The organism is Fimbriimonadaceae bacterium (assembly GCA_019454125.1).
GTDB lineage: Bacteria > Armatimonadota > Fimbriimonadia > Fimbriimonadales > Fimbriimonadaceae > JALHNM01.
Genome location: CP075365.1, coordinates 2,518,999 through 2,634,341 on the forward strand (window position 1 = coordinate 2,518,999; position 115,343 = coordinate 2,634,341).

The 115,343-nt window shown below is 65.8% G+C and carries 96 protein-coding genes (2 of these 96 only partly in view); 23 read left to right on the top strand and 73 right to left on the bottom strand.

Going from position 1 to position 115,343, the window contains the following annotated elements; genetic code table 11:
* A protein-coding gene (locus tag KF733_12270) for a dephospho-CoA kinase (GenBank protein ID QYK55769.1) crosses the window boundary here: on the bottom strand, nucleotides 1-512 show its 5' portion. 4 nt of this gene lie to the left of the window's left edge; 512 of the gene's 516 nt are visible here — the first part of the coding sequence; it begins with the start codon at nucleotides 510-512; the stop codon falls past the left edge of the window.
* A 46-nt stretch (nucleotides 513-558) separates the two neighbouring features.
* Nucleotides 559-2,253 carry a S1 RNA-binding domain-containing protein gene (locus tag KF733_12275; protein QYK55770.1) on the bottom strand — a complete coding sequence of 565 codons (1,695 nt, stop codon included), beginning with the start codon at nucleotides 2,251-2,253 and terminating at the stop codon, nucleotides 559-561.
* A gap of 157 nt (nucleotides 2,254-2,410) precedes the next feature.
* On the opposite strand from KF733_12275, the gene KF733_12280 reads away from it, so the two are divergent.
* The 3 genes from KF733_12280 to KF733_12290 are packed head-to-tail and all read left to right on the top strand — an operon-like array spanning nucleotide 2,411 to nucleotide 4,335.
* The gene (locus KF733_12280) at nucleotides 2,411-3,376 is read left to right on the top strand and encodes a hypothetical protein (protein ID QYK55771.1); all 966 of its coding nucleotides are present in this window, start codon (nucleotides 2,411-2,413) and stop codon (nucleotides 3,374-3,376) included.
* 9 nt (nucleotides 3,377-3,385) lie between these two features.
* Nucleotides 3,386-3,754 carry a helix-hairpin-helix domain-containing protein gene (locus KF733_12285; GenBank protein QYK55772.1) on the top strand — a complete coding sequence of 123 codons (369 nt, stop codon included), beginning with the start codon at nucleotides 3,386-3,388 and terminating at the stop codon, nucleotides 3,752-3,754.
* Nucleotides 3,751-4,335: a class I SAM-dependent methyltransferase gene (locus KF733_12290; GenBank protein ID QYK55773.1), complete on the top strand. Its 585-nt coding sequence runs from the start codon at nucleotides 3,751-3,753 to the stop codon at nucleotides 4,333-4,335. Before KF733_12285 ends, KF733_12290 begins: the two co-directional genes overlap by 4 nt.
* Here the strand turns inward: KF733_12290 and KF733_12295 are convergent.
* Complete coding sequence (locus KF733_12295) at nucleotides 4,316-5,755, bottom strand: glycosyltransferase family 39 protein (protein ID QYK55774.1); 1,440 nt, start codon at nucleotides 5,753-5,755, stop codon at nucleotides 4,316-4,318. The two genes, KF733_12290 and KF733_12295, sit on opposite strands and share 20 nt — an antisense overlap.
* Before the next feature lie 52 nt (nucleotides 5,756-5,807).
* Here KF733_12295 and rimO point away from each other — a divergent pair, with 52 nt between their 5' ends.
* Nucleotides 5,808-7,118 (top strand): 30S ribosomal protein S12 methylthiotransferase RimO, encoded by a 1,311-nt coding sequence (gene rimO / locus KF733_12300; GenBank protein QYK55775.1) that lies wholly within the window; start codon nucleotides 5,808-5,810, stop codon nucleotides 7,116-7,118.
* A 4-nt stretch (nucleotides 7,119-7,122) separates the two neighbouring features.
* Here rimO and pstA read toward each other — a convergent pair whose 3' ends face one another.
* From pstA to KF733_12355, 11 genes are all read right to left on the bottom strand, one after another.
* Nucleotides 7,123-7,989, bottom strand: coding sequence for a phosphate ABC transporter permease PstA (gene pstA, locus KF733_12305; protein QYK55776.1), 867 nt, complete (start codon nucleotides 7,987-7,989; stop codon nucleotides 7,123-7,125).
* A gap of 3 nt (nucleotides 7,990-7,992) precedes the next feature.
* Nucleotides 7,993-8,922, bottom strand: a complete 930-nt coding sequence (pstC, locus tag KF733_12310) for a phosphate ABC transporter permease subunit PstC (protein ID QYK55777.1) — start codon at nucleotides 8,920-8,922, stop codon at nucleotides 7,993-7,995.
* A gap of 20 nt (nucleotides 8,923-8,942) precedes the next feature.
* Nucleotides 8,943-10,052 carry a PstS family phosphate ABC transporter substrate-binding protein gene (locus KF733_12315; protein ID QYK55778.1) on the bottom strand — a complete coding sequence of 370 codons (1,110 nt, stop codon included), beginning with the start codon at nucleotides 10,050-10,052 and terminating at the stop codon, nucleotides 8,943-8,945.
* A gap of 34 nt (nucleotides 10,053-10,086) precedes the next feature.
* A complete protein-coding gene (gene acpS, locus KF733_12320) occupies nucleotides 10,087-10,422 on the bottom strand; it encodes a holo-ACP synthase (GenBank protein QYK55779.1) in 336 nt (111 codons plus the stop codon).
* Nucleotides 10,419-12,491, bottom strand: coding sequence for a (Fe-S)-binding protein (locus tag KF733_12325; protein QYK55780.1), 2,073 nt, complete (start codon nucleotides 12,489-12,491; stop codon nucleotides 10,419-10,421). The genes acpS and KF733_12325 overlap by 4 nt, the downstream gene beginning before the upstream one ends.
* Nucleotides 12,492-12,537: 46 nt before the next feature.
* Complete coding sequence (locus KF733_12330; protein QYK55781.1) at nucleotides 12,538-13,254, bottom strand: polysaccharide deacetylase family protein; 717 nt, start codon at nucleotides 13,252-13,254, stop codon at nucleotides 12,538-12,540.
* Between the two features lie 89 nt (nucleotides 13,255-13,343).
* Nucleotides 13,344-14,039, bottom strand: a complete 696-nt coding sequence (locus KF733_12335) for a 7-carboxy-7-deazaguanine synthase QueE (GenBank protein ID QYK55782.1) — start codon at nucleotides 14,037-14,039, stop codon at nucleotides 13,344-13,346.
* Between the two features lie 24 nt (nucleotides 14,040-14,063).
* A complete protein-coding gene (gene queC, locus KF733_12340; GenBank protein ID QYK55783.1) occupies nucleotides 14,064-14,732 on the bottom strand; it encodes a 7-cyano-7-deazaguanine synthase QueC in 669 nt (222 codons plus the stop codon).
* A gap of 168 nt (nucleotides 14,733-14,900) precedes the next feature.
* Nucleotides 14,901-16,547, bottom strand: coding sequence for a ribonuclease J (locus KF733_12345; GenBank protein QYK55784.1), 1,647 nt, complete (start codon nucleotides 16,545-16,547; stop codon nucleotides 14,901-14,903).
* A 117-nt stretch (nucleotides 16,548-16,664) separates the two neighbouring features.
* The gene (locus KF733_12350; protein ID QYK55785.1) at nucleotides 16,665-18,026 is read right to left on the bottom strand and encodes a Gfo/Idh/MocA family oxidoreductase; all 1,362 of its coding nucleotides are present in this window, start codon (nucleotides 18,024-18,026) and stop codon (nucleotides 16,665-16,667) included.
* Between the two features lie 36 nt (nucleotides 18,027-18,062).
* On the bottom strand, nucleotides 18,063-19,160 hold the full coding sequence (locus tag KF733_12355) for an aminopeptidase P family protein (protein QYK55786.1): 1,098 nt from the start codon (nucleotides 19,158-19,160) through the stop codon (nucleotides 18,063-18,065).
* 94 nt (nucleotides 19,161-19,254) lie between these two features.
* Here KF733_12355 and KF733_12360 point away from each other — a divergent pair, with 94 nt between their 5' ends.
* On the top strand, nucleotides 19,255-22,650 hold the full coding sequence (locus tag KF733_12360) for a zinc-dependent metalloprotease (GenBank protein ID QYK55787.1): 3,396 nt from the start codon (nucleotides 19,255-19,257) through the stop codon (nucleotides 22,648-22,650).
* Here KF733_12360 and KF733_12365 read toward each other — a convergent pair.
* From KF733_12365 to KF733_12420, 12 genes are all read right to left on the bottom strand, one after another.
* A complete protein-coding gene (locus KF733_12365) occupies nucleotides 22,647-23,336 on the bottom strand; it encodes a prepilin-type N-terminal cleavage/methylation domain-containing protein (protein ID QYK55788.1) in 690 nt (229 codons plus the stop codon). The genes KF733_12360 and KF733_12365 overlap by 4 nt on opposite strands.
* Nucleotides 23,337-23,373: 37 nt before the next feature.
* Nucleotides 23,374-24,147 (bottom strand): P-loop NTPase, encoded by a 774-nt coding sequence (locus tag KF733_12370; GenBank protein QYK55789.1) that lies wholly within the window; start codon nucleotides 24,145-24,147, stop codon nucleotides 23,374-23,376.
* Nucleotides 24,144-25,367, bottom strand: a complete 1,224-nt coding sequence (locus tag KF733_12375; protein ID QYK55790.1) for a hypothetical protein — start codon at nucleotides 25,365-25,367, stop codon at nucleotides 24,144-24,146. The genes KF733_12370 and KF733_12375 overlap by 4 nt, the downstream gene beginning before the upstream one ends.
* Before the next feature lie 62 nt (nucleotides 25,368-25,429).
* Nucleotides 25,430-28,279: a VWA domain-containing protein gene (locus tag KF733_12380; protein ID QYK55791.1), complete on the bottom strand. Its 2,850-nt coding sequence runs from the start codon at nucleotides 28,277-28,279 to the stop codon at nucleotides 25,430-25,432.
* Entirely contained in the window at nucleotides 28,255-30,078 is a 1,824-nt protein-coding gene (locus KF733_12385; protein QYK55792.1) for a BatA and WFA domain-containing protein, read from the bottom strand. Before KF733_12385 ends, KF733_12380 begins: the two co-directional genes overlap by 25 nt.
* Nucleotides 30,075-30,944 (bottom strand): DUF58 domain-containing protein, encoded by an 870-nt coding sequence (locus KF733_12390; GenBank protein QYK55793.1) that lies wholly within the window; start codon nucleotides 30,942-30,944, stop codon nucleotides 30,075-30,077. Before KF733_12390 ends, KF733_12385 begins: the two co-directional genes overlap by 4 nt.
* Complete coding sequence (locus KF733_12395; GenBank protein ID QYK55794.1) at nucleotides 30,944-31,948, bottom strand: AAA family ATPase; 1,005 nt, start codon at nucleotides 31,946-31,948, stop codon at nucleotides 30,944-30,946. Before KF733_12395 ends, KF733_12390 begins: the two co-directional genes overlap by 1 nt.
* Entirely contained in the window at nucleotides 31,945-33,723 is a 1,779-nt protein-coding gene (locus KF733_12400; protein QYK55795.1) for a hypothetical protein, read from the bottom strand. Before KF733_12400 ends, KF733_12395 begins: the two co-directional genes overlap by 4 nt.
* A 5-nt stretch (nucleotides 33,724-33,728) precedes the next feature.
* Nucleotides 33,729-35,279 carry a hypothetical protein gene (locus KF733_12405; protein QYK55796.1) on the bottom strand — a complete coding sequence of 517 codons (1,551 nt, stop codon included), beginning with the start codon at nucleotides 35,277-35,279 and terminating at the stop codon, nucleotides 33,729-33,731.
* Nucleotides 35,276-36,205, bottom strand: a complete 930-nt coding sequence (locus KF733_12410; GenBank protein QYK55797.1) for an ABC transporter ATP-binding protein — start codon at nucleotides 36,203-36,205, stop codon at nucleotides 35,276-35,278. Before KF733_12410 ends, KF733_12405 begins: the two co-directional genes overlap by 4 nt.
* 2 nt (nucleotides 36,206-36,207) lie before the next feature.
* Nucleotides 36,208-37,032 (bottom strand): ABC transporter permease subunit, encoded by an 825-nt coding sequence (locus KF733_12415; GenBank protein ID QYK55798.1) that lies wholly within the window; start codon nucleotides 37,030-37,032, stop codon nucleotides 36,208-36,210.
* A complete protein-coding gene (locus KF733_12420; GenBank protein QYK55799.1) occupies nucleotides 37,029-38,834 on the bottom strand; it encodes a hypothetical protein in 1,806 nt (601 codons plus the stop codon). Before KF733_12420 ends, KF733_12415 begins: the two co-directional genes overlap by 4 nt.
* A 280-nt stretch (nucleotides 38,835-39,114) precedes the next feature.
* On the opposite strand from KF733_12420, the gene KF733_12425 reads away from it, so the two are divergent.
* A complete protein-coding gene (locus KF733_12425; protein QYK55800.1) occupies nucleotides 39,115-39,276 on the top strand; it encodes a hypothetical protein in 162 nt (53 codons plus the stop codon).
* Nucleotides 39,277-39,347: 71 nt separating this feature from the next.
* Here KF733_12425 and KF733_12430 read toward each other — a convergent pair whose 3' ends face one another.
* Nucleotides 39,348-40,280 (bottom strand): NTP transferase domain-containing protein, encoded by a 933-nt coding sequence (locus KF733_12430; protein ID QYK55801.1) that lies wholly within the window; start codon nucleotides 40,278-40,280, stop codon nucleotides 39,348-39,350.
* Nucleotides 40,281-40,327: 47 nt separating this feature from the next.
* On the opposite strand from KF733_12430, the gene KF733_12435 reads away from it, so the two are divergent.
* The gene (locus KF733_12435) at nucleotides 40,328-41,524 is read left to right on the top strand and encodes a hypothetical protein (GenBank protein QYK55802.1); all 1,197 of its coding nucleotides are present in this window, start codon (nucleotides 40,328-40,330) and stop codon (nucleotides 41,522-41,524) included.
* On the opposite strand, the gene KF733_12440 is transcribed toward KF733_12435, so the two are convergent.
* The 4 genes from KF733_12440 to KF733_12455 all read right to left on the bottom strand — a co-directional run bounded on the left by KF733_12440 (nucleotide 41,521) and on the right by KF733_12455 (nucleotide 46,984).
* Nucleotides 41,521-42,744: an adenylate/guanylate cyclase domain-containing protein gene (locus KF733_12440; protein QYK55803.1), complete on the bottom strand. Its 1,224-nt coding sequence runs from the start codon at nucleotides 42,742-42,744 to the stop codon at nucleotides 41,521-41,523. The genes KF733_12435 and KF733_12440 overlap by 4 nt on opposite strands.
* Nucleotides 42,745-42,816: 72 nt before the next feature.
* Entirely contained in the window at nucleotides 42,817-43,611 is a 795-nt protein-coding gene (locus tag KF733_12445; protein ID QYK55804.1) for a hypothetical protein, read from the bottom strand.
* A gap of 176 nt (nucleotides 43,612-43,787) precedes the next feature.
* A complete protein-coding gene (locus tag KF733_12450) occupies nucleotides 43,788-44,549 on the bottom strand; it encodes a PEP-CTERM sorting domain-containing protein (protein QYK55805.1) in 762 nt (253 codons plus the stop codon).
* Nucleotides 44,550-44,635: 86 nt separating this feature from the next.
* The gene (locus KF733_12455; GenBank protein QYK55806.1) at nucleotides 44,636-46,984 is read right to left on the bottom strand and encodes an endonuclease MutS2; all 2,349 of its coding nucleotides are present in this window, start codon (nucleotides 46,982-46,984) and stop codon (nucleotides 44,636-44,638) included.
* 96 nt (nucleotides 46,985-47,080) lie between these two features.
* On the opposite strand from KF733_12455, the gene KF733_12460 reads away from it, so the two are divergent.
* The gene (locus KF733_12460; protein ID QYK55807.1) at nucleotides 47,081-47,728 is read left to right on the top strand and encodes a hypothetical protein; all 648 of its coding nucleotides are present in this window, start codon (nucleotides 47,081-47,083) and stop codon (nucleotides 47,726-47,728) included.
* Between the two features lie 2 nt (nucleotides 47,729-47,730).
* Here KF733_12460 and KF733_12465 read toward each other — a convergent pair whose 3' ends face one another.
* Nucleotides 47,731-49,713: a cation-translocating P-type ATPase gene (locus KF733_12465; GenBank protein QYK55808.1), complete on the bottom strand. Its 1,983-nt coding sequence runs from the start codon at nucleotides 49,711-49,713 to the stop codon at nucleotides 47,731-47,733.
* Between the two features lie 78 nt (nucleotides 49,714-49,791).
* Between KF733_12465 and KF733_12470 the strand changes: the two genes are divergently transcribed.
* A complete protein-coding gene (locus KF733_12470; GenBank protein ID QYK55809.1) occupies nucleotides 49,792-50,451 on the top strand; it encodes a CoA transferase subunit B in 660 nt (219 codons plus the stop codon).
* Here the strand turns inward: KF733_12470 and KF733_12475 are convergent.
* Nucleotides 50,448-50,714, bottom strand: coding sequence for a hypothetical protein (locus tag KF733_12475; GenBank protein ID QYK55810.1), 267 nt, complete (start codon nucleotides 50,712-50,714; stop codon nucleotides 50,448-50,450). The two genes, KF733_12470 and KF733_12475, sit on opposite strands and share 4 nt — an antisense overlap.
* A 118-nt stretch (nucleotides 50,715-50,832) precedes the next feature.
* Here KF733_12475 and KF733_12480 point away from each other — a divergent pair, with 118 nt between their 5' ends.
* The 3 genes from KF733_12480 (at nucleotide 50,833) to KF733_12490 (ending at nucleotide 54,245) form a co-directional block, all read left to right on the top strand.
* The gene (locus tag KF733_12480) at nucleotides 50,833-51,945 is read left to right on the top strand and encodes a histidinol-phosphate transaminase (protein QYK55811.1); all 1,113 of its coding nucleotides are present in this window, start codon (nucleotides 50,833-50,835) and stop codon (nucleotides 51,943-51,945) included.
* Between the two features lie 8 nt (nucleotides 51,946-51,953).
* Entirely contained in the window at nucleotides 51,954-52,985 is a 1,032-nt protein-coding gene (gene aroF, locus KF733_12485; protein QYK55812.1) for a 3-deoxy-7-phosphoheptulonate synthase, read from the top strand.
* A 72-nt stretch (nucleotides 52,986-53,057) separates the two neighbouring features.
* A complete protein-coding gene (locus KF733_12490) occupies nucleotides 53,058-54,245 on the top strand; it encodes an amidohydrolase (protein ID QYK55813.1) in 1,188 nt (395 codons plus the stop codon).
* A gap of 56 nt (nucleotides 54,246-54,301) precedes the next feature.
* Here the strand turns inward: KF733_12490 and KF733_12495 are convergent, their stop codons facing one another.
* Nucleotides 54,302-54,925, bottom strand: coding sequence for a transposase (locus KF733_12495; protein QYK55814.1), 624 nt, complete (start codon nucleotides 54,923-54,925; stop codon nucleotides 54,302-54,304).
* Between the two features lie 59 nt (nucleotides 54,926-54,984).
* Here KF733_12495 and KF733_12500 point away from each other — a divergent pair, with 59 nt between their 5' ends.
* Both KF733_12500 and KF733_12505 read left to right on the top strand, forming a co-directional pair.
* Nucleotides 54,985-56,493: an AAA family ATPase gene (locus KF733_12500; protein ID QYK55815.1), complete on the top strand. Its 1,509-nt coding sequence runs from the start codon at nucleotides 54,985-54,987 to the stop codon at nucleotides 56,491-56,493.
* Nucleotides 56,494-56,532: 39 nt separating this feature from the next.
* A complete protein-coding gene (locus KF733_12505; GenBank protein QYK55816.1) occupies nucleotides 56,533-57,579 on the top strand; it encodes a M42 family metallopeptidase in 1,047 nt (348 codons plus the stop codon).
* 44 nt (nucleotides 57,580-57,623) lie between these two features.
* On the opposite strand, the gene KF733_12510 is transcribed toward KF733_12505, so the two are convergent.
* Genes KF733_12510 through KF733_12520 form a run of 3 tightly spaced genes read right to left on the bottom strand, consistent with a single transcriptional unit; the run spans nucleotide 57,624 to nucleotide 61,290 of the window.
* Complete coding sequence (locus KF733_12510; protein QYK55817.1) at nucleotides 57,624-58,577, bottom strand: WD40 repeat domain-containing protein; 954 nt, start codon at nucleotides 58,575-58,577, stop codon at nucleotides 57,624-57,626.
* 57 nt (nucleotides 58,578-58,634) lie between these two features.
* Nucleotides 58,635-59,546 (bottom strand): hypothetical protein, encoded by a 912-nt coding sequence (locus KF733_12515; GenBank protein ID QYK55818.1) that lies wholly within the window; start codon nucleotides 59,544-59,546, stop codon nucleotides 58,635-58,637.
* A 37-nt stretch (nucleotides 59,547-59,583) separates the two neighbouring features.
* Nucleotides 59,584-61,290 (bottom strand): DUF1957 domain-containing protein, encoded by a 1,707-nt coding sequence (locus tag KF733_12520; protein QYK55819.1) that lies wholly within the window; start codon nucleotides 61,288-61,290, stop codon nucleotides 59,584-59,586.
* A gap of 90 nt (nucleotides 61,291-61,380) precedes the next feature.
* Between KF733_12520 and KF733_12525 the strand changes: the two genes are divergently transcribed.
* Nucleotides 61,381-61,974 (top strand): TetR/AcrR family transcriptional regulator, encoded by a 594-nt coding sequence (locus KF733_12525; protein ID QYK55820.1) that lies wholly within the window; start codon nucleotides 61,381-61,383, stop codon nucleotides 61,972-61,974.
* Here the strand turns inward: KF733_12525 and KF733_12530 are convergent.
* The 7 genes from KF733_12530 to KF733_12560 all read right to left on the bottom strand — a co-directional run bounded on the left by KF733_12530 (nucleotide 61,971) and on the right by KF733_12560 (nucleotide 68,338).
* Nucleotides 61,971-63,212: a Glu/Leu/Phe/Val dehydrogenase gene (locus KF733_12530; protein QYK55821.1), complete on the bottom strand. Its 1,242-nt coding sequence runs from the start codon at nucleotides 63,210-63,212 to the stop codon at nucleotides 61,971-61,973. The two genes, KF733_12525 and KF733_12530, sit on opposite strands and share 4 nt — an antisense overlap.
* Nucleotides 63,213-63,267: 55 nt before the next feature.
* Entirely contained in the window at nucleotides 63,268-64,056 is a 789-nt protein-coding gene (locus tag KF733_12535; protein QYK55822.1) for a metallophosphoesterase, read from the bottom strand.
* An 85-nt stretch (nucleotides 64,057-64,141) separates the two neighbouring features.
* Nucleotides 64,142-64,360, bottom strand: coding sequence for a hypothetical protein (locus KF733_12540; protein ID QYK55823.1), 219 nt, complete (start codon nucleotides 64,358-64,360; stop codon nucleotides 64,142-64,144).
* A 41-nt stretch (nucleotides 64,361-64,401) separates the two neighbouring features.
* A complete protein-coding gene (locus KF733_12545; protein QYK55824.1) occupies nucleotides 64,402-65,220 on the bottom strand; it encodes a hypothetical protein in 819 nt (272 codons plus the stop codon).
* 335 nt (nucleotides 65,221-65,555) lie between these two features.
* Complete coding sequence (locus KF733_12550; GenBank protein ID QYK55825.1) at nucleotides 65,556-66,233, bottom strand: hypothetical protein; 678 nt, start codon at nucleotides 66,231-66,233, stop codon at nucleotides 65,556-65,558.
* A 204-nt stretch (nucleotides 66,234-66,437) separates the two neighbouring features.
* Nucleotides 66,438-67,157, bottom strand: a complete 720-nt coding sequence (rnc, locus tag KF733_12555) for a ribonuclease III (GenBank protein QYK55826.1) — start codon at nucleotides 67,155-67,157, stop codon at nucleotides 66,438-66,440.
* Nucleotides 67,154-68,338, bottom strand: a complete 1,185-nt coding sequence (locus KF733_12560; protein QYK55827.1) for a pyridoxal phosphate-dependent aminotransferase — start codon at nucleotides 68,336-68,338, stop codon at nucleotides 67,154-67,156. Before KF733_12560 ends, rnc begins: the two co-directional genes overlap by 4 nt.
* Before the next feature lie 60 nt (nucleotides 68,339-68,398).
* On the opposite strand from KF733_12560, the gene KF733_12565 reads away from it, so the two are divergent.
* Entirely contained in the window at nucleotides 68,399-69,400 is a 1,002-nt protein-coding gene (locus tag KF733_12565) for an iron ABC transporter permease (protein ID QYK55828.1), read from the top strand.
* Here KF733_12565 and KF733_12570 read toward each other — a convergent pair.
* From KF733_12570 to KF733_12585, 4 genes are read right to left on the bottom strand one after another with little or no spacing between them, the layout of a single operon-like run.
* On the bottom strand, nucleotides 69,390-70,466 hold the full coding sequence (locus KF733_12570; protein ID QYK55829.1) for a TIGR03790 family protein: 1,077 nt from the start codon (nucleotides 70,464-70,466) through the stop codon (nucleotides 69,390-69,392). The genes KF733_12565 and KF733_12570 overlap by 11 nt on opposite strands.
* A gap of 8 nt (nucleotides 70,467-70,474) precedes the next feature.
* Nucleotides 70,475-71,596 (bottom strand): DegT/DnrJ/EryC1/StrS family aminotransferase, encoded by a 1,122-nt coding sequence (locus KF733_12575; GenBank protein QYK55830.1) that lies wholly within the window; start codon nucleotides 71,594-71,596, stop codon nucleotides 70,475-70,477.
* 49 nt (nucleotides 71,597-71,645) lie between these two features.
* Nucleotides 71,646-72,326, bottom strand: a complete 681-nt coding sequence (locus KF733_12580; GenBank protein QYK55831.1) for a hypothetical protein — start codon at nucleotides 72,324-72,326, stop codon at nucleotides 71,646-71,648.
* A 55-nt stretch (nucleotides 72,327-72,381) separates the two neighbouring features.
* Nucleotides 72,382-73,083, bottom strand: a complete 702-nt coding sequence (locus KF733_12585; GenBank protein QYK55832.1) for a CoA transferase subunit A — start codon at nucleotides 73,081-73,083, stop codon at nucleotides 72,382-72,384.
* A gap of 59 nt (nucleotides 73,084-73,142) precedes the next feature.
* Here KF733_12585 and maf point away from each other — a divergent pair, with 59 nt between their 5' ends.
* Nucleotides 73,143-73,727: a septum formation protein Maf gene (maf, locus tag KF733_12590; GenBank protein ID QYK55833.1), complete on the top strand. Its 585-nt coding sequence runs from the start codon at nucleotides 73,143-73,145 to the stop codon at nucleotides 73,725-73,727.
* A 13-nt stretch (nucleotides 73,728-73,740) separates the two neighbouring features.
* On the opposite strand, the gene mtnA is transcribed toward maf, so the two are convergent.
* Nucleotides 73,741-74,703, bottom strand: a complete 963-nt coding sequence (gene mtnA, locus KF733_12595; GenBank protein QYK55834.1) for an S-methyl-5-thioribose-1-phosphate isomerase — start codon at nucleotides 74,701-74,703, stop codon at nucleotides 73,741-73,743.
* A 37-nt stretch (nucleotides 74,704-74,740) separates the two neighbouring features.
* Here mtnA and KF733_12600 point away from each other — a divergent pair, with 37 nt between their 5' ends.
* Complete coding sequence (locus KF733_12600) at nucleotides 74,741-75,067, top strand: hypothetical protein (protein QYK55835.1); 327 nt, start codon at nucleotides 74,741-74,743, stop codon at nucleotides 75,065-75,067.
* Nucleotides 75,068-75,176: 109 nt separating this feature from the next.
* A complete protein-coding gene (locus tag KF733_12605; GenBank protein QYK55836.1) occupies nucleotides 75,177-75,812 on the top strand; it encodes a PEP-CTERM sorting domain-containing protein in 636 nt (211 codons plus the stop codon).
* A gap of 58 nt (nucleotides 75,813-75,870) precedes the next feature.
* Here KF733_12605 and KF733_12610 read toward each other — a convergent pair whose 3' ends face one another.
* From KF733_12610 to KF733_12635, 6 genes are all read right to left on the bottom strand, one after another.
* Entirely contained in the window at nucleotides 75,871-79,281 is a 3,411-nt protein-coding gene (locus tag KF733_12610) for an efflux RND transporter permease subunit (protein ID QYK55837.1), read from the bottom strand.
* 3 nt (nucleotides 79,282-79,284) lie between these two features.
* A complete protein-coding gene (locus KF733_12615; GenBank protein QYK55838.1) occupies nucleotides 79,285-80,760 on the bottom strand; it encodes an efflux RND transporter periplasmic adaptor subunit in 1,476 nt (491 codons plus the stop codon).
* On the bottom strand, nucleotides 80,757-82,121 hold the full coding sequence (locus KF733_12620; protein ID QYK55839.1) for a TolC family protein: 1,365 nt from the start codon (nucleotides 82,119-82,121) through the stop codon (nucleotides 80,757-80,759). Before KF733_12620 ends, KF733_12615 begins: the two co-directional genes overlap by 4 nt.
* Nucleotides 82,118-82,351, bottom strand: coding sequence for an AbrB/MazE/SpoVT family DNA-binding domain-containing protein (locus tag KF733_12625; GenBank protein QYK55840.1), 234 nt, complete (start codon nucleotides 82,349-82,351; stop codon nucleotides 82,118-82,120). Before KF733_12625 ends, KF733_12620 begins: the two co-directional genes overlap by 4 nt.
* A gap of 156 nt (nucleotides 82,352-82,507) precedes the next feature.
* Nucleotides 82,508-82,879, bottom strand: a complete 372-nt coding sequence (rpsR, locus tag KF733_12630; GenBank protein QYK57172.1) for a 30S ribosomal protein S18 — start codon at nucleotides 82,877-82,879, stop codon at nucleotides 82,508-82,510.
* Between the two features lie 299 nt (nucleotides 82,880-83,178).
* A complete protein-coding gene (locus KF733_12635; GenBank protein QYK55841.1) occupies nucleotides 83,179-84,879 on the bottom strand; it encodes a hypothetical protein in 1,701 nt (566 codons plus the stop codon).
* Between the two features lie 259 nt (nucleotides 84,880-85,138).
* On the opposite strand from KF733_12635, the gene KF733_12640 reads away from it, so the two are divergent.
* From KF733_12640 to rpmA, 3 genes are all read left to right on the top strand, one after another.
* Nucleotides 85,139-87,028 carry a diguanylate cyclase gene (locus KF733_12640; GenBank protein ID QYK55842.1) on the top strand — a complete coding sequence of 630 codons (1,890 nt, stop codon included), beginning with the start codon at nucleotides 85,139-85,141 and terminating at the stop codon, nucleotides 87,026-87,028.
* A gap of 90 nt (nucleotides 87,029-87,118) precedes the next feature.
* Nucleotides 87,119-87,436, top strand: coding sequence for a 50S ribosomal protein L21 (rplU, locus tag KF733_12645; protein QYK55843.1), 318 nt, complete (start codon nucleotides 87,119-87,121; stop codon nucleotides 87,434-87,436).
* The gene (rpmA, locus tag KF733_12650) at nucleotides 87,436-87,696 is read left to right on the top strand and encodes a 50S ribosomal protein L27 (protein QYK55844.1); all 261 of its coding nucleotides are present in this window, start codon (nucleotides 87,436-87,438) and stop codon (nucleotides 87,694-87,696) included. Before rplU ends, rpmA begins: the two co-directional genes overlap by 1 nt.
* Nucleotides 87,697-87,720: 24 nt before the next feature.
* On the opposite strand, the gene KF733_12655 is transcribed toward rpmA, so the two are convergent.
* Together KF733_12655 and KF733_12660 are read right to left on the bottom strand one after the other, a co-directional pair.
* Nucleotides 87,721-88,686, bottom strand: a complete 966-nt coding sequence (locus KF733_12655; protein ID QYK55845.1) for a KpsF/GutQ family sugar-phosphate isomerase — start codon at nucleotides 88,684-88,686, stop codon at nucleotides 87,721-87,723.
* Nucleotides 88,683-89,684 (bottom strand): arginase, encoded by a 1,002-nt coding sequence (locus tag KF733_12660; protein ID QYK55846.1) that lies wholly within the window; start codon nucleotides 89,682-89,684, stop codon nucleotides 88,683-88,685. Before KF733_12660 ends, KF733_12655 begins: the two co-directional genes overlap by 4 nt.
* Before the next feature lie 58 nt (nucleotides 89,685-89,742).
* On the opposite strand from KF733_12660, the gene pdxT reads away from it, so the two are divergent.
* Nucleotides 89,743-90,300 carry a pyridoxal 5'-phosphate synthase glutaminase subunit PdxT gene (pdxT, locus tag KF733_12665; protein QYK55847.1) on the top strand — a complete coding sequence of 186 codons (558 nt, stop codon included), beginning with the start codon at nucleotides 89,743-89,745 and terminating at the stop codon, nucleotides 90,298-90,300.
* A gap of 185 nt (nucleotides 90,301-90,485) precedes the next feature.
* Here pdxT and ribD read toward each other — a convergent pair whose 3' ends face one another.
* The 16 genes from ribD to KF733_12745 form a co-directional block, all read right to left on the bottom strand.
* Complete coding sequence (ribD, locus tag KF733_12670; GenBank protein QYK55848.1) at nucleotides 90,486-91,517, bottom strand: bifunctional diaminohydroxyphosphoribosylaminopyrimidine deaminase/5-amino-6-(5-phosphoribosylamino)uracil reductase RibD; 1,032 nt, start codon at nucleotides 91,515-91,517, stop codon at nucleotides 90,486-90,488.
* Complete coding sequence (locus KF733_12675) at nucleotides 91,504-91,794, bottom strand: hypothetical protein (protein QYK55849.1); 291 nt, start codon at nucleotides 91,792-91,794, stop codon at nucleotides 91,504-91,506. Before KF733_12675 ends, ribD begins: the two co-directional genes overlap by 14 nt.
* Entirely contained in the window at nucleotides 91,785-92,429 is a 645-nt protein-coding gene (gene rpe, locus KF733_12680) for a ribulose-phosphate 3-epimerase (GenBank protein ID QYK55850.1), read from the bottom strand. The genes KF733_12675 and rpe overlap by 10 nt, the downstream gene beginning before the upstream one ends.
* Nucleotides 92,426-94,186 carry a protein kinase gene (locus tag KF733_12685; protein ID QYK55851.1) on the bottom strand — a complete coding sequence of 587 codons (1,761 nt, stop codon included), beginning with the start codon at nucleotides 94,184-94,186 and terminating at the stop codon, nucleotides 92,426-92,428. Before KF733_12685 ends, rpe begins: the two co-directional genes overlap by 4 nt.
* Complete coding sequence (locus KF733_12690; protein ID QYK55852.1) at nucleotides 94,183-94,392, bottom strand: hypothetical protein; 210 nt, start codon at nucleotides 94,390-94,392, stop codon at nucleotides 94,183-94,185. The genes KF733_12685 and KF733_12690 overlap by 4 nt, the downstream gene beginning before the upstream one ends.
* Nucleotides 94,389-95,417 carry a 3-dehydroquinate synthase gene (gene aroB, locus KF733_12695; GenBank protein QYK55853.1) on the bottom strand — a complete coding sequence of 343 codons (1,029 nt, stop codon included), beginning with the start codon at nucleotides 95,415-95,417 and terminating at the stop codon, nucleotides 94,389-94,391. The genes KF733_12690 and aroB overlap by 4 nt, the downstream gene beginning before the upstream one ends.
* Nucleotides 95,408-95,923: a shikimate kinase gene (locus KF733_12700; GenBank protein ID QYK55854.1), complete on the bottom strand. Its 516-nt coding sequence runs from the start codon at nucleotides 95,921-95,923 to the stop codon at nucleotides 95,408-95,410. Before KF733_12700 ends, aroB begins: the two co-directional genes overlap by 10 nt.
* Nucleotides 95,924-95,981: 58 nt before the next feature.
* Nucleotides 95,982-97,604, bottom strand: coding sequence for a hypothetical protein (locus tag KF733_12705; GenBank protein QYK55855.1), 1,623 nt, complete (start codon nucleotides 97,602-97,604; stop codon nucleotides 95,982-95,984).
* Between the two features lie 42 nt (nucleotides 97,605-97,646).
* Nucleotides 97,647-98,336 carry a hypothetical protein gene (locus KF733_12710; GenBank protein QYK55856.1) on the bottom strand — a complete coding sequence of 230 codons (690 nt, stop codon included), beginning with the start codon at nucleotides 98,334-98,336 and terminating at the stop codon, nucleotides 97,647-97,649.
* Between the two features lie 65 nt (nucleotides 98,337-98,401).
* Nucleotides 98,402-99,100: a hypothetical protein gene (locus tag KF733_12715; GenBank protein QYK55857.1), complete on the bottom strand. Its 699-nt coding sequence runs from the start codon at nucleotides 99,098-99,100 to the stop codon at nucleotides 98,402-98,404.
* 14 nt (nucleotides 99,101-99,114) lie between these two features.
* Complete coding sequence (locus KF733_12720; GenBank protein QYK55858.1) at nucleotides 99,115-99,870, bottom strand: hypothetical protein; 756 nt, start codon at nucleotides 99,868-99,870, stop codon at nucleotides 99,115-99,117.
* Nucleotides 99,871-99,879: 9 nt separating this feature from the next.
* Nucleotides 99,880-100,827 (bottom strand): hypothetical protein, encoded by a 948-nt coding sequence (locus tag KF733_12725; protein ID QYK55859.1) that lies wholly within the window; start codon nucleotides 100,825-100,827, stop codon nucleotides 99,880-99,882.
* Nucleotides 100,828-100,836: 9 nt separating this feature from the next.
* Nucleotides 100,837-102,063 (bottom strand): type IV pilus assembly protein PilM, encoded by a 1,227-nt coding sequence (pilM, locus tag KF733_12730; protein ID QYK55860.1) that lies wholly within the window; start codon nucleotides 102,061-102,063, stop codon nucleotides 100,837-100,839.
* 187 nt (nucleotides 102,064-102,250) lie between these two features.
* On the bottom strand, nucleotides 102,251-109,120 hold the full coding sequence (locus KF733_12735; GenBank protein ID QYK55861.1) for a PQQ-binding-like beta-propeller repeat protein: 6,870 nt from the start codon (nucleotides 109,118-109,120) through the stop codon (nucleotides 102,251-102,253).
* Between the two features lie 36 nt (nucleotides 109,121-109,156).
* Nucleotides 109,157-113,953, bottom strand: a complete 4,797-nt coding sequence (locus KF733_12740; GenBank protein ID QYK55862.1) for a hypothetical protein — start codon at nucleotides 113,951-113,953, stop codon at nucleotides 109,157-109,159.
* On the bottom strand, nucleotides 113,950-115,343 hold the 3' end of the coding sequence (locus tag KF733_12745; GenBank protein QYK55863.1) for a hypothetical protein. It continues 1,888 nt past the right edge of the window; the window shows 1,394 of its 3,282 coding nt (coding positions 1,889-3,282); its start codon lies beyond the right edge, outside the window; its stop codon occupies nucleotides 113,950-113,952. The genes KF733_12740 and KF733_12745 overlap by 4 nt, the downstream gene beginning before the upstream one ends.

Here is a 115,343-nt window from a genome sequence, read left to right on the forward strand (position 1 = left end):
AGGGCCCGCTTTTGGAGCAATCCACATGCCTTCGCTGCGTGTTCGACAGCCGAATGGACGTCGGCCAGTGGCGAGTTGGTTCGGATAATCACGTCCGCGAAGGGAACTTTTGCGGTGGTCCGCAATTGCGTCTTCATCAAAGCCCGCGCGAGGGCCGGGTCACCAAGGCGCGCGGTGAGGCGCCGCTCCTGCTCTTCCGGGCCGCACGTCACCACCCAAACGCGCGGGAAAAACTCGTGCAGCGCCGTTTCGATCAGCAGCGGGATCTCCACCACAGACGCTCGCGACGCAAAGATCTCCGCCGCGATGCGCGGGTGAAGGACGCGGTTCACGGCCCGCCGGCGCACGACGTCGGCCGCGATGAGGGCGCGCAACCGGTTCCGGTCGAGAGGAGGGGTCTCTCCGAGCGCGTGCGCGACCTCGGCCTGGACGACGCGGTCGTCAAGCACACGCGCGGCGATATCGTCGGCGGAGCCGACCGAGACGCCGAGACGCCGAAGGGAGTCGAGCACGGTCGATTTCCCTTCGGCAATGCCCCCGGTGAGGGCAACGGTCGGTTTAACTGCCCTGGTCGTCGGTCTCTTCCTCGGCGCCCGGCTTGAGGAGTCCTTTCAGACCGGCAAGCCTCTCGCCGATGGTCGCGCCGCCCGTTGGGGCGCGCATGGTCGCCTGGGGAGCCTCGGTCGACTGCTCGTCGCGGCGCATCGGCCTTCGGCCCCGGGCGCCGCCACCCGGCCCTCCGGGGCCGCCAGGCCGCCGCTCGCCTCCGCGTCCGCCGTAGCCGTAGTCGGCGCCAGGCTGGGCGTTCTCGCGCAGCGAGAGCACCATCCTGCGGTCCTCCGCGCGCAGGTCGATGATCATCGGTTCGATCTCCTCGCCTTCGGTGAGGACCTCGTCCGCCTTCTTGATGCGCTTGCTGGAGCACTCGCTGAGCGGCAAGAACGCCTCCGCGCCCTCGGGCAGACGGACGAACGCACCGCTCTGCACGATCCGGCTGACGTTGACCTTAATCTTCTGGCCCTGCTTGTAGTTGTCCTTGATCAGGTTCCACGGATCGGGCAGGACTTGGCGCAGGCCCAGGCTGACGCGGCCCGCGTTCGGGTCGAGCCGCAACACCATGACCTGGAGCTCGTCGCCCTCCTTCAGGACTTCGCGCGGATGGTCGATGCGGTACCAGCTCATCTCGCTTATGTGGAGAAGGCCGTCGATGCCGCCCAAGTCGATGAACGCGCCGTAGTCGGTCAGGCGTCGGACGACGCCGGTGAGGACCTCGCCCGGCCGCGCGTTCTCAAAGATGTTGACCTTGACTTCCTCGCGCCGCTCGTCCTCGGCCGCCTTGTTGCTCAAGACCACCTTGCGCCGCTCGCGGTCGATCTCGATGATCTTTACCACAAGGGTCTGGCCCACGTACTTTTCGATATTGCGGAGCCGACCGTTGCCGACATGGGTCGCCGGCACGAAGCCGCGGACGCCGATGTCCACCACGAGGCCGCCCTTCACGCGGTCCACGACCTGCGCTTCGAACGCACGACCTTCTTCGAAGGCGTCGACGATGCCGTACCAGGTGGCGTCGAAATCGGCCTTCTTCTTGGAGACCACATGGCTGCCTTCCGCGCTGCCCGTCTTCAACACGACGACCTGGAACCGGTCGCCCGGCTTCACGATGCCGATCGCCGAGTCCACGTTCTCGTCCGTCAGCTCGCTGAGCGGGACGACGCCCTCGGCCTTGGTGCCTAGGTTCACGAACACCCGGTCTTTCTCGACCTGGATGACTTCCGCCTCGATGCGGTCGCCTCGCGAGACGCCCTTGTTCGACTCGCGCTTGTTCGCTTCGTCCGGCTGCATTTCAGCCAGCGCCTGCTCAAAGAGGTCGGCGTCGCTGGGCTGCTCACCGAAGGCCTCCGGCGCCTTTGGGGCCTCCGCTTCGACGGCCGGTCCCGGCTCGGTTGCGGCGATTGGCTCGGTCGAGGCGGCCGGTTCGGCCGGGGACGGCTCTTCTGCCAAAGCCTCGGTGGCTTCAGCCGTGGGTTCGGAGGCGGACTCGGCCACAGGCTCTGCGGTGGGTTCCGGCGCGGCCGCGGAGTCGGCTTCCGGCGTAGCGGCAGCTTCCTCGGTTCCGTTCATCGATGTCGCAACCTGGGCGTCGGAGCCGGGCACTTCGGCCTGGGGCTCGGGACTCGGCGCGACGCCACTGGTTGCCTCGGCTTCCGCCTCGGTCGCCGTGGGAGTGGTCGTCATCTGATCGTCGCTCATGCTAAGGGCACTCTCTGGAGGCTCATCGTAAGATACCTAGAACGAAGAGCATCACTTCTCGCTATTTTAACGTACTATCCTTTTGTCTTGACAGAAGGGGACGTTTTTCTAGGTATGGCCCAAGCCCTTCCCCACGCTCAAGCATGATCTGAGGCGGATGAGTTCCGAGTCCGGACTAGGCCCTGTCCGCGCCGCGATCGATGTCGGGTCCAATTCCACCCTCCTCACCGTCGCCGCCTGGGACGGCCGGGGCTGGCGGGAGACCGGGGGCTTCTCGGTCGTCACCGGCCTCGGCCGGGGCACCAAGTCCACGGGTCGCCTCGACCCAGAGGGCGCGCGCCAGACTCTCGCCGCCCTGCGGCGAGCCTGGAAAGAGGCTGCGGCCCTCGGTGCGCAAGAGACCGTCGCCGCTGCGACCATGGCCGCCCGCATCGCCCGCGACACCCCAGAGTTCCTCGCCGCCGCCGAGGCTCAAGCCACCCCCGTCGTCGTGATCCCCGGCGACACCGAGGCGGAGCTCGGCTTCCGCGCCGTCGTCGAAGACCCCCTGTTCGCGAACGAGACCCGGGTCAGCATCGTCGACCCCGGCGGACAATCCACCGAGATCGTGGCCGCCGAAAAGGTCCGCGACGACTGGCGCGTACTCTTTCGACGGAGCTTTCCGATCGGCGCCCTCGCCCTGCGCGAAGGGGCCCTGAAGCCGGACGTCACTGGCTACTCCGAGAACCTCGCCGCCGTCCGCGAACTTGACGCCGCCATAGGCATGGAGTTCCTCCCCGGCCAATCGGGACGCACCGTCACGCTCGGAGCCACCGGCACCAACCTGGTCTCGATCCGGGAGAAGCTCGCCGAGTGGGATCCGGAACGCGTCCATGGCGCCGTGCTCGATTACGAGGAGGTCAGCCGGGCGGTAAGCTGGCTCGGAAGCCTGGGCGACGCGGGCCGTCGCGCCGTGGTCGGGCTGGAGGCCCGCCGCGAGCACACCATTCACGCCGGGGCGTTGATCTTGGAGCGCTGCCTTTACGCCCTCCACGCCCTTGAGTGCACGGTGAGCGTGCGCGGCTGGCGGCACGCCCTGCTTTCTAGCGCCGAGTTCTGGAAGATTCCGGTCACACTCGGATAGACTTCGGCAGTGGCCTGGCTCGGCATGACCTCGGGACAGCGGTGCTCCGCGTTCGGACTCGCCATTGCCGGCATCGCGATCGTCGGGGCCATCGGCCAAGGCGCACTCAACCGCTCCGCCGCCCCTCCCCCAAGGTCGGCCGCCAAAGCTTCGCTCTTCGGGGGGGAGCCCTCGGCTTCGCGCCGCGAGAAAGTCTCGCTCAATAAAGCCGACCAAGCCGGGCTCGAGTCTCTGCCCGGCATTGGGCCGGTCTTCGCAGGGCGCATCCTGGAGCTGAGGCGACAAAGGGGCAGCTTTCGCTCCATCGACGAGCTTCTGGACGTGAAAGGCATCCGGCCGGACCTGGTGGAGCGCCTGCGCCCCTTGGTGACGCTGTGAACTGGGAGGCCGGAGACGAGCAGGCGCTCGCCTACTTCAACGCCACAAAGGGCCGCGGGCCGAACCCCTTCCTCACGATCGCCGAGCCCCATCTGGGCCCGATCGGCCACGCGCTTGACCTGGGCGCGGGCGTCGGTAACACTGCGCGGTGGCTGGCGGATCGCGGGTGGACCGTCCACGCGGTGGAGCCAAACCAGGACGCGCACCGCTTCTTCGCGGAGACTGCCGGGGAGGCCGAGGGCGTCGCCCTGGAAGCGGCCCACTTTCACAATGCGAGCCTAGGCAGCTACGACGCGGTCCTTGCCCTGTTCACCCTCTTCTTCGAAGAGCCGGGCCGCTTCCCCGCGACCTGGCGGCGGCTCACCGCCAGCCTTCGCCCGGGCGGCGTCTTCGCGGGACAGTTCCTGGGGCCAAACGACGATTGGAGCGAGCGGTGCCTGACTCACAGCCGCGCGGAGGTAGAGGCCCTCTTCCCCGGCTGGGAGTTCCTCCACTTCGAAGAGGTCGACCGCGACGGCGACACCGCCCTTGGCGAGGCCAAACATTGGCACGTCTTCCACGTCATCGCACGGAAGCCGTGACACGCCAAAGGCGGTAGCCGCCCCGTCCTCCTTCCTCGCGGACCAGTTCGCTTGTCCAACCCGCCGGCAGGTTCGCGGCGTCGCGCTCCCAGCGCCCGTCCCGGGTCAAGACGAGGAACCCGCCTTTCTCGTAAGGCAGCGCCTCCGGCGTCTCGGCTTCGACCACCGGCCGACGGTAGTAAAAATTGATCGAGGGGTGGCTGGTGTCCTGGAGTTCCAGCGAACCGGTCCCCATCGGCCCCTCGCGGCCGATCCGGTAGACCACAAGCGGCCCCGGCTCCCGCCGCGCCCGAATCGCCAGCCGCTGGACGTCCGCCATCCGGTTCGTCCAGTCCCAGGTGAACACGCCCCAGGCCATCACGGAGACGAACGCGCACCATCCGAGCCCGAACCGAAGCCAAGCCTCCTGCCGCCGCGGCTCGAACTGGGCGAAGGCCAGCCCGACCAGCACCGCCACGCCCGGCATTGCAGGCAGGATGTAGTGCGGCAGCTTCGTCCCGCTCAGCGTGAAGAAGACCAGGGGCACCAGTACCGTGCCCAGCGCCCATTCCCAAAGTCCCGAGTGGGCGCGTTCCCCCCGGCGGAAGAGCTGCCCCGCGACCCGCGGCCAATAGGGCAGAGCCGCCAAGACCACGATCAGGGGATAGTAGACCGGGTGCGACCACCAAGGGACGGCGTGCGCCTTGTCCCCGCCGGTGAACCGGCCCACGTTCTGCTCGATCAAGAACTTCTGGACGAAGGTCTGGCCGTTGGCCATGTAACAGGGCACATACCAAGTGGCGAGCACGCCCAGGCACAGTCCCACGCCAAGCGCCCAATAGCCCCTGAACTCCGGCCGCCTCTCCGGCAGCCTGGCGTAGAGCATGGCGACGAGACCCAAGAACAGGACGGCCGCCACCGGACCCTTCGCCAGGACTCCGAGGCCCACGAAGACCGCCGAGGCGAGCCGGAGCCGGCGGTCGCCATGGAGCGAGTCGAAGAACGTCGTGCCAGCGAGGGTCAGGCAGAGCACCAGAGGAGCGTCGGTCATCATCAACCGACCGATCGCGACGACGAGCAAACTGCCGCAATAGACGAGCGGGACAAAGAGCGAGAGGAACGGGCCGTCCGCACCGCCGTGCCGCCGCACGAACCGCGAAAGGACGAGCGCCGTCGCCAAAGTGCAGAGCGCGCTCGGCAGCCTCGGCCCCACCCATTCGCCGAACACCTGGATCGAGGGGATCGCCAGCCAGTACGCCAGGATCGGCTTTTCGAACCAAGGCGAGCCGTTCAACGTCGGCGTGATCCAGTCGCCTCGACGAATCATGTCCGCGACGACGGCGGCATAGAACCCCTCGTCCAGATCGAAAAGCCCGTACGTCCAAGTGGCAAGGAACGGCAGCACGCAGGCGATCGCCACCAGCCAGCCCCGCACTTTCATCCGTCCCGCATTCTTGCACGCCCGCGACTTCGCCCCGTCATACTAGTCCGCAATGCCGAAGAACGTCCGTATCGTCACGCTCGGCTGCGCCAAGAACGACGTCGACAGCGAAGAGATCGCCGGCGTCCTCCGGGAGAGCGGCTATAGCGTCGACGGGTCGGCTGAGGCGGACGTCACCGTCATCAACACCTGCGGCTTCCTAGAAGCGGCCAAGCAGGAGTCGATCCAGGCGATTCGCGAGGCGGTGGCAAAGAAGGGCCGTGGCAGGGTCGTCGTCGCAGGCTGCCTGGCCCAGCGCATGGGCGCGGAGCTGGCAAAGGCCGCCCCCGGCGCGGACGCCTATGTCGGAGTCGGCCAGATGGCGCGCTTCGGCGAGATCGTGACCGGGCTCAACGGAACCACCTCGATCGAAATCAAGCCGCCCCACCACCGCTGGGCCGATGTGCCGACAAGGGCCCGCACCGGCAGGCCCTGGAGCGCCTATCTCAAGGTCAGCGAGGGGTGCGACCATCGCTGCACCTTCTGTACCATCCCGAGCTTCCGAGGCGCACACCAAAGCAAGCCGATGGAGCGGCTCGTGGCCGAGGCCCGGCACCTCGCCTCGACCGGCGCAAAAGAGCTCAACCTGATTGCCCAAGACGTCACCCAGTACGGCTATGACCTCTACCGCGAGTTCACCCTGCCACGCCTTCTCCGCGAGCTGGACGGGGTGGAAGGGGTCGAATGGATCCGCATCCTTTACTTCTATCCAAACCGGTTGACCGACGAGGTCATCGAAGCGATGGCGACCCTGCCCAAGGTCGTGCCCTATGTCGACATCCCGTTGCAGCACGTCCACCCAGAAACGCTTCGCCGAATGAAGCGGCCCTGGGACGGCGAGCGCTATCTCCGCGTGTTTGAGAAGCTGCGCGCGGCCCTGCCCGAGGTCGCGATCCGCACGACGTTCATCGTCGGCTTCCCGGGCGAGACCGAGGCCGAGTTCCAAGCACTGCTCGACTTCACCCGCGATGCGCGGCTAGACAGGGTCGGGGCGTTCATGTTCAGCCGCGAACAGGGCACCCCCGCCTATGAGATGAGCGGCCAAGTGCCGTTCCGCGCCAAGCGCGAGCGCTACGACCGCCTCATGCGGCTGCAGCAAGTCGTCTCGCTCGAGAAGAACAAGGAGTGGGTCGGGCGGCCGATCCGGGTGCTCGTTGACGAGGCGGATGAGGCTGGCGTGAGCGGACGGTCCTTCCGCGACGCGCCGGACATTGACGGGCGCGTCATCGCCACGGGAGCGGCCGAACCGGGCACCTTCGTCGAGGTCCAGGTGACCCGGGCCAGCGTCCACGACCTCTACGGTGCCGCACCCGAGAGCGCTTAGGCGGCTAGTTTCTACGCTGGCTGCGGGCTCGGAGGATCACCGCCAGGCTGTTCATGACGACGAGCACGCCCATCAGGACCGTGATGGCGGCGGCGGCGGCCTCATGGAAGCCCTTTTGCGGTCGGCTCGCCCAATCGAAGATCTGGATCGGGATCACCGTGAACTTGCTTCCGAGCGAATCGGGCGGGCTCGCAATGAAGGCGACCGCCCCGATCGTGATCAAAGGTGCGGTTTCGCCTATAGCTCTCGAGACGCTTAGGATGATGCCCGTGATAATGCCGGGCATCGCATTGGGCAAGGTCGCCCGAAAGACCGTTTGCCAGCGGGTCGCTCCCAGCGCCAGCGAACCTTCGCGATAAGCGCTCGGGACCGCCCGGATCGCTTCTTGTGCAACGACGATGATCGTCGGCAGGATGAGCAGGCTCATGGTCAGCGCCCCAGCGATGACCGAGCGGTCCAGGGCGAAAAACCTGACGAAGACGCCGAGCCCCAAGAGTCCGTAAACGATCGACGGGACTCCAGCAAGATTGGAGATGTTGAGCTGGATCAGGCGAGTGGCCCAGTGGTCGGGCGGGGCGAACTCTTCAAGGTAGACAGAGGCAGCCAGCCCCAACGGGACCGCGATGAGGGCCGTCAGCCCGATCACCCAGATCGTGCCGGCAAGGGCGACCTTGAGGCCGGCCTTGTCCGGAAAACGAGAGCCGATGTTCGAGAAGAAATCGGGACTGATCCGGCCCAAGCCGTCCCGCAAGATCGCGACCAGCAGGAATACCAGGAACAGAACGGCGATGATCGCGGCGGCGAAGCAAGCCGCTTTGAACAACTTGTCGCTCAGACGGCGACGCCGAAGGAGGCTCTGGTCAGTAACCATGCTTCAGTAGGCGAACCGGTATCGCCGGACGATACGTCGGGCCAGGACGTTGAGCAAGAACGTGATGACGAAGAGCGTCGCACCGACGGCGTAGAGCGTGAGGTACTCGACGCTGCCCGCGGGAGTGTCGCCCTTCGAGATCTGGACGATGTAGGCGGTCATCGTCGCGATGCTCTCGCCCAAGTTCAGCGTCATCTTGGGGGTCTGCCCGGCCGCCAAGGTGACGGCCATCGTTTCGCCGACGGCACGCGAGACCGCCAGGATGAACGAGGCGGCGATCCCCCCAAGCGCGGCCCGCAGCGTGATGTTCCGGGTCACCTCGAACTTGGTGGCCCCGAGGGCCAATCCTCCCTCCCTCAATGACCGGGGGACCGCATTGATCGCGTCGTCACAGAGGGTCGTCACGAGCGGCAGGGTCATGACGCCGACCACGATGCAACCTGACGCAGCGTTGAAGACCTCGACGCTCGGAAAAATCGAGCGGAGGAACGGGGTGATCTGAAAGAGCGCGAAGAAGCCAAAGACGACGGTGGGGACTCCGGCAAGGAGCTCAAGAAGCGGCTTTAAGACCCGGCGAAGCTTTGGCGAGGCGTATTCGGACAGGAAGATCCCGCTTGCCAGGCCGAGGGGCAGGGCGATCACCATCGCGCCCACGGTGATGAGCATCGTTCCGTTGATGAGCGGAAGGACGCCGAACTGAGGGTTCGCAAAGGTGGGGGTCCAAACCGTGCCGGTGAGGAACTCTCCGACCGACACCCCTGACTTGGCGAAGAAAGCGAAAGCCTCGACACCGAGGACGCCGACGATGGCTATGGTCGTGGCGACCGAGACCATAGCCGCCAAAAGGCAGACGAAAGTCAGGGCGTCTTCTCGAAGAGACTGTCGGCTTACCGCCTTCGTCAGCTTGTTCGCCGGCAGCCGCTGCCGTACCAATGAGCCAAACGATTCGCGTGTCAGTGACCAGACCCCGCTTTTGCGCCGTTGGCACCGCCCGACTCTTTGCTCAAGATTTCCTTGATCCCAAGTCCGACCTCAGAACCGGCAAAGACCGTTCCGACTTTGCGCTCGTCCCAATGCTTCTTGACCGATTCGATGATGTCAGCCGGCATCGGGATGAATCCGACTTGCCGCACCAGGTCACCGCCTTCAGCGAAGAAGAAGTCGACGAAGGCATCGACCTGAGGCTTCTCGTCGGCGGCCTTCTTAGCGACATAGATGAAGAGCGGCCTGCTCAGGGGCTGGTAGCTACCGTCCACAACCGTCTGAGGCGAAGGCTCGACCGGGCCTTTGCCCGCGTCGATCTTGACCGGCTTCAGAGCATCCTTGTTCTCTTCGAAATAGCCGTAGCCGAAGTAGCCAAGTGCTCCCTTGTCGCCTTTGACGCCTTGGACCAAGATGTTGTCGTCTTCGCTCGCCTGGTAGTCGGTGCGCGAAGCCCCCTCTTGGCCATTGATGGCAAGGGTGAAGTAGTCGAAGGTGCCCGAGTCCGTACCAGCACCGTAGAGCTTAAGCGGCAGGTCTGGGAACCCTGCACGCACGTCCTTCCAGTTTTTGACCTTGCTGTTCGGAGCCCAAATCCTCTTCAACTCGTCGACGGTCAGGCTTTCCGCCCACGTGTTCCCAGGGTTGACGACGAGCGTAAGACCGTCAAGGGCGACGGGCAACTCGATAAACTCGATGCCCTTCGCCTGCAGGGCCTTCACTTCCTCCTCCTTGATCGGACGGGAGGCCATGGCGATATCGATCTCGCCCGCAATGAACTTCTTGAAGCCGCCACCTGTACCGGAAGTGCCGACCGCCGCCTCCGTGTCCGGGTGTCCCTTGTCGAACTCCTCGGCGACGGCCGCGAAGATCGGCGTCACCGTGCTGCTCCCATCGATGTTGATCGCGCCGGAGACCTTTGCTGCCGACGTGCCGCCACCCGCACTTCCAGAGGTCGAGCCCGTGGCACCACCGGTAGGGGCCGTTTCACCGCACCCGGCCGCAAGAATCCCGGCCAAGGCGACTGTTACCGCATAAAGACCAACGTGCTTCATGTTCCGTTCGAGCTCTCCGCTCTTCATTGATGCCGCAAAATGTTAACGGAATGTTAAGTCACTAGGCCGATTCCAGGATGGCCACGGCCACGGCATGGCCCTTCTCGTGCGAAATGCTCACGTGCAGGCGTTGCCGGGGCGAGAGAATTCCTTCGCGCAGACTCGCAATCGGCGCGCCGCTCTGCGCCGCCAAAATCCGGACGTCGTGCCAGGAAGCGACCCCCGGCACGCACTTCTTTACCGCCTCCTTCGCCGCCCAGCGTCCGGCCACTTGCGCGGCGCTCTTGCAGTACTCGCGCTCGTCCGGGGTCAGCACGCGGTCGAGAAAGCCGCTCCGCCGCATAGCGCGACCGATCCGAGCGGTCTCGACCAGGTCGATGCCGATGGCGACGATCATTCGCGGCCAGGCTCGTTGGCGCCCTGCAAGAGTTCGGCCATGTCGACGAGGCTCACATCGTCGCCCGCGACTTGCTTGATACTGGCGTCGAGCATGATCCGGCAGAAGGGGCAGGCGACCGCGATTTGCTTCGCGCCGGTCTCCAAGAGCTGGCGGACCCTCCGCTCGCTCGGACGCTTGCCCGGCTCTTCCTCGAACCACATGCGGCCGCCGCCTGCCCCGCAGCAAAGCGTCTTATGGGCGTGCTGCACGGGCTCGGCGAGCACTTTGTTCTCGTCCGGCTCCTTCAACAGGTCGTGCGCGAGGCCCGGCGCATCCGTGTTGAAGCTCGTCCGCTCGCCGACCAGGGCCCGCGGCGCGTCGCTCTCCTGGTTCACGCGCGCCAAGTAGCAGGGATCGTGGAAGGCGACCTCGCCCGCCTTGGGCCGCGCCGGGTTGAGCCGTCCCTCGTCGATCAGGTCGCGCAAGAGTTGGGTGTGGTGGAACACCTCCAGCCGCCCGCCCAACTGGTGGTATTCGTTCTTCAGCGTGTTGAAGCAGTGCGGACAGGCCGTCACGACCCGCTTTACCCCGTACTTTTCGAAGACGTGGACGTTCTTGCCCGCCTGTTCCTGGAAAAGGAACTCGTCACCCGTGCGCCGGGCTGGGTCGCCCGTGCAAGCTTCCTCGCGGCCCAGGCAGGCGAACTTCACGCCCGCTTTCTTCAGGAGCTTGGCGACGGCCTGCGTCGTCTTCACCGCCCCAGGGTCGGTCGCCCCCGCACACCCCACCCAAAAGAGATAGTCGAACGAGCCCCCGTCGCGGCACAGGGGCACGTCGAGCCCCTTCATCCAATCCTCGCGGTTGGCCGCTGGAGCTCCCCAGGCGTTGCCCGTCGAACCGACCTGGCGCAACATCACCGAGGGCGTGCCGCTCAGCTTGCCCTCGGCGACCAGGTTCCGCCGCGCGTCCACGATCATATCCACGTGCTTGATCAGAACCGGGCACGCCTCGACGCAGGCGTTGCAGGTCGTGCACTGCCACAGGGCCTCTTCCGTCACCTTGAGAGCGACGGGGTCGCCCGTCACCGCCGCGTCACGGATGTCCTGAACCACCTGCTTCGGGTTCAAGACCTTGCCCACGTTGTAAGCGGGGCACACCTCGGTGCAGCGGCCGCACGACATGCATGCGTCCAGCGAGAGCAGGTGCCACCGGGAATAGTCCTTCGCCACCGCGACACCGATCTGCCCGGTCTCCTCGACTTCTTCCATGGTCACGGGCACGAGCTCGCCCATCGGCTTGGAAGGCGCGCCCGCCGCGGTCAGGGTCGCCGTCACCACGTGGCGGATCCGCATCTGCGGCAAGAAGGCGAAGAAGGCCCAGACCCAAGCCGCGTGGAACCACCAAATCCCGATATAGGCGCCGTTCGAAAGGTTCGGCACCGCCTGCGCCAAGAGGTGGCCGACAGGCGACGCCCAGTCCCATTCCTGAGGGGAATTGCTGATGCGCGCCGCTTCCAGCACATAACCCGTCACCCCGAGCATGAAGAGGATGCCGAGCGTCGCATAGTCGCGCCAGTCGCTCGTCAATGGGTTCGGCGTGGTCTCCGGCTTTCCCGTCTCCGGATCGGGCTGGGGTTGCCCAAAAGTTCGGTCGTACCGCCAGCGGCGGAAGAATGCCCACACCACGCCCGCCACGAAGAAGAGCCCGAGCACGTCGAACGTGGTCTCATAGACCAGGTAGTAGACCCCCCGGTGGAAGTTCGGCAGCCCGATCACGGGGCTGTAGGTCGCGATGCCGAGGAGGGTCGTCGCCAGCAACAGCGAAAGGAACCCATAGAAGATCATCAGGTGCATCGGCGCCCCGCCCTTCGGGCGGCTCGACTGCACCTTGCGCTGGCCCAAAATGTAGGCCGAGACTTGCGCAAGTCCGTCGCTGCGCCACCAGACCGGTTTGCCTTGCTGCCACACCCGGGCTCGCTGCAGGAACTGGGCGGCCATCACGGCGAGGCTGAGGGCCGTCAGCGCGTAGAACGCGGCCTTGAAGCCCCAAGGCTCCATGTGCATGAATTCGTGGCGGGTCGGCTCCAACTTCCTTTGGAGTATGACCGGCTCGGCTGACCCAAGGTCGAAGCGGCTACATCAACCGGGCGACCGTCATGTCCGCCGGGGCCAGCCTCTGGGAGACCTCGATCACCGGCGCCACCACCACGTTCTGCTGCACGGCGAGCCATTCGCAGAACGCCTCGTGCGCGTCCGCGTCGACGCTCCGGTCCCCAGTCCCCACCCCGTCATAGGAGAGCACGGCCCAGTGGCCCAAGTCGATCGCGGCGCGGACGACGTCTGTCATCCCGCTGAAGGAGGCGCCGATCATGGGCACGCACTTGATCGCCGTGAGGTCGACGTCCGGCAACGGGTTGAAGCCCAAGATCCCGGTCCGGCAAACGGGGTGGTTGCGCGCGACCGCCTGGCTGTAATCCACGTTCTCAGCGCACCGAGGCGGGCCCCAGGGAAAGGCGAACGAGAACGATCTCTGAGCGGGGAAGACCTCGCGGAGCATCTGGTCCGCCTCTAAGACCTCGCTTTGGACCATGTCCACCGTCCAGGCGGGGAGCGACCCGTCCGGAAGCGCGGCAGAGACCAGCGTGCCGTTCCCGAGTTCGTGCCCCGCCTCGACGACCTGCCGCCAGACGGAAGCGTGGTCGAGCGCCAAGGAGGGCTCGGCATAGAAGGTGGCTTTCAACCCCGTCCTTTCCAGCACCGGTAAGACCTTATGAATGTGGCACGCCTGGGTGCCGTCATAGGTGAGTGATACGATGCCAGGACTGACACGGGCGACGCTGCCTTCAGCCATGGCTATGTGATACGCCATATCCTTCGGAAAAGCAAGGGCAATCGCTGAACGAGCCGGCTAAATTCTTCGCCCAGCGTAATTGCCGGGCCTCAAGTCCCACGAGAGTCGCCAAAGAGATCGATGTGGTACCGGGGCGCCAACCGCCACCCGCGGCCCATGACAAGGGGGACGAGCAACCGCTCCCGCCGGTGGAGCGTCTCCGCGTCCCGCCCTTCTGCCATCAAAAAGACCCGGTCCGCGCGCACCCCCGGTAGCCGGGCAAGCACAGCCTCGATCTCGGCTACGTCGCCCGGCGAGCCCTCGGGGTCCACCACGAACTTGAGTTGGTAGGAGTAGCTCCCCACGAGCTTCTGCAGCGTCCCCTCGAGCGCTTTGGCCCGCGTCTCTTCGTGGCGTTCCCGCCACCCCCCTTCCGGGGTCGAATTCGCGAGCTTGGGGCTGATCGACATCAGGTCGCAGGGCAGCTCGCGATAAACGGTCCCCGCCGTCTCGACCGTCAAGGTCTTCCCCGCCTGTGCCAGCAGATTCGCCAGAGTTTCCAGAGGAGGGAACAGCATGGGCTCGCCCCCAGTCAGAACGACATGGGTCGGGGCGCGGACGATTATCTCGTCGGCAAGCTCTCTCACGTCGCGTACCGGCCCTTCTGGTTCCCAGCTCGCATAGGGCGTGTCACACCAGCGGCAACGGAGGTTGCACCCGGAGACCCGGACAAAGGTCGAAGGCGTGCCGAGCCACATCCCCTCGCCCTGGATGCTTTCAAAGACCTCGGCGATCCGCAGGTTCACAATGACCAACCTACCCCAGCACGGTCAAGCGTCCGTCAACGCCCGATCCCGGATCCGGCAGGCGTCGCACGAGCCGCACGGGGCCCCACCCGGACCTGGATCGTAGCACGAGACCGTCAACTCGACCGGAACCCCCAAGCGGCGCGCCTCGCGAACGATCTCGACCTTTGAAAGGTGCAGCAGCGGTGCCGCGACCTCCAGAGGCCGGCCCTCCACCCCGGACTTCGTCGCGAGGCGGGCAAGAGCCTGGAAGGCGGCGACGAACTCTGGGCGGCAGTCCGGGTAGCCGCTGTAGTCCACCGCGTTGACGCCAAGGAAGACCGCCTCGGCCCCCACGACCTCCGCCAAACCGAGAGCCAGGGCGAGGAACACCGTGTTCCGGGCCGGCACGTAAGTCACTGGGATCTCTTCGGTCAGGCCCGTCTTGGGGACGCCGATGTCCGCGGTCAGAGCCGAACCGCCGATGGCCCGCAGGTCGACCGTCACGACCCGGTGGTCGGAGATCTCCAGCGCCCGCGCCACCGCCTGCGCCGCGTCCAGTTCGGCGCGGTGCCGCTGGCCGTAGTCGATCGTGAGGGCGGCAACCCGGTACCCACGCTCCAAAGCCATGCCCGCGCAGGTCGCCGAATCGAGACCGCCGCTCAGGAGCACCACCGCAGCCTTACCAGACCCTTCCAAACCTGTGCGACTCACCTGGACGGAACGCCGGTCGGCCCGCGTCTATCACGCGACGCCCCAAGGACGGACGTCGAACAAACCAAAATCGCGCCTGTGGTTGGAGCGAGTGTCAGTTCCTTAAATCTCATTCCTCTCTGCAGTCTGCCCCCGCCTCGCCTTCGTGCAGGCGGGGCTTTCTTTCTTTTAGAGCTCCACCACGACCGGCAAGACCACCGGCCGTTGTTGGCACCGCCGGCTGATGGTCTGGCCGACCACTTCGACGACCAGCTTTTCGATGGCGGCACGGTCGCGCGCCCGGTCCGGGCGCATCTCGCCGAGAGCGTCGCACAAGGTGTCGAGCGCGTCCTCCACCACGTCGGTCGGGCCGGAATAACCGCGAGCCTGCGCCTCCGGCCGTGCCACGATGGCCCCGCGCTCAAGGTCGGCGCCGAGCGAGACGACGATGACGCCGTCGTGGCCGAGGGCCGACCTCTCGCCCAAGAGCTTGTCCGTGACAGGGACGTTGCCGTGCTGGTCGATCAGAACGTCGCCCGCGCGGACCCGCTCCCCGACCCAAGCCTTCGTGTCGTCCATGTTCAGCGTGTCGCCGTTCTGCATGCGGAAGACGCGGTGCTCGGGGTAGCCGAGTTGGAACGCCAAGTTCGAATAGTGCGCCTGGTGGCGCGGTTCGCCGTGGACCGGGGCGATGTAGTACGGCTTGACGAGGTTCACCATCATCTTGATCTCGTCCTCATAGCCGTGGCCGCTCGCGTGGATCGGCGATTCGCTCTCCATGATCACCTCGGCGCCCAGCATGTGCAGCCGGTTCACCATGCGCCAGATCGGCCCCTCGTTCCCCGGGATCGGGCGGGCGGAGTAGAGGACCGTGTCGCCCGGCACGATCTTCATCCGGCTGTACTCCCCACGGCTCATCTGGTTGAGCGCGGCCATCAGTTCCGCCTGGCTGCCCGTGACCAAGAACGCAAGCTGGTTCGGTCGGTACTTCGCGATGTCGTCCATGCGGACGTAGGTGTCGGACGGGATCGTGAGGTATTGCAGGCTCCGGCAAATCTCGATCGTGTTCTCCATCCGCCGGCCCGTGACCGCGACCTTGCGCCCCGTGGCGTGCGCGACGTCGAACACCTGCTGCATGCGGTGGATGTTGCTGCTGAACATCGTGACGAGCACGCGGCCCTCGGCCTGCTGGAAGAGCTTGCGGAATCCCGGCGTCACCGCCGATTCGCTCGGGCTCCAGCCTGGTCGGTCCACGTTCGTGGAGTCGCTGAGCATGAGCACGACCCCCTCTTGCCCCAACTCGCTCAGCCGGCCGATGTCCGTGGTCTTCCGGTCGATCGGGGTGAAGTCGAACTTGAAGTCTGCCGTGAAGAAGACGATGCCGTGCCCCGTCCGCACCGCCAGCGCGCACGTCTCGGGGATGGAGTGGGTCACCCGCACGAACTCCACGCTCAATTGGTCGAGCGTCACCGTTTCGCCAGGCTTGACGATGCGCAGGTCGATGTCCTTCAGCCCGGCCCGCTCCTCGATCTTGCTCCGCACCATCGCCGCGGTGAAGGCGGTGGCATAGACCGGCACTTTGAGCTTGGGCAGGAGGAAGCTGAGTGCGCCGACGTGGTCCTCGTGGGCGTGGGTGAGAAAGATGCCCTTGATCGCGTCGCGGTTCTCGATCAGGTAGTGGAAGTCGGGGATGACGATGTCGACGCCGTAGTGCTCTTCGTGCGGGAAACTGATCCCGACGTCGACGACGATCGCCTCGTCGCCCTGCCGCAGCACGGTGCAGTTCTTGCCGATCTCACCGCAACCGCCGAGGGGGATGACTTGGACGAGGGACATTGCTGGGGAGGCTACCGCCGAACGCCGTCGCCGTGCCCTCTTGGCCCTTTTAGTCCTATCCGCCCATAGAGCGGAGTCTCGCCCAAGCTCCCCTCTCCTCCTGCGAAGGAGAGGGGGCTAGGGGGTGAGGTCGACCGGCCGCGCCTGCTCCCAGCCCCCGCGCGAGAAGTCGGGGACGTCCACCGACTGTCCTCGGTTCGCAACGGACCACTCGCTCAGGCACCCGACCACGGACCATGCCGCCGCGTCGTAAACGCTCTGGTCCATCGGCTTGCCCTCGCGCAGGTTGTGCACGATGCGCCACAGCATCACGAAGTCCATCCCCCCGTGCCCGCCCTGGTTCGCGGGGTCCTTGGCTACTTTCGTCCAGAGGGGGTGGTCGAACTCGTCGTACCACGCCTTCAGCCCCTCGCCCTGCTCCCAGCGGTCGGTGTCCTTCGACCGGCCCTCGACGACCACGCGGTTCGGGAAGCCGCCCCAAACGCCTTTCGTGCCTTGCACCAAGTTGTGCCGGGTGTAAGGACGCGGGAGTTGTTCGTCCCATTGCACCATGATCGTCCGCCCCTTCACGGTCCGTACGATCGTCGTGTTGATGTCCCCGCACTGGAACTTCAGGTCGCGCCGCGGATGGCCCTCCGGAAACTCCTTCTCGGCGTAAATCGCCCGGGCCCGGGCGTTCGACGAGACCGACGAGAGGTAGTCGAAGCGGTCGCCCCGGTTGACGTCCAGGCAATGCGCCACCGGGCCGAGGCCGTGGGTGGGATAGAGGTTGCCGTTGCGCCTGGTGTATTCAAGCGTCCGCCAGGAGCCTGTGCCCCGCTCGATCTCCTTCATCTGCCAACGCAGGTCGTGGATGTACGCCGCCTCGGCATGCAGGAGCTCGCCTAAGACTCCCTTCTGGCAGAGGTTCAGCAGCAGCAGCTCGTCGCGGCCGTAGTTGACGTTCTCCATCATCATGCAGTGGCGCTTGGTCTCCTCGGCTGTGTCCACGAGCTCCCAGCAGCCTTCCACCGTAGTCGCCGCAGGCACTTCGAGGAACGCGTGCTTGCCCGCTTTCATCGCCCCCACCGCCATCGGCACGTGCTCGGCCCAGGGCGTGGCGATGACGACGATGTCCACGTCGTCCCGCTGGACCATCTCGCGCCAATGCTGCGGGCCGTCGGTGTAGAGCGTCGGCGCTTTGCGGCCCTTGTCGGTGCAGGCCTTGGCCGAGCGCTCCGCCCAGTCCTTGTAAAGATCGCAGACCGCCGTCACCTCGACGCCTTCGAGGAGCAACATCTGCTCGACGTGGCCCGAACCCCGCGCCCCGACCCCGATAAAGCCGACCCGCACCGTCTCCATCGGCTTGTCGGCGAATTGGCTCATGTCACCGCCCGCACGCTTCGGAACTCGGGCGAAAGGCTGGCTTTGCGTCACATAAGGCATCGTGAGGCCGAGGCCTGTCGCGGCCGCGCCGGCGAGGAACTCTCTTCGATCCACAAGCCGAGTTTAGCCCTGCCCGACCCCAGTCGCGCGCTACACGACCGGTAGCGTCGGGCTTGGCATTTCGTTCAGGCTCTCGAACCCGCCATCGGTCACCGCCACCAAGTTCTCGATCCGGATCCCGAATCGCCCGGGAAGATAGACACCGGGCTCGATGCTAAACACGTTCCCCACGCCCAAGGGCTGCGTCTCGCCCTCGCAAATGTATGGAGGCTCATGTCCGCGCCGGCCGACCCCATGGCCCAGGCGGTGCACGAAGTTCGGGCCGTAGCCCGCGTCTTCGATCACCTTGCGCGCCGCCCGATCGACCTCCTCGGCCGGGACGCCGGGACGCACAGCCTCCATCCCGGCCAGGAACGCGGCATGGACGACCTCATACACCCTTGCGACCTCGGGATCGGGATCGCCAAAGGCAAGGCATCGGGTGATGTCGCTGTGGTAGCCGTTCACAAGACAACCGAAGTCGAGGAGGGCGACCTCGTTGTCACCGAGCACCCGGTCCCCCGTCTCGTGGTGGGGCTCCGCCGAGTTTGGCCCGAACGCAGCGATGCAAAAGGTCGGCGTGCCGCCGAGCCTCTCCATCTCCTCCAGGAGGGCCCTGGCCGCCTGGCGCTCGGTCACACCTGGCTTGATCGCGGTCCCGAGGAGCTTCGGCAGGGCCGCGTCGGCGATCTGGCCCGCCCGTCGCAGGCTCGCAAGTTCTTCCGCCGTCTTGGCCTTGGTCAGCTCGGCGAGGATCGACGATCCCGGTCGGAACAGCGCGCCGGGCAACAGCTCTTGGAGCTTGAGAAGCGAGCTGGCCCGCATCTCGTCGTCCACGGCGATCACCGCCGAGCGCAGGTTCCATTCCTCCGCCAGGCGCAGCACGGCTTGGTCCGGCCCTTCAGAATCGTGCCATGGCCGCACATCTGTGAGTCCGGCTTTGCGAGCGTGGGTCTCGGTCAAGCTCGGGCAGACCAGACAACCGTTGCCGTCCGCTTTCGTCGCGTGGAAGAGCAGCCGCTCGTGCCCGTCCTCAGCGAACCCGGTGAGGTATTCGAGCGTCACTTGGGAGCTCGCGAGGAAGACGTCCACCCCGTTGCGCGCGAGCGCCTTCGCCAGTTGGTCCACCTTTCCAATTGATGCGGCCACGTCCTGGCATTATGGCCCCGAAGCCACCCGCCTTCTGTGAACCATAATTGTCCCTGTGCAAGTAGGTTTCACGCCTCCTTGTTGGAACGACACCGTGACTTCTAAAAGAACTTCCCTTGGTCAAGGTCGACTCTACGGCCTGTTCTTCGCCCTTTCCCTTGTCGCGGCCGCGCCGGCCGTCCAGGAGAAGGTCAAGCTTCAAGTGCTCGGCACCGAGGGCCAGATCGCTCGGTACAAGTCCACCGCGAACGTCCAACTGGATGCGGGCGGGCAACAGCTGAAGCTTGAAATTAACGAGACCTACAAGGTCACCGTCATGAAATCCGCGGACGGCACCGTGACTTTCGAGCGGCTCACAGAGTCGAGCTCGCAGTCCATCAACGGCCAGACGATGCCCGCGAGCGAGGAGAAGGAGGCCCCGAGCACGACCGTCGTGCGCGCAGACGGCACCCTGGCCTCCTATAAGGACTCGCGGTCGGAAGACGACGAAGGCTTCTCCGTCCGGCTCTGGATCGCCCAGCAACCCGTCTTCTCCGAGAAGCCGGTCGGCGTCGGCGACAAGTGGAAGTACGACTACAAGGCAGACGCGACGCTGCGGTCCAAGGCGGCCAGCGCGAACTTCGAGCTCGTCGCCTTTGAGGAAGTCGCCGGCGTGAAATGCGCGAAGATCAACATGCGCTACACCGAGAGTTCGGGCACGCCTGCCCTGGGCTCAAAATCGGTCCTCTGGGTCGAGGTCGCAACGGGCGACGTCGTCAAGAACACGTTCGAGCTTTCGAACGTCCCCTTCCCCGGCCCGACCGGCACGATCTATGCCCAGGCGACGGGGACCGGCGAGCGCACCGCGGGCAGCCCGATGCCGGGTGGCCCGGGCGGCGAGGCCGGGGCCGAGCCGGAAGCCAAGAAGATCGAGGACGTGGTCAAGGGCTACGACAAGCTCGAAGGCTTCGTCACCGCCTACACCAAGGACGAAGAAGGACGCAAGTCCATCTACCTCGAGGTGAAGAACGACCAGGTCGGGAAGCTGATGATGCTCCAGGCCACGGCCGGGTCGGGCAACTCGGAGCAGGTCGTGACGGGCAACCCGATCAACGACCTCGTCTTTAAGCTCGAGCCGACTTCCAAGGACCGGGTCGCGATGGTCGTCCCGAACCTGAACTTCCGCTCCGATGCGAGCCTGCCCATCGATCGCGCGGTGAAGCGGAGCTTCGCCGAATCGTTCGTCGAGCAGTTCCGCGTGGAAGCCCGGTCGAAGGAGCGGGACTCCTTCCTGATCGACGTAAGTGACCTCTTCAGGGGCGACATCGCGCGCCTCAACGCCTTGTTCCAAGGCGGTGGCGGGCTCATTCCGGGCCTCGGCGGCGGGTCGAGCTATTCGATGGACCGCGAAAAGTCGTACGTCAGCTCCTTCAAGCTTTTCCCAGAGAACCTCGTCGCGGAGACGGTCTACAACTTCCAGGGGAGCGGCGGCGGTGGCGGCGGCCTCGCCGATCTGTTCGGCGGCGGCACCAACGCGGACCCGCGCAGCATCGTCGTCAAGGTCGTCTACAACCTCTTCCCGCTCCCGACCGACAACGGCTATAAGCCGCGCAAGTACGACGCCCGCGTCGGCTATTTCACGGTCGCCTACCAGGACTTCACCAAGGACGCGGACCGCGACCAGACCACGCAGTGGATCATCCGCTGGAACCTGCAGAAGAAAGACCCGAGTCAAGCGCTCTCCGAGCCCGTCAAGCCGATCGTCTTCTGGCTGGACAACGCCATCCCCACTGACTACCGCGATGCGGTCCGCGACGCGCTGCTCGTCTGGAACCCGGCCTTTGAAAAAATCGGTTTCAAGGACGCCATCCAAGTGAAGCAGATGCCGGACGACGCCGACTTCGACCCGGCCGATATGCGCTACAACGTGGTGCGCTGGGTGGCTTCGCCCAACGCCGCCTATGCCGTCGCACTGTTCCGCCCGAACCCGGTCACCGGTGAGATCCTGAACGCCTCGATCCTGGTCGACGCGAACATCGTTCGCGCCACCACCGGCGAGTTCCAGGTCGCCATCGACCCGGCCAGCGCCGTGACCGTCGAATCGGAGCCTAAGCCGGAATCTCTGGCCGCGCTCCCCTTCAACTGCCGCGCCGCCACCGACGGCCTCCACCAGGCCCACGTCGGCAACCTCGCGGTCCAGCTCTTGGCCGCAGAACACCCGTGGATGAGCGAAAAGGAGTACCTGAAGCAGTTCATCACCCACGTCGTCGCCCACGAATTCGGGCACATCCTCGGCCTTCGCCACAACTTCGTCGCCAGCACCGAGTTGGACGCCCACCAGCTGGGTAACCCGGACCTGGTGAGTAAGGACAGCACCTCGGCGAGCGTCATGGACTACGTGCCGTTCAACCCGTTCGCGCTCTCCGCGCCGGGCACCGCCTTCTATGGCCCCGGCATCGGCAAGTACGACGCCTGGGCCGTCGCCTATGGCTATAGCGACTTCGGCGGCTCTCGAATCGGCGAGCAGCGCCGCCTGGCCGAAATCGCGACCCAGACTAACTCGCCCGGCCTCGCCTACCAGAGCGACGAGGTCGCAGACGGCTTCGACCCGTATATCACGCGGTTCGACCTCAGCGCCCAGCCGATCGAGTACTGGACCAAGATGGGGGACCTTTCCAAGAGCCTCCTCTCCAACCTGAGTTCGAGGCTTCCGCGGAACGGCGAAAGCTACTACAAGTTCACGCGGGACTTCAACTCCCTGCTCTCGTTCCAGACGCGGAGCGCGAGCCAGCTCGTCCGCTACGTCGGCGCCCTGCGCCGCAACGCCAACTTCCGCGGGGATGCGGGCGAGAAGCCGACCCTTGCCCCGATCCCTCTCGAAGAGCAACGGCAGGCGCTCCAGGCGCTCGCCCAGACCGCCTTGGCGGAGAACTCGTTCGAGCTTCGCAAGTCGGACCTCGTCTACTTCACCATGAACCCGGACGCCGGCCTCATGGAAGGCATGATCGCGGGCTCGAACTCGTTCCCGATCCTCGACCAGCTTTCCGCGGCCCAGAAGGGGATCCTCAACAACCTGATGAGCCCGGCCCGCCTCTCGCGCGTCGCGAACAACCAGTTCAAAGCGCCGGAAGGCCAGCTCTCCCTCGCCGAGATATTCCAAACCGTCGATTCGGCCGTCTGGTCCGAAGTCGCCGGCCGACGCCAGGTCACCCAGATCCGACGCGACTTGCAGCGCAACCACGTCGACCTTCTCATGACCTTCATGTTGAGGCCGCAAAGCGGGCTGCCGAACGACGCGCGCACCCTCGCGTGGGACAACCTGCGCACGCTCGCAGGAAAGCTGGAAGCCGCTGCACCGAAGACCGCGGACACGATGACCCGGCTCCATTGGGAAGAGACGGCGATGCGCATTCGCCGCGCCCTGGACGCCCGCGAGACGATCGGCGGACAGGGCCAAGCCCCGATGAGCCTGCTCGAGATGCTGCTGGGCGGAGGAAGGACGAAGGACTAATTCGGAGTCCGGACGTCCTTTAGGAAGCGGGCGTGGCCGTCTAAGAACAGGCGGTTGCGCCCGCCACTATGTACGGCCAAACCTTTGAGCGCGTCGGGCACGCGGTTGATCGTGCGGGGGAAGTACGGATCGACCATAAGCTCGACGTCCGCTTGCCCCTCTGGGACGCCGATGATCGGGTCGGCCTGCTCCCGCAAGTCGGCCACGGCTTGGTCCGGCGTCTTTCCCCAGAAGTTGTCGCGCGGCACAGGGTCGTCGATCCGGTCATAGCGCCAGAGCCAATAGGTCGAGGACCCGCCCGGGAACTCTTGGCGCACCTGGACCACGTTTTTGAACTTGGCCAAGGAAGCCGGGCAGGAGAAGACGTCGACCGAGTTGCCCGCATAGGGGCGGAGGACCGCTCCCGCCCACCCGGCACGGGGGTCCGAGAGCGGCCACGAGTTCCAAGGCAGGTAGCCCCCAGGCAGGCTAGACTTCAGGTCGCGCCGGTCCGGCATCCTTCCGTCGCTTTCATCGACGTACATGGTGTGGGCCAGCCCGACTTGGCGCATGTTGCTCAGGCAGGTGGCGCGGTGGGCCGCCCCTTTCGCCGAGGTGAAGACCGGGAACAGGATGGCGGCAAGGATCGCGAGGATCGCGATCACGACCAGAAGCTCGATCAACGTAAAGGCCCGCCGCAGCACCACCTTCCTATACGTTATGGGGGGCCGTGAAAATCGAGGGCTACGCCGCCTCGCGGAGAGAGCCGCCGGAACCGCTCGGAGCAAGCTCGAGCTCTGCACCCGCATTCCGAGGCTGCAAAAGGCCCTTCGCAATCTTTCTGAGCTGGCGTGACGGGCCTGCAAAGGGATGCGCAAGAAGGTAGGGCTTGCGACGGCGGGCGGCGCGACGGAAGCGCTCGTCCTCCAAGACGTGGCCCGCAAAGCCTGGCTTGACGCTCGACTGCCTCACCGCTTCGGCCGCCAAGGCTTGGGCCGCGGTCTGCGCCTGGGCCGGCCCCGAGACGCGGTTCACCAGGATGCGGCAGTCTTCCGCGTGGCGAGCGGCTTCCAGGAAGCAAAGCCCGTCCAGCAAGGCGCCTGGCTCCGGCTCCGTCACCAGGAGCACGACGTCGCAACGTTCGGCGAGCTCGACGGCGCCGTTCGCCAACCCCGTCGCGGCGTCGAAGACAGCCACGTCGAACTCACGACCTTCCATCAAGACACGGTCGCAAACAGGGAGGACGATCTCCGCAGAGCGCCTGGGCGAGCCGCCCAAAAGCTCGACCTTATCTGCGAGCCGAACGCACGCCTGGGCCAATGTGGCCTCGCCCAAGGCGAAGTCTCCCACCAGCCCCGCCGAGGAGACTCCGGCCAAGACGTCGAGGTTCGGCAGGGCCATGTCCGCATCGACCAGGAGCGCCTTCTCCCCGAGGTCGCCAAAGGCGAGCGCCAGGTTCAATGCGACGGTCGACTTGCCGACCCCGCCCTTACCGCTCACCACCGCGATGGACTTCATGCCGCCCCCTTGATCCAAGCCACGAGCTTCGTGACCAGCGACGGGCGGCTGTCTTCCGCGACGGGTTCCGCTGCCACCGACCGTGCCCCGCCATAGGCGCGGCGCAAGGCTTCGACGATATCCTGGAGGTCGACGGTCTGGGTCTCGACCCTCTTTCCGCTCGCCTTGGCGATCGCATCGAGACCTTCCTGGTCGACCGGTTCGCAAACCGCCACCAAGAGCCGGTCGCCATGGACCGAAAGGGGCACGGCAAGCGCGCTGGCCGCGACCGCCCCCGGCACCAAGCGAAGTGCCGCGTCTCGCGGATGCAGCCCGTGCGCGATCGTCGGAGAGACGAAGGCAGGCACCGAAGCCACCGTCTCGGTCGGCTTAGGCTCGAAACTGATTGCGGGCTCCTCTTCGACAAAGGTGGGCTCCTCCGCGGCGACAAGCTCCAGCGCCGGCTCCGGGTCCTTCGCCTCGTGGTGCTTGTCCGTCACCGGGGTGGGGCTAGCCGCGTCACCCGCTTGGGTGTCTGCGAGCAGCGCCTTTATCTCGTCTTCCGATAGGATCGTGCGGTCACTTTCTGGTGCCATGGCCTTCGGGACCTCCTGGGTGGGTGCGGGTTCAGGCTCGGATGAGCTTTGAGAAACGGCGTCGGTGGCGGCGAAGAGCGCCGCGATCTCTTCGTCAGTAACCGTGGCGATCACCAGTTCCGCACTGTCTTCTTCCACATCCTCGGCCCCGGCCCCAGCCATTCTAGGCTCCCTTGCGGCGGACGCCCCTTGCCTCTCGCCGTTGAACCGGTCGATGGCGTCGGCGAGGTCCTGCGGAATCTCCTCGCGAGAGAGGGCCTGCAAAGGAACCTGCTCCTCGGGCACCGCCTCGAAATTGAAGTCGATCTCTTCTGGGTTGTCCATCGCCACCTGGAGCTCGAGCATGAGGCTCTCCCGGTCGATGGCGATCTCCGCGCCGATCTGATCCCGAATGCGGGCCAGGACGGATTCACTCTGCTCCTCCACCTCTGGGGCGATCGCGACCGGCGTGGGCGCCTCCGGTTCCAGGACGGCCGCCGGTGCCGGGGCAGCTTGGACGGCTTGGCGAAGATCGGTGACGTCCGCCTGCAACGACTGCACCAGGGCCGTCAGCTGGGCTACGGCCTCAAGGGTCTGGGACTCTCCGCCGCGACGCTTGGTCTTTGGCTTTGGCTCAAGCGGCTCTTCGGAGGCATTTGTCGGCATGGCTGGCATTCCGCGGTACCAGTCCGAATTGTCGGAATGGCGCTTCCTGCTCCACAGTCGAATTACGGGTTGCGTCCGGCCCGCTTCTGTCGCTTCGCGTCCAACAGGCGTCCGGCAGTCGAGCCGGGCGGCGAATCTTGAGGGGCATGGGGAGTTCCGGCCCGAGGTTCGACCCTTGGAGCCGGGGCAGGAGGCTTCTGGCCCGCGGTCGGGCCAGCCTCTGCGGGCGTCACCCTCGACTTCGCCTGGCGAAGCCGGGCCATGGTCTCCGGCGCGGTCTGCGGTGCCCTGTTCGGGTGTAGCCGAGCCAGCGCCCCCGCCAGGATCGCCTTCAGCGGCAAGGCCACGCGACGCACGCCCACGTCGAACGGTAGCAGCAGCAGGCTGGCAAGGAGGAACCAGGGCCAAAGGTCGGTGAGCGTCTCCCCTGGGTTCGGCACAGGCCGCAGGGCATCCACGGGCCGCGCCAGGGCCTCGCCCCCCGTCAGGGCGCTCGCCGCCGTCAGCAGCGCCGAGTTCGCCGCTGCCTGGCGATACTCCGGCGGATAGGGGATCGAGAACCCGCTGGTCGCGATCCTCTTCGCTCCCCCGCCGGCCGACTCCGCCACGCTCACGATGTAGCTGCCAAGTTCGTCCGCCTTGAAGTTGCCGGAGAAAACCCCCGGCGCCTCCTGGTTCAGCGAGACGGACTGCGACTCCCCCGTGGGGGAGCTGACCGTCACTTCGGCCTGGGAGGCGGGCAGCGGATTGCCCAGTCGGTCGGTCGCCTTGAGGCTGATCCGGCCCTTGCCACCGTCCTGCGCCACCGCGAACTGATAGTCGTTTTGGGTCGAGCGGCGGGCGATCGAGCGCGCGGCCTGGCCCCAGAACCGCCCAAAACCCGGCCATTGCACCCACCGCGCGGCCCACCGAGACTGGGCGTCGCTGGTGAAGGCCAAGGTCCGCGCCAGGCCGTATTGCCAGGTGACGAAGACCGGGTCTTTCTTCGGGGAGAGGAGGCTGGCCCTGGCCAGAGGCTTGACGTCCGCGAGGCAATAGGCGAAAAGGGCGGGAAGCTCGGAAGGGGCGAAGCCCCGCAGGGCCTCCTCGCCGGAGCGCATCTCAGGCACGAACGTGATCTCTTCGATCGCCGACCGGCTCATGACCGCGACGTCCTGGGTGAAGATCGCGGGCAGCTTCGACGCCTTGTTCGTGAGATAGAAGCGGCCCCCGCCCGCCGCCGCCAACTGCTTCAGGAAAGGCACGTCCTTGCCGTCGCCGATCGAGACGACGCTCGTGGTCACTTTCTGCAAGAACATGTCCCGGACGATCGCCAGCGAATTGCCGTAAGTGTCGACGTCCGCGCCGTCGGCCAGCAAGATGAAGTGCCGCACCTTGGTGTCTTCCTTGAGCAACTGCTTTTGGGCGAACTGCATCGAAGGCTCGGCGTAGATCCCGCCTCCCCCCGGACGTAGCTTCCTGATCTGGCTGATGACGCCGGGTTTGTCCTTCAGGGGTTGGATCGGGGCGACCAACTCGATGCCGTCCGCCGAGCCCGCGACCCCGACCCGGTCCATCGCGGATAGCAGCTTGACCGTCTCCTCGGCCGCCTTGGCAGCGAGCTGGATCTTCTGTACGCCGTCCTCCGGCATGGCCATTGAGCCAGAAGCGTCTGCGATCACTAACACCGTGGTCGAGGGGAAGGACTTCCGTTGGCGCACATTGAGGTCCACCGGCAAGGCGTCGGCGACCGGCGTCCCATACCAGCCCCCCGGCAAGAACGAGCCTTCGCCCCCGACCATGGCCAGCCCGATGCCCGTGTCGCGCGCAGCCGCCCGCAGGATCTGCATCTGCCGAGCTCCCATGAACTTCGCGTCGAGGTCGTTCAGAAAGACGGCGTCGTACGGCTGAAGGTCTTCGGCCCGCACGGGAACGCCGTCACCCCCGCGAAGGTCCACGTCCAGGCCTTGGCGCGAGAGCGCCTGGGCCAGGTCTTGGTGGTTCGTGCTGCCTTGCAGCACCAACACCCTGGGCTTGCCCCGGACCGTCGTGAAGGACGCGCCGATGTTGTTGCGCCGGTCGGAATCGAACTCGGGCTCCAGCGTGGCCCGGTACCGATAGAAGCCCGGGTCCTCCAGCCGCTGGTCCAAGACAATGGAGGTCTTGCCTTTGTCCAGCAGGACGGGCTGTCTCGAGACCACGGCGCCGTCCCGGTCGATCACGAGCGTCGCCCGTTGCTGGACCGTAGACTCCACCACCACCCGTGCCTCGAAGGGCTCGGCCGCGCGGCGTTCGCTCGGGGTTGAAAGCTCGACCACGCTCGCCTCGCGCTGTTCGGCCTTGATCCCGAGGGCAAAGAAGTCGAGGGGAACCCCCTCGCTCGCAGCCACCTCCGCCGCCTGCATGAGGTCGCCCCGGGTCTCGTTCCCGTCCGTGAGCATCACGATACGACGCGCCTTGCCCTCTGGGAAGCTGGCCGAGGCCAGACGGATCGCCGCCGCAATGTCGCTCGCCGAACCGTCGACCTTCGACTGGACCCCGGGAAAGTCGCGCCTGCCGCCGGGGGCGGAATCGAGCAGGGGCGTGGCCCCGAAAGCGACCACCCCGGCCATGTCGTCGGGGCCGAGCTTCTGCATCGCCTCCCGCACGAAAGCGTCCGCCCGGTCGCGCTCCGCGTCCTGGACGCTGTCGCTCCGGTCGACCACGAAGACGGTGGCCATACCCTGGTTCGGACGCCGACTCTGCGGGCCTGCCAGGGCCAAGACGAGCAGCGCCGCCAGCACCGCGCGCACCGCGAAGGCGAACCGCTTCCGGCCCTTGGCCATGCCGTGCACCGACCCCCAACTCGCCCAGAGCCCTGCGAGGACCGGGAGGAGTAAGAGCGCGTACCAGGGATCGGTGAACCGCATCACGACTTCCTCGCGAAGAGCCACCACTCGCACGCGAGGACGAGCAAGGTCAGGAGGACGATGGGCTTCCAGACATCGCCGAGCCTCTGGGTCGACTGGGCGGCCGTCACGGTCGAGCCCGCGAGGGCCAGCCGGTCGCGCGGCCTGGTGTCGCTCTCTTCCTCGTCGCGCAGAACGGCGTAGACCGTCCGCTTCTTGTTGCCGGCGGTGAGCTCATAGACCCCGGCCTTACCAAGCCCGCGAAAGTCGAAGCGGTCGTCCTTTGCGGCGAGCTCCACCTGTTCGCCTCCCGGCCCGCGCAACCGCGCCTGGGGTTGGCCGTTGGCCGGCAGTGCGAAGGCTTGCCCGACCCGGACGGCGACGTCGCCCGTGGTCCCCTTGCCGCCAAGATAGTCCAGCACGTTGCCCACGAAGATCGGAAAGCCGACGTTCAACGGGAAGTCCGAGTCGAGCGGGCTGAAGCCGAGCAACACTTGGCGCGGCCGCCCGTTCGCCACGACCAGGAGCGGGCCGGACTTCGTCTCGGCAAGCACGCTGCCCATCGCCTTCGGCTCAAGCCGCGTCGCCGTCTCGATGTAGACGCCCGTAAAGTCCACCCCTCTCAGCAGGGGATGGTCCTTGGCCGAGACGAACTCCAAGTTCGTCGCCGTGCCGCCCGCCTTCGCCGGTGAGGGGGCCCCCGGGACGCCGAGGGTCAAGACCCCCCGCGCCTTGACCGGCTCTTCGGCCGCTCCGTCAAAGATGACGATGTCATAGCCCGTGCCCGACCCGTCCGGCCGGGCCGATTCCGGAAGCCGCTCCGCGAAGTCGAGCGTCACGCGGGGGTCGAGCGAGAGCGCCTTCTGCAGGAAGACGTCCGCCTTCCCCACCATCAACACGCGCAGGTTCGCGCCTGGGTCGAGCAGTTCGACCGCGAAATCGTCCGCTTTGAGGACGCCGCCGTTCTCGATCTCGGCTGTCAACACCTTTGCCCCCGAGGGCACGTCCACCGTCGTGCCGGAGGTCTGGCCCGGTTCGACGCGGACTTTGCGCGAATCGATGGCCTGGCCGTCCGCCTTGATCGTCAGCACAGTCTCCGCGGCGGCGAGGCCAAAGTTGCGGACGCCGCAATAAGCTTGCCGACCGCTTGCGGTCGTCGCGCTGCCCAAAGAGGAGACGGCCAGGTTCTCGCCCGATTGCCCGAACTTCTGGTAGAGCACGCCCGCTTGGCCCGGCGAGAAGTCGTTTACCTGCGGGAACGAGCCGTCGCTCAACACCACGATCTTGGCCCCTTGGGTGCTGGAGACGAGGCCCGCCGCCAGGCGAAGGGCCTCTCCGAGGTCGGCTGGCCCGTCGGTCACCTCCAGTTCCTTGAGGCGCTGCTTCTGGCGGGCCGCCTCGGCCCCGAGCGGGAAGACGACGCGAGGGACGGGGCCCGCCTCGATCAGGGCGAGACGGTCGCCCGCGACCGCTTCCTCGATCATCTTGCCCGCGACCGCACGCGCCGCCTCGAAGCGCGAAGGGCCGACATCGGTCGATCCCATGCTCGCGCTCGCGTCGAGCACGATGACCGTCACCTTTCCCGCCAGGCCCCGCTCCACCACCTGCGGACGCGCAAAGGCAATCGCGACCAAGGCGAGCGCGAGGAGCTGCAGGACGAGGAGCCAGCTGAAGCGAAGCCGCTGGAAGAGCGAGTTGGCGCGGACTTCCTCAGTCTGCTGCGGCCAGAGAAAGACGGCGGGCACGCGGACGTTCCGACGCCGCATGCGCAAGAGGTAGAGCGCGACCACGACGGTCGCGAGCGGCAGGAACCAAGCCAGCGCGACCGGGTTCTGGAAGTTCATTCGAACCACCCCTCTCGCCGAAAGACGTCGCGCACGGTCTGGACGAGCGGCCGCTCCGCCGGGACCAGGGCATACCGCCCGCCTAGGCGGCGGCACTCCTCCAGTAGCCGACCGTTGTGCTCGGCCAGCCGCGCCCGGTACTCGCGCATGGCGAGCGAGTTGACGGTAACGTCCTTGCCGACTTCCGATTCGGAGTCGATCAGGCGCAGGTCGCCTTCTAAGTCCGGGTCGAGTTCGATCGCGCTGAGCACCTGGAGGAGCCAGACCTCGTGGCCGCGCCCGCCGAGCATGCGCAGGGCATCAAACACCTCAGGGTCCATCCCGTCCGTCACGAGCGCGACCAGGCCCGTGCGCGCCCGGCTCTTCACAAAGCTGCGCAACCCTTCGGCCAGGGAGGCGTGCCCCTCTGGCACGACGCCGTTCGCCCAGTTGGCCAACCTCAAGAAGGCGGCGCGGCCGCGGAGCGCGCCCCGTGGAGTGTCCCGTTCTCCCAGCCGGCGGGGCATCACCGCGTCCCCCCCGTTCAAGGCGACGAGGCCGAGCGCGCAGGCCAACCCCCGCGCCGCGTCGAACTTCTCGGGCTCCCCGAAGGCCATGCTTTCGCTCGCATCGAGCAAGATGTGGACGGCCAGGTCCTCCTCGTCGCGGTAGGTCTTCGTCACGGCGTGGCCGAATCGGGCGAGGACGTTCCAATCCAGGTGGCGCAAGTCGTCGCCCGCCGCGTACTGGCGATAGTCGCTGAACTCGACGCTGATACCGCGCGCCTGGGTGAGCCGCTCGCCGCGGACCCGCCCTGGGAACCGCTTGCGCGGAGAAAGCCGCGCTCCTTCCAGCAACCGCAGCTCGGCGGGGGCGAGGACCGTCATCACACGCCGATCGGGTCGCGGTCGTTCGAACGAACGTGGGCGACCACGTCCGTCACGAACCGGTCGGCCGTAAACCCGTCCGCCTCCGCTTCAAAGTTCAAGAGCACGCGGTGGCGCAGGGCCGGGAGCGCCGCTTTCGCGAGGTCTTCCTTGGCCACGTGGAACCGCCCGTCGAGCAGCGCGTAGACCTTGGCGGCGGTCACCATGGACTGCGCCCCGCGCGGCGAAGCGCCATACCGCGCGTACTTCTCACCGATGGGGGTCGAGCCTTCCCCTTCCGGGTGGGTGCCGACAACGATGCTGAGGCCGAACTCCAGCACGTGCTGCGCGACCACGACTTCACGGACCACGTCGCGCATCTTCATCACGTCCGCTCCCGTCGCCACCTGCCCCGCCTTCGCTTCCTCCGAACCGGTCGTCCGCGCCACCACTTCGGCCAGTTCCGCCCGGGTGGGGTAAGGCACGAGCAGCTTATAAAAGAAACGGTCGAGTTGGGCTTCCGGCAAGGGATACGTGCCCTCCTGCTCGATCGGGTTCTGGGTCGCCATCACCAAGAACGGCTGGCCGAGCTCGTGGCGGGCGCCGCCCACCGTCACGCCGCGCTCCTGCATTGCTTCCAGCAGGGCGCTCTGCGTCTTCGGCGTCGCGCGGTTGATCTCGTCCGCCAGGACGAGGTTGGCAAAGATGGGGCCGTGGCGGAACTGGAACGCGCGCTCCCCCGTTTCGGCGGCGACCAGCACGTTCGTGCCCGTCACGTCCGCGGGCATCATGTCCGGCGTGAACTGGATGCGGCTGAACGAGAGGTCCAGCACGCTCGACAGGGTCCGCACGAGGAGGGTCTTGCCCAAGCCCGGCATCCCTTCCAAGAGCGCGTGGCCGTTGGCAGCCAGGCAGACGAGCACGCCTTCGACGACATCGTCTTGGCCGATAACGACGCGCCCGATCTCCTCGCGCACGCGGGTGAAGGTCTCGCGGAACCAAGCCGCTTGGTCTTGGGCGCTCACTTCTTGCCCCCGGTCTCGTTGAGCGAGTCGAAGTACTCGCGGACGCGCTTTTCCTGTTCGCGCGGGATTTTGTCCGTGTTCATCGCTTTCTCCGCCGCCTTGCGATAGCTGGGCAGCACCTGTCGGTACGGCACGGAGCTTCGGGAGCCGACCTTTGTCGGGGCCTTCACTTCCAGCGTCCATTCCTGGCCCTTCTCGCCCCATTGGCCCTTGACCGCTGTGCTCGAGCCCTTGCCTTTCGTCTCCATCTCCTTGTCCGATTTGTTGACCCGCCCTGTGTTTTGGAAGACGTCTTGGCTGCCCGTGCCGCCGTCGCCGTTCTCGCCGTTCCCGTCGCCGCTGTTCTGGCCGCTGTTGTTGCCCGGCCCCAGTCCCATCGCGGCCATCATCGCCATCGCCGCCTCCATGCTGATGTCGCCCTTCTTCAGCGCCTCCAGCGTCTTGCGCATTTGCTCGAGCACTTCTTGCTTCAGCTGGGGATCCTGAAGCTGGCCGGCCAGTGCCTCCAGGGCCTTCTGCATCTTCTCGATCTCTTCTTTCGAAGGCGGCTGTCCCTGCTGCATCTGTTGCGCCTTCTCCGCCATTTTCTCCATCATTTCCCGCAGTTGCTTGGCCTCCGGGCTGTTGGCGAGCTCTTCCAGCGCCTTGCGCGCCTTGTCGCTCAACTTGAGCGCGTCCATGAGCTTGCTCGCCGTCTCCAGTTGCTTCTTCAGCGCCTCGAGCTCCTTCATGTGCTTGGCGCGCTCTTCCGGGGTCATGGCGTCGATGCGGTCGATCTCCTTCTGGATGCGCTGCTGCCGCTCCGCCAACGTCTTTTGGAGAGCCTCGACTTGCTGTGGGGTGAGGTTGGCGAGAGTCTCCGCCTCACGGTCCAGACCCATCCGCGCCAAGTCCTTGGCATTGAACTTCGAGGGCGGGCTCTGGAACCCTTGCTCCTTCATCGTCCGCGCCAGCAACTCCTTCTCGCTGTCCCCCAGCTTCAGCTTCTCCAGGTCTTGGGCGTCGAGCCCAGCCTTGTCCAACTGCGCCTTCTCCCACTTCGAGAGTACGCTCTCGCCCTTTGCGAGGGTCTCTTGCGCTTTCTGCGCCTCGTCTTTCACCGCCTTCTCGGCTTGGGCTGCGAGGTCGTTCGCCTTCCGAAGCGCCTCCTCACGGTTTAACTTCCCGTGCTCGAGCTCCATCGCGAAGCGGTCGAGTTCCTTCGCGGCGTTGCGCGCGTCCGGGTTTTGGTCGAGCACGTCTTGCTTTTGCAGCAACGGCTTGGCGATGCGACGGACCTTTTCCCCCATCGCGGCCAGTTCCTTGCGCTCCTCCTCCGTCTTGGGCCCGCGCGCGAGCGGGCTGTTCCCCAAAAGGAAGAGCGCCGTGGAAGCCACTGCGAGCGCAAGGGCCAGGCCGTGCCAGCGCGTGCCGCGGATGGGATAGAGCTTGGCGGGGCTCGCCCCTTCCAGGCAGCCCTCGGCTTCGCCGCGTTGCGCCTCGCCAAACTCGCCGGACGGCACGGCCGCGGCCGTGCCGAGCCGGTCCTGCAACCCGGCCCGCCGGTCAAGGCTCCGGGCCAGGGCGGCACGGTCGAGCTTCCAAGACGCGCCGACGACGGCCCCGAGCACGGCGCCTGCGCCGGCTAACGCCCCAAGGGAGGCCAGGTCGGCATAGGCGATGCGGAGCCAATCCAGCCCCGCCCAGACCCCTGCCGCCAGGGCACCGGCGCACAACCCGACCCCAAGCCCGATCCAGGCCCGGACCAATCTCACGCGGAATTCGAACGGCCTCATCTTCATCATAAAACCTGTCGCCTCGCGCCCGCGTTCCGGCGGACGGAATCGGCCCAAGCAAACAGGGCGGCAGCCAGGCCGAACATCACCAGGGCCTTGATGCCGACTTCTTGGATCGGGCCGGTCAGCGCAAGCGGGTAATAGCGGAGGGTCCAACCCGGCACTCCCCCTTGCAAAGCCGTTGCACTCTCCAAGGCACCCATGACCGGCCACGGCATCACGAGGACGAGGAAGAGGAACAGCGTGGTGAGGCGACGGGCCGCGTCCGGCCCGGCCGGGCGGCTCTCTCTAGACCCCATAAACAGCGCCGCCGAGGCGGCCCAACCCAAGGAGTAAAGCAAGAGCCACATCGCGCACACCCCCGCCAAGGCGACAAGGTCTTCCGTCCTCAGCGACGAGCCCAAAGCGATGCCCGTGCCGACCGCGCCGCCGATCAGACAGACCAGCAACACCAGGAGGTACGGCAGCGCTCCCGCCGGGCTCCCGCGGAAGGCCAGCTTAGGCTGGAACGAACCGTTCGGAAAAACCTTTGGGCCGCCGCCCGCCGACCACGTGAAGAGGTGCGGCGCGACAATCAGGAAGAGGAAGCTCACCCACTGGATGTTCCCGGCGAACGACAACGAGGCCGGCCCGACCCCAACCACAGAACCCGACCCGGCGAAACCCAAAAGCACGCCGATCAAAAGCGTATAGACCGCGCCATGGATCCGGAGGCTGCGGGCCTCGGCCGAACCCGCACCGGTCACGATGGTGCCGCCCCCCAGCATCATCAGCTTGGTCACCGCCAGCACACAGGCAAGGACCAGCAATACGTTCGGGACCGGCACCCCGAAGACCGGCGTCGCGCCGGGCCCTGCCGGAACTGCGAGGAAAGGGCTGAGGGCCAGGTGAAAGGGCATCGAGCCGCCCATCATCCCGGCGAACCCGCCGAAGGCGGCCAGAACCATGGTAGAGAAAACGCTCCACGCCACGACCGTCAAATAGCTCCAGATCACGGTGGGCACCGTCTTGATGGCAAGGAAGGCGATCGGGACGGAAATCGAACAATAGAGAAGGCCCCGAGCGGCCAGCACACCATAGACGGCGAGGACGTCCATCAACTCCGCGCCGCCCATCACGATGCAGATGGAAACGATCGGGAACGAAAGGGCCAGCAACATCAAGACATAGCGGAAACCGCTCCAAAGCTTGCCCACCAAAAAGTACTTGATCGAGGCCGGCGACGAGAAAACGAGGTCGATCGACTGCCGTTGGAACTCCCCCGTGATCGAAGTCGCCACGACCACCGGCGCCACCAAGGCGAGCATCGCCTCCAGCATCGCCACAAGCGCGAAATAGAAGCCGAGCAGCTCGTTCTGGAGCTGGCTGACGCTCGCCGCGCCTCGGAACCCGAGACTGGAATAGAAGGAGAGCGCCATGAGCACCAGCAACCCAAGGTAGCCGCCCATGAGGATCGGGGCGCGATTGCCGCGCATCCAGGTCCTGTACTCGCGGATCGAGCAGGCGTTGCCGAAATAGATGCGGCGCTGCTCGCCGAGCCAAGCCGCGGGGTTCACTGGACGGCCCCCGTGGTGACCGTGAGGAAGACGTCTTCAAGGTCCGCGGAGACTTCGCGGAAGTCGGTCACCCTGTAGCCCGCGTTCACCAGCGACTGGAGCAGGTCGGCTTGGTCCGTCCCATCGCCTGCGAACTCGATCTTCACCGTGGTCGAACCCATGAGGTGGGTGCCTGTCACGTGGTTGCGGCCGTGGAGGAAGAGGCTCGCCTCGGACGCTTTGTCGAGGAATCGGACTTCCAGGATTTTGTGGGCCTGGACGCTGCGCACCACGTTTTCGACCGCCCCCCAAGTCACGAGCTTCCCTTTTTCGATGATGCCGACCGAGTTACAAAAATCGGCGAGCTCCGGCAGGATGTGGGACGAGACGATGACCATCTTGCCCATCTTTCCAAGCTCCGCGATGAGCTCCTTCAGCTCGGCGCGTGCGCGGGGGTCAAGGCCGCTGGCCGGTTCGTCCAGCAGAAGGAGCGAAGGGTCGTGCACAAGGCACCTGGCTAGGCTCAAGCGCTGTTGCATGCCGCGTGACAGGGTCGAGGCGAAGGCGTCCTTCTTGTGGCCCAGGTCAGTGAGTTCGAGAACGTTGTCGATGACGCTCGGCCGGTCGGCGGCAGGGACGCGGTAGAGGTTCGCAAAGAAGTCCAGGTACTCCCAAACCTTGACGTCGTCATAGAGCCCAAAAAAGTCCGGCATATAGCCGATCATCTTGCGCACGGCCATGGGGTCACGGCGGATGTCGATGCCGTTCAGGCGGGCCGTCCCCGAATCCGGCTCCAGCAGGGTCGCGATCATGCGGATCGTGGTGGTCTTCCCCGCTCCGTTCGAGCCGATGAAGCCAAAGATGTCGCCAGGCTGCAACGAGAAGGACACGTCCGAGACGGCCTGCAAGTTGCCATACCGTTTGTTCAAGTTGTGGATTTCCAGCATCTTTAGCCCTTGGCCCCTTCGTGTTCCCGCTTGAGCCTCTTCGTCGCGAGGAAGAAGCAGACACCGCCGATAAAAAAGTGGACGGAGGGCATCAGAGCGAGTGAAGACCCGCGAATCTTGTAAATGTCGGACTGGCCCGGCCAAAGCACCGCGAGCTGGGTGGGGACCGGGTGCCACGCCAAGAACCTGATCGATTCGGGACCGCCCACCATGCCCGTCAGGGTCATCGGGACGATCGCGTAAGCAATGAAGAGCGCCGCCAGCGTCCCCAAGAGCGCGTTCGCGGTGGTCTTGGTGTGGGCCGAAACGAGCATCGTCAGGCCCGCCGTCATGAAAGCGGTCGCGACCAAGATCAAGAGGGTCCCGAGGAACACGAGGATCGAGGGCGTCCCCTCGAAGACCGTATAGCCGCTCTGCGACTTTGCCACCGCAAGGACGAGCGCCGGAACGGGTAACAGCAGCACGAGGAGGACTACCGGGGGCACCGCGCGGCACGCCTTTGCCGCCACCAGTTGCGCGGCTGAGACGGGCGCGGCAAGCAAGGTCTCCAAGCTCCGCTTTTCCCGTTCGCCCGCGAGCACGCCGTGGAGCGTCACGCTGACGCCGACCGCGGCCGCCACAGGGACGACGACCAAGATGATCGCCGGGTCAAAACTGGGCAGATAGGTGATGGCCGAGGCCAAGAGCGCACCGTAAGCGACCCCCACAAAAACGATCGCCAGAATGTACGGCGCGGACCACTTACCTGGGCGAAGGAACTGAAGCACGGGCCGTTTCGCTTCCACCATCGCGGGATTATCGAGGAACAGCTCTCGGGCAAAGCTCACGGCCGCGCCTCCTCGCCTGGTCTCGGGCTAAAGACGTAGTAGAGCAGCACCTGGCCCCGATCGTCGTCGCCGCCGATCACGCTCCCAAGCGGCAAGCCCATGACTTGCGCCCGAACGACGGAGGCCCCCGGCTCCAGCGGGACGTCCGGCGTCGGCTGCGAAGCCGCAGCCGCCTTCAACGGCTTTGTCTCACCCGGCGCAAGCGCGTCCAACGTGAAGGTCCCTTGGGCGGTGGAGACCACGATCTCGCCAAGCCGATAGCGGCTGTCGTTGGTCAGCTCTCCGCCCGCTACGAGCGCGGTCGCCTTCAGCCTCCAGTCGATAGGGACACGCTGAGTGAGCCGCATCTCCCGGAACGCCATATTGCTGGTCCGCACGGCAGGGGCGATCAGCTCAGGTCCGATGTCGAAGACGTTCTGGTCCCAACCGACCTTTGCGCTCGTCCCTGCAAAGGTCGTCCCCTGGGACGCAGGCATGAGCGTCTCCACGCCCTTCAATCCCAAGTCGTAGACCCCCGCCTTCGGGAAGAAAATCTGCTGCTTGCCCGCGAATGTGGCTTCGCCATACCCTTCCTGGACCACGATGACCCCTGTGGTCGAACGCGCCGCCGAGCCGGAGGACAGCGTTCCTGCGAAGGAAAAGAGCGCGGCGCCAAAACCCAGGCTCAGGAGAGGGCACGTGACCCACGCCCACTCCCGGCGGCGCAGCATCGCCAGGATGAAAAAGTTAAGGGGCACGACCGCTACGAGATAGCCCACCAAGATCATCGCGACCTGAGAGACCGGCGGGAGCTGGGCTTCGAAAGGGTCGCCACCGGGATCCCGGAAAGGCCCCCGCAAGCGCCGACGCCTTGAGTCGACTTGCTCCAGGTCGCTGCGCGCCTCCCCATTCTTGTTCAGGGGCAGGGCGAGGAACAGCTCGCGACGGCCCGGCCACGTAGCGAGCGCACCTTCGAACGGGTTGAACGCCCAATAGACCGCTCGGCCCACGCCGAACTGCTTCCGGACGATAAGAGGCACCTGGCCCAGCTTGACCTGCACGGTCGCCCACGGCGCGACCTTTCCGACCGCAAGCGTCACCGGAACCTTGAGGGGAGTACCCCCAATCGTGGCGAGTTCCGGCAAGGGCCCCGCCTCGCCCGCCCGTGCGCCAAGGACGGGGAGCACGTCCTGCCAGCGCGGGTCGTTGAGGATCGGGGTCGCGGCTCCTCCCACGAAGACGAGACAGCCGCCGCTCACCGTCCAACGCTTGATCGCCGCCACCGAAGCGTCCGGAAGCCTCTCCGCACCCTCGCCCAAAACTAGGGCGGAGATGCCTTCATAGCGGCTCGCCCGGGTCGGGGCGAGCTCAGGGGAGACCGTGACGGGGCTCACCTGCGCCGCCTTCTTGTCAGTCGAGATGAGAAACCGCAGGACATCGGGCGAGTCGCTGACCGCCCCGATGACGCTCGCGCTGGCCACACCGAACGAGCGTTCGATCGTGACGGTCTCGGTGCCGACGTTGGTGACGACCTCCGCCAAGGCGTCGCCATACGCGGTGGGGTCGGGAAGGTCCGCCACGAAGGTCTTGACGGAACCGCTCGGCAGTTCTAACGGGAACGTGGAGCCTGCCTCTCCGACGTGCACGCGAAGTGTCCCGACTGCGTTGGGCCCGCCGTTCGAAACCTGAACGACGTACGGCACTGGGCCAAACCCCTTGCCCGACCCCTGCCAGAGCGGGGTCGCCATGACCTTGATCTGGCCGAGCGCCCATCCGGAAATGGCGGAGCACGCCAGCACCATGCAGAACCGGAAGGCGCCCATAGTTCCTCGAGCTTTACATAAGCCGACGCCCGCGCCCATGGCAACTGTTCGGCAACGGGACCTCCCGGGTTGCACTTTCCTGAATTTTGTCCCACGATGAACTTAGCCTGCTCGCCACAGAGGCCGGAGTTCCCTAATTTATGGCGCTGGGCCTTGTTGTTCTCTGGTAACCGCTTTATAATTGCGAGTCACGAGCCGTGCCAGGTCAGCTTGGTGCTGGCTCTGAGGCGGCGTCCCCTCAACGGGACAAGGTCTCAAGCCTTTCGGGAGGTTAAGAACGATGAAGAAACTGATGGCGATCCTTATGGCGCTCAGCATCCTGGGTGCCTTCGTTGCGGGCTGCGCCCCCGCGGAAGAGGGCAGCGGCACGACTGGTGAGACTGGCACCACGGCTGGCGCCGGTACGGCTGGTACTGAAGGCGGCACCACCACCGGTCAGTAATCTGTAAGTCGGAGTTTCGTCCGACCGACGTCCCGGGCGGCCCCAAGTCCGCCTCACGACCTGCGGCGTCCTCATTCGAGGGCGCCGTATTTGATTTGGCCGACGAGGTCAGAGTCCGCTTTCACCTCGCCGCCGAGCAGGCAGTGGCGCACCACCCCGTTCACCGTGACGTCGGCCCCGGGCAAGACCACCGAGTCCTCGATGCGCGTGGCGCCCCGGACTTTGGCCCCTGCGCCGAGCACCACGTTCTCACCGAGCTCGCCCTCGACCTCCGCCGTCTCGTCCTTCAGGACACCGCCCGCGACCAGGAAGCGCGTCGTCTCTAAAAAGGAGTCGAGCGTCCCCGTGTCGAACCATTCGCCCTCGTAGATCCCGGCGAGGACGGTCTCCCCCCGGTCGATCAACATCTGGATCGCGTCCGTGATCTCGTACTCGCCCCGCCCGCTCGGCTGGAGGTCGGGTAGGACAGACCACAGCTGGGGGCCGAAGACGTACATCCCCGCCATGGCAAGGTTCGACTCTGGCTCGGCCGGCTTTTCGACCAGCCGCACGATCCGCTCTCCTTCCACCGTCGCAACACCGAAACGGCGCGGGTCCTCGACAGGCTTCACCAAGTTCAGGTTCGCGCACTTCGCGTCGCGGAACCGTTGCACTTGATCCTTGAACCCTTTGCCATAGATCGCGTCCCCCAGGTACAAGATGAAATCATCGCCCGCGACGAAGTCCTTGGCGAAGCCCACGGCGTGGGCCAAGCCCTTTGGCTCCACCTGGCGCACGTAGCTGAGGTTGAGGTTGAACGCCGATCCATCGCCCAGGGCCCCGCGCATGGCCGCTTCGCTCTCGCCGACGACGATGCAGACGTCTTTGACCCCGCACTCCTTCAACCGGTCGAACGCATAGCCGAGGGTCATCCGGTTCGCGATGGGCAAGAGGGGTTTCGGAACGGCCTTGGTGACGGGATAGAGCCGAGTGCCCTTGCCGGCCGCGAGGATGACGCCTTTCATCTGTGGCCCAAATGTTGGCACAGGCAGAGCGATGTAAACTGAAGCCCGTGCGCCGTGCTCTTGGATGGCTTTTGGCCCTGACTCTCGCGGGGTGTCGGCCAGAACCAGCCCCCGCCCCTTTGCCGAAATTCACGCCCGCCACTCCGCCCCACGAGGTACGGGAGAACTCGGGGCGCGCCTTCGACGAGTACGTCCTGGCCGGAGAGGAAACGCTCAAGATCGCACCGGACGTGGCAAGGCGCGTCTCCTTCACGTCCGGAATGCGCAAGAAGGTCGCCAAAGACCTTGCGGCCCCCATGGCGCGGCTCGCCCGGGCCGGCCAACTCCCCTTCGAACCCGTCGCCCGGCCTCGCACGACCACGGAACCGTTCGAATGGGAGATCGGCCTACGCCTTCTGGGACGCGCCCTTGCGTGGGACGCGAAGGACGCGGTGGAGCACGAAGACTGGGACCGGGCCGCGAACCGCGTGGGCACCGCCTACCGCCTCGCCCTCGACCTTTCCCAGGTCGATACGCCGCTCGCCACGCTCGGCGCCGCTATCGCCCATGAAGCCTCCGCGACCCTGACTCCCCACATCGGGCGCCTGCCCCTCGAGGTCTCGAAGAAACTCCAGTCCACCTTGGCCACCGCCCTCGCCCGGCAACAAGGCACGGCCCACTTGGAAGGCGACCTGCTCTCGATGCTGGCGGGGGTGGACACCGTTCGCGAGGCCTACGAGACCCACAAGACCGACGGCCTTCTCACCACTCTTGGCCGCGACGCCCGGCCCGGCGTGCTCTACCTCCAACGGCTCGCGCCAAAGGACGCGGCCACCTACTTCCTCGGCTTCTCGAACGAGATGCAGGATGCGGCGAAGCACTGGGCCGCCCAGGCGGAGCTTCCCGCCATCGACCGCAAGCCCTTCCAACCGACCGGCGAGCGCCCCTGGCGACGCTTGGCGAGGCACTGGCAAGAGGTGCCCGGGATCGGGCTCAAGACCCGTGACCTGTTGCTTGCGCGGGCGCGCCTCTTCGCGGTCGCCCTCGCCTGCCACCTGCAGGTGGAGCAGACCGGCAGCGCCCCCGAAAAGCTGGACCTGCCCCCCGCGCTGGTCACCGATCCCTATTCAAAGCAGCCCTTTGTCTACCTCGCAAGCGGGCCGGACTTCCGACTGTACAGCGTCGGCGAAGACGGAAGGGACGATGGGGGAGACACCGATTCGCTCGGCGTCAGGCCGGACGTCGTGCTCGATCCTGGGCTCTAGACTGGCCTCGCGGTCAGGGTCTTGGCCGCCACCCGGGCCCTCGGCCGCCAGACCGCCGCGCGCGTCTCATGGGCCTCCACGCGCTCGCTGCTGATGCCGTCGAGGCCCCCGGGCAGGTACTGCGCCGTGTGCTCGCTGACGACCAGCGTGCCGGGCTCCCCCGCTTTTTGCAGGTGCGCGCAAACGTCGATCACGTGGGCGAAGTTGACGCTGACGAGGTCTTGGCCCGGGGCCAGGACGCTCCCCGTGTGGACGCCTGCCCTCAACTCGATCTCACGGTTGAGCTTGTTCCGGAAGGCGTTGAACTCGAACAACCCGGACAAGACCGCCTTTCCGGCCGCCGCCCCGTGAACGGGGCTTTCAAAGACGCAGGTCACGCCGTCGCCCGCGGTGGAGTGGAGCCGCCCGCCGTGCTTCTCCGCGACCGTCTGAACGTACCGGTGGTACTCGTTGAACGTGAACTCTACATCTAGGTCGTCGTTGTCCGCCTTGATCCGGGTCGAACCGACGATGTCCACACTGAGGAAGGTCACGAACCGTTCGTCGCTGCGAAGTTTCTGTTGGATGTCCTGCAGTTGCTGCAGCAGGCTGTGGCGCTCGTTCACGGCGTCGGCCGTGCTGCTCTTACGGACCCGGCTGTACCAGGCGTTCGCCGCAAGGCCGAGCGCCGCAGAGGCACCCACCGCAACGAGCAGAAGCGCCGGGGCCGGGCCCTGCGAAGGCACGTTCGGGAGAAGACCGAGCAAGAACGTGAAGAGCGTGAGGGCCACGAACGCGACGCCGCCGAAAACGCCGCCGCTGATCGCGGCGACCTGGCTCTTCTTCGCCACCGCCGAGTTGGCCAGGGCCGCGATCACGAGCACGAGCCCCAAGGTCCCCATAAGGCCGCTGGCGTCCTGGATGCCCATGCGGACCGCTTCCATGAGACCCGCGCCCAGCCCGAGCACCCCCGCGATCGCGTGGCGTCGGGTCGCCGGGTCGAACGCCCGGAAGCTCGACTTGAGCCGGTCGAGGATGGACGCCTTCTTGGGCACGGTCGCCGAACGGACGGCAAGCCGGACGTAGTCTTCGGGCGCACCGGTGGCCTCGGCGACGGCCTGGATCGCCGCGTCGTCTAACTCCCCCAGCTCCTTGTGGAGACGGGCCGCCAGCTCTTGGATCTCGCCGATCCCGGACAGCTCGAACGTCTCGAAGCTTTTAAACTCGTTCGTCAGGCTCACCCTCCGCGCATTCTACAGCCGAGAGGCCATCCGGTTGCACCCAAATTTTTGCGCGGGGCACTTGGTGCCCCGTCAATCGGCCAGACACCCAGAAGGCGGAGGCGGTGGTCCGCCCGCCTGCGGCGGGACGAAGAGCGGAGCCGCGAGGCTGTTGTTCTGGCCCGCCTTCACCGTTCTGACCGGCACCGCACAACCCGGGTCGTCCATCGTGTAAACCTCGTTGATGTAGCGGATGGACTTGAAAAAGTTGGTGGGGATGCTGGCCCCTTTGATCGAGACCTTTCGCACCGTCGTTGGAATCTTCGCCCGGAAGACCCCGTTGTCGCCCGTCCTCGCGCCAGCCACGACTTCGCCGTTGGCGTTATAGAACTGGACCTGGACATAAACCATGCCCGCCGTCGAGCCGTCCGCCCGCACCGTGCCGCTGAAAGTCGTGTTGCCGGTGTCCGCGACCAGCGCGTCCTGCGAGAGCGTGACGACCTGCCCGGCAACCGTGGCACGCGCGCCGATCCGGAAGACCCCGGGCGGCTTGGCTAAGATCGTCAGACGCCCGGTCGAGGTGATCGTGGCCTGGCCCGGACCCGTCGAAATCGTGTAGTTGGTCGCATTCAGGACCGTCCGTTTCCCGGCCGGATCGTAGTTCACGAACTGCACGTTCGCGATATCGCCGACCTGGAGGTTCATCGGGTCGAGGTTCCCAGACCGGTTCACACCGATGAATTCCAAGTACTGCCCGGCGGGAGGCGCCTGGGTTCCGCCCGAACCGCCCCCGTTCCCGCCTCCACCCGAACCTCCCCCGCCCCCGCAGGCGACGACAAGCGCGAGCGCGATGAACGCGCAAATGGCTGAGAAGGTCGTGAGTCTCATGCTGATCCTGTTCTATTAAAGACGAGCCGGAGCGCGTCTCGCGGAGTCTCGCAGTTCTACCGCTATCCACCGGACGCGTGAGGCCCCTAAAGAGTTCGCCCTCCACAAGGTCGCGAATAATGAAGGCCCCCCGCGCCAGGGGCGCGAGGGGCTTCGCTGCTGGAGGGCGGCCTTGCTCAGGCCTTCTTGCGGCGGGCCATGAAGGCCGCGATGCCGGTGCCGAGAGCAAGCATGGTGGCCGGCTCCGGAACGGGTGAAGAGGTGACCGAGATGTCGTCAATCCCGATCCACTCGTCGTTGCCGACGGCGTTGGTCGTCATGATGCGGAACTGGAGGTTCGCAACGTTGTCAAAGGCGCCGAGGGTCACGCTGACCGGGGTGACGAGACCGCCCTTGTTCGGGCCCTCGGTCGCATCCGCGACGTAGCCGCCGGCGATGTTCGTCCAGGTGCCCGAGCCGCCGATGCGGTAGTGCACGGCGAGCTGCTGGATCGCATTGTCGCCGCCGTCCTCAAGGTCGATGACGTTGAAGCTGAGGGTGACGTTCTCGCGGCCCGTGGCGTTCATGAAAAGCTGCAGGTAGGGGGCGTCCGCGGTACCCGAACCCGTCAGGGCGATGGTCGGATTGGCGAGCTCAAACTCAGTCACGCCGCCCGTGCTGAAAGTGTTGGGGGCCGTCTGGTTCACGTTGACGTCGACGACCGGAGCCGTGTCTTCCTGGAGCAGCGTCTGGGGGTCGGTGCCGGTGAGGGTCGTGAGGTCGTCGCCTCGGTAACCCATGATGCTGGCCACGCCGGACCAGTTGTCGTTAGTGTTGAGAGCAGAGGTGTTGGTCCAGTTCTGGAAGAAGTTGCCGGTGCTGAGGTCGTGGACGGTGGTATCGGCGAAAGCGGAAACCGCGCTGAGTGCGAGCGCAGCGAGGGTGATGTGTCGGGTCATGTGAGTTCCTCTCGGATTTGGGCCAAAGCCTGAGCCTCTATTGCGTCGAGACCTCAATATGTGACTTGTCTAGGCCCTTCGGGCACTCACTTGAAGAGGGCGATCGTGACCCCTTCGCCCCCTTCGCCCGGCTCCGCCGTGCGGAAGCTGCGCACATCCTTGTGCTTTCTTAGCACGTCCCGCGTGACGTTCCGTAGCACGCCCTCCCCCTTGCCGTGCACGATCCGCACCGAAGGGACGCCGCCGAGCACGGCATCGTCCAAGAACCGCTCAAGTTCCTCGATCGCGTCCTCTGCCCGCATCTGCCGCAAGTGGATCTCTGTGCCCGCCGTCATCGCCTTCTGCAAACCGAGGCTCCGAGTGGGTGTGGACCGTTTCGTCGGGGGAGGTTCGACCGGGGTCAGGTCGGCCACCTTGGCCGTCATGCGAAGCGGCCCCACTTGGACGGACACTTGGTTGCCGCTCGGCTCTTCCAGCACGATGCCGGTCTGGGAGAAGCCCCGGATGCGCACCGTCGACCCGCGCGTGATCTGGACCTTCTTTCGGTCGGAAGCAGGGCGGGGCTTCGGCTTTGACTCTTCGACGAATTGGCGGCCTACGTCCTGCAATTGCTTCATGCGGTCGCGAGCGCGGTCCATGCCCTTCTGGCTGGGGTCCTTCTTCAACTCCTCGAAGATGTCGCTCGCCTCCAACCGGATCTCGCGCAGGAGGGCCTCCAGCTCTTCCACCGCCCGCTCCCGGACCTTGGTGCGCGCCTCCTCGGCGGCCGCGACCTTCGCCTCCGCCTCACGCTCGACTTCGCGCAGACGGGCGGAGAGCCGGTCGGCCTCCCCTTGCGCCCGGGACGCCTGCTTCTGGGTCTGTTCGAGCTTCTCGATCATCCGCGCGACGTCCTGCTGATCTTTGCTGACCCCACCGACAGCCTCTTCGATCACCGACCGCGGAACGCCGTACCGCTCCGCGATCTTCATCGCATGGCTGGAGCCCGGCACCCCCACCAAGAGCCGGTAGGTCGGCCGCAGCGACTTCAGGTCGAACTCCATCGAGGCGTTCAAGAACCCGGGTGCGTTGCTCGCGAGGATCTTCAGTTCGCCGTAGTGGGTGCTGGCCATCACCTTGGCGCCCGCTTTCTGGAAGGCGAGGAGCAGCGCCCGGGCAAGGTTCGCGCCCTCGCCCGGGTCGGTCCCCGCCCCGACCTCGTCCAGCAGCACGAGCGCGTCGCGCTTCAGGCCTGCGAGCGCCTCCGAAATGTTCTTGATGTGCCCGCTGAAGGTGCTGAGCGATTGTTGCAACGACTGCTCGTCGCCGATATCGGCCCAAATCTGGGAGAAGCAGCCGACCGTGACGCTGTCGGCCAGAGGCATCATGCCCGCCTGGGCCATCGCCACCGCGAGCCCGACGGTCTTGATCGCGACCGTCTTCCCTCCCGTGTTCGGCCCTGTGATCAGGAGCACGTCGACCGAGGGGCCGCCGGGGTTCGTGCCGAGGTCCATCGAGAGGGGCACGGCCAACTCGCGAGGGATCAAGGGGTGGCGCGCGTTCTTCACTCTCACGAAGGCGCCCTGCGCCCGCGTCGGGAGGCACCCGCCGGCCTCGCGCCCAAAACGCACCTTGGCGAGCACGAGGTCAAGTTCTGCCGCCGCTTCGAGTCCGTCGCGGATTTCCGCGCCGACCGCGCCGACCTTCTCGCTGAGCTCGGCCAGGATCCGGGCGATCTCTGCGCGCTCTGCCGCCTCGGCCTCGCGCAGGGCGTTGCCCAGCGCCACCACGTCCTCCGGCTCCACATAGATCGTGTGGCCGCTTGCGCTGGTGTCGTGGACGATGCCCCGGATCTTGCCCCGGTTCTCCGCCTTGAGCGGGATGACGTAGCGGCCGTCGCGCACGGTGTAGAGCGGATCGCTCAGCAACGTCCGCGTGGGCCCGCTCACGTAACTCTGGACGCGCTCCAAGATGCGCTGGGCCGCCCCCGCCTTCCGCGCGCGCAGCTCGCCCAGGGAGATGGAAGCTTCGTCGCGCACCGTGCCATCGCCGTCCAGGCTGTTCAGCAGCCTCTGCTCCAGCCGCTCGTGCGAGGGGAGTCGCATCGCCAGCAGGCTCAGCCGCGGCATGCTTTCCGCCTTGCGCTCGATGTGCCGCCCCGCGGACCGCATCGCCCTCAAGGACTCGCCCACCCTGTAAAGGACCTCCCCGTCCAAGACGGCGCCCTTCTCCGCGACCCGGACTTGCCCGGCGACGTCGCGGACACCGCGCAGGTCCACGGGGTCGGTGGCCAGCAGAGCGTCGGCCTCCTCCGTCCGCTCCAGCTCGAACGCGACGGCGTCCGGATCGAAGTGAGGCTCGATCTCTAGCGCGGCGTCCCGCCCAGGCACGGTGTCGCACGCCTCGGCAAGAAGCTGCCGGACGACGTCGAACTCGATCACGCGGAGGGCGTGCACTTTTTGATTGTGACGTCAGCGGACCCAGAGGCACGGGCGCTTCAAGGGGCCCGGCGAGAGCAGGCGGCATCCCGCGTCGCACGTCAGAATGGAGACATGAGCCTCCTGCTTGCGTTCCTCGTCGTCACCTCCGCCGAAAAGACGGTGACTTTGGATCCGACCGACGACATCTGGGTCTACCAGTTCGCGCAAGACCAGACGTCCGACCCCTACCTGCGGCTTTGGGGCGCGGGGGACACGGCCGTGAGCGAGATCACGCCCGGCCATCTCGGCTTCTCCTATTCGGGGCTCAAGTTCAGCCTCCCCGCCGATGCGGACGGCACGCTGAAGTCGGCCAAACTCGTCCTGACCCATTCCGGCGACCCCGGCTTCGAAGAAGAGGCGGCCAAGGCGAACCCGATCGAGGCGCGCGCCATGTCCGCGAGCTTTGAAGAGGAGAACTGGGACTACTCGATGGCCGCCAAGGTCCATCCGGTCGTTGAGGACTCGAGCGTTTTCGGGAGCGGCTGGGCCTACGCCCAGTCTGCAGAGACCCCGTTCAAGATCGAGATCGACCTCCTGAAGGGCCCCAACGACTTCCGCAAGCTCTTGGACAAGGCCCGAGAGGACAGCGGCCGGGCCGTGGTCCTTGCGCTGACGACGAAGCTCACGCCCGAGCAAGCCGGCGAGTCCTCGATCTATAAGGTCTTTTCCCGATCGGCCGAAGAAGACCGACGCCCGAAGCTGGTCCTGACCTTCGAATAAGCCTAACGCGGGCCGCGGAGCAAGCGAAGGCCGTTCAGGATCACGAGGACGGTGGACCCCTCGTGGCCCACGACCGCCAGCGGCAGCACCCAATTGCTGTGGTTCGGAAAGATGCTGTCGAAGAGCAGCGAGCCCAGCGTGAGGCACGCGATGACGCCGCCTGCGAAGATCAGGTTCGCCCGGATCGTCGCATTGGTGGCGCGGCCCAGGCGCAAGAGCTCGGGCAGACGGTTCAGGTTGTCCTGCATCAGCACGACGTCGGCCGCGCTCAGCGCGACGTCGCTACCAAGCCCGCCCATCGCGACGCCGACATGGGCCCGGGCCAGGCTCGGCGCGTCGTTGATCCCGTCGCCCACGAAGAGGGTCGAACCTGGGGATGCCACCGCCTCCGCCACGATCTTCTCCTTGTCCTCAGGAAGGAGTCCGCTATGGACCTCGTCGATACCGACCTCCTGGGCCACCGCCATCGCGGTCTCACGGTTGTCGCCCGTCACCATGGCAATGCGGCTCACGCCGAACTCTCGAAGGCTCTCGACGACCGCCTTGGCCTCGGGCCGGGGGCCGTCCCGCAGCCCGAGCGCAGCCCACGTGTCCTTGTGCTGCATCACGGCCACGGTCATGCCCTTGCGCTGGATCTCGGCCACATGGCCGAGGAACTCGGCTGGCAGGCCGTCGTCCTCGAAGAAGCGCAGCTGCCCGACCCGGACGACGTTGCCCTCCACGACCGCGGTCACACCCATGCCGGAGACGGCCCGGCTGTCCGTCGCCTCGGGGACGTCGAGGCCTTGCTGTCGCGCGCCCGCCACGATCGCCTCCGCGAGCGGGTGCGTGCTGTACTGTTCGGCAGAGGCGGCGACCCTCAGGATGTCCGCCGCTTCGTCCGAAAGCGGGTCGTGGCCGTTCCAACAGGCCCGCCCCTCCGCGCAATGGTGGTCGCGGCCGGCGGCCACGGGAGTCTTCCCACAAACGCAAATCTCGGAGAGCACGGGGCGTCCGACCGTGAGCGTGCCGGTCTTGTCGAAAAGCACGGTCTTGACGGTGCCGCTCGACTCGATGAACTCGCCGCCACGAATGAGCAGGCCCTTTCGGGCCGCCCAGGCAAGGGCGGAGAGGGTAGTCGCCGGGGTCGAGATCACAAGGGCGCACGGGCTCAGCGCCACCAGCAAGGTGAGCGAAGCGTAAAGCGCCTCGCCGCTCGGCTGGCCGATCAGGAACCTCACTACGACCGAGAGCGACGCCGCGCCGATCACGAAGAACGTGTAGCTCTGGCCGAACCACTGGCTCACCCGCTCCCCGCTAGCCTTGTTCTGTTGCGTCTCTTGGACGAGGGTCACGATGCGGTCGAGCGTCGTGTCCCCCGAGGGGCGCGTCACCCGCACGACCACCATGCCGTCTTGGTTCTGGGTGCCCGCGAAGACGTGGTCGCCCAGCGTCTTGGGGACCGGCACCGATTCGCCCGTCATCGCGGATTGGTCGACGCTGGTCTCGCCTTGCACCACCTCGCCGTCCAAGGGGAAAAGGTCGTAGGGCAGGACGCGGACGCGCTGGTCCACCTTCACCGCGGCCGTCTCCACCGTGGTGTCGCCAGAGCTCTCCACCAGGAGCGCCTGGTTGGGCCGGAGCTTGATCAAGCCTTCGATCGCAGAGCGCGTCCGGGAGAGGGCGAATTCTTCCAGGGTCGAGGACAGGCTGAAGAGGAAGAGCAGCACGGCCGCTTCGACAGGGTGGCCCAGGGCGACCGAACCGGCCGCCGCCAGCAACATGAGGACGTTGACGTCGATCCGCCGCTCCCGCACCGCGTTCCACGCAGCGAGCACAGCGAAGTAAGAGCCGGCGAGGACGGCGACATAGGCAGCGACCGGGGTGACCTCGAAGAAGCTGACGACCAGGGCCAGGCCGCAGACGACCGTCAGCGCTACCTGGATGTTTCGGGCCCAACTCGACTCCGGGGCTCTTTGACCTGTGTCACAGCAACCCGCTGCCATATCCTATTCTAGCCCTGATGCAGAGGGGCTCCACCACACTGCGCGGGCGATCCAGCCCCCACCCGTGTAAACTTGGCCATGGCCCTTTCCCGTGACCAGTTGGCAATGCGCGCCGCGAAAGAACTTCGTGACGGTTTCTACGTGAACCTCGGGATCGGCATTCCGACCCTTGTGGCGAACTTCATTCCTGCGGGCGTGGAAGTCGTCCTGCAGAGCGAGAACGGCATGTTGGGCATGGGGCCCTTTCCCTTCGAGGGCGAAGCCGACCCGGACCTCATCAACGCAGGCAAGCAAACGATCACCGAGATCCCGGGGACCTCTTACTTTTCCAGCGCCGACTCTTTCGGCATGATCCGCGGCGGGCACATCGACCTCTCCGTGCTCGGCGCCATGGAAGTCAGCGAGAAAGGCGACCTGGCGAACTGGATGATCCCCGGCAAGATGGTGAAGGGCATGGGCGGGGCGATGGACCTGGTCGCCGGCGTCAAGCGGGTCGTGGTCGTGATGGAGCACACGAACAAGGCGGGCGAGCCCAAGATCCTCAAAGAGTGCACGCTGCCCCTGACGGGCAAGGCGTGCCTGGACCTGGTGATCACCGACCTCGCCGTTTTCGAGGTCGAACGGGGCCGGGGAATGCGCCTGATCGAGCTCGCACCAGGCGTGGAACTGGACGAAGTGAAGGCCAAGACGGAAGCGGCCTTTGAAGTCGCCCCGAACCTGCAGACCGTCGCGGTCTAGGCCGCTTTGCGCCGGGGCCGGGCTGCGCCGCCGTCCAGCACTTCGAGAGTCGGCCGTTCTGCCGTCTCATAGCTCAGGAGCCTTCGGTCCATCCCGAGCTCCGGGATGAGGCCCCTCTCCGTGGTGCCCTCATCGATCCACTCCATCAGCAGCTTCGCGTGGCGACGCAAGAACTCCGTGTTCGGCTGGATGCCGGAGACCAGGGTGTCGAAGATGTGGTGCTGGATCAGGTCGGCCTCGTTGAGGATGTTTCGAATCGACATAGCGCGCTCCCAATCGATTGTCGGTCGAATAGCCGCGGCAACCCAGCCCCAAGCATAAACAAGGTCTTCGGCCAGATTCCCCAGCGAACCCTGCCCCCGACTGCCAGAATCCAGGTTGGTGGGTTATCCGCTCCGCACCCATATCAGCCGCCTCCACCCCTATTCGCCGGGCAAACCCATCGAGGAAGTCCAGCGCGAGCTGGGGCTGACCGACGTCGTGAAGCTGGCCAGCAACGAAAACCCCTACGGCCCTTCGCCGAAGGTCGGGGAAGCGCTGCGGGCCGCCGTCGGCTCGCTCCACCTTTATCCGGACGCCGGGGCACGGCGTGTCCGGGAGGCGCTTGCCAGCCATCTGGACGTCGCCTTCGACCAAATCGCCCTGGGTAACGGCAGCGACAACCTTATCGGCCTCTTGGGGGCGGTCTTCCTGGGCGGCCCCGGAGAAAGCGTCGTCATGGGGACGCCGTCCTTCGTCCGCTACGACGCCTGCGCCGGCGCCGCGGACTCCCGGCTCGTCCAAGTCCCGCTTGACTCAAACCAGCGGCACGACCTGCCCGCGATGCGCAAAGCCATTGACGAGACCACCCGCCTGGTCTTCATCGCGAACCCGAACAACCCCACCGGCACCGCGGTCCTCGATTCCGACCTCCGAGCGTTCCTGTCCGACGTCCCTGCCACCGCCTTGGTCGTGCTCGACGAGGCGTATTTCGAGTACGCCCGGGCAGAGGCTTCCTATTCGAACGGCGTCCGGCTGTTGCAGGAAGGGTTCAGAGTGGCCGTGCTCCGAACGTTTAGCAAGGCTTATGGCCTAGCAGGGTTGCGCCTGGGCTACATGGTCGCCGACCACCAAGTCGTGGACGCCATCGACCGGGCCCGTGAACCCTTCAACGTGAACAGCCTGGCCCAGGTCGCGGCCCTCGCCGCCCTGCAGGACCAAGCTCACGTCGAACGCTGCGTCGCCCTCAACCGGGTGGGCCTAGAAAGAATGGTCCAAGAGGTGCGGGCCATGGGCTTGGCATGCGTGCCGAGCCTTGCCAATTTTCTCGTCGTGGAGCTCGATCGCGAAGCTGGCCCCGTCTTCCAGGGCCTGCTGGAGCGAGGCGTGATCGTGCGAAGCGGAAACGTCCTGGGGATGCCGCGAACAATCCGCGTCAGCGTCGGGACAGAATCAGAGGTGGAGAAGTTCTTGACCGCGTTCACTGAAGTGATGAAGCTAGGGGTCCCCGTTTGATCGTCGTTATGCGCCCTGGTGCAAACCAGGTCCAAGTCGCCCACGTGTCCGAGAGCCTCGAGCTGCACGGCTACGTGGTAAAGCCCATCGTCGGCGCCGAGAAGTCGATCGTCTGCGCGGTCGGGGGCGACGAGCATAAGCAGTACGATTTCCTGGAGCAGTTGAAGTCGTTCGACGGCGTCGAGGACGTCCTGCTTATCACCAAGCCTTACAAAGCGGTCGCCCGGGAGACGGTCGGTGGGCGTTCGACCGTCGACGTCGGCGGCGTCCTGGTGGGCGGCAACGAGGTCGTCATGATGGCCGGGCCCTGCACGGTCGAGAGCGAGGAGCAGACGATGACGACCGCCGCGGCGGTCGCCGCCGCCGGAGCAAAGATTCTTCGCGGCGGCGCGTACAAGCCTTCCACATCCCCGTATTCTTTTCAGGGCATGGGCGTGCCGGGATTGGAGATCCTACGCGAGGCAGGGCGTCGATTCGGACTCAAGGTCGTGACTGAGGTCATGGATGTCCGCAAGATCGAGATGATCTGCGCCTATGCCGACGTGCTCCAGGTGGGCGCGCGGAACATGCAGAACTACGACCTCCTGCGCGAGGTCGGCCAGTGCCGGGTACCGGTGCTGCTGAAGCGGGGCATGACCGCGACCTATAACGAACTGCTGCTGGCCGCGGAGTACATCGCCACCGGAGGGAACGATAAGATCATGCTCTGCGAACGGGGCATCCGAACCTTCGAGTCGTACACCCGCAACACGCTCGACATCGGAGCGGTGCCTGCCTTGCAGAACCTCTCGCACCTGCCTGTGGTCATTGACCCCTCGCAGGGCACGGGTCGCCGCGACCTTGTCGAGCCACTCTCTCGCGCTGCCATCGCCGCCGGAGCAGACGCGTTGATCATCGAGGTTCACCCGAACCCGGACGAGGCGCTCAAGGACGGTCCGCAAAGCCTCACCATCGACGGCTTTGTCACCATGATGCCCGGCCTCGCGCGGGTGGCTGAGGCGGTCGGCCGGTCGATGGCGGTCGGTGCTCCGGTCGGTTAGGCCCGCCCTGCGGTAAGCCCAACGGGCCCTATAAGTCCTATGCGCCCCGAGGAGCGGGCGCATGCTACGGCCATGCCTGCCCTGCGCGACCGTGTCAGCGCTGACCACGCCTTCCTCTCCGACCTCCGCCACGAGTTCCACGCCCACCCGGAGGTGATGTACGAAGAAGTCTGGACGTCCGCACGCGTGAAACGGGAGCTCGAGGCGCTGGGTGTCGAGCACGTGGCCGGGCTCGCCGGGGGCACCGGCATCCTTGCGTGGCTGCCTGCCACCGGTGAGCGCAAAGCGACCGTCGCACTGCGCGCCGATATGGACGCGCTGCCCATCCACGAGGAGACCGGCCTCCCCTATGCCAGCCAGGTTCCCGGAAAGATGCACGCCTGCGGGCACGACGGGCACACCACAATCTTGATCGGAGCGGTGCGCGCGCTCGCCCAGGAGGCCGAGCGGCCGAACGAGGTGCTCTTCCTCTTCCAGCCCGCCGAGGAGGGAGGGGCCGGGGCCAAGCGCATGGTCGAGGACGGAGTGCTTGCCGGGCGGGTGCTGGGCTCAAAGCCGGACGTCATCTATGGCCTCCACGGAAACCCCCTTATCGAGCAAGGCACGATGACGGTCCGCAACGGGCCGATGATGGCCGCGACGGACGAGTTCATCGTCCACCTCGAGGGCCGGGGTTGCCACGCGGCAATGCCGCACCTGGGCACCGACCCAGTGGTCGCGCTGGCGCAGGTCGTCACTGCGCTGCAGACGGTGGCCAGCAGGAACGTCTCGCCTCTTGAGAGCATTGTCTTCAGCGTGACGACGCTGACGGGCGGTGCGGCGCACAACGTCATCCCCGAAGCGGCCATTTTCAGCGGCACCATGCGCACCCTCCGTCCAGAAGAGCGCGAGCTCGGCAGGCGAAGGTTCTATGAGATCGTCGAGGGCGTGGCGGCCGCAATGGGCTGCTCGGCGACGATCAGTTGGCGGGTCGGCTACCCCGTCACCGCCAACGACCCCTGGGCGACCGACCGGTTCCGACGCATCGCCCGCGCCACATTCGGCGAGACCCGGATCCAGGAGGAAAGGCACCCGACGATGGGCGGCGAAGACTTCAGCTTTTACGGAGCCGAGTGCCCCGCCTGTTTCTTCTTCGTCGGCACGCGTCGCCCCGAAGATGAGAGTCCCGCCCTGCTCCACACGCCCCGTTTCGACTTCAACGACTCGGTGATCCCGGATTGCGTCGAAACGATGTGCCGCCTGGCTTTGGAGGCCGTCTAGTCCCGGCCCTTGGAGTGCGGAGGCACAACTCCGCTATGGATTAGCCGGCTTGACGGCTAATCTCTCGGCCTCAACGGCTCAAAATCATCGAGCACGCGGACTTGGTCAGTCTTGAACGACTGAACAGTCTTGACGTAAGGCCGTCGCTCTCCAAGGTGGGAGAATGCGAGCGCTGAGCACCAGCGGTAGTCCTCGGCACGGCTTACAAGTCCATGCCGCACCGGGTTCTCTAGGACGTAACTCAACCTGGCATATCGACTCTTTTCGTCGTCAAGGAACGTGTCCCAATACTGGTACCAGACTTTGCGACCTGGGCAGTTGTCGGTCGCGTTCACTTGCCGCGCCGTCTGTGTATGGAGGTGTGACAAAAACTTCGCCAAGGTTTCCGGACGCTCTGTCTCAGCAACAAAGTGATAGTGGTTCGAGAAGACCGCGTAAGCTTCAAGTTTCCAAGCGTACCGATCGGCGAGCGTCAAGAGGCTATCAACGACAAACGTCAGAAGGACCGCGGTCGGGAAAAAGTGTTGCTTCTTGTAGGTGCCCGCTGTGACAATATAGGATCCCGGCTTGTCCAGGTAGTGAGTGGGTGCGTGCGGGTACCTCCTTAACCCTTGGCAACGTCTTTTGCTTCGTCCGTCATAGGCGAAACCGTACCCGACATTGGGCGTCAAGCCGCCCAATCCATAGCGGAGTCTAGCCTCCGCACTCCACGGACAGCGGAAGGTAGAGTCTTAAAGGCATGGAAGCCCAGCGCGAGCTCGAGGTGTTGATCCGGGCGAAGTACCCGATCGTTTATGTTGCCTCCTGGGAGGAACGGCGCGTCGAAGAGGCGTTGGCGGAGGTCGCCAAAAAGTTGGAGCGCACGCTCCACACCTGGAGCGTCACCCAAGGAATGAAGCCGGCCGTCGCCCGGCCCGGAGACTCCGCCAAGCCGAGCGGCCTAGGCCCCGAGTTGGCCGCGCTGGCCGTCGTCCATGAGGCGCCGGAGTTCACGATGTTCCTGTTGCGCGACTTCCACCCCTACATCAAGGACAACCGCGTGGTGCGCCTTCTCCGCGACCTGGCCGGCAAGCTGCGCGGCGCGGCCAAGACCCTCTTCATCGTCTCGCCGATGCTGAGCCTGCCGCCCGAACTTGAGAAGGAGGTGACCGTGGTCGAATTCCCCCTGCCCGAGGCGGCCGACATCGAAGCGCAGATCGACCGCATCGTGGAGGCCGTGAAGGGGAACCAGAGCTTGGACACCACGCTGACCCCGGAGAAGCGCGAGGCTATCGTGCGCTCCGCCCAGGGCCTCACGACCGATGAGATCGAGTCCGCCCTGGCCCGTAGCTTGGTCGAGACCAAGAGCCTCAGCATCGACCAGATCATCGAGGAGAAGAAGCAGATCGTCCGCAAGACCGGCATGCTTCAGTTCTATCCGGCCGACGCCAAGCTGGAGGACGTCGGTGGCCACGACCTGCTGAAAGAGTGGCTCATCCAGCGCAAGAAGAGCTTTACCGACGCGGCCCGCGAGTTCGGCATCCCCTATCCAAAGGGGATCTTGCTGCTCGGCGTGCAAGGCTGCGGCAAGTCGCTCGTGGCAAAGGCGGTGAGCGCCGCGTATGGCCTGCCGATGTTGAAGATGGACGTCGGCCGTATCTTCGGCTCGCTGGTCGGGCAGAGCGAGGACAACATGCGCCGAGCGATCCGCATCGCCGAGTCGCTCGCGCCCTGCATCCTCTGGATCGACGAGTTGGAGAAAGGCTTCGCCGGCATGAGCGGCAGCGGGGTCAGCGACAGCGGCACCACCGCCCGCGTCTTTGCCAGCTTCCTCACATGGATGCAGGACAAGACTAAGCCCGTCTTCCTCGTCGCGACCGGCAACGACGTCTCGCTGCTCCCTCCAGAACTCTTGCGCAAGGGGCGTTTCGACGAGATCTTCTTTATCGACCTGCCGGATGAGAAGGAGCGGCAGGACATCTTCAAGATCCACCTGAAGAAGCGGGGCCGCGACCCCAAGAAGTTCAAAGTGCCGGAGCTCGCCAAGCAGACCGACGGCTACAGCGGGGCAGAGATCGAACAGGTCGTGGTCGGCGCGCTGAACCACGCGTTCTACGACGGTCGCGAACTCACGGTCAAAGACCTGACCGACGAGGCGAAGGCGCAAGTGCCCCTCAGCCGCATGATGGCGGAGGATATCGCCGCCCTTCGCAACTGGGCGAAGCTGAGGGCCAGGCCCAGCGCGAAGCGCGCCCTGGATCCGGCTTAAAAAGAATCCCGGGCGGGACGAGGACTATACTAGGCGCACATGCCGCGCTTCGACGTGTCCATCGACTACTTGGTCTCGTTCTTGCAGGACCTGATCAACACGCCCAGCCCGACCGGAGACACGGAATGGGCGGCGGGCTTCGTCCAAAACGAGATCGAGTCGATGGGCGTGCCCTGCATGCGGACGACCAAGGGCGCCGTCGTCGCGACCTTTGAGGGCCTGCGCAATGACAAGCCCCGCGCCCTCACCGCCCACATCGACACGCTCGGGGCCATGGTCGCCGAGATCAAGTCGAACGGTCGGCTGCGAATGACGCCCCTGAACGGCGTGATGTGGCCTTCGGTCGAGAGCGAGGGCGTCGTGGTCCGGACCCGCAGGGGTGCGCAAGTCCGCGGCTCCATCGTGCTGAAGAACGGCGCGGCCCACGTCAACCGCGACGCGCGCACCGCCCCGCGCGACGCCGACAACCTTGAGGTGCGCCTGGACGAGCGCACGACCAGCAGAGAAGAGACGCGGCTCCTGGGCATCGACGTGGGCGACTACGTCGCCTTCGACCCTCGGTTCGAGGCCGGAGAAGCCGGGTTCGTCCGCGCGCGTTTCTTGGACGACAAAGCCGCCGTCGCCTGCGTGATGGCGGCGGTCAAAGCCCTGACCGAGGCAGGCGTGAGCCCTGCCCAGCGCACCCACCTGCTCTTCAGCAACTTCGAGGAGGTCGGGCACGGGGGCATGGACGGCCTTCCCGAGGACCTGCACGAGTTTCTCGTGGTCGATATGGCGTGCGTCGGCGAGGGCCAGAACGGGGACGAGTTCCACTGCTCGATCTGCACCAAGGACAGCAGCGGCCCCTATAGCCATGATTTCTCAGACCAACTCCGCAGCATCGCAGACCGGGCGGGGATCGAGCTCCGGCCGGACGTCTATCCCCACTACGGTTCAGACGGATCAGCCTATTGGGCTTCCGGCGGAAAGGCGAAGGTGGCCCTCATCGGGCCGGGCGTGGACACCAGCCACGGATACGAGCGCACACATCGCGAGGCGCTGCGTGACACCGCGTTGCTGATCGCCGAGTACTTGATCGAAGAATAAGCCCGCGGCTGGCGGAATCCCCGCCAGCCGCACAAGCCCAGAACTTACTTCTGCGGCGGGTTGACCGCGAAGATCTTCAGCGTGCCGAGGCCCGCGGTGGTCGCGAAGAAGCGGCCGTCGCCCGTGAATGCGACCGGAGAGCCTTCGTTTCCGGTGTCCGGAATCTTCGCGATCGTCTTCATGGTCTTCGTGTCCCAGATCACAACTTGGCGGTCGCTGCCCGAGCTCGCCGCGACCTTAGAGTTCGGGGCAATGGCGACGCGGACGGCCCAGTCTTCGTGGAACTTGCCGCTCCCGATCTGCTTCCGCGCGGTCGGGTCGAACATGCGCACTTTTCCGTCACGCCCCGCGACCAAGGCGAGGCGGCCGTTGCCGTTCACCGCGATCGAGTTGATGCCGGCCGCGCCAGGCGTCTTCATCTTGGCGGCCACTGCATACGTCTGCGCGTTGTAAAGGCGGAACTCGTCCGTCAAGGTGCCCACGACAAAGCCGCCGGACGGGATGAAGCCGATGCCGTAGAAATTCTCGCCCACTCCCTGGATGCTGCCGACCGGGTTACCGCCGGCCGTGTTCCAAATCTTGATGGACTCGTCCTCGCCGACCGAGGCGATCCGGGTGCCGGTCGGGTTGAAGGCGACGAAGGAGATGCCGCGCTTGTGGCCCAGGTCGCGCGGGAATTCACGGATCTTCTTCCCCGTCTTCATGTCCCAGATGTAGAGGCGGGCGGATTCGTCCGCGGTCGCCAGGCGCGTGCCGGTCGCGTCGAACGCGATGGCCGTCACCGCAAAGGGGTGGCCCTCCAGTGCGAAGACGGTCTGCATCTTCGTTGTGTCGAAGACGCGGACCTTGGAATCTTCCGTGGCGAACGCGATGCGTGGGCCCGTCGGGGCGGCGGCTAGGGCGGAAACGAGGAACTGGTCGAACGTCTTAACGCTCTTGACCGTGATGGCCGGGGCGGCCGGGTTCAAAACGAGGGCGGCTATTGCTGTGGTGAGCATCCTTTCTCAAACTACCTCCGACTGTCAGACGAACCAGTGAGGCCAGGAGTAGGCTCCTTAGGGCTTCTTTGCAGTCGCGGGAATGATAAAACTCTTGTCCGGGTGCGAACCACCGAACTGCCATTGGCCGGACCAACTGATCGTGTCCTTGTGGCCGCCGCGTACCCTGATGTACCGTGCGCTCACCGGGAGATTCCGCTTTTCGTCGATCACCAGCTCGAACCGGTCGCCCTGCTTCGACTCGGCGAAGACCCGTTTATAATCGCGGGACTGTCCTTGGAACTCGACCTTGCGCTCCTCGCTCTGCGCCTTGAAGCCTCCGACGCCGCTCTCCAGGGCCTGCAGCACGGGCCCAAGGCTCGGACGCCCGTCCGCCAACGTCGCCAGCACTGAACGGGGCAGCGCCATCATCCAGGCTTCGAGCTTTGCCGCGTCGTACGGGGGCTCGGCGATCGGCCGGGCCGCGCTCCACTCCTCGCCGCGCAGCTCCACCTTCGTCTTGCCGTCCGAGATCACGCGGTCGAGGTCGCCCTTCGTCTCCGGAAGCGAGTATTCGATGTTGAACGTGGTGCCGTTGCGGATCCGGGTGACGGGGCGCCCTGTATAGATGTTGCCGCCGACCTCGTAGGCGACCCGTGTTTCCAGGCGCGCCTCCTTGACGCCGGCCATCGCCTGGTCCACCTTGTCGCCCAACGCGACCAGGCCCGACTTCGAGGCTTTCCAGCCGTTCGTCTTCGGTGGCACCACCTCGAACGTCCTGGGCGGGATCTTTATTTCGGAGACGCCCGGTAATGCGGGTTCGCCGCCCGGCTTCGTTTCCGGCCCACTCGTCGGGTTTGCTCCGCCCGGCGCCGGGTTTTGACCGGCGGGGGCGGTCGATCCCGGGTCGGGCGACTTGATCCCGCTCGTATCGGTCTTGGGCGCACAACCGCAAAGGCAGAGGGCGATTAACGCCGGCCACCACTTCACACCAGCATTGACGTTCCTCAGGAGGTGAATCATTCCCTTAAACAAAGGCCGCGGGACTCAAGGGCACGTCCAGGCTCGCCCAGTAGCCGAGGTCAATCTCTTGGAACGGGGCGTCCTTCTCCTGGCACTCGCGCAAGAACTCGAGCTCCTTTTGCGAGAGTTCCCCGCCTTGCCCGACCCGCTCGGCCATCTCTGCGAGGCGGTTGAACCGCTCGATGTGGTCCCCGAAACGGGCTTCGGCATAGTCGCGCGCGGCCCAGGTCGAAATGAGGAACTGCCAGTCGCTGGCTTCCGCCAGCAACATTTCCCGGGCGCACTGCTCGACGATCTCGCGCGAGAGGCCGTCCTTAACCGACTGCACCAGCTCGCGGAACCGCCTCTCGACGGGGTACAGCTCCTTCCACGTCCAGAAGTTGTCCTCGTTCAGCCACACGGTGTGGTAGCCACCTTCTCCCCAAGAGCCTTCGGGCAAGTGGATCAAGTGGGTCGCGGGGTCGCGGTCGACGACGTCTCCCCCGCTGCACATCTCGATGAGCCCGCTCCGGTGCATCTCCAGCGCCGATTCGTAAAGAAACTCCGGGCCTTCCCACCACCAGTGGCCGAAAAGCTCCGTGTCGTACATGGCCACGAGGCACCCATCGCGGTTCGCCTGGCCCCGGTAGTTCGAAAGCACGCTCGCGACCATCTGCACGAAGTCCTTGGCGTGGGCGTGGATGCTGTCATAGGCCACCCAGGGGTCGTACGCCTGCTTCTTGCCCAGGTCGTCCTTTTGCTCGCTGATGCGCCAATAGCGCAGGCGACCGGGGTAGAGCTGCTTGTGGAACTCCAGGTAGTACGGGTCGCCCGGGTACCCGACGTCTCCGGACCAAACCTTGACCGTTGTCTCCGGGTCCCGGGCAAAGATCGTGGGCCCGCTGGGGATCGCATAGTGCTCGTATTCGCTGCGGAACTCGGTCGGCGGCGTGAAGAGGTGCTTCGTCCGTGCGAACATCTCCGCGAGCTGCGGAAACTTCTGCCAATAGGTACCGAGCGGCTGGCCCCCACGGATCAGGTGCGAGTCCACAAAGAAATACTCGATCCCGTTCTCCCGCACAAAGTCGCCGACGTCCTTTCGCGGCCAAGGCTCCTGGTCTCCGGTGGGCGGCTTCCACTCATATCCCGGCCGATACGCGCACTCCGGCAGCCAGATCCCGCGCGGCTTGCGGCCGAACCGCTTTTCGTGGCTACTGACCGCAAGCTTCACCTGGGCCTGGACACTCTCGTCCGTGCCCAGCAACGGAAAGTATCCGTGCGTCGCGCCGCAGGTGATCAGCTCGATCATCCCTTCGTCCTGCATGGCGCGGAACCCGCCGCAGATCGAACGGTTCCACTGGTGCTTGAAACTGACGAGGGCGCGGGTGTAGTACCGTTGCCACATCGCCGCGATTCCGACCATTTTAAGCTGGCCCTCCGCCTCGAACTTCTCCTGGTCGCCGATCGCGAAGTCGATCTTCTCCTGGCAGTAGTCCTCGAACCCCGCTTTGAAGCTCGGATCGTCGAGCTGCTCGGCCAGGATCGGCGTCATGTTGATCGTCCAGCGCGGCTTGACCCCCTCGTGGCGCAACCGGTCGAGCGCGTCCAAGATGGGCAGGTAGCACTCTGCCGCGCTCTCGAAGATCCAGTCCGTCCCGTGCGGCGACTTGCCGTGCGAGAGGACGTACGGCATGTGCGAGTGGAGCACGAGCATGAAGCGGCCGACGGACATCAACCCATTGTGGCACCGAGCTTGGCCCCGATTCCGCGGCCAACACGCCGAGGACAATGTATATGGCACGAACATCGTATAATGCCAAGTGTGGGCGTCGTCAACACTGCCTCGAAGAAGAGGCCGGGGCAATACCACCACGGGAGATTGGCGGATGCGCTCTTGGATGCGGCCGCCGCCGTGGTCGCCGCGCGCGGCCCCGACGCTGTCTCGCTCCGCGAGCTTGCGCGCGAAATCGGAGTCTCGCCCAACGCACCCTACCGCCACTTCGCCGACCTTGACAGCCTCCTCTCCGAGGTCGCCGGGCGCGGATTCGACGACCTGGCCCAGCAGTGCCTTGAAGGCGGTGCCCTCGAAGACGGGCTCTTGGGTATGGGCACTGCCTACATCAGTTTTTCGGCCCGGAACCCAAACCTCTATCGCCTGATGTACTCGGGTCGGCTAGACGTCACACGGCACGACCGCTTGGCGCGCAGCGCCGGGACGGCGTGGTCCGTCCTCTGCGCGGGCATCGTCCGAACGGGGTTGCGCGGCGAGGCGGCCGAGACCGCCGCAGTCGCAATGTGGTCGCTGCTCCACGGCTATGCCTTGCTCCAGCTTCATGGCCTCGTCGGCGAGCGGCGCCCGCCGGACGGGGCCGAGGTCAAGCGCCTGCTCGGCGCCCTGAGTTTCGGGGCGGGTTAGACCCAGCCGCGAATGCGGCACGCTTCCGCCACCCGTTGAACCGCGACCAGGTACGCCGCGAGCCGGGTGTGCACGCGAAGCGACTCGCGTTGCTGGTGGACGTCGCGGAAGGCGTTGGTCATGATCTCGTCCAGCTTCGCTTCGACCCGGTGCCGGTCCCACTTGTCGAGCCCCGCGTTCTGCACCTGCTCCATCCAGCTCACGGTGACGCCGCCCGCATTGCAGAGGAAGTCCGGGAGGACGTAGACACCCCGTTCAAAGAGCACTTTGTCCGCGTCCGGCGTCGTCGGACCATTGGCCAGCTCCGCGACCACCTTCGCCTTGATCCTGCCCGCGTTCTCACCCGTGACCACATTCTCCAAGGCGGAAGGCAACAGTACGGTGACGTCCAGTTCCAACAACTCTTCGTTGGTCACGGTCCTTGCACCCTTGAAGTTGACGACCGAACCGGTCTCGCTCTTGTGCCGCATCAGTTCGGCATGGTCCAGCCCGTCCGGGTTATAGACGCCGCCCTTCGAGTCGCTCGCCGCGACCACCGTCGTCTTGAACAGGCTTTCCAGCAACTTGTGCGCGAAGTGGCCCGCGTTGCCATAGCCCTGGATCGCCGCGGTCGAGGAGGCTAGGTTCGTGCCCGTGGCAGAAGCCCATTCCCGCAGCACGAACATCCCGCCCCGCGCAGTGGCGTCGTCGCGCCCGTTGATCCCACCGACCTCCAACGGCTTGCCCGTGATCACGCCCGCCTGGTGCTTGCCCTGGGTGGCTTCATATTCGTCCATCATCCAGGCCATGATCTGGCCGTCGGTGTAGACGTCGGGGGCCGGCACGTCGCGCTCGGGGCCTAGCACGTTGCTCAACTGGCGGATGAACCCACGCGCCAGCCGCTCTTTCTCGCCCATCGACATCGCCTTGGGGTTGCAGATGACGCCGCCCTTGCCGCCACCGAGCGGGATCCCCACGACCGCCGTCTTCCACGTCATCCAAGCCGCAAGCGCCCGGACCGTGTCGATCGTTTCCTCTGGGTGCCAGCGGAGACCGCCCTTCGCGGGCCCCCGGGCATCGTTATATTGGACACGGAAACCGCGGAAGACATTCACCGATCCATCGTCCATCCGGACCGGAATGCGCACGTGGTATTCGCGCATGGGCCATCGGAGGAACTCGTGGGTCGCGGGATCAAGGTTGAGGACGGCGGCAGCTTCGTCGAGCTGCGCCTGCGCCGTTTCAAACGGGTTGTTCATGCCGGGCCCAAGTATATGTCCAAGGCGAACGATACGGCCAAGCACAGACCAGGGTCTAGAGTGAACGCAAGGTGAGGAGGGCCACCTCAGGGGGACAGAACGCCCTACGGCTAACCCCGACCACACCGACACCGCGCGAGACGTAGACCGGAACCGGCGCATCCGGATAGAAGCCCCGCTTGTACGTGCGCCCGCCATAGGGCGTGTGGAGCGGGATGCCGAAAGGCAGGCAGACCTGGCCGCCGTGGGTGTGCCCGGCTAGCATCACCGAGCACCGCTTGTCGATTCGGCTCACGAAGTCGGGCTCGTGGAACAGGCAAACGACGTTCTTGTCGTCTTGCGGGCGGAGGACGTCGTGCCGGTCGCGCTTCGCGATCCCATCGTCGACGCCCAGGACGCGAACCCCGTCGACCTCCACCGTCTCGTTCCGGAGCAGGCCGGACCGCGGCCCGCGCAGCGCCCTTTCAAAGCTGCGCACCACCCGTGGGGTGGACCGCAACCAATAGTCGTGGTTGCCAAGGACTCCATAGGTCGGCACGCCGCTGGCGGCGGCCTCGCGCAGGGCTTTGAAGGCCAACTCCTGGGCGTGAGGGTCTTCGGTGCTGAGGAAGTCGCCGCCGAGCAGGAGGACGTCCGGTTTCTGGGCCACGGCTAGGGCTATCGCGCGACCGGCAAGGCTCGCCTTCCACACGCTGTCCATGTGGAGGTCCGTGACCAGGGCGACTCGGAACCCGTCCGCGTCCCACCGCGGGAGGCGCAGTTCATGGTGCTCCAGCCGCAGGTCGCTGCGGTTGCCCAGTTGGGCGAAGGAGACCCCGCCCGCGAGGGCAAAGCCAGCTCCCATCGAGAGCCGTATGAATTTGCGACGCGAAAGCTTGCGGCCCATGGAGTCGGGTGCGGCCGCCGACCTGGGTCGCGCGATCCGACCCTTAGTGACGTCCCGTTCTGCCGGCAGGTTTCGAAAGCAACCCCGCCAGACCGGTCTGTAGGCCGTATAGCACGGCGAACGTCGCGGCGCACGCGAAGAACTCCAGCGTGAAGCTGTGGAGCTTGTAGAACAGCTCCGTCACAGTCAAGGCGACGAGCAGGCTGGGGGCCACGCGGAGGACGTCCTTTGCCCCGCTTTGGGCCACGGCTACCGGTCTCATTGCGGCCAATGGTACTTCATGGCCCATGGCCGTCTGGTTGCTCACTCGCCCTTGCGTCGAGAAGCGGCGGCGATCAGGCCGATGCTCGCCAACGCGAGGCTCGGCTCGGGCACCGGCTTCGTGTCGCCGCTGCCCGAATGCGAAAGCACCGCGATCAGCCCATAGAGCACCGGCAGCGATCCGAAGAGGCCGGCCCTCCCAAGCGCACCGCTGACTTCCGGCCCGTTCCAGCCGGGAGGCTCTACGCCGGGCGGAACCGTCTCCAATCCAGAGGTGGCGAGGAAGCTCGCCTCGGACGGGAGCGCCGGGCCGGTCTCGACCTTGGCGAACTCGATCCTCGGCTGCACGGCTGCCGAGACGGTCGTCGTGGTCGGCTCGGAGAGGCTGACCCGGTCTTGGCCCGCCGCGTCCTCGTCCCCAGCCGCCGCCATCGCGGAAGTCTCCTCAACCGGCACCGCTTCGGACTCGTCAACTGCGATGCGGGGGTCGCCTGCGGCGCCCACGGCCGCCGGGCGTTGGGCCACCTTCGGCTGCGGCTGCACGGCCCGCACGATGAACGCGTCCCGCCTCAGCGAGTAAACGGCGGTGCCGTCGCGTTGCACGAGGACCGGCTCCCCCTGTGGGAGCAGCATCTCGGTCGGCTCGCCGCTTGGCTGAGAAACCAAGAACAAGCCCCCCAAAGCAAGACGCCCTTCCGAGAGACCGCCGAGTTCTCTCCCGCGGCCCAAGCGCGTTTCGAACTGACGGGCGAAGCCGGCTTCCGTCCGAAGCCGCTCGCGGAGCTCGGCGACGGAAACCGCCCATGAGGAGACCGCGGCACAAGCCGCAACACCAGCCAGGATCGATCGGGCCTTTAACATTCTGAACCTCTCCATAGCACGGCCCCAAAACGCCGGCCGGAAAGCAACTGACGCCCAAAGATTAGCATTGCCCCCATAAGAAGCGGTGCGAATTTTTACCGGTATCTACCGATTAAGCAAGCGAGATAGACCTTCGCTTACTCGATTACTCTCGCAATCTCGCCCGCCATTTTAACTCTGTGCATTATTGAACTATGAACTGTAATTCTCAAGGCAAGACATCCCAATGCATTATAGGATAACAGGCGTGATATGAGATTCTATTAACCGTAAAGAAGTCGAGGCCCGGGTCCGCCTTGCGGAACCGGGCCAGCCCCAAGAGGCGGGTTTCGAACCTAGTTCGAGGCCTTTTGTGCCGAGCGGCGGCGAGAGACCATGGTCACGAGGCCCACGGTCGCGGCGATCATGAGGCCGGGCTCCGGGATCGGAGGAGTGTCGCCACCGCGGAAACCGAGGGCGAACCCGCCGAGGACCGGGACAAGCCAACCGAGGCCGCTGTTGCTCGTGCCGACTGGCACGAGCGGCGGCGCGACCGAAACCAGGGCCATAGGCCCCGATTCAGGCAGGGGCGGAAGGGTCAGTCCAGTCTCCGCAGCCATCAAACTGGAGTCCGGCATCGCGATCGAGACTGCTTGGCCAGGCGCGGCGACACCCACCAGACCGGGCTTCACCGGGTTGGCCTGGGACACGAGGTCGGTCCCGCGGACCATTGGGTTACCGCACCGCGTGCGGAGGATCGGACGCCCATCGGCGTCTTCCCAGACCGGCATGCCCTTCTTGAAGTACATGACCCGCGATCGAACTTCGCCCGAGTCCGGCGAGTTGTAGACCAGGTACGGGCCGGTCTCCTTGAGGGTGCCGGGCCGCAGGCTCGTGAGCAGCTTCATGACCTCGTCCTGGGTCATCCCAAAGTGCCGCATGAAGCGGCCCATGACAAGCGGCTCCTCCTTGCACTGCTTCACCAGGCTCGGCACGTTGTTCGCGGGCCGGACCAGGAAGCTGTTGGGCTCCATCTGTGCCTGGGCGAGCGCACAGATGGCTACCGCTGTCGCAACGACAGCGAATCGAGTTCTACAATTCATGTCTAGTTACCTCTCTTTGAGCCGAGCGCCTGCATCCCTGCGCAACGGTCAAGATCCAACGTCGATGAATAATACGACATCCAGAAAGATGCCAATGTTCACGGGAGGGGGGAAACCAGTACGTTTGGCGGGTGGCTAGAGCAGTCCACCCTTGTCCGCTAAATCACTAGCGACAAGTTCTCTGGCTTTTCGGGCGCGTTCGATAACTTCCAAGGCGTCCTTTGCGGCGGCTTGCTCCGCCTCCTTCTTGCTGCGGCCGGAACCTTCGCCCATAACCTCGTTGTCGAAAAGCACGTGCACCCGGAAACGGCGCTCGTGGGCAGAGCCGCCTTCCCCTGCCACGCGATAGAGCGGAGTCCGCCTCCAGAGAGCCTGGGCGACTTCCTGGAGCCTGGACTTGTAGTCGTGGGGGCTGACGTCCCCGGCGCTCACCTGCAGCAGGAAGCCGTCCAGCTGCTCCAGCACGAACCACCGGGCCTTCTCCAATCCCGACTCCAAGTAGATCGCTCCGACCACGGCCTCGAAAACGTCGCAGAGGACGGACGGGCGCAGTCGCCCTCCGGCGGCTTCTTCACTGGTGCTCAGTTCGATATCTTTGTCAAGTCCCAGCCGCAACGCGGTATCCGCCAAAGGTCCCTCTTGGACGACGCTGGAGCGTGCCTTGCTCATCATCCCCTGATCCCAATCCGGGTGGTTCTCATAGAGGAACTCCGCGACGATCAGGCCGAGCACCGAGTCTCCGAAAAACTCAAGGCGCTCATAGCTGTCGCGGACTCCGTCGGGCGCGGCTGATCGGTGCCGGAGCGCGAGCCTGTAAAGCTTCTCGTCCTTCAGTGGGATCTTCTTTGGGATCATGTGGCCCTTTCAAGGCAGTCGGCGAGCCGCTCCAAGCCCCGACTGATGTCCTCGCGGCTGGCTGCGTAACTCAAGCGGATGTGGCCCGGCCCCTCGAAAACGGAGCCCGGGATCGTGGCCACGAGGGCCTCTTCGAGCAAGTGCTTTGCCAATTCGGCGTCGTCGGCGAACCTCCCGCCGAGATAAGGCGAAACGTCGGGGAAGCAATAGAAGGCGCCCTTCGGCGGCACGGTCTTCACTCCCGACAGGCTGGCAAGCCCTTCTAGCATCAGTTCCCGCCGAGCGGCGAACTCGGCCCGCATTGATTGTACGGTGTCGTCCGGCAGTTTTAACGCGACAAGCGCGCCACATTGCGCGAAACTGGTCGGGTTGCTGGTGACCTGGTCCTGCAAGGCGGAGATCGCGGTCGCCACGGGGAGCGGCGCGGCCAGGTAGCCGATGCGCCACCCAGTCATCGCGTAGCTCTTGCTGCACCCGGAGATGGTCACGGTGCGGTCGTAGACCTCCGACCCGAGGCTGGCAGGACTCACAGGCTCGAAATCGTAGACCAGGTGCTCGTAGATCTCGTCGCTGATGATCCAGAGATCGTGCCGCAAGGCGAGCGCGGCCAACTCCTTGACCACGCCCCTATCGAACCCGGCGCCGGTCGGGTTGCTCGGCGAGTTGACGATGACCGCCTTCGTCCGCGGGGTGACCGCGGCCTTGAGGCGGTCGAAGTCGGGCTGGTAGTCATTAGCCGGGTCGCAAGGGACGACGACGGGCTGGCCACCGGCCAGGCGGATCTGGTCCGCATAAGTCATCCAATAAGGGGCCAGGAGCAAGACTTCGTCGCCCGGCTCTACGAGCACCTGCAACGAGTTGAACACTGCCTGCTTGGCGCCGCACGTGACGATGACCTGCCTGGGATCGTACCGAAGCCCGTTCTCCCGCCAGAACTTGGCCGCCACGGCCTCGCGCAGCTCGGGAGTGCCGGCCGAGGCCGTGTACTTCGTAAAGCCCCGGTCGAGCGCTTCTTTGGCGGCGGTGCACACCGCCTCCGGCGTGTTGAAGTCAGGCTCTCCGGCCGCGAACGAGATGACGTCCTTGCCTTCGGCCTTCATCTGTTTCGCCCGGGCCGTGATCGCCAGGGTCGGCGAGGCTTGCAGGAGGGCAGTACGACTGGCCAAGGCACGGGTCGGCACGGGCCAGAGGTTACCCCTGGCCCCTCCGCACCAAACGGCCACGACCGACATAATCGGCCCGTGGCAAACCATCGTCGGGGAACCGTCCTGTTCTGGCTGGGGCTTGCCATGCTCGCCGCCTTTGCCGTCCACCTCATTGCCGGGGGCAGCGCTGGGCTTCCCATCGGCCGTGTGCTTGCCGAACTCGCCGCTGGCGACACAGGCCGCACAACCCCCGAGAACCTTATCGTCTGGCGCCTGCGCTTGCCCCGCGCGTGCGCCGCGCTCTTCGTGGGGGCCATCCTTGGCGCGGTAGGCTCGGCGTTCCAGGCCTACTTCCGAAACCCTCTCGCCGAACCCTACGTCGTGGGCGTTTCGAGTGGGGCGGCGGTCGGAGGCGCCTTGGCCGTTTTCCTCGGGCTGGAGTCAGGGCTTGGGCTCTTGGGGTGGTCGTTCCTGGGCGGGGCGCTTTCGCTCGGGCTCGTGCTGACCCTCGCGGGCGGCTGGAAGTCGCCGAACGTGAACGGGCTTCTTGTGGCGGGCGTGGTGATCGGTGCGATGCTCTTCGGCGTCACGACGCTCGTCCTCGGCCTGGCGGGGCAGGATTCGGGGCGCATTCTGCGCTGGCTGCTCGGCAGCACCACCCCGATGTTTTGGGACCGCGTTGCCGTCCTCGCGGGGTTCGTCGTGGTCGGCGTCCCTCTGCTCTGGAGCCAAGCCCGCCCCCTCAACGCGATGGCCCTCGGCGAATTCTCCGCCCAGCGCCTGGGCGTAGACCCCTTTCGAACCCTCCTGCTCGTCCTGGGGGCAGGGACGGCGATGACGGCGGCCACGGTCGGCAGCGTCGGGATCGTCGGGTTCGTCGGCTTGGTCGCCCCCCACCTGGGGCGACGCCTGGCGGGCTCCGACGTCCGCTGGTGCCTGCCCGCGTCAGGGCTCATCGGCGGCTCGTTGCTCCTGCTTTCGGACGTGCTGGCCCAACGCATCCAACCCGGTACAGAACTCCCGCTCGGCGCAGTCACGGCCGTCATCGGCGCCCCCGCCCTCTTGCTCTTGATGCGGAAGAGGGAGGCTACTCCTTAGAGTAGGGGTTGCACAGCGGGTCACCGATGACGACGTCCTTCCACTTTGTCACGAGCGAGGCCATGTAGAAGCTTTCGGCGAGGTTGAAACCGCTCGTGTAGCGGTCGAAAAGGATCTCCGGCCTGGCCAGGGCGAAGGTGTATGGCTCGCTGACATAGCCTTTCACGCCGGTCACACCTTGGGCGATGAGGTCGGCGACGAGGCTCTGCCCGACCGTCGGCTTGGCAAACGTCCGGCCGCTCGTCGAGACAAAGGTCTCACAAACCGCGCCCGGCTGAAACTTCAAGGCATGGTACGACTCAGCCGAGAAATTGCTGTCGTTGCTACCCCAGCTGCAATAGCCCATAAGCGCTTCGCTCGGTGCGACAAACGCGGAGGTCGATTCCAGCGCTGCCTTGAACTCTTTCTTCTTCATGATCGCGGCCGCCGTCTCCAAAGCTTTGTTCAGTTCGCCGTAGCCTTGGTCGGTGCGGTTCGCCGCCTGGTCGAAGAAGAAGGGGCCCTTGCTGGGCTTGGCCGCTAACGAGTTGTCCACGAGCTTCTTGGCGTCTGCAAGCGTATAACCGTCGAGCCGCGTCACCAAGTACATATTAAACTTGCTGCTGTCAAAGTGCTCGTTCTTATTAAAGTAGGGGTTGAGCGAGCGCTTGATCTGTTCCGGTTCGGGCTGCTCCATCGCTTTGAAGTCCATCCGCATAGCCGCGAGTTGACTGTCCACGGCCCGCCCCCAGTCATCGATCATACGGATCGGGACGCCTTTCGTCATCACGATAAAGTCGATCCTATGCTCGCTTTTGCCCAACCTCGCCTTGATGGGGTCCTCGATCTTCTTGATGTAGTCATCGAGCGACACATTGTCCTTCGGTTCGACGTCCAGCGTCACAAGGTTTTCCGGTGGGATCCGGCGCTTCTCCCGGTAATACTTTGAGAGCTCCAAACTGTCCTTGCTCGCTTTATTCTCGACGACCAGGACCCGTTTGGAATCGGCCGGATACTCGCGCGGAGCCTCGGGGGCGGCGGCGCAAGAAACCGCGATGAAGAGAGTCAGGGGAAGACCGATGATCAAGCTAAACCTCATGGACGGGCCGCGGGAGCGAGGGCGAACGCGTTAACGGTTTGCACCACGAACTCCGCCTGCTCGTCCGACAGGTGCGGGTGGACGGGGAGGCATAAGCACTCCCGGCACACCTTCTCTGTCAGAGGCAAGGATCCCGCCCCACCGCCATACTTCTTATACGGCTCGTGCATGTGTAGCGGGACGGGATAGTAGATCGCGGAGTCGATTTCGTGCGATTTCAGATATGCGGCAAGCTCGTCGCGCCGCTCGTGCATCACCGTGTACTGGTGCCAGGTGTGGTTGTTCCCGGGGGCGATCACGGGAAGCCGCACGCCCTCGGCCACGATCTTGTCCGTATAGATCGCCGCGATCGCGCTCCGCCGCGCCGTCCAGTCCGCAAGCCGGTCCAGCTTGGCGCAGAGCACAGCCGCCTGCAACTCGGCCATGCGGCTGGTGTAGCCGATGTCATCGTAGTAGTAACGCTCGCGCCCCATACCGTGGATGCGCAGGCTCCGGCTCCGCTCGGCGACCTCGTCGTCGTCGGTCAGGACCATGCCCCCGTCCCCGGCCGCGCCGAGGTTCTTGGTGACATAAAAGCTGAGCGCCGCCGCCCGCCCCCAGCGCCCCGTGGGAACTTTGTCGCGCTCGTTCAGGACGGCTTGGGCCGAGTCTTCCAACACGAAGATGCCGTGGCGCTCGGCGATTTCGCGGATGGACACCATGTCCGCCATCTGGCCGAAAAGGTGGATTGGCAGAACGGCCTTCGTCTTTGGCCCGATCGCCTCTTCCAAGTGGTTGGGATCCAAGTTGAACGTGGCCGGGTCGATCTCCACCATGACGGGGACGGCCCCGAGTTGGACGATCGTCTCGATCGTCGCGACAAAGCTGAACGCGGTCGTGACGACCTCGTCGCCAGGCCCGATGCCGCAGGCCTGCATCATGATGCGCAGGGCGTCCGTCCCGCTGTTGACGGCGATGCCGTGCTTCACTCCGTGCTGGGCCGCGAGCCGCTCTTCGAGAGACCGGTTGTGCTTCCCAAGGACATAGGCTCCGGTGGCAAAGATTTCGGCCACGTCGGCATCGACCCGCTCCTTCACCTCGCGGTACTGGGCGGTCAAGTCAAGGAAGGGAACACGCACCCCGCCAGTGTATCCCGTCCGTAGGGAGGCGGGGCGGCGCGCCCAGGCGCTAAATCCGCTTGACTGTGAAGGAGAGCTTCACGCCGCGGCCGTTCTCACCGTACGTGACGCTGCCCTTGCCAGCCTCGGTCTCCCCCGTCCTGGTGTCGAACCAGATGGTCGTCGGTTCCAGTGCGGTCACGCCTTGGCCCGGATCGTACTGGCCCTCGACCCGACCCAGCTCGCGGCCGTTGCGGTTCTCGATGGCCTTGAGCGTATAGGTGACGCCGATCTTCTTTCCACCGACCGAAATGTCGATCTTCCAGCGACCGCCGACCGGGATCGGCCTGCCTGGGAAAACGAGGTTTGGGGTCTCGGAATTGGCGGAGAGGGCCTCGTTCTTCTCGTAGCGCAGGACCGCGCCAAGGTCGTTCGTGACGGCGATGAAGTTAAAGCCGTCGACAGCCTTGATGTTGTCGGCGAAGCCTTGGAAGACGCCGGTGCCCTGGGCCGACCGCACGGTCGTGGTGTGGTGCCACTTCAGTTCCTGGCCCTTCTTGCCAAGGAACTTGGACCGGACCGTCGCGGCGAAACCAGCCTTGCCCTCAGCCCCGATCGGCGTCATCTCGGTCGAGATCGCATAGGTGGTGATCTGGCCGGGCGTGGGGCGGAGGCGAAAGTCGTAGGTCTTCGCTTTGTCCGTGTGGCCCAGGCCCGAGAGCACGGCGGTAGCCATCAGAAGTGTGGTCACACCGAGAATGCTCGGACAACCTACGGTCTGGCAACCCGAGAAAGAAACCGGTTCCTTATTCTTTTGGCCGCGTGGTCAGCCGTTCGATCCGCTTTTCGAACTTGTCGCCCACGACGATCCGATCCACAAAAATGCTGGGGGTGTGGATCTGGTCCGGGTCGAGGGCACCGACCTCGACAAGTTCCTCGACCTCCGCCACACAGACCTTCCCCGCTGCCGCCACCATCGGGTTGAAGTTGCGGGCCGTCTTGCGATAGACCAGGTTCCCCCACCGGTCGCCCTTCCAGGCCTTCACGATCGAGAGGTCGCCCCGGATCGCCTTCTCCATGACGTAGTCCTCGCCCTCGAACTGCCGCGTCTCCTTGCCTTCCGCCACCATCGTTCCGAAGCCGGTCTTGGTGAAGAATGCGGGGATTCCGGCACCGCCGGCCCTCAGCCGTTCGGCCAGCGTTCCCTGTGGGTTGAACTCCAGCTCCAACTCACCGTTCAAGAACTGCCGCTCGAACTCGGCGTTCTCGCCGACATAGCTGCTCAGCATCTTCTTGATCTGGCGCGTCTGCAAAAGCAGCCCAAGTCCAAAGTCGTCCACGCCGCAATTGTTGCTGACGACGGTGATGTCCTTCACGCCCGTATCGCGCAACGCGGCGATCAGATGCTCGGGGATGCCGCACAGGCCAAACCCGCCGGAGAGGACCGTCATGCCGTCGAAGACCAACCCCTCAAGGGCCTGGCGCGCGTCGGGATAAACCTTGGTCATAGCGCTTAGTCTACTGAAAGTCCGGCGTCACACGCACCTCGAAGGGCACAATCGTCGTCGTGCGTGGACTTCTGTGGCCGGTCGTGCTCGCGAGCGCGTCGCCTCGCCGCTCGGATCTGCTCCGGGAGCTCGTCGAGAGCTTCACGGTCGACCCGGCCGACATCGACGAGGATGCGATGACCGACCCCGACCCCTGGATCACGGCCCAGCGTCTCGCGCGGGAGAAGGCCTTGGCCGTGCAGAGCCGGCACCCGGAAGCGCTCGTCATCGGGGGGGACACCGTGGTCGCCCTGCCGACGGGGATCGACACTTACGAGCAGCTCGCAAAGCCGACCGACGAAGCCGACGCCCGGCGCATGCTGGGCCACCTCTCCGCCAAGACCCATCTCGTCGTGACCGGCGTGTGCCTCGCCTGGCCCGGCGGCCTCTCCGCCTTCACCGAGACCACCAAGGTCACGTTTCGGGCGATGTCGGCCGACGAGATCGCCGCCTACGTCGCGACGGGGGAACCTCTCGATAAGGCCGGCGCCTACGGCTTTCAGGGCGGCGCACGGCCGTTCGTGCAGCAGGTCGAAGGAAGCGTCTCGAACGTGATCGGCCTGCCGATGGAACGCTTGGAGGAAGCCCTGCGGTCGCTCCGCTAGGAGCAACCCCCTTCTAGAAGCGGTACGGAGGTCGATGGACGCCGGACTCCGTCACGATCGCCGTGACGAGCCCGCCCGGAGTGACGTCGAAAGCGGGATTGAAGACCTCGCACCCGGCCGGGCCCAAGCTCACGCCCTCGATCTCGGTGAGTTCGCGCGGGTCGCGCTCTTCGATAGGGATCCCTGCCCCGTCCGGAGTCGCCGGGTCGATGGTGGAGCATGGCGCGGCGATAAAGAAGGGGATCCCGTGGTGCCGGGCGAGGACGGCTAGCATATAGGTGCCGATCTTGTTCGCGGTGTCGCCGTTCGCGGCGATACGGTCTGCCCCCGCGACCACCAGGTCGACTTTCCCTCCCTGCATCAGGCTCGCCGCCGCCGAGTCCGCCAGGCAACTGAAAGGAATGGTCTCGTAGGCAAGTTCGAAGGCGGTCAGGCGTAAGCCCTGTTGCCGGGGCCGTGTCTCGCAGGCGTAGACGTGCGCGACCTTGCCCTCGCTGTGCGCGGTGCGCACGATGCCAAGGGCCGTCCCGTGGCCGGCCGTCGCGAGGGCGCCTGTGTTGCAGATGGTCAAGATTCGGGCCCCGTTCGGCACGAGGGCGGCGCCATGCCGGCCTATCGCCAAGTTCATCTCCAAGTCTTCTCGTTCGATCGCTTTGGCCTCGTTCAGCAGGGCCTCGGGAGACTGGGGAGAGACCCGGGCCATCCGTTCAACCGCCCAAAACAGGTTCACGGCGGTCGGCCGTGAGGACGCCAGTCCAGGATAGGCGGCCTCCAAGTCACCCTGCATCGCCGCCAAGGCGACGCCATAGGCCGCCGCAACCCCGATCGCCGGCGCGCCCCTCACCGCCATGTCCCGGATGGCGTCGTGGACTTCTTGCCAGGAGCGAAGCTCCAGCCACGCTTGGCGCATGGGGATTTGGCGTTGGTCCAGCAGGCGCATGTGGTCGCCCGCCCATTCCAAAGGTCGCAGGGCCATCTCGAGCATCGTACCGGTTGGGAGTAAGTTGCTTGGGATGCGAGTCCTCATCGTCGACGACAACCTGCTCTGGAGCGACCGCCTTCGCCGCTGTGTGGCCTCCTTGGGTTACGATGCTTCCGTCGACCCGACCGGCGAGGAAGAGGGCGGGGCCGACGTCGTCATCGTCAACCTCGGCAGTCCCGAGCTCGACGTGGCAAAGATCGTGCAGCGCCACCCCGGCGCCACCGTCATCGGCCGGTGCGGACATAAAGAGGCCGCCCTGAGGGAAGCGGCGATGGCCGCCGGGTGCCACCGCCTTGCCACGAACGGTGAGCTCAGCCGGGCGCTACCGAGATTCTTGGCCAGTCTCGACCCCTCGTAGAAAAATCTAGCAACAACACCTGTCACTGTGTGATAGAAAATTATTGCAAGCAAGGTGAAAGTGTCTATAATAGAGTCGCGGGGAGTCATGGCCCCGTTGGGAGAACTTTATGAACAAGTTTGCGATTATCGCGTTGACCAGCCTTGGTGCCTCTTTCGCAATGGCTGGCTCTATCACCACCACGTTCGCCGGCGGCAACAACGGTGCTTCGCTCTGGACCAACTATTTCGACGCAAATGTGACCAACGCCAACGGGCTCCTCGTCACCGACTTGGTCGTCAACACGCTCGAGGCGGGCGCCTCCTTCCGAGTCGACGTCTACACCCGGGTCGGCACCTATAACGGTAACGAGCGAAACGGCGGCGCGGGGTGGAGCCTCGTGTCTTCCGGAACCGGCATCAGCAATGGCAATGGAAGCAACCTCGGTGGCCTCCAGAGCCCAGTTGACGTCAGCGACTTCGTCCTCGGGCCCGGCCTCACCGGCATCGCGATCCGCTATACCGGCGCTTCCCCGGTCTACTCAAACGGCAACGGCTCGAACCAGAACTATAGCAACGCCGACTTGGCCCTGACCCTCGGCTCGGCCGCGTCGACGACGGTCGCGCCGTTCGATCCGGGCTCGGGCCTCTTTACCCCGCGCGTCTGGAACGGCACGATCAACTACCAGGTCGTCCCCGAGCCGGCCACCATGGTCGCCCTGGGTGCGGGCCTCGCCGCTCTCGTCGCTCGCCGCCGCAGCAAGTAAGCTCGGCAACGTTAAGACAGGAACGAGCCCGGGATGTCCTCCCGGGCTCTTTCTCTTTTTATGGCACGAGCGGCTCGTCAAGCGTCGGCAAGGGTCGACGCCGCTTCAACACCCGGCCGAGTGTGTCGGCGAGGTCGTCGAAAATCGTGTACGAGCACGGAATGATGAGCAAGCTGAGGATGGTCGAGAGGATCGTGCCGCCGATGATCGTGATGCCGATCGTCTCGCGGAACTCAGACCCGCGTCCAATCGCCAAGGCGATGGGCAGCATGCCGACGACCAGAGCCAAGGTCGTCATCCAGATCGGCCTCAGGCGCGTCTGCCCGGATTCCAGGAGCGCTTCCCGCCGCTCAAAGCCCCGGGCCCGCAACGTGTTCGCATAGTCCACGAGCAGGATCGCATTCTTGCCCACGAGGCCGACGAGGGCGATGATCCCGATGAAGCCGATGATGTTGAACGCCTTGTCCGTGAGAACGAGCGCCAAGATCGCCCCCACCATCGCCTGGGGCTGCGCAAGCTGGATGATGAAGGGATAGAGCAGGTTGTCGTAGAGCGAGGCAAGGACCATGTAGACCAGGATGAGGCCGAGGCCGAGCGCCCCGAAGAGGTAGCCCACCTCCCGCGCCTGGGCGTCCGCCTGGCCGAGCGGCCGATAAGTCACCTGCTCCGGCAATAAGTTCTCCTTCTTCATCCAGTTGTCGATCTCGCCTTGGACCGTCCCAGCCGCATAGCCGGGGAGAAGGTCCGCGGAAAGCAAGATCTCCTCCTGGCGGTCACGGCGGTCGATCTTGTCCAAGCCGCGCCCCCGCTCGATCGAGGCGACTTCCGTAAGGTAGACGGGATCGTTGCGCCGGAAGGCGATCGGAATTTTCGCCAAGGTTTCGGGATCGTCGCGGTCGAGCCGGTCCATCATCACGCGGATGTCGTATTCCTGGCCGCCGGTCCGGAACTTGGTCGTATCGTCGCCCTCGTACATCACGCGCAACGCCCCGCCAACCTCGGCCGCGGAGACGTCGGCATAGGCCATGCGAGCGCGGTCCGGAACCACGCGAAGCTCGGGCTTGCCCGCCTTGGAAGAAAGGTCGGGCGAGACCACGCCCTTGATCGCACCTGCGGCGAGCAACTCGCGGACTTTCTCCGCGGTGGCCAGGAGGCGCTCGCGGTCGTCCGACCGGAAGGACATCTGGATCGCGGCGCCAAAACCGAATCCGCTTCCTGCGGTCACGGTGACGCGGGCTCCCGGAACCTTGCCGATCTGTTGCAGCAAGTCGCCGGCGACGCTCTGGTCCGAGACATACCGGAGTTTCTCGTCGTGCTTCGACCAAGGGAGCCGGTCGAGCAGCGCCGCTTTATCGTAGAGCGTGACCGTCAAGAGGGCAAAGTTCGTGCCCGAGGAGGATGCGCCGAAGCCGGCCGAACGCGAACCCAGGCTCGAGACGACATAGTGCACCTGGGGGTGCTTCATCACGATCTCCTCGATGTCTTTCACGACCGCCGAAGTCGCCGCGAGACTGGAGCCCGTCGGCAAGTCGACGTTGACGAGGACCTGCGCCGCGTCGCTCGGGGGCAAGAACGCGAACTTGAACACGGACTCGCCTTTCCAACTTCCATAGGCGAAGCCGGCCACCGCCGCCGCCGGAAACGCCAGGCCATAGAGAGCGCCCGCAAGCAAGAGCTGGGGCATAAACCGGCGCTGCGCCAGAAGCGTCACGATCATGGCGACCAGGCCGATGACGGTCGTGACCACGATCATGCGGACTTGGCCCATGGCCGCGGCCTGTGCGCTGGGGGCGAAGCTGCCGCCGATGAAAATGAAGAGCGAGAAGAGCGCCGTGAACCCGAGGTTGAACACGAACCAGCGGTGGTCCAGGCACCAGGCGAGCGTGTTTCGATAGGCGACCGAGAAGCGGTGCCAGTTCCGCTCGAACCACCGGGCGAAGCGGCCCTGCGGATGCTCCCAGTCCTCGCCCTTGCGGTACCACCGGCTCGCCAGCATCGGCGTGACCGTGAACGAAACGAGCAGCGACAGCATGACCGCCACTGCATAGCCAATGCCGAGCGGGCGGTAGAACTGGCCCACGATGCCGCCCATGAAGCCGATCGGCAGAAAGACGACGACGTCGGCAAGGGTGATCGCGATCGCCGCGAGGCCGATCTCCGAACGACCGTTGATGGACGCTTCGACCGGCTCTTCGCCCATGGTCAAGTGCCGATAAATGTTCTCGATGACGACGATGGAGTCGTCGACCATGACGCCCACCGCGAGCGAGATGGCGAGCATTGAAAGGTTGTTGATGGTGAAGCCGAACGCCCAGAGCGCGACCAGGGTCGCAAAGATGCAAAGGGGGATCGAGACGGCCACGATCAACATCCCGCGAAGGTTGTGCAGGAAGACGAAGATCACCGCCATGACCAGCAAAACGCCGAAGCCGATGGCGAACTGCACGTCGAAAAGCGACTCGCTGATCTGCTTGGCGGCGTCCGTCGTCACCACGAACTCGATGCCGTAATCTTGCTCCAGCCTCTCGATGAGGCTGGGATCGCCGGTGCGGATCGCACTGCTGATCTCGACCGCGTTGCCCGCCTTCGCCTTCTGGACCACCATCGAGACGGAGTCGGAGCCGTTCAGCCGGCTAAAGGAGCGCCTTTCGACGTTCGTGTCGACGATGGTCGCGATATCTCGCAGCTTCACCGCCGTCACAGGCGCGTTCTGCTGGCTGCGGTCGCTGAGGCTGACCCACATCTCGCCGATCTGGTCGGGCGTCTTGAACTCGCCCAGCATGCGGACCGTGTACTCCTCGTCGCCCGCGACGATGCGGCCGCTCGGCACGTTCAGGGCCGCGTTCTGGACCGCGTTGCGGACGTCGATGATGCCGAGCCGATAGGCCTCGAGCTTGTCCGGCCGCAGGCGCACCTGGATCTCACGGACCTCGCCGCCGCCGACGCTCACGTTTGCGACGCCCTTGACCCGGGCGAACTGGTCCTTCAGCTTGTTCTCCGCGAGGTCGCGGAGCTGGCGGTTGCTGAGCGTCTTGCTCCGCAAGATCATGGTGAGCACTGGGTCGGCGCTCGTGTCGAACTTGTCGACGATCGGCTTTTCGATCTCGCGGGGGAGCTCGCCGACCACGGAGTCGACCTTTGAGCGGACCTCGTTCAGGGCCGCTTCCTGATCCGCGCCGATCTCAAACCGGACGGCGACAGAAGAAACGCCCTCCTGCGAGGTGCTCGTCACCTCTTGCAGGTTCGCGACGCCGGAGACGACCTCTTCGATCGGGCGCGTCACCAGCGTGTTCACTTCGTCCGGGCTCGCGCCAGGATAAACGGTCGTGATCGTGACGAGGCCGAAGCTCACGTCCGGGTTCAACTCGACCCGCATGCTGCGGTAAGCGATGATGCCGAAAAGTAGCACCAGGCACATGCACATGAAGATGAACACGGGCCTTGTGATGGCGATGCGGGTTAAGCCCAACCTTTACTCTCCTTGGGGTTGCGCTTGGCGCGCCTGGGTCGTGCCAGAAGCCGGCTGTTCGATGCGAACGGGGGTGTCCTCGGCGACTTGGGTCTGCCCTCGCGTCATGACCTGGTCGCCAGTGGAAAGGCCGCTGATCTCAATCCGATTGCCCTGCTCGATGCCGAGCTGGACCTTCTTGCGCTTGGCTTTGCCGTCGACCACCACGAAGACGTAAGCGGTCTCACCGTCCCGGATGATCGCTTCCGAAGGCACCGTGAGGGCGCCCGTCCGCACGCCGGTTTGGATGACACCCTTGGCGAACATGCCCGGCTTCACCGCGTCCATGCGCTCGTCGATCCCGATACGGACGCTCACGAGGCGGCCCGGCCCTGTCGCCGAGGGCGAGACGGCGCGGACCGAACCGCGCAAGACGGTGTCCGGCAGAGCGTCCAGCCGCACGTCCACGGGCATGCCGACGCTCACCGAGCGGATCCGCGTCTCGGGCACGTTCGCATCGAAGTAAGACCCCGCCGCACCGACGATCTTCGCCACCACCGAACCCGGTGCGACGTAGGTGCCCGGCTGGACCGGACGACCCTGGACACGGCCGCTGAAGGGCGACCGGATCGTGGCGTCGCTCAATGCCTTCCGGGCGATCTGGACGGCTTCCTCGGCGGCGCGAAGGTTCGCCTGTGCGGACTGGACCTGTTGCCGGGCGATCTCGTCGCCAGACCGGTCCGCCTTCGCGAGCCGCACGTTCTCCTCGGCCGCGCGGACTTCCTGTTGCGCGGACGCCAGGTCTTCAGGGCGCGTCGCATTTTGCACAAGGCTCTGGCTCTGAAGCGAGGCTTCATAAGCGGCGAGCGCGTTGGCATAGGCGTTCTGAGCCTGCTCGACTTCGACCTCGGCAATCGCGCCCTCGCGGAAGAGCCGTTGGGCGCGGTCGAGCGCCGCCTTGGCCGTGTCGAGGTCGGACTTGGCGCGCCGCACGGCCCATTCGGCTTGCTCGCGCTCCTGTGTCCGGGCGCCGTTCCGCGCCTTTTCGAACTGGGACTGAGCCTGGGCCAGCCGCGCCTCGGCCGCCCGCACGGCAGCGGAGGTCCGTTGCGGCGAACGGTTCGCTTCCACCCGCGCTTGGTTCAAGGCGCTGCGCGCGGCCGAGGCCTGGGCAAGGACCTGCCGAAGCTGCGCGTTGAGGCTTGTCGTCTCCTGGGTCGCGATGGTTTGGCCCGCCGTCACCTGCTCCCCTTCTCGGACGAGCACGGAGACCAGCCGCCCCGGCACAGCCGGCCCGACGTCCGCCTCGTCGCTCGTGGCGATCGAGCCTGCCACTTCGATCGTCTCGCGCAGGTCCTCGATGCGGACCGCGGCGACCGTCACCGGGACGGTGGGGTCTTTGACAAGGGCTTCTGTCTGCTTTGCCTGCTCTTGGGCGGCGCGGTCGACACAGCCCGCTGCGGCGAGCAGGGCCAGAAAAACGAGCGAGAGGTTCCTCATGGACTGTCCGGTTGCTGTTCCTTTTGGTTTGGAAGGGCGTCGCGCCCGAGAGCGCGCAAGAGGGCCGAGTATTCGGCCAGCACGTTGTACTTCGCTTGCTGGACGTTGCCTTGGGCGGCGGTCAGGTCGGCCTGCGCCTGGATGACGTCGAGCAGGATGCCCGCGCCCTCGTCATAGCGCAGCTGGGCGAGCCGCAACGCTTCGCGCGCGAGCCGCTCGCTGTCCAGGGCCACGGTGTAAGTCCGTTCTGCGGTCAGGAACCGGGTGTGGGCGCCGAGGGTCTCCAGCGCGACCCCGAGGGCCTGCTGCTCCAGCCCGATGCGGGCCTGGCGCTCGTCTTCCCGGGCCGCGTCGACCCGGCCGCGCGTGATGCCCGAATCGAACACGGGCCACGAGAACGCCAGGGTCCCGATCGTTCCGTTGTCGTCCTGGCCGGCGGCAGGGTCGAAGACCCGCGTGTGGGTGGCGCTGAGGGCGAGGTCCGGCTGCAGGCTCGCCTGAGTCGCCGAGGCCAGGCGGTCCAGGCTGCGGATGCGGAACTGGGCGGCCTCCAATTCGGGCCGCGCTTGGATCGCCGCGCGGACCAGGCCCTCGGGATCCTCCGGGACCTCGGGCAAGTCGTCGATGGGCTGGGTCTGGAAAGGCGTGTCCACCGGCCGGGCCAGAAGGTTGTTGAGAGCCTGCTTGGCCGTGACCACGTTCCCCTGGGCTTGGAAGAGCGCCTGCTCCGTCTTGCGGACTTCGTTGCGGAAGCGCAGGACGTCGAAGTTCGGGATCGCGCCCTCCCGCTCGCGAACCTCGGCTTTTTCCTGCCGCTCCTGTGCGGCCGTCAGCGCCTCCTGCTGGACGCGGGTAAGCGCCTCGGCCTGCAGGATTTGGAAGTAGGCGCGCCGGACCTGGTCGTAAAGCGTGTTGCGATCGGCCGAATAGTTCGCGATCTCAGCCTGGCGCGAAAAGCGGAGCGCCTCCACCTGCTTGCGGGTGCCGCCCGAAAGGTCGAACGCTTGTCGGAGCGAGACCGAGGCGGTCTTCGAGTCGTTGGGGACGGAGGGCGTCGCAGCCGCCTGGGCACGCCCCTGGGGATCGAGGCTCACGCTCGAGCCCGAGTTCGAGAATCCGCCGCCAGATGAAACAGAGCCTTCGAACCGGGAATAGGCGGCCGAAAGCGAGACGGCAGGGCCGAGCGCGCCCCGCGCCGCACGGACTTGGTCTCCCGCCCTATCGATCCGCGACTGGGCGATCTGGAGCGCGAAGGAACTCTGCTCCGCAAGGGATAGGGCGTCGTTCAAGGTCAAGACGGGGCCGCCTTCCTGGGGCAGCGACACCTGCCAAAGGAGGAAGAAGGGGACGAGGGCGATCATTGCTCCACCTCGAGCTGCTGGGCGACCTCGAGCTTTCTAGTCATCTCTTCCAAGAGGGCCTGGAAGGCCTCGATCTTTGCAACCATGAGTCCCTTCACCACGGGATCCCGCATTACGATCAGCTTGTCGCCGGCCTTGATTCCGAGATCGGCGCGGGCCTCGGCCGGAATCACGATCTGGCCACGCTCGCCAACTGTAGTCGCCCCGTAAAAGCACTTCTCAAGGTCCATCTGAGCGGTCCGTTCGTACTTTTCATACGAATCGACCCGATCATACTTTCATGATGGCCTTCGAGATGGGCCCTGGGCACTTTCCGAGTTACGGACGTTCACGGACAAAGTTTCGGACCAAAAGAAAAGCCGGGCCTCTAGCCCGGCTTTCTGCCTTTATTCTTCGCTGTTCGACTGTTGGGTCGACTCTGCTTCCTCGCGTCGCGGCCCTCGCTCGTAGTTCCGGGAGCGGGCGGGGCGCGGCTCGTCTGAGATGTCCGTCACCACGAACGGCAGGAGGGCCATCTCCCGGGCCCGCTTGATCGCGCGGGTGATCATCCTCTGCTGCTTCGCGGTGTTTCCGGTCTGGCGGCTTGGAAGGATCTTGCCCCGGTCGGTGAGGAAGCGGCGAAGGATCGCCACGTCCTTGTAGTCGACGTTCTCAATTTTATTGACGGTGAGGTAGCTGACTTTCCGGCGTCCCTTGCGCTTGGCTCGGCCTTCAGAACGCCCGTCGTCCACCGCGGCCTTCTCAGCCAGCGGATCCATGCCCATCGGTCTCGTGCTTTCTTCGCTCATTGGTCTCTCGGGCGCCCCAGGCGCCTGGCGGGCGAAAAGTATAGCACCGCGCCTGGGTTTTGAGCCTAGGGCGAATCCGCCAGGCAACTTTAACCGCGTCCAATATCTTGTTTCCCGCCAGGCCCGTGCTTAGGCCGGGCAGACCCGCCCGCAATGACGGAAGACCTTGCTTGGAGGCCTTCGGGCTTCCTAAAAGCTGGATCGCCCATCCAGTCCCATACGCACCCCTCCAGCCACAGGCCGGCCTTCGGGCCGGCCCCCCTTTTAGGTTACGGGGCGACGGCGAGCCACTCGTCCCAGCGTGTGTCCTGCGCGAACTTCAACCGGATGTACTCGGAACGAAGCCCGACAAAGTCCGCGGCCCGGGAGAAGTCGATGGCGAGCCCGTTGCTGTGGCTGGACTGGCTGTTGTGCCCTTCCCAGACCACCGCCCCCTTCACGGCGCTTTCCACCGCCGTCGCCGCCTGGCCGACGTCGCTCGGGACGCCCGCCGCCTTCAGGCGCTGGCAAACGTCCACGAGGTCGCGGTAAGTCCGCAAGGAGGTCGGGCTGTACGATTGGCTCTGTTGCCGGCTGGTCGTGACGGCTGCGGCGACGGCGGCCCGGTTCAAGATCAGGGCCTCCGCCAGCGAATCCACCGCGCTTGCCACGGCGGGGAGCTTGCTCGTCTCAAGCACGCTCTGCGTGATCTTCCGACCGAGATAGCGGGGGTCCGTCACCATGCCGTCCACAAACCCTTTGGTCAGCGTGCGGGCCGGGGCGCTGGGGTTGTCCACGAAAGGCGCGAACACCAGGTGGTACGGATAGCCTTCGGCGGGCGGGCTTTCCTCGCTCCCGACGATAAAGTCGGCGTGGCCCCGGGCTTCATAGGCGACCTCGGCCATCTGCATCAGGCTCGCGTCCCAGGCAATGACGTCGAAGTGTTGGCCGGCCAGCGCCTGACCCATCTGCCAAATCTGGATCGAGGTGCCGTACTGGTCGTCATAGCTGAAGGCGCGGGTCCGGTCGCGCTCGGGCCGCCGCTGCCAGCCGTTGCCGTGGTTCCAGACCACGAGCACGTAGCGGTCGGCCGGATAGAACTGCTTGCCCCAGGCGATGAAGTCGTTCAAGGTCTGGGCCTGACCCATGTCTAGGTTGTCGCCCTGGACGTCCACCAGCTTGTCCTGGACAAGCTCGCTCTCGATCAGGTTCGGGTCGAGACCGGGCCGGACGAGGTACCGGCGGACACCGTCGAAGGTCGAGCCGGGGAAAGCGGACCGGCTCTGCTTCCATTGCACGACGAAGCGCACGTCGTCGTTCACCGCGACCTGCTCCATCTGGTTCATGTTGAGGTCACTATAGGGGTAGAGGTCGTTGGCCGCGTTCATATAGACCAAGACCGTCCACTTGCCCTGCTTGATGACGAACGGTTGCACCGTCACGGACGCGGTCGCGGAGACTCCATCGCCCACCGTGGCCCGGATCGATCCCGCCCCGGCCGTGGTGCCGGTGAAGAGGCCGGCCCCGTCGATCGTCCCGACCCCGCCGAGGACGGTCCACGAGAGGGACGGGGTGAAGCAAGGCACTCCGGAACTCCCGACCGCCGTGGCGACAAACCGCTTGGTCGTCTGCTCGCGCAAAGTCGCGCTCTTTGGCTGCACCGCCACGCGGGTGGGAGGATCGGCCGAGGTGGTCTGGACCGCGGTCTGGCTGGCCCGGCCGGTGCCGCAGAGGTCGACCACGACCGAAGCCGTGCCGAGCTTGGCGCCCTGGGCCCCCGCGCGGGCGTAGTTCGTGGCCCTGAGCTCGTAAACCCCTGGGGAAACGGCAAGGATGTTGAGCGAACTGCTCGACTTACCTGCCCTGTCGAAGCTGTCGGTCCGGACGACGCCGCCTGCCGCGTCCACGATCTGCACGACCTGCGAAGCCGTGGCCGGAGCCGATGCGCCCCAGACAGTGGAATAGCTCACGTTCGCGACGGGGCTTCCCACGGGGCAGGTGTCCCCTAGGACCCGCGTGCGGCCAAGGTCAAGGCCAGAGCCCCCGCCGCCGCAGCCCCCGACCAAGGAAAAAGCAAAACTACCAGCGACCAAAGGCCAGAAACGCCGCACCTCCCGTATGACGTCGGGAATCGCCGGAAGATTCTGCGTCGCAGGGTGTATTCGTGCCCCCCGGGTACCGAAGATCAGAGTACTCTTGTCGTCGGAGAACTCTTATCAGTCACTCTTAGAAGCCCTTGCGCTCCTCGGAGTGAAGGCGGTCGCGCATCCTGAGGAAGCGACAAAGGGGTTCCTTTTCCCGGTCCCCACCAGCGACGGGAAAAAGCTTCACCTCGACCTGAGCGAGCCCGGACTTTTGACCTATTTCGATCCCGACCAGGTTGGCCTGGCCGTCATCGACCATTCGGGACAAACGAGCCAAGTTTGGGGACTGGCCTCCAAGGTCCGGCACCTTCAGAATGTGGAGTCGATCCTTGACACGCCCCTGGCGAACCTGGTCTCCCTGGCGTTGGCCGGCGAAGCGGGCACGCTCCACTTGGACAGCTTTCGGTTCTACGCCGCCCCCTATCCCGCGTTCTCGCCGCCGGGGGCGTTGATGCTGGTGACGGACGCGAAGGACGAGGGCATCGCCCGCCAAGTCGCTTCCACCAACGAGCGCCGCGCCGACGCCCTCAAGCGTATCGGCAAGGCCCTCACCATGAACCAGACGCTGCAGCCTCTGGCCGTCGCCGCCGTCCATGCGATCAACTCGGCGGGCGAGATGGCGGCAGTCCTGCTGTGGGTGCGGTCCAATGAGAACGGCCCCATGGAGCTAATGGCCAGTGTCGGTGCAAACCGCGCCGGAACGAGCGCCCTACACAATTTGAACACCGAGTCCGGGGTCAGCTGCGCCGCCGAACTCGCCGCCGTCCGCCAGGAACCGCTGATCATCCGGCGAGTGCAGGACAACCCGATCACCTCCGAGCTCGAAGGCAAGTTCTGCTACCTGAAGCCGGGCGGGGTCATGGTCTACCCGCTGGTCATCAACAACCGGTTGCTCGGGCTGCTGGAATTGATCTCGCGGGAACACGATTACGAGTTCCTCGAGGCTGCCGAACACTTTTTCTCGATCTCCGAGCACTTGGCCCTGGCCCTGAACTCGGCGATCATGTTCGAGAACGTCGAGCGGCTCGCCGCCTATGACCCCCTGACGGGGATCGCGAACCACCGAACTCTCCAGGACTTCCTCCACAGGCGCATCACCGAAGCCCAGCGGTCGAACACCAAGATCGGGCTCATCATGCTGGACGTCGACCACTTCCGCAGTTTTAACGAGGAGGAAGGGCACGACGCTGGGGACATGGTGCTGAAGATGGTGACCGATGTGCTGAAAGGCGCCGTCCGTCCTTACGACCTGGCTGCGCGCTATGGGGGAGAAGAGTTCACGATCGTGATGCCGGGGGCCTCCCAGGAGACCACCCTCGCCATTGCCGAGCGGATCCGCAAGAACATCGAAGCCCTCGAGTACGTCACCGCGAGCGGCCGCGTCCGGCACGTCACCGCCTCCATGGGCTGCGCCGTCTTTCCTGCCAATGCCCGCGACTCCGCCTCGATCCTGAAGGCGGCCGACACCGCCCTCTTTGAGGCCAAGCGGTCCGGCCGCAACAAGAGCGTCCTCTTCCAAGGCCTTTACACCCGTGACCGAGCCCAAGGCGGCAACATGCTGAAGGCCGCGCGAGCCGCCATCCCTGGCGACATGTACGAATCGTGCGAAGCGCTCCTCCGCAAAGCACGTCCCTACCTGAGCCAGATCGCGCCGGAAATGGGCCTGAACGACGCACAGGTCGAGATGCTGCATGCTGCGATCCTGCTCGTACAGGTTTATAACCGGGCCAATGAGCGCAGGGACATGGACACCATCGGACAGATCGAAAGCGGATCGGAGCTCCGGCCCATCGGCCCGTGCCTCTCTGAGCTGAACGAGAGGTACGACGGCCAAGGCCCGAAAGGGACTTCCGGCCCGCGGATCCCCTTGCTCAGCCGCATCCTCTCCGTCCTCCTCGCCATCTTCCTCGAGCACGGACGGAGCCTTCGCACCGATCCGGGCCGCTTCGACCCCGAAGTCGTGGCGATCGTAGGGCGTGTGGAAGCTGCGGCATAGGGCGGGACCGGGGCGCTCCGGGCGAAAGCGGTGCTATACTCTGTGGCCCGCTCGACTGGGTTTTCCAGTGGGCGTTTTTCGGTGAATCAAATGTACGCGATCGTGAAAACGGGTGGCAAGCAGTTCAAGGCCGCCAAGGACGAGGCCCTGATCGTTGAGAAGATCGAGGGCGAGCCGGGTACGGACATCGTGCTCGACGAGGTGGTCATGGTCGTGGACGGCGACAACGTCACCGTCGGCAGCCCCTTCGTGAAAGGAGCCAAGGTCCGGGCGCAGATCGTGCGCCAGGGCAAGGCCAAGAAGATCGATGCGTACAACTACAAGCCGAAGAAGAACATTCGGAAGCGGTGGGGCCATCGCCAGCCGCAGACCCACCTGAAGATCGTCGAGGTCATCGGAGGTAAGTAATGGCACATAAGAAAGGGCAAGGCTCAACGAAGAACGGTCGCGACTCGAACTCGCAACGGCTCGGCGTAAAGCGCTACGGCGGCGAGGTCGTCAAAGCCGGCTCGATCCTGGTCCGCCAGCGCGGCACCAAGTTTTATCCCGGCCCCGGGGTCGGCATCGGCAACGACCACACGCTCTTCGCCATGATCCACGGCGAAGTCAAGTTCGAGGGCCCGAAGAACCGACGCCGCATCGCGGTCTACGCCCACCAGGCCAACTGACTTCTCAGACATCGTCCGCTCGGGCTAAAGAACGCCTGAGCGGACGATGTCTTTTAGCATCAGCAACCCGACCACGCCCTCGCCTTCCAGAACGGGCAGCTCGCCGATCTTCTTCGGCAAGTTCTGGAAGAACTCCACCGCCTCGACCAAGAGCAGGTCGGCCGGAATCGTCGCCGGGTTCTTTGTCATGATCTCCCCCGCCGTCCCCTTCAAGGGTTCGGCCGAGTTCAGGAAGTGACGGCGAAGGTCACCGTCCGACACAAACCCCGTTAAGCGGCCCCCATCCACCACGCACGCTCCGCCCGCGCCCGCCCGGGTGATCATCCCCATGAGGTCGACCACCGGGGTGGCAGGGGTGGCCAGAGGGAGGTCGTCACCGGTTCGCATGACGTCCCGGACGCGCAGCGTCAACCGCCGCCCAAGCGCGCCGGAAGGGTGGAAGCGGGCGAAGTCGGCGGGGCCGAACCCTCGAGCCTCCATCACCGCCACCGCCAGCGCGTCGGAAACGGCCAGCATGGCTGTGGTCGAGGTCGTGGGCGCAAGCTTGTTCGGACACGCCTCTTCGTCGATGCGGACGTCCAATGCGTAGTCCGCAGAACGGGCGGCACTGCTCGCCTCGCGGCCGGTGACGGCGATCACCGTCGCGCCTTGCGACCGCGCCGCCTGGACCACGCGAACGATCTCGTCCGTCTCGCCGCTGTAGCTATAGGCGAGCATGGCGTCTTCCGCCCTCACCATGCCGAGGTCGCCGTGCAGGGCCTCGGCCGCATGAAGGAAGAGGGCCGGCGTGCCCGTGGAGGCGAACGTCGCGGCCGCCTTCGCCGCAATGTGGCCGGACTTGCCCAGCCCACAGCACACGATCCTCCCCTTGCAGAGCAAGATCGTCCCGACGATCTGGTCGAAGTCCTCGCCGAGCCGGTCCGCCAAAGCCCCGAGCGCGGCCGATTCGATGCGCAAGACCCTTGCGCCGGAGGCGACGTGGGCGCTCAAAGCTCCGTCCGCCCGGGATCGACCGGGTGCAAGATCGTCTTGCCAAAGAGGGAGAACAGCCACTCGTTCGCGACACGCGCGGTCTCGTTGTGGGTGTCCCGCAGCGGGTTCACCTCCACCACGTCGACCCCGGCCAACGAATACGGGCAGAACGGGTCGTTCAAGTACGCGCAGAGCGTCTCCGCCACCAAGTGGCCCTCTCGGTAGGTGAGGCCGCCGCGCACGGCCGTCCCCGTCCCGGGCGCGATGTCCGGGTCGAAGACGTCGACGTCGAAGCTGATCCAAAGGGACTTGGCCTCCGTTTCCCGGAGCCAACGGTCTACCGCCTGCATCACCCCCAAGATGCCGTCAGAGTCCACGTCCTGCATCGTGCGGACGAACGCATCCTCAAGACGGCGAAGGTTGCGGACCTCGCCCGGGTCCACGTCCCGGAGACCGACCCAGCCCATCCGGTTGCCGGCGAGCCTCGTTTCCCCGACCAGCTCCAGGACTTGCGGCCAGAGCTCGAACAGCGGCTGGAGCCAAGGCTTCCCCCGGGGGTCTTCGTCAATGAGCGCGTCCACCGGGCTGAGATGGCTGAGGGCGCCGAGCGGCATGCCGTGGAGACGCCCGCTCGGCGTGGTGTCCGGCGTGTTCAAATCCATGTGCGCGTCGATCCAAAGCACGGCCAGCCCCTCGCGGAACACGTCGAGCGCCCCCGCGATCGAGCCGATTGAAAGGCTGTGGTCTCCTCCCAGCACGACCGGCAGCGTCTCTGAACCGATCAAGGCCGAGACTCGCGCCTTCGTCGCCTCATAGGCCCGCATCGCTTGCGCCGTTTGGTCCTGGAAATTGGCGGGGGTGCGACCTGCGACAGCCAGGACGTCCCCCACCGTGACTCGGTGACCGAGGCGCTCCAGCCCCGGCACCAACCCCTCGATCAGCATCGCCAAGGGGCCAAGCCGGCTGCCATGGTGCTTCCCGCAGAGGTCAAACGGGACGCCGACAATCTCGATCACGGCAAAAGTCTATCCAAGTCCCGCCTCCCCGCGAGGGCGGCACCTAAACTTCTGGCCCGTGGTCGGTGTCTTGGCTGTGCAGGGAGACTTCAGTCGCCACGGCGCCGTGTTGCAAAGACTGACCGGAACGCCCGCCGTCGAGGTCCGGACCGAGGAGGACCTGGCGCGGGTCGAGCGACTGGTCATCCCCGGCGGGGAGAGCACCACGGTGGGCTTACTGCTCAGCCGGTACGGCCTCGGCGCGGCGATTCAGGAGCGGGCTGCCCAGGGCATGCCGATCTGGGGCACGTGCATGGGCATGATCCTCATGGCCCGGGAGGTCGAGGGCCGCGCGCAGCACACGCTGGGCCTGCTCGACGTCACCGTGCGGCGCAACGCCTTCGGCGCCCAGGTCCATAGCTTCGAAGACAGCGTCGAGATCAAGGGAATGGAGACCCCGCTCACGGCCGTTTTCATACGCGCGCCAATCGTCACCCGGTGCGGGGAGGGCGTCGAACCCCTGGCTCGCTACGATGGGCATATCGTGGCCGTGCGACAGGGCAACCTCGTCGGCACCTCGTTCCACCCCGAGCTGACCGAAGATAATCGGTTTCACAAATGGTTCTTGGACCTGTAGAACCGAACATCCTTACGGCCGACCGAGTCGAAGACGTGTACCACCGACGCTTAACGGGCACGGAGGCCACGGATAAAAAGAAAGAGGCCCCGCTCTCGAGGGCTTAGAGAGACGGGGCTGGTTCGGGGGAGGAGAAAGCCTTTGGTGCCTTTGACTTCTCCACGAGCGCGCATGTTCCGGCCTTTCTAGAAAAACTGCGCGGATTCGTGTCGACGGACGTAGGTGCAGCGTATATCGGGCCCGATTCGTTGCGCGGTCGCCAGGTTCAAATTCAGTTCACCAGGCAGCTCAAGCCGCAGCCCCCCGCCGAAAGTCCTAGCTCCGAGGAACAGCTCTAGTCGGTCCCACGTCCCGGCCTCCGCAAACCGCCGGATTGTCTGCGGCCCGCCCTCGATCAACACCCCGACCGCACCCGCCTCAAGGACTCGCGCCAGGATCGACGGCGCATCCATCGCGACTTCGGTCTGCCGCGCATCGCGCGCACCGCCCGGCTCGACAAGCCAGAGCACCGGGCCCTCCTCCCGGAACAAGGCCTCCTCGCCGCTCAGCTCCGCGTGGGGGTCGAGAACGATCCTCAGCGGCTCGTTCCTGACCTCTGGCTCGCGAACAGTGAGGCGCGGGTCGTCGCGCGCGACCGTCTTCCACCCGACCATCACCGATCCCATCTCAGCGCGCAAGAGCCGAGCCTCCCGCCGGGCCTCCTCGCCCGTGATCCACTTGCTCTCGCCGTCTGGCCGGGCCATGAACCCGTCCAGGGTGACGGCCGCCTTCAGACAGACGTAGGGCCTGCGTGAGCGCTGTGCGGTCAGGAAAACCACGTTCGCGGCCTCGGCCTCCGCCGCCCCGAGCCCTTCATGGACTTCGACGCCTGCGGCGCGGAGCGTCTGCGCCCCCCCTGCGGCGCGTGGGTTCGGGTCGCCGATGGCGAACCACACCCTCGCAACCCCAGCCCGAACGACGGCCTCGGCACATGGGGGGGTGCGGCCATGGTGCGCACAGGGCTCCAAGGTCACAAAGAGGTCGGCGCCACGAGCCTGAGCGCCAGCCTCAGCGAGGGCCACGGCTTCGGCATGGGGTTGTCCCGCGGCCTCGTGCCAACCTCTGCCGACAACAACGCCGTCCTTCACGACCACGCAGCCGACGTGCGGGTTCGGCGCGGGGTATCCGCGGCGGGAAAGCCCCACCGCCTCGGCCATGAATCGCTCAGCTGCCGTCATGGTCGCGCAGCGAACCTTCCACCAGTTCGCGCAGGTTCCTTCGTTGCTCCTCGACGATCTCGCGCCGCCTTTGCCGGATGACGCCAAGGGCGCACGCCGCCGTCACGAGCCAGACCGTGCTCGTCACGCCGAAATAGGCGAGTGCCCGCTTGCCCCAGGCGACTTGCACCGAGCGTGGCGCGTCCCTTCGGGGCGCGGGCCCAACGATGAAGGGCCAGCCGATCATGAGCAGGATGCCGGCCACGAGGAACGTCGTAGTCGCGATCCTTAGGCGCATGACTCTCGGAGCCGGCGCATATTGCCCGCGATGTCTGCGCCCGAGACCAAGAACGAGCCCGCGACAAGCCACGTGGCCCCCGCTTGCGCGGCTTTCGGCGCGGTCTCCGGGTCTATTCCCCCGTCCACTTCGATCCCCAAGTCGGGGCGCAGGCTATGAAGGGCGCGCACCTTCTCTAGACAACCGGGGATGAGGCGCTGGCCGCCATAACCAGGGTTCACCGTCATGACCAGGGCGAGGTCCACCACGTCCAGCAACGGGTAGAGCGCTTCCACCGGCGTCCCGGGGTTGATCGCGACCCCGGCTTCGGCGCCTGCTTCGCGGATCTCCTGGGCCAGACGGTGGGCGTGGACCGTCGCTTCCGCATGGAAGATCACGCGGAAGCACCCCGCCTTCAGAAAAGCTCCGACGTGCCGCTCCGGGGCTTGGACCATTAGGTGCGCCTCTATGGGGATCGAGACGACCTTTGCGAGCGAGACGGCAAGGTCGGCGCCAAACGTGATCGGGGGCACGAACTGACCGTCCATAACGTCCAGGTGGAGGACGTCCGCGCCCGCAGCGGCCAAGTCACGGACCGGACTGGCAAAGTCCGCCGGGTCGCAAGAAAGAATCGACGGCGCAATCCGCACCGTCACTGCCCCGAGACTTCCTCCGCCTGTTTCGTCATCTGTGAGACGAGGTCGCCGTCGAAGAACACCCGGAAGATCGCTTCCTTGCCATATCCCACGTCCGAGACCTCGAACGTCTCGCCTTCTGAGTGGGTCGCCTCGTGGATCGTCTTGGTGTCCCGGTCGTCCGTCATGTCGATCCGCACCTTGACGTCCTTGGTGCCGGGCGGCATGGTCACTTTCAATTTGTACGTGTTGGAGGGCAGGCTCTCGTTCTGCCGGGGGCCTTCTTTGCCGCTGCTCACCCGGACGCGAACCCGCGAGCCGCGCTCCAGCTTTTTGCCCCAGCTCGGCACCTGGCTCACGATGAGCCCGGCCTCCAACTCAGGATCCCGCACCCGCTCGATCTGGTCGGCCAAGACCAGGTTCATCGAGGAGAGAAGGCGTTCCGCCTCGTCCAGCGAACGACCGCGCAGGTCAGGCACCTCCACGTTCCGTCCGCCCGCGCTCAGCACGACTTGGACGAACGAGTGCTCCCGGACCTTGCGCGAGCCCGCCGAGGGCTCCTGGGAGAGCACGATCCCCTGGGGAAACTTCTCGCTCGCCTCTTGCCGGTCGACGCGCAGGCGCAAGCCGATCTTATCGAGCGCCGAGGCCGCCTCCGCTTGGGACATCCCCACCACGTTCGGCAGGTCGATCAGCTTCGGCGTCTGTAAATTGAAGAAGACCCATCCCCCGATCAGCAGGGCAACGAGTGCGGTGCTGGCATAGACGATCGCCGCCAGCCACATGGGAACGCCGTCCGTCTCCTCGGGCTCCAGCGGGTTCGCCTTCGCCTTCGTCTTGGCTCTGCCCTTCGGCTTCATGGGTTCGGGTTCGATCGGGTCTTCGACTTTGGGCACTACCGCTTGGGGAGCAGAGACGACCGCCTTCTGGATCGGCCATGAAAGGGGCCGGCCAAAGCGGAGCGCGTCCTGCACCGTCCGAAGGTCTTCGGCCAGCTTCTCGACGCTGGCGTACCGTTCGGAGGGGGATTTCGACATGCACCGGCGGACCAGTTCGTCCAGGGCCGGCGGCACGCTCGGGTTCGTCGCGCGAATGGTCGGGTAGGGGGCGGTCGAGTGCTTGGTCGCGATCGCCATGGTCGAATCGCCCGGATAGGGCAACCTGCCCGAAAGCATCTGGTAGAGCAGGACGCCGAGCGAATAGATGTCGCTAGACGGGCTTGGCATTTCCCCGGCGGTCACCTCGGGCGCCAGATAGGGCGCCATTCCGCGCAGCATGGCAAGGCCCGCCTTTGAACTGCTCGCGTAGGTCTCCCAGAAGCCCGTCATGGTGAGCGTCACCTGTCCGGCCCCGCTCAGCAGGACGTGGCGGGCGCCCAGGTCACCGTGCGCCATCTTCTGCGCATGGATGGGCCCGAGCGCGTCGCAAATCTGGATCGCCGTGGCGAGGGCGAGCTGGACCGAAAAGGTGGCGAGCCGCCGCAGCCGGTCTTCCAAAGTGGCGGACGGCAGATATTCGCTCACGACCAAGAGCGAGTCGCCCTCTTCGATCGCCTCGAACGTCTTCTCGACCCCGTCCCCCTCGATCAGCCTTACGTGGTTCACGTGGGTCTTCACGGCGGCCAGGTACGACCTTTCGCTTGCGAACTCCGACTTGAGCAGGCGGACCTTCACGTCCTTGCCCGTCGTGCGGTCCAACGCGCGGTAGACCGAGAAGAGCGGGGAGCCCTCCAACTCCTGCTGGAGCTCATACCGGACGGCGAGCAACGAACCGATCACGCGTCGCCTCCCTGCTCCGAACGGGTGAAGCCCAGCACGACCGCCACAAGGAGGAGCCCCGTTGCCAGGAGCGGGATGGCGGAATCCTCCACCGCCCGGCTATAGGCCGCCACGTCACCGAAAAAGAAGGCGTAAGCGCTCGCAAGCCACCCTCCCCCCAAGAGGACAAAGCCCACCAATGCCGCGACCGAACGAACCGAGCTCATTCGCTTCCTAAGACGGCGGCGACGAGCGACTCATCAACGCCGTGAACCAGTTTACACGCGCCAAGCCCGGTAAGAAGGCTAAATGAGAGCGCTTGGCCCAGTGCCTTCTTGTCACGGCGCATCCAGGCGATGAGCGAATCCGGCTCCAAGCCGGGTGGCAATGCCACAGGCAGGCCCTGCCGTGCGGCCGTTTCCCTGATGCGGAGGGCCACGCCTGGCGGAGTCAGGCCGAGCGCCTCGCCCAGCCGCGCCTCCAAGACCATGCCGACCGCGACCGCTTGGCCGTGCTTGAGGCCGGTGTAACCCTGCTCGGCCTCTATCGCGTGGCCAACCGTATGGCCGAAGTTCAGGATCGCCCTGAGGCCGGCGGTCTCGTATTCGTCCTCCGCCACGACTTGGGCCTTGAGCGCGATGGAACGGCCGATCACCTCGGGGAGCGACGGGGACGCGGGTTCAAGCCGCTCTCCTTCAAGCCGCTCGAAGAGCGCGCGGTCCAAGATCGCGCCCATTTTCACGATTTCGGCAAGCCCGTTCGTAAACTCGTCCTGTGGGAGGGTATCGAGGAGGTCGCGGCAAAGCCGCACCTCGGTCGGGGGCCAGAATGCGCCGACGAGGTTCTTTCCTTCCGGAAGGTCGATGCCCACCTTGCCGCCGACGCTGGAATCCACCATCGCGAGCAGGGAGGTCGGGATCTGCACGAAGGGGACGCCACGGCCGAAGGTCGCGGCGGCGAATCCGGCCAGGTCGCCCACGACCCCTCCGCCGAACGCCACGACCTGCGAGCGACGGTTTGCGCCCGACCTCGCGAGCCAGCCGACCGATTCCTCCAGCCGCTGGAAGGATTTGCTCGCCTCTCCGGCCGGTACGACAAGAACCTTTCGGAGCGGACCCAATTGGCCCGCATAGTGCCGGGCGACGTTCGAGTCCGTGATGACATTGGCGTCCTCAACGCCTTCGAACAAGCGCTCAAGGGGAACCTCGTGGACCAGGTATTCGCCCCGTGAGTGGCGGACCGTCAGATCCATCCCGCCGCCTCCGCCACCTTCGCCGCGACCACGTCGACTTCCTCGTCCCTGATGCAGACGCGTTTGTCGGCGAGCTCATAGAGGCTCCGCCGCGCATTGAGGATCTTCCCGATCTTCTCTTCCCAGTCCTCGGCCTCGAGGAGGGGACGGCGCTTGCGCGTGACCGCGAGCCTCTGCTTGAGGCACTCTTCGTCGACGTCCAGGAAGACGGTGGTGCCGAGCCGCCGCAACTGGACCCAGTTCTCATCGCGGAGCACGATGCCGCCCCCCGTCGCGAGGACGCCCGGTTCAGGCTGGAGGTCGACCAAGACTTTGGTCTCGTGGTCTCGGAACGCCTGCTCGCCATAGAGGGCGAACCATTGGAGGATGGGCCGGCCCAAGCGCCGCTCTAGGATACGGTCGGTGTCCTGGAAGGGGACGTCGGCGATTTCGGCGAGCTTGCGACCGACCGAGCTCTTGCCGCTCCCCATCATTCCCACGAGAATCAGATAGCGGTCTGGTCGCATAGAAAAGCGGCGGGGAGCCGAGTGGCTGCCCGCCGCGAAGGATACATGGTCCCTGGCCTTACGGTTCCAGGCCGAACTCGTCCGCTTCGACCACGTTTGGGGTGACGAAGACGATGAGCTCGCCCGAAGACTTCTGGCTGTTGCGGCCACGGAAGAGCTGCCCGATGATCGGGATGTCGCTCAGGACCGGGATCCGCTTGACCGTGTAGACGTCGTTCTTGGTGGTGAAGCCGGCGAGCGCGATAGTTTCTCCGTCCTTCACGATCGTGGCGACCTGCAGCTGCTGCTGCGTGAAGTTCGGGATGCGCTGGCCGTCCGGACCGGTCGATTCACCGGTGATGGAGCCGAGGCTGGGCTGCAAGAACATCGTGATCGTGCCGTTATTGTTGATCCTGGGCTTCACCTGCAGCTGGGTGGTGATGGTGAGCGGGACAGGCGTGAAGAACGTCTGCTGGCCGCTGGGGCCGTTGTTGATCGTCGGCAAGAAGATGTAGGTCGTGATCGACTGGAAGACCGTGGCGGGCTGGTTGTTCAGCGTGCGGACCAGCGGGGCAGTGACCGTGCGGCCCCAGCCGTTGGTCATCAGAGTCCGCAGTCGGCTACTGATGTTGCCGGTGGCGTAGTTAAAGAAGACGGGGTCGCCAGACCGGGCGAACTCGCCGGGTCGGACGCCCGCAAAGATCGTGCCGCGCTGGTAGAGCCAGTCGATGCCGAGGGCGTTCTCGGAGGTGTTCGTGGTGGCCACAAACTCGACCTTGATGACGACCTGCTTGGGCTGGACGTCGAACTGCTCGACAAGCCGCTCGAACTCGCGGATCGCTTCTTCCGTGCCTTGGACGATGAAAGAGTTGTCGGTCGGGTCAAAGATGACCCGCTGGATGCCCTGGGGCACCAACCCTTGACCGCCCTGAAGCTGGGTCGCACCGCCGCCGCCGTTCTGGCCACCGCCGCCTCCGAGCTGTCCACCACCGCCGCCCAACTGGCCACCGGCGCCGCCGAGCTGCTTAGAAGAGTCGCCGGGGATCTGGATGCCTTCTCCCGCTTCGACCGTCGAGAGGGGCGAGGCCCCGCCCGACTTCTGTGCGGCGGTTTGGGGGAGGAACGTCTGCTGGATCGGCTGGCCGTAGTTGATGATCGTGGGAACGGACGTCCCCTGACCGGTCAGGCTGCTCGAGCCGCTATTCGAGAACTCGCGCATGTCGGCGAAGTTGCTGTTATAGTTGTACACGTTCTGGCCAGAGAGGATGTTCCAGACCAAGCCCGGGTCGGCCTTCATCAGGCGGACGCGGCTGACGAGCATCGGGCGCTCGACGAGGGTCGGCGTCTTCTCCGCCACCGGCTTGACGGACGGCTTGCCCGCGCGGATGATGAAGACCCCGTTCTCGTCCTTTTCCGCCCATGCGCCAGCGGCCTGGCACACGTAGCGAATAGCCTCCTCGGCCGTCCGCTGGCTCAGCTGGACGTCAATGAGCTTAAACTCCTGCTCCCCGGGTTCGATGATGAACTGGATGCCGGTCTGGATCGTGAGCGCCTGGACAGCGCTCTGCAGATCGGCGTTCCGCAACATCAAGTCGACTCGTTTGGAGAGCGGGTCGACCTCTTGTGCCCAGGCTGCCTGGGTGACAGTGGCAAGGGCCAGGAGGCCAAGTCCGAGCCGTTTCGCAAGCGTTCCTAATCGCATCCTATCTATGTCCGTCCTAATTGGTTTGTCGTTGAATCGTTCTTAGCGTCCCAAGCCGCCGCCGCCGCCGCCGCCGAAGCCGCCGCCGCCGAAGCCTCCGCCGCCGCCGCCGCTAAAGCCGCCTCCGCCGAAGCCGCCGCCTCCAAAGCCGCCGCCGCCGAAGCCACCACCGCCGAAGCCGCCGCCGCCAAAGCCGCCACCGCCACCGAGGCCGCTGCCAGAGCCCGAGCTCCCGAGGCCGCTGGCCGTGCTCTGCTCAGGCGGGGTGAGGATGTCGGCGTTGCCGGCGAGGATCGCCGTGATGAGGGCCGGGTCTGCGTTGCGGACTCGGATCTTCACCACCGGTGAGGTCTGCTCGGCCGGGGCCGTAATCTCGCTCTCGTTCGCGCCCGCATCGATCGTCGAAGTGGGGCGCGGGAAGATGACGTAGACGCCGCCTTCGATGCTGTAGGTGGCTTGGACCTGGTTCAAGACGTTCCGAAGGGCCGTCTCAAAGGGAACGTCGCGCAGGCTGACCGTGACCGTGCCCTGGACGTCCTGCCGGACGCTGTAGCTGGCGTTGACCGCGCGGAAAATGACCTTCAAGGCGTCGCGCACGTCGGCCTGGTCGAGCTCAAGCACCGGCACGATCTGGTTCCGCACGTCCTGGTCTTGGGCCGAGGCAAGGCACGGCGTGACGAGCACCCCGCCAAGCAGGGCGAGGGCTATCAGAGTGGTCTTTCGAGTTCGCATTTTTTGCTCCTTCTTTCTATAGATGTCTTGCCGAGTGCCTAGCTTCACCGTTTTACCTGAAGCCTTCACTTTCCTCCTGCCTCGCCGCCGCCGCGCCCGAAGGGCCGGCCCTCGTCCGAGCCAGGGTCTCCACCGCCAAAATTGTTGCCGCCTCGCGTGCCGCCACCGCCACCACCGCCGCCTGGGGCGAGGGGCCCTTGAAGGGGAGCGATGAACTCCCTCGGCAGTTTGTTGCCGCTACGCCGAAGCACCGCCCTTTCCGTGTCGATCGAGACGACCGTCCACTCGGTGTCAGGCACGCGCTGACCAGGGCGGACGTCGACCGTCCTGTTGCCCATGTCGAGGAGCCCGATCACCCCGTCGCTGATCACGACGCCGGCCAGCCGCCAGGCGGGAGGAGGATCGATGAGCACGCTCGGCTCAAGCTCGACTTCCTGCGGAGGGCTGTAATAGAGCACGAAGCCGCCGGACTCGTCGAGGAACCGCTCAGCCCGCTGCGAGCGGTCGAACGTCCGTTCGGCCGTGAGCAGGGCAAAGCTGTCCGGCCGGGAGGAGAAGTACCGCCCCTTGGCCAGCTCGAACGGGTTCGATCCTGGGGAAACGTCCACGTCGGCGCCGATGCCTGCCTCAGCCGCGAACTTCGGGTTCTCCGCCCGGATCGGCGCGACGGCGGCCGGCTGGAAGTCTTCTTCGTTCAGGGCCGGGCCGCAACCCGAAACCAAGATGCCGAAGGCGAAAAGGGCCACCTGACCGACGGTCTTCATTGCGCCATTCCTCATTAGTCCGTGATCACCTGTGATCCCCTGCCTGCTCCGCCGACGCGACCAGCCGGCGCCCCCGGCGCGCCCGGCCCGCCGCCAGTCTCAGGCACCGGCGGGCTGATGCGGTCGCCGCGGATATACCCGACGATGGAAACCGTGTAAGTCCCCGTCAGTTCAGGCGAGGTGCCCGTAACGGTGAGACCGTCCGCGACGGCCAGATAGTTCGGCATGTTGCTCCACGACCTCATGTTCTCGAATATTTGGTTCAACGTGCCGCGCACCACGATCTGGCCCAGGTCGAAGATGACCACGGGGAAGCGGATCGCGGGATAGTTGTAGTAGGTCTCGACGACGGTCGACGCACTGTCCGGCGGGGGCGGAATGGTGGGCCCCTGGACCACGGTGACACCGCCGGCCTTCACCTGTCGGTTCACGGCGCGCTGCATGCTGTCGCGGAAGCGGAGCGAGTCCACGGTGAGCTGCCAGCGGTTTGCGGCGAGGTTGATGCCGCCCCGCTGCACGTCCTGCGGGGGAGTGCGGTTGGCGACCACCGTCTGCCATTCGGCGGCGATGTCGTTCACGTCCTTGATGGCCTTCTCGACCTTCTGGTTCGCTTGCTTCTGCTTGTTCGCCTCGGCGAGCAGCTTCTCGGCGTATTCCTTCTGGTACTGCGCCTCTTCCATGTTCGGCAGGTACTGGGAAAGGCCGATGCCGAAGGCCATGATGACGACCGCGAGGCCAAGGATAATGATTGTTAACGGGCTTAGCTTCATTGTCGTCCCTTAGTTGTCCTCAAAGTCTTCAGGGCGCGGGGGCCTGATCCCAGCCCGGCCGCCGCCGCCTGCGCGAGCCGCTTGCTCGCCTGTCCCACCGCCTGCGCCAGGAGGCGGCGCGACCGGCGCGCCCGCCCCAGGAGCCCTGCCGCCGCCAGCGGTTGCGCCACCCGGCGCGGGAGCCGAAGCGCCTCCTTGCTGGGCGAGCGTCGTACGGGGCTCAGGTGTCTGGATGTTCTTGTTCAAGATGACGTTCAGCGTCACCGTGGACCAGTCGGGCATCGCCCCCCGGTCGACGGTCGCTGTGCCAAACCCGCTCACGTTCAAGAATCCCCTCGGGGCGGCCTCCGCCGCTGCGATCTTGGCCTGCAAGCGCTCCCACGGGTCGCTCGGCAGGTTCGTCTGGCCGGGGTTGACCGAGCGGCCGTCTTGGTCTTGCTCGTTCAGAGCCGGGACGCTCGGGGAGACGATGGCGTAGCCCGCCCGGGTGACGTTCACCACGTCCGGCATCCGCAGCAGGGCGAGCATCACGTCCGCGTACTGCTGATAGGTCTGCAAGACGCCCGTGATCGTCACGGAAGCCTGCGACTCGTTCAGCGGCGACGCCGTGAGGCTCGTTACCCGGTAGAAGCTTGGAACGTACTGCAGGACCTGTCGATAGAGGTCCGGGTAGACGTTGTTGTGGGCCTGCATCTCACGAGCCAGGTTCAGGTTCCTGGTGATGACGACCGCGTTGGCCCGGATCTCGTCGGCGCGCTTGGCGGTCGTGACAGCTTGCTCCGCCTTGGGCTTCAGCCCTTCGGCGATCGCCTTAGCCTGGTTCAGCTGTTGGTTCGAGTAGACGACCATGAAGGCCGCGCCCGCGATGGCAGCCAGCGACATGACTGCCGCGATGATGACCGCGGTGCGCGTCGCGCCCTCTTTCGAGACGTGGGTCGGGAGGAGGTTGAGCTTCATTCGGGCTTCCTAGAAACAGACGTACAAGCCGTTGCCAATGGCCACGGCAAACTCAGAACGGGAGCCGCTCTCCGTCCCAGGTTCGAGGCGCTTCGCGTTGAGGTTCACGTTCCGCAGGGGGTCCAGCAGGGCGCACGGCATGCCGAGGGACCGTTCCAGGAACGAGGGAAGGCCCGTCATGTGCGAGCCGCCGCCGCAAACGAGGATGCGGTGGACCTCACCGCCCTTGCTCCGGAAGTAGTCGACCGACCGCCGGACCTCTGCCACGAACTCGTCGAGGACAGGGGCCATGGCGTTCGCCACCCGGTCGTCGTTGGCGTCCGGCACGGGCGTGGGAACGGGAGCCGCAACCGGCAGGTCAGGCTCGGCCTCGACCGGCGCAGCCGTCGCCTCTTCGACCGGCTCGGCGAAGGGGTTATAGGGCGTGAAGGCTTGGGTCTCCCCCGCCGAAGCGGAGGCGTCAAAGGGGTTGAACACGGCGGCCGCCCCAAAATTTTCGGTGATTGTGGCCCTTTCCTTCATCTCCTCAGCTTCCTGGAAGCCGATACCGAGGCTGTCCGCCACCGAACGCGTTATCATTTCGCCGCCGATCGGCACCTGACGCGGCATGAGGAGCTTGCCGTCCTTGTAAACGTTGATCGAGGTCGTCTTATGGCCTACATCGACCACGCAGATCGATTCGCCGGGATAGTCGTCGGCGTACCCGATCGCCAGGGTGCGGGCAATGCCCAAAGGCTCGACGTCGATGGCGCCCGGTTTGCGGCCCGCCTTCTTGATGATGTTGACGATCTGGTCGACGGCGGACTGCGGCGAGATCGCCATCACCACGTCCATGTTCTGCGGGTTGGCCGCTTCCGGCGGGAAAGCCTTAAAGTCAGAGACCACGGTGCTCTCGGCGAAGGGGATGTTCCGCGTGATCTCCCAGTCCATGTGCTGCTTCAGTTCCGACTCGTTCATCGCGGGGACTTCGACCGTCCGGACGAGGACCGAGCCCTGCCCCGCGATCGAAACGACCGCGTCCGGGACGCTGGCCCCGGTCGAGGTGAACAAAGCCTTCAGCGTCGCAGCGACGCTGTCCACGTCGTGGATGCCGATATGGTCGACCGCGCCCTCCGGCGTAGGGGCCGAACCAAGGGCAGTGACCACCGGGGTCTTCCCCTGTAGTCGGACCTCGGCGACCTTGATGTTCGAACTTCCAATGTCGATCCCAAGGGCGCTTGTGAGTTTCTTCGCCATGTGACGCTACTTCCGTGTGGCTTCGCCAGACGCGATTTGATGTTAGCACACCCTCGTCCGCCTGTCAACGAGGTCGGCTTTTGGAGGCACTTTGAAGACGGCACGCAGGTCGCAAAAAGTTTGCGGGCCAGAAAAATGCGGGGGCCTGGGGACTTTAGTCCACCAGGCCCCCGCTTTCGCGCCGCTTCTACTTCGTCGGAGCCCGCGGGGTGAAGCGCGGGGCCAGCGTCTGGAAGTAGATGTCCGAGGCGCCGTTCCGGCCACTCGACCAGAAGAACCAGAGGAGGCCCGGGCGACGGCGGTCGAGGTTCTGCGCGTTGAACGTGTCGTTCAGCGGGTCCAGCGCGATGCTCACGCCGGTCTCGCTGCCCACCGAATCCATCGGCAACGCCTGCTCGATGAACTCAGGGATCATCTTGACGGTCGCGTCCACCGTGATCGTGTTCCGCGGGTTGCCGCCCGAGTCCACCCCGTCGTACCGGATCTGGATCCCCCGGTCCTCCAGGTCGCTCGTGAAGAACACGCGACCGGTGGCGGGGTCCAGCTGGAACACGCGCTCCTGGGCCGTTCCCCAGTTCGTCACCTGGAAGTTCACCACCGAGCCGTCCGGGTTGAGCCGGATCGGGAACGGGAGCTGTACGCCGAAGCGGAGCGACTGGAAGAACGGTCGGGTCGCGGCGGAGCCGTCGGCAGAAGTCCGGGTGTAGGCCAGGATCGTGCGGTCGAAGCGCAACGGCGCGTCCACGTTCGGCCTGCCGCCGGCCTCGGTGCCCCAGTAGCTGAGGTCGCCGACAAGGTTCCGCTGCGGGTCGTTCGGGAACACCTTGACGCCGATGAAGCGGTCGTCAAAGGCGGAGGTCGCCGAACGGTAGTTCGCGCCGCCGGCCACGCTCACGCGGACGATCGACGGCTCCGCGCTCAGGAAGAGCCGCGCGTCGCGCCGAAGGATCGCCCCGGTAAAGCGCACGGAGCCGTTCTGGGTGTCCAGGATCGCCTGGCCGCCCAGCACCGTGTTGTAGCGCAGGGTGTCGGTGGTCGGGTCATAGGACTCGGTGTTCTTGTCCAAGATCGAGACCAGCGTCCCGTTCGCCTGGAGCTGGCGGACGTCGAGGTTGTCGAAGGAGCGCTGCTCGTTTCGCCAGAGCATGCCCGGCGACCAGTAGATGCCCGTGTCCGGGTCGAGCGTCAGCTCGTCTGTCCGCAGGGGGCTATAGAGGAACGGGGAGCGGCCCCGGGGGGCGCCGCTCGTCTCGCCCGCGATGCGGGCCATATAGACCTCGCTGTTGCGCCGGCCGCGCACCTTCGCAGTGAAGGTGAGGTCGATGCGGGCGTTCTGGTCGTCGTTGCGGAAGCGGCGCATCACCACGCTCGGGGAACCGGCGTTCTCGAACGCCGACCCAAGGTTCAGGCTGCCCGTCCGCCAATTGCCGCCGCCCTGATAGGAGGCGAACAGGATCTGCGGCAAGCCGCCCGAAGCGGACGTGACATAGGCCGTGAAGCGCCCGTTCGAACCTTGGACCAGGCTCGGACGGCCCTTGCGGCCCGTCGTATCGATCGGCGCGGCGAGGACGTCCGCCGGGCTCGCCGTCACGGAGCCGTCGCCACCGAAGGTGACCGGCACCACGAAGAGCTGGCTCAGGGTCGTCACGTTGCCCGCCTGGTCGCGCTTGTTCGCCTCGCCGACGAACGCCATGTAGCGTTGGCCGCCAGGGGTGAACGGTCGCCCGTTCGGGTTCGGCGGGTCCATCAGGTTGAAGAACCCGGAGTTCGGGAAGACCGGCGAGCCGAACCGGACGCTCCGCGGGTCGATGGTCTCGCCCGCGCCGCCGTTATAGTCGAAGACGCTCAGCGGCGGGTCGATCACGACGCCGTGGCGGAACCAACGGTCGGCCGTGCTGGCGCTCCAACCGTTCAAGTCCTGCACCGGGCTCTGGCTGAGGCCGGGGATGCTGCCGAGGACCGACTGAAGCGAACCGATATAGATGCGCCAGGGATCCGGCGCCGTCAGGTCGTTCTCGCCCCGGGTCTTCGGGATCCAGGCCGGTTGGTCGTTGGTATCGACCCGGTTCGAGGCCCAAGCCACGAAGAGGTTGCCGAGACCGTCGCGCATCGCGGTCGGCTGGACGTTCGAGAACGCAAAGTCCTCGTTGCCCGAGACCACGTTTTCGACCATCGGCGCGCCATCGCGGGAGGGCGCGTTCGTCAGCCGCCCCTCGCTCACGTTGAAGCGCAGGGTGAGGCCAGGGTCAGAGAACGCTTCGACCGAGTCCAGCGAAGGGTTGTCCGCGCTCGGGTCCGAGGCCGTGGACTCGTTGTCGAAGGCAAAGATCTGCCTGACGTAGGCGCCGCTCGGGGCCCCGATCGGCGCGGTGACGCCGACCTTCGGGTCGCCCGGGGGGACCGCCGCCGTGTCGAAGAGGTAGCCGCCCAGAGTCCGGAGCCCGGCGTTCGCCCGACTTCGCGGGTTGATGTTGAACCGCGTCGCCGTGAGGTCGCCCGGCCTTGGCTTTTGCATGATGTTCCGGCCCAGGAGGTCGAAGTTCGTGCGGACGCCCGGCGAATAGCGCGGGTCGATCGACGAGTGCATGTGGTAAGCGGCATCGAGCCAAGCAAGCTCGTGCTGTCCCGGCATGAACATCTCGACCGGCCGCGTCTGGTTGCCTTCCGTGAAGAACTTCGCCAGTCGCAGGTTCAAGACGTTCACGTTGCCATCGTTCAGCACGGCGAACGGCTGGAAGAGGTCGTCGTACCGGTTGTTCCACGGGCCGTAGAGCGTCGAGGAGTTCCACGGGTCGATCGGGCCGCCCGTCGCACCACCGTTGTAGCCGCCGCCCGCGGGGAGCGAGCCGAGGTCCACGGTCGGGGTGTCGAACTTCACCTCTTTGGCGACCGCGACGTTCATGCCAAGGCCGAACGTGCGGTAGACCTCGCCGGACTCGCCCGGGGAGAGACCCTGCTGGGAGTCCACGTAGACGATCTGGCTGCCGTAATAGCCGCGCAGGCTCGGCGGCTGGTACCGCGGGATCAAGAGGGTGGTGTCGAAGCGGCTCGCGTTCAAGCTTCGGCCAAGCTGGGCCTCGTAACCGGCCTTTGTCCGGTAGAGGTCTTGCTCCGCCTGCTGGATTGTCGGCGAGACCAGGGTGACGCCGCTCGTGAAGAGCGGGTTTTCGACCGTGCCGAAGAGGCTTGCGCTCACCGAGATGTTGTCGCGCCGCACGTCCGGATAGTCGAGGCTCCGGTTCGGGACGAGGGTCGGGTAGTCCTCAAAGCCCGGATAGGTGACGCCGGTGTTCGCCGTGAGCGGGTAGTAGACGCCGCCCGTCGGGTTGCCCGTATCGACCACCCAGGCCACGTCTCGCGGCCCGACGCGGACGTTGGCAAGGCCACGGCCCATCAGGACCCAGTTCAGACTGCGGTCGAAGACGAAGACCTGTTGGAAGCCCGCGTTGCCGTGCGTCAGCAGGTCGCCCTTGCTGGTCGGGGTCGGCCCGAGCAGGCCGTCCGGCTCCGGCGGCACCGTCTGCAGCTGGTCCGTGATCGTGTTGCCGTTCGTAAAGAAGCGGCGGTACTCGTTCGTGCTCGTGTCCGCAGGAAGCGGGAAGCGCCCGTCGGTCCCCTCGATGCCCACCGATTTGAACGGGCCCGAAGGGTCGCTGTATCTGATGCTGATCGAGATCGGGTTCGCGATGTAGTAGTCCGGGTCGTTCACCGTGAAGCCGGGGCCGCGCTTCAGGTGGACCTGCGAACTGGCGACCCCGCGTTGGCCCGGCGCGATGGCGCGGACGTTGAGGTAGCCGGGGCCGGGGCTGACGCCTGCCGCGCCTTGGGTCATCAACGGGATCGTCGTGACGCAGATCGCAGAGGTGTTGTCGTTCAGCGGACGCACCGGGATCTGCCGGCGCTGGGTGGCTCGCTGGTCACCGCTCAGTTCGAACTCGAGATAGTAGTTCGCGAACTGGCCGGAGAGGATCGGCAGGTCGTAGACGAGCACGTACATCGTCTCGCCGAAGTCGAAGTGCCGCCGGTCGATCTCCTCGCCCGTCACGATCGCGTCGAGCGTCGCGCGGTCGAGGTTGCCAAAGTCGGCCGCCTCTCGCAGTTGCTCATAACCGGCCGGGCTCAGCAAGATGATCTTGTTCTGGTCGAGGATGTCGTTCAGCTCGTCGGCCGGGTTGTTCGGCTCGATGATCTGGTCGGCCGGCGGGTCGCCCGGGGTGATCGGGTTGATGTTGTTGTCGTCGTTCGAGTTGAACGCGTACATGAACCCGCTGCTGTCGCCGGTGTAGAACCAGGACTGGCCCGCCTCAAAACCGCCAGTGGCGATGGAAGCGCGCTGTTCTGAGCCGTCGAGCGAGTAGCCCCAGATAACGTGCGTGTTCGACCGGTTCAAGAAGCCCATGGCCTCGAACCCGATGAGGGTCCCGCTCAGGCCGGGGACGAGGACGGTCGAGACAGGCCCGACGATGTTCCGGTTGTTGTCGTAGGCGCGCAGGTAGACGAAGCGGGGGCCTGCGGCGGCGCCGGTCGTCTCGCCGTCCACCGACCAGAAGACACTGCCGTCCGCCGGGTTCAGCGCGGCGAACTTGCCCGCCTGGTCGACGACGTAGAGGGCGTCGCTGTTCACGGGCACCCGGGCCGCGCCGGGGTTCGTGAAGGTCGAGCCGACCGGGGGATCGATGAGCCAAGAGTCGGGGACCGCCAGGGCAGAGGCGCGCCGGAAGGAGACGAAGTCGCCGTTGGCGTCGCCCGTCTGCTGCCAGGAGACCGTCCCGTCGCCCGCGTTGATCGCCACGACCAAGCCGTCGTTGCTATTCTGGGCCGTCGTGGTCGTGACGAAGACCTTGTCGAAGGAGCAGGTCGGCGTCGCCAAGATCGGTCCGAGCGGCGTGGCGTTTGCGAGCGGGTACTGCCAGGCGACGGAGGTCGTCCGCGTCGCCGGGTTGCCGGCCGGGTCAAGCGCGTAGACCCGCCCTTCCTGCGTCCCGACGATCACGCGCTGGATGCCGCCGACGTCGGAAAGCGCGACCGAGGCGACGAGCGGGCGCAAGGGCGCCGTCATCGGCAGGTCGGGAGTCGAAGGGTTGTAGTCGTCCGGGAACGTCCAACGACGGCTCGTAGTCTGGTCGCCGCGGCCAGCCATGTCCAGGGAATAGACCCGGCCGTTCCGCCCCGCGATGACGAGGGTGTCGGAGCCGCCTACGTTCACAACCATGGCGGAACTCGTGTCGAACCCGGTCGGAACTTCCGCGATGCCGTCCTTCCCGTCGAACGCCGGGGTGGCGTTCGGGTCGGTCGCCGTCTCAGAAGGATAGACCCAGTAGACTTGCGGGGGGTTGCCGGTCTGCGGGTCGCCGTGCGCGTCCATGCAGTAGAGCCGTCCGTTCTCCATGGCGACGACGACGACGTCTCGCTGCACGGGGACACCGCCGACCGTCACGCGGGTGTCCGCGAAAACGGGGGTCGAGGTGACGCGAAGGTCGGCCTTGCGGACGAAACGGACAGCGTCCGCGTAAACGTCGCGTCCCGCGTCGTCAAGCCGGTTCGTCCGGTTCGTGATCGCCACCTTGAGCGGGGCCGCCTCGGAGTTGACATAGCCCTCCTCCGGCTGGAACTCAAGGGTGCGCCAACCCGCGTTACCGAAGCTCTGGTCGAGCGTCGCGGTATCGACGACGGCATTGCCCTGGAGCACCTGGACCTGGGTGCCGCGGGCAAGGGACCCGTCGCCAGGAAGCCAGACTTGCACGAAGTACCGCCCTTCCGGCAGGTTCGAGGTGAAGAGCGCCTGCTCCGTCGCGGCCGCCGTCACAGACGGCGTGGTGAGATAGTTCGGGCCGATGTTGTTCGCGCCCGAGTTCTGTAGCGTGAATCCGGGCGTCGCGCTGGAGCCCGCGCTCAGGTTGTCCTGCTTGACGCGCTGCTCGGACCGGTTCGTCGCCGGGGTGTTCGGGTCCGGGCCGAGGACGAAGTCGCGCTTCGCCTGGGCATAGCGGGCGAGCTCGCCCGCGCTGTCGTCGGCCGGCCGTCTCGCGGGCCAGGACCAAACCTGGTTGAACCGCTTCGGCTGGAGGCTGTTGGCGACTGCGCCGTTATAGGTGTAACTCGTGACCGCGCCGATCTCGTACTGGCGGCCGAGCTCGCCGATCGTGCTGCTCTCGTTCCTCGCGCCGATCACGCGCCAGGGAAGCTGCACCAGGCCGCCACCCGGCGGCTGGTTCTGAAGTCGGCCGACGACAGGCGTCGCCAAGATCGGGGCCGAAGCTTGGTTGGCCAGGCTCACGATCTCACAAGAGTCGGCATAGACCAACTGGTTGCCCGGATTCGCCTGGGGGTCGAGCGGCAACCCGCTCGGGGCCAAAGGCGTCGTGTTGTAAAGCGTGACGCTGATGATCGTGCCGGTCGGCCGGTACGTCCGCGAAGTCGTCTGGCCGTTGTTCCCGAGCCGGACGCGCCCGCCCGCGTTCGAGTCGTACTCGATGACCTGGTTCTCGTCCGCGGTCGTACCGGAGACGCGGTAGACCCAATACTTCTGCGGGAAGAGGGGGGTCGAGACGTTGGGGTCGGAGTTGGTGTCCGTCGGGCCCGCCGGGAGGTTGACGTAGAGCTCGTACTCGGTGTTCGGGTCGAGGTTGACGAACTGCCACTGATAGGCGGCCGTCGCGCCCAGGGTCGGATTGTCCGGGTTGGTGCCGAGCGCGGTCGCGGAGAAGCGGTAATAGGGCGTCGGAGGCCCGTTGAACGTGTAGTTGAACGCGATCGGGCTGAAGCCGGAGAGCACGGGGACAAAGGTTCCTAGGACGATCGAGGTGTTGCCCGTCGTGCTCGACTCGTCGTTGTCAAGGGTCGCGCGCACAGAGCGCACGGGGTCCCACCAGCGCAAGAACCCACGGCCGGCGTTGTTCCAGTTCGTGGGGCTGCCGCCGAGGGAGGTCGGCAGACCGCTGCGGGAGGACTGGCCGCCCTCCACCCGGAACTCTTGGGCCGTGGCGATGATCGCCAGGGCCGCTACGCCGACGGCCGCCAGGCTCTGGGCAAGCTTCTCGATCGACGGTCTTTTCATCCTGTTAACTCCAAATCGCATTACAAGTGGGGGTCGTCACTGTCTCTGGGCATAGGTGGGGCCGATCAAGCGGCGCGCGCCGACGATCGGAGGCAGCTCGAACTTCACGCTAAGCCGCTGGAACCCAAGGTTCAATTTGTTGAGGGCGAAGCCGGGGTCGTCCGGGTCGCCGTCGAAGCCGCCGTCCAGGAGCAACACTTCGCCCTCGAACCGGGCGTCGTTGGCCCTGCGGCCGACGTAGCCGTTCACCACGAGGACCTCGCCCGAATCCAGGCGGCGCGCGTACATCGGGATCGTCCCGCGCGGGTTGCCCGCCATCTCGTTCGGGTCGAACGGGGCGCTGCCGCGTCGACGCATACCCAGGTAGGCCTCGTTCGGCATCATCCATCTTACGACCCACGGAGAGGCGCTATTGTTCGGCGGGACCTGGACTAACTCGTAGACGCCCGTCGTGTCCGCGACCATCACGCCGAGTTGGCGCGCGTTGCCCACGGTCACATAGCGCAAGGTCACCGAGCGAATTCCCGCGAACTTCTGCCTCCGAGCCGGCTCGTTCGTCGGCGGAGAGCTGAAGGTCCAGGTGTTCGGCGGGTCTTCGCGCAGGAACGTATTGGCGTTGATCGCAGGGTAGACGAACTCCGTGATCACCGCCGTCTGCGCTCCGTCGTAAAGCACGACGCCGCCGTAGCCGCTCGTCCGGTCGGTCTCCTGGACGCTGCCGGTGAGCCCGAAGGTGCCCCGGCCCGGCTCGACGTTCCCGAAGGCGAGCGCGACCACCGTCCGCGGGACGTTGTTCATGTCCGCGACCTGGACACGGGCCAAGCTGTTATAGCTGTAGTTCTTGCCGCTGAGCTCTTCCGGCGTGTGCCAATAGAGCATGCCGAGCGCGGGGCGCTGCACGCCTTGGTCGTCGGTATAGATCACCGGCCCCAGGTTGCGACCCGCCGCGTCCGAGATGAACCGGTCGACAAGCTCGACGACGCGGAAGTTGCCCGAATCGGCGATGAGCACGTGCCGCCAGATCTCGTAGTCCTGCGGGTTCGAGAACGGGATATCGGCCCGTCGCTCGAACGTGTCGAACGCGATGACGTCCTTCGGACGCTTCAGCTTTGTGGACTCGCCTGGCAAGGAGCCGCTCGGCGCGCCCTGTTCGGGCAGCCCGTTCGGCCGGAACTGCGAGTCGATCCGGAACTCGGAGATCGAGCGGAGCTCCCTCGCGGACGCGTCCATCTTAACCACGCGGTTGTTGCCCGTGTCCACGACCCAAAGGTCGTTCTCACCGGCCGGATAGGCGCGGGTCGGCTCGCTCAGGGGCTGGGCCACTCCGGCGGGGCCGGTCGAGGCCTCTTGGCCCGTCACGAAGGTCTGATCGGTCGACCAAAGCGGGTTCCCGGCCGGGTCGAACCGGCTGATGCGGCCGGAGTCGGCCACGATAAAGTCAGCCTTGCTGAAGACGTAGAGGCTGCCCTCGCCGGTCGCGGCGAGCGAGCCGTCGCCGACCGCGACATTGGTGACGTCCTTCTCGTCCAGCGCAGCCTGGAGGACGCGGATGCGGAGGTCGTCGAGGCTCTCGATGCCCGCGAACTGGGGCCACTTGAACGCGTTCGCCACCCGGATGTCCCGGAAGGGGTTGCCCGGGTCGGCGATGATCACGCTGTAAAGTTGGTTGTTCCAGGGACGGGTCGAATTGGGGCGCAGGAACTCGTCGTTCGCGCTAACGTTCGCGGCGATCGCCGTGATCAGACCACGGCTCGGGATCGGGAAGCCGAAGCCGCTCGTGAGAAGGCCCGCGAAGATGCTCGCGCCGCCCATGTAGAGCGTCTCGCCCGCCACCTGGGGCGGGGCGACCACGTTGTAGCCGTTAAAGACCGAGTACCACTGGAGCGGGGTCCATCGACCGGCGCTGCGTCCGGCGATCAGGCGGCCGTTGTCGGCCAGGGCCTCGGGCTCCACGACCGTGTCGGTACTGCCGCCTCGGCGCACGATGATCGGCATGCTCAGGTTGATCGAGTCCCTCAGGCGCCCCTTCGTGGCCGAGGCGAGGTTCGTCAGGATCACGCGGGAGCGCGTCGAATTCGGGATGGGCTCGACCGTGAACTGGCCCTGGTTCAGCACGCTGAACTGCTCGGGCGTCGCCTTGTCCGTGCTGAGAGAAAGGTCCGGCTGGACGATCTGGAAGCTGTTGTCCGTGCCTTCGATCTCGAAGGTCGCTGTGGGCGGGTCGGCCCTGAAGCAGAACAGCACCGCCGTCGGCGAGTCGTTGCCGAAAATGCGCTTGACGGGGGACGCGATGGCGAAGACGTTGTCGCCCTTTACGACCGGGCCTCCCACAAACTTCCAGTTCTGCAACGGCTGGTTGAGGAAGTTGCGCAGAGGGGTCTTGAGGACGATGTCGTCCTCGTCGCTCACCACCGGCGGGATCGGGAAGGAGTCGGCCTGGCCGCTCGCCCCGTTCAGGCTGTAGGTCACCGCGCCGTAGACGTCGTACCGCGAGAGCATCGAGAACTCGCCCCGGCCCCTGTCCTCGCGGAACGCGTAGAAGGTCGCGCTCTGCGCGCCCGTGGTGTGCGAGGCGAGCACGAAGACGGCGCCGGTCGGCCCTATGGCCGGGCTGCCGATGATCCGCCGCGCAAAGTTCTGGTCGTCCGGGATCTCGATGTTGCCGCGGATGTAGTTGTCGTAGGCGGTCTGGCCGAACCCCGAGCCGGCCTGCCCCCAGTCGACCGAATAGTCGAGCCGCCATTGGACGTCGTCCGCAGTCGTCTGGGTCTGTCTCCCGTCGTAGTCGTAGACGGGCCGGGTGGCGCGCAGTCCCATCTGGAGCGTGCCCTTCGGGTTCTCCGTGACGGTGCCGTCGAACGTCTGCGCCATCTCTGCGGCGGTGAAGGGCTCGCCCGTAGGCTTCAGGATCGTCACCTTGAGCCCGAGCGAGGGGTAGCGCGGGTTCGTGTCCAGGTAGATCGGCAGGCCGTTGTAGGAGGCCCGCGTCGTGATCGTCATCGTGTTGCCGTTCAGTTCGCGGCGGATCGGCACTTCGCCGCGCGCCCCGAGCCACGTGCTCGCCAGGCTGGCCGGCCGCGGCTGCACGCCGGTGCCCGGTTGGGCGACGGAGTAAACGACGCGGTCCATGCCGCCAGAGGCGTCCTGGATCGGGATGTAGCCGATCGCGGGAGCGGCGCTCGGCTCGCTCAGCCGCTGGCTGTTCGTGATCTGCCAATCGTTCGTGGTGGTGAGCCGCTCGAGCCTGTCCACATCAATCGCCCAGAGCCTGCCGACCGTCTGGCCGAGGTTCGACTGGGCAGAGTCGGTGATGATCGCGATCCCTTCTTGCACCGTCGGGGCGTAGGGGCCGGACGGGTTCGGCACAGAGCCGTTCGGCGGCTGGATGGTCGTCGCCGGGGCCACGTTGCTTAGCGGCCCGCCCGTCGGCTGGAGGGGGAAGACGCTGACGTTGCTGTCGTTGTCCGTCACCCAGATCTGGGTGCCGCCCAGGGGCGAGTTCGGCGAGGTGACGATGGTGGGGGCAGAGACTCGCGTGCCCAAGACTTGGCTGTACCAAAGGAGGTCTGCGTCGACCCCGATGGGATCGGGGAGGCCGTCGTCCGGGTTGCCGTCGCCGTCCAGGTCACGGTCGGGCTTGGCGTCGTAGACGTAAACGCGGCCCTCTTTCGCGACGACGACGCGGCCTTCCACAAGCGCGGGGGCGTCGCCGAGCTGGAAGCTGCCGCCTTGCTGCGAGTCGTCGAAGCGCCGGAGCAGCGGGGCGGTGACGTCCACGGAGGTCGAACCCGACCGGCGGCTGCCGGAGTTGCTCGTGCGGCTGTCGCCGCCGAGAGAGATAAGGTTCACCGCGAACTTCGCGGCGGCGCGGAAACCGGGGTCTGCCACGGGGGAGAAGCTACGGAACCCGCGGTTGGTCTGCAGGACGTTCGAGAACGCGGGGTTGAACCCCTTGTTCAGGTTCGCGCTGATCCCGAGGGTCGAGACCACGACGTGCCCCTCGCCGATGCTGCCTTCGGCCACGGCGCGCAGGCTTGTGTTGCCCAGGGTCCCCGCCACCGGAGTGAGACGGAACGAGTCGGGCGGGATCCACCGGAGGAACGTGTCCGCCGGGCCGAGGTCCGCCGCGTCGATCGGCGAGGTCATGAAGAAGTTGGCCGTGAACGGGTTGCGCGCTTGCAGCAGTTCGGCGATGGTAAAGCCGTTGGGGAACCGGAGGAGGGGGTGGTCCAGGTTCGCGTCGAGGCCCGTGCTGCCGGGCGTCGAAAACTTGAACGGAAGCGGGACCGGGTTCGCCAGGTCAAGTCCGGGAGAGAAGCCGCTGTCGTTGATGACGTCCACCCAGAGGATGCCGCCCTGGTCCACAAACCGCCGCAGGCGGTCGCGCTCGACCGGGGTCAGCTGGATGCCGCCCGCGTTCGGGGCATTGCCCGAAAGAGGCAGGAGCAGGACGTCGTAGCGCGCGAGCGCCGCGTCGTCGGTGGAGGAGAGGAGGACCTCCCAATAGGGCGCGTCCGCCTTGGTCAGGCGGGTGCCGACCGCGGGCGTGTTTACGTCGATCGCGCGCCAGCGGTTGAACTGCTCCGTGCCGAGCACCGTCTGGGCGAGGGGACTGGAGAAGGCCCACTTAGCGGGCCGGACGTTGAGGTCCTGTCCGAGCTGGTACCAGACGTGGGGGACCGCGTTCGATGGGACGCCGTTCGTCAGCTGGCTCTCCAGCACGACCACGCCGGCCCGGACGTTGACAGTCTGGCGGGCGTAGTTCGTCGGCTGGCCCCAGCCAAGGGCGGCAAGGGCGGTCGCAAGGACGATAAGAAGCTTGTTGCGGTTCACGGGTTCACCTCTCCGAAGTAGTCGAGTGTCGGGCTGACCGGGAGCCTCGGCATCGGAGGCAGGACACGGCCAAGGGAGTCGGCGCGCAGCGGCGTGCGCCCGTCCGAGGTCGCCGTTCCGATCGCAGGGTCGTAGACGATAGTCAGGTTAGGAACGGTCGGTTCGGCGGCCAGGTCGCGCCCGTCCGTATGGCTCACGGGGATGCGTCGGCCCGTCGCGCCGATGGCGCGCGGGATCCAGCCCCACTTGCGGAGCCACTCAGCCTGGGCGCTGATCGGGGCGGGCATGTTCTCGCTAACCGCGCCGACGATCGTCACCTTGACGTCGAGCGGCTCGGCGTAGAACGGCACTTCGGGCGAATGGCCGAAAAGTTGGAAGCGGCGCAGGTTGGCCTCGGCGTCGTTCATGCCCGGGTAGAGCCCGCTCGCCGAGCGGTCCAGCCACGCGAGGCGCGTGTCCTGGCTGTTCAAGTTGAACCAGTTGCCCGGGATCACGAAGAAGCTGCCTTCCTCGGCGTACATCGCGGCTTCGATCCGCACGTCGTGCGGGGCGATCGCGGTCCTCGCCGCCAGATAGTTCTTGTTCGGCAGGTTGCCGACCCCGTTCAGCCGGACTCGGAAGTAGGTGGGGTCTTGGACGGCGAGCGCGTAGACGCCCGTCGTGCCGCCGGCGTCCGACAGCTGGCGTCCGCTATAGGTGAAAGCGCTCCCTACGAGCGGCATCGCGACGGACTCGAAACGGGGGTAGCCGTTGCGCGACGGGTCGCCAAGGCCATAGACCGGGATGTTCGGCTGGCCCCCGGTGAAGAACCGGTCGGCCGCGTTGAAGCGGACCGTCGAACCGCCAAAGTCGATCAGGCGCGGGTAAAGGAACGAGCCCCAAGAGCCGCCCGAAAGATAGGTGCCCGGGTAGACGTCCATCGAGACGAAGCTCGGGCCGTTGTCGTCCGCGGCCGAAGCCGTGACCAGGTGCGCCGTCAGGGCGGAGTTGCTGGACCATTCGCGGTAGCTGTTCGCGTAGGGCCGCCAGGTGCTCGGGTTCGCGGGGTTTCCTCCCTGGGTCTGCGGGTCGAGCAGGAAGGCCGTCTCGAGCAGGATCTCGGGCTTGTCGATGCGAAGCTCGAACGGGTTTGGCGCGTCGGTCGAGCGGTTCTCGTCCTTCTCCTCCACCGTCTCGCCCGGCGCGGGGCCGAAGAAGAGGGTCGTGTTCAGGCAGACGTAGTCGCGCGCCATGAGCATGGCCGCGGACCGGCTCGGCCGCGTAAGCACGCGCCCCAGCTCGTCGATGGTGCCCTTCGTGATGCTCCCGTCGACGTACACGGTGCCGCCCGAGACCACCGTGAGCTGCTGGTCGGTCGGGATGACGCCGCGCACCCGCACGTCGCCCACGA

Bases quoted from the DNA above. Each gene is read 5' to 3' on its own strand.
- KF733_12275 (QYK55770.1), bottom strand. From the start codon at position 2,253: ATGAGCGACGATCAGATGACGACCACTCCCACGGCGACCGAGGCGGAA.
- KF733_12280 (QYK55771.1), top strand. From the start codon at position 2,411: ATGAGTTCCGAGTCCGGACTAGGCCCTGTCCGCGCCGCGATCGATGTC.
- KF733_12295 (QYK55774.1), bottom strand. From the start codon at position 5,755: ATGAAAGTGCGGGGCTGGCTGGTGGCGATCGCCTGCGTGCTGCCGTTC.
- rimO (QYK55775.1), top strand. From the start codon at position 5,808: ATGCCGAAGAACGTCCGTATCGTCACGCTCGGCTGCGCCAAGAACGAC.
- pstA (QYK55776.1), bottom strand. From the start codon at position 7,989: ATGGTTACTGACCAGAGCCTCCTTCGGCGTCGCCGTCTGAGCGACAAG.
- KF733_12315 (QYK55778.1), bottom strand. From the start codon at position 10,052: ATGAAGAGCGGAGAGCTCGAACGGAACATGAAGCACGTTGGTCTTTAT.
- acpS (QYK55779.1), bottom strand. From the start codon at position 10,422: ATGATCGTCGCCATCGGCATCGACCTGGTCGAGACCGCTCGGATCGGT.
- KF733_12330 (QYK55781.1), bottom strand. From the start codon at position 13,254: ATGGCTGAAGGCAGCGTCGCCCGTGTCAGTCCTGGCATCGTATCACTC.
- KF733_12345 (QYK55784.1), bottom strand. From the start codon at position 16,547: ATGTCCCTCGTCCAAGTCATCCCCCTCGGCGGTTGCGGTGAGATCGGC.
- KF733_12370 (QYK55789.1), bottom strand. From the start codon at position 24,147: ATGAAGTCCATCGCGGTGGTGAGCGGTAAGGGCGGGGTCGGCAAGTCG.
- KF733_12375 (QYK55790.1), bottom strand. From the start codon at position 25,367: ATGCCGACAAATGCCTCCGAAGAGCCGCTTGAGCCAAAGCCAAAGACC.
- KF733_12385 (QYK55792.1), bottom strand. From the start codon at position 30,078: ATGAACTTCCAGAACCCGGTCGCGCTGGCTTGGTTCCTGCCGCTCGCG.
- KF733_12390 (QYK55793.1), bottom strand. From the start codon at position 30,944: ATGACGGTCCTCGCCCCCGCCGAGCTGCGGTTGCTGGAAGGAGCGCGG.
- KF733_12400 (QYK55795.1), bottom strand. From the start codon at position 33,723: ATGAGGCCGTTCGAATTCCGCGTGAGATTGGTCCGGGCCTGGATCGGG.
- KF733_12410 (QYK55797.1), bottom strand. From the start codon at position 36,205: ATGCTGGAAATCCACAACTTGAACAAACGGTATGGCAACTTGCAGGCC.
- KF733_12420 (QYK55799.1), bottom strand. From the start codon at position 38,834: ATGGGCGCCTTCCGGTTCTGCATGGTGCTGGCGTGCTCCGCCATTTCC.
- KF733_12425 (QYK55800.1), top strand. From the start codon at position 39,115: ATGAAGAAACTGATGGCGATCCTTATGGCGCTCAGCATCCTGGGTGCC.
- KF733_12430 (QYK55801.1), bottom strand. From the start codon at position 40,280: ATGAAAGGCGTCATCCTCGCGGCCGGCAAGGGCACTCGGCTCTATCCC.
- KF733_12445 (QYK55804.1), bottom strand. From the start codon at position 43,611: ATGAGACTCACGACCTTCTCAGCCATTTGCGCGTTCATCGCGCTCGCG.
- KF733_12450 (QYK55805.1), bottom strand. From the start codon at position 44,549: ATGACCCGACACATCACCCTCGCTGCGCTCGCACTCAGCGCGGTTTCC.
- KF733_12460 (QYK55807.1), top strand. From the start codon at position 47,081: ATGAGCCTCCTGCTTGCGTTCCTCGTCGTCACCTCCGCCGAAAAGACG.
- KF733_12465 (QYK55808.1), bottom strand. From the start codon at position 49,713: ATGGCAGCGGGTTGCTGTGACACAGGTCAAAGAGCCCCGGAGTCGAGT.
- KF733_12470 (QYK55809.1), top strand. From the start codon at position 49,792: ATGGCCCTTTCCCGTGACCAGTTGGCAATGCGCGCCGCGAAAGAACTT.
- KF733_12475 (QYK55810.1), bottom strand. From the start codon at position 50,714: ATGTCGATTCGAAACATCCTCAACGAGGCCGACCTGATCCAGCACCAC.
- aroF (QYK55812.1), top strand. From the start codon at position 51,954: ATGCGCCCTGGTGCAAACCAGGTCCAAGTCGCCCACGTGTCCGAGAGC.
- KF733_12490 (QYK55813.1), top strand. From the start codon at position 53,058: ATGCCTGCCCTGCGCGACCGTGTCAGCGCTGACCACGCCTTCCTCTCC.
- KF733_12500 (QYK55815.1), top strand. From the start codon at position 54,985: ATGGAAGCCCAGCGCGAGCTCGAGGTGTTGATCCGGGCGAAGTACCCG.
- KF733_12505 (QYK55816.1), top strand. From the start codon at position 56,533: ATGCCGCGCTTCGACGTGTCCATCGACTACTTGGTCTCGTTCTTGCAG.
- KF733_12510 (QYK55817.1), bottom strand. From the start codon at position 58,577: ATGCTCACCACAGCAATAGCCGCCCTCGTTTTGAACCCGGCCGCCCCG.
- KF733_12520 (QYK55819.1), bottom strand. From the start codon at position 61,290: ATGTCCGTCGGCCGCTTCATGCTCGTGCTCCACTCGCACATGCCGTAC.
- KF733_12530 (QYK55821.1), bottom strand. From the start codon at position 63,212: ATGAACAACCCGTTTGAAACGGCGCAGGCGCAGCTCGACGAAGCTGCC.
- KF733_12535 (QYK55822.1), bottom strand. From the start codon at position 64,056: ATGGGAGCTGGCTTTGCCCTCGCGGGCGGGGTCTCCTTCGCCCAACTG.
- KF733_12540 (QYK55823.1), bottom strand. From the start codon at position 64,360: ATGAGACCGGTAGCCGTGGCCCAAAGCGGGGCAAAGGACGTCCTCCGC.
- KF733_12545 (QYK55824.1), bottom strand. From the start codon at position 65,220: ATGTTAAAGGCCCGATCGATCCTGGCTGGTGTTGCGGCTTGTGCCGCG.
- KF733_12550 (QYK55825.1), bottom strand. From the start codon at position 66,233: ATGGAGCCCAACAGCTTCCTGGTCCGGCCCGCGAACAACGTGCCGAGC.
- rnc (QYK55826.1), bottom strand. From the start codon at position 67,157: ATGATCCCAAAGAAGATCCCACTGAAGGACGAGAAGCTTTACAGGCTC.
- KF733_12585 (QYK55832.1), bottom strand. From the start codon at position 73,083: ATGACCAAGGTTTATCCCGACGCGCGCCAGGCCCTTGAGGGGTTGGTC.
- mtnA (QYK55834.1), bottom strand. From the start codon at position 74,703: ATGGCCCTGCGACCTTTGGAATGGGCGGGCGACCACATGCGCCTGCTG.
- KF733_12600 (QYK55835.1), top strand. From the start codon at position 74,741: ATGCGAGTCCTCATCGTCGACGACAACCTGCTCTGGAGCGACCGCCTT.
- KF733_12605 (QYK55836.1), top strand. From the start codon at position 75,177: ATGAACAAGTTTGCGATTATCGCGTTGACCAGCCTTGGTGCCTCTTTC.
- KF733_12615 (QYK55838.1), bottom strand. From the start codon at position 80,760: ATGAGGAACCTCTCGCTCGTTTTTCTGGCCCTGCTCGCCGCAGCGGGC.
- KF733_12620 (QYK55839.1), bottom strand. From the start codon at position 82,121: ATGATCGCCCTCGTCCCCTTCTTCCTCCTTTGGCAGGTGTCGCTGCCC.
- KF733_12625 (QYK55840.1), bottom strand. From the start codon at position 82,351: ATGGACCTTGAGAAGTGCTTTTACGGGGCGACTACAGTTGGCGAGCGT.
- rpsR (QYK57172.1), bottom strand. From the start codon at position 82,879: ATGGATCCGCTGGCTGAGAAGGCCGCGGTGGACGACGGGCGTTCTGAA.
- rplU (QYK55843.1), top strand. From the start codon at position 87,119: ATGTACGCGATCGTGAAAACGGGTGGCAAGCAGTTCAAGGCCGCCAAG.
- rpmA (QYK55844.1), top strand. From the start codon at position 87,436: ATGGCACATAAGAAAGGGCAAGGCTCAACGAAGAACGGTCGCGACTCG.
- ribD (QYK55848.1), bottom strand. From the start codon at position 91,517: ATGACGGCAGCTGAGCGATTCATGGCCGAGGCGGTGGGGCTTTCCCGC.
- KF733_12675 (QYK55849.1), bottom strand. From the start codon at position 91,794: ATGCGCCTAAGGATCGCGACTACGACGTTCCTCGTGGCCGGCATCCTG.
- KF733_12690 (QYK55852.1), bottom strand. From the start codon at position 94,392: ATGAGCTCGGTTCGTTCGGTCGCGGCATTGGTGGGCTTTGTCCTCTTG.
- aroB (QYK55853.1), bottom strand. From the start codon at position 95,417: ATGGATCTGACGGTCCGCCACTCACGGGGCGAATACCTGGTCCACGAG.
- KF733_12700 (QYK55854.1), bottom strand. From the start codon at position 95,923: ATGCGACCAGACCGCTATCTGATTCTCGTGGGAATGATGGGGAGCGGC.
- KF733_12705 (QYK55855.1), bottom strand. From the start codon at position 97,604: ATGCGATTAGGAACGCTTGCGAAACGGCTCGGACTTGGCCTCCTGGCC.
- KF733_12710 (QYK55856.1), bottom strand. From the start codon at position 98,336: ATGCGAACTCGAAAGACCACTCTGATAGCCCTCGCCCTGCTTGGCGGG.
- KF733_12715 (QYK55857.1), bottom strand. From the start codon at position 99,100: ATGAAGACCGTCGGTCAGGTGGCCCTTTTCGCCTTCGGCATCTTGGTT.
- KF733_12720 (QYK55858.1), bottom strand. From the start codon at position 99,870: ATGAAGCTAAGCCCGTTAACAATCATTATCCTTGGCCTCGCGGTCGTC.
- KF733_12725 (QYK55859.1), bottom strand. From the start codon at position 100,827: ATGAAGCTCAACCTCCTCCCGACCCACGTCTCGAAAGAGGGCGCGACG.
- pilM (QYK55860.1), bottom strand. From the start codon at position 102,063: ATGGCGAAGAAACTCACAAGCGCCCTTGGGATCGACATTGGAAGTTCG.
- KF733_12735 (QYK55861.1), bottom strand. From the start codon at position 109,120: ATGAAAAGACCGTCGATCGAGAAGCTTGCCCAGAGCCTGGCGGCCGTC.